Genomic DNA, 115,343 nt, shown 5'->3' on the forward strand with positions numbered 1-115,343 from the left:
AATAGATAGAGGGATATTCTTTAACTATGCCTGATTATTTTATAGAATTCAATAACGCTACAGCCCTTTTGTAATGTACCTCATCAATCATTTTGCCATCAACTGTGGTAGCTCCTTTCTTACTTTTTCTAGCCAGATCATATGTACTCATAACTTTTTTTGCCCATTCAATTTCTGTAAGAGTAGGATAGAATACTTTGTGGACAACATCAACTTGTTGTGGATGAATAATGCTTTTACCTACATATCCAAGATTCTTGGCAACAACAGAGTCTTGTTCCAATCCAGCAACATCATCAATATCCTGCCAGATTGCATCAATTGCATATTTTCCTGCAGCCCTTGCATCTATTGGAATTTTAGCTCGTGAATATAGAGCTCCTTCTGGTTTCTTAGTATATTCTACACCTAGATCATTTAGTAGATCAAATACACCAAATATCAAGGCAGATATTCTTTTGCTACATGATGCAATAGAATATGCGTTTACAACGCCTTCAGCAGATTCTATTGATGCCATAACTTCTATAGGCTTTAGTTTACGTTTTTTTTCCAATCCCGTCATCATTTTTTCAATTTTTTTTATCTCGTTTATTGTATTTACTTTGGGAATCACTATGCCATCTACACCTTTCTGAATAACTTCCAGCAGATCATCAGATATCATTCCGGATATGGGAGAGTTGGTTCTCACATAAATTTCTGAATTGTATTCAGATCTATGTTTTAACGCATTTTTTATTAAGTTTCTTGCAGATTTTTTCTCTTCCAAAGGAACAGAATCTTCCAAGTCAAAACATATGATGTCTGAATTGAGAGATTTTGCTTTTTCTAGAAAACGAGTATTATTTCCTGGAACGAACAAAAGACTACGCAAGAGTCTTGCCATAAATGGAAGAGTTATGGTTTGAGTAAGATTTTGCCTACTAGTCCTTTACCAGTAAGCATCTTAGTATGTGCTTCTGCAGCATTTTCAAAGTTATACACTGAATCTATAATGGCTTTAATTTTCTTTTTACCCATCCAATACAATCCGTGTTCTAATTCTGCCTTTGTTCCTTGTGTAGAACCTAGAATGTTAGTTCCTTTGAAGAAGATGTGTCTCAAATCTGTCTTTGCATCATATCCTGTTGTTGCCCCACATGTTACCAGTGTTCCACCATACTTTAGCAAAGTTAGTTGATCATTCCAGTGTGTTTGTCCTATATGATCAAATGATATATCAATCCCCCCAAATGGTTTTGCAATTTGTCTTACTTCTTTACTCCAATCTGGTTTTCTATGATCAACTGCATAATCAGCTCCAAATTCTTTTAGTTTATCTAGTTTGTCTGGACTTCCTGTAGCAATAACAGTACAATTGTATAATTTTGCAATTTGAATTCCAAAACTTCCTACACCAGAACCTCCACCCATGATAAGAACTGTTTGACCAGGACGAATTCTTGCTCTCCCTACAAGCATATGCCATGAAGTAAGTAATGTCATGGAAGCTGCAGCAGCTTCATCAAAGCTTACGCCCTCTGGAATTTTTGCAACATTAACTTCAGGCAAATGTGTGATTTCAGAGAATGCGCCCCATGTAGGTCCAGTTTGGAATCCCCATATGGTTCTCTTTTGACAATCATATTCACGTCCGTCAGTGCATGCTTCGCATACCCTACATGACATGTTTGAGTGTGAAACAACTCTATCGCCAACTTTGAAATTAACAACATCTTCTCCTATTGCAATGACTTCTCCTGCAGCATCAGAACCTGATATATGTGGCAATGGTACTGGAACTGGTTGTCCTCGCATTCCCCAGATATCATTATAGTTTAATGCGGCTGCCTTGATTCGAAAAACAACTTCATTTGATTTTGGTTTTGGATCAGGTATTTCTTTTACACTTAGAATTGATTTGTAATCATCATTTGGAGCATACTTGTCATAAACGACTGCTTTCATACTTGTGATCGCCTAGTTTACCCCTAATATATTTTCCCTAGAACTATTTTCGATTAATCTTAAAATCTCGTTTAGGTTGTTGTGTAGATAACAAAATTTGCTTTAGTTGGTCATCTGAGATTTGTGAATTTAGCCTTCCTTGTGATGCCAATCCTAAAAGATAATTTTCGACCATTGCTGCAAGATCGGGTTTAACCAATCTAACATTGTTTAACCTTAACCTTGCTTCAGCTGTTAGAAGAGTTTTTAGTGCATTTTCTTTTAAAGCAGAGACTTCTGCATCGCTTGGATTTCTATCGTCATTTGGATTATGAGAGCTCATGATATTATCAGGAGTATTTCTTCAGATTGGGATTCTTTACAATTAATTCGTTCAAGATCTCAGTTGATAGTCTATCAAGTTTCTTCATACCTTCATGAGATATCGTTCTACCCTTTCCTTCAACTTTATCTAAATAACCTAATTTTTCCAAACTATGTACTGCTGTTCTTATTATTGCACCACCAGCATCTCTATGATGAGCTCCTCCATAACCAACAGGCTTTGTACCTCCATACATTGATCTCAAGTCATTTATGCCAATAGGTCCGTGCAAGTAAATTTTTCTTAGAAGAGATGCACATCTTGTATAATACCAATCACTCTGTTGAGGAGGCTTTACTGCATGAGCACCAGTTTTAACAAATGGAATCCAGCTTGGTTGTACTATATCTTCATTCTTTAGAGTCTCGGATAATTTACCGATCAATAAATCCGCTGGTACATCGTACGCCTTTGCCATAAAAACCAAAATTCAAAGTTCGTCTTATAAATCATTGACCTATTGGAATTTGTTTTTTGATTATCTTTCGATATGTATGATTACAAAAACTACAGGTGACACGTATCGATTTGATAGTACTTCTTCCCATCCTTATTCTTGCCGTAAATCCTGGTACAATGAATTTTTTACACTTTTTGCAATAATTCATCCTCAATTCATACGGCATTCTAATACGATATTTTGTACACAGTCTCTTAGCAAGCATCGCCTGCCTTTCTGCCAATTCAGGATTAGATCTTACATTTGATATGGCATTTTTAATTAAAATTTTCATTCTCTCTATTAGAAGAACCTTGATTGCGGGTTTCATGTTGTTTAATAGTTCCCACCCTTAAAATACAATCTTGCTCTCGCTTGTAATAGCAGAATCTGCATTAGAATTAGTACCTTTAGAGTTACAGAGGCATAATTCTGTTACAGCATCCGCCAAGAGATTTAACAAAAAACCATCTGAAATTTTGCTTGACATATCATGGCACTTTGCTGCAATGAAGGGAATCAAAAATGAGATAAAGAGAGGAAGACCAGATTTGGTACATTTTTCACTTCTTGAAGCTTGTAGCATTCCCCTTTATTTTGAAAATAAAGTGAATGTGTTTGTTCACACCATTGATGATAAAGTTATTTTTATAGGTCAAAATGTAAGATTGCCAAAATCATATCATAGATTCATAGGACTTGTTGAGAAACTGTATGCAATTAAAGAAATTAAAGAAAATAATAATGTACTTCTTGCGTTAAAGAATATGAGTTTTGGCAATCTAATTAAAAAAATCAATCCAGAACAGACAATTGCACTTTCAAGTAAAGGGATCGAAAATTCTTACCAAAAATTAGCTAATGAGATAAAAGATAACACTTGTCTTATAATAGGAGGATTTTCAAAAGGTCACTTTTCTGATAATATTAGTAAGTATTTTGACAAGACGGTTTCTGTAGATAAAAATCCACTTGAAGCTCACATTATAATTTCACGTATACTCTATGAATACGAAAAAAGAATTATTATGTAGGTCTAAGATTGGCACAGTGAGCGGTCGTAGTATAGTTTGGTTAGTACACTGGCCTTCCAAGCCCGTTACCCGGGTTCAAATCCCGGCGACCGCATTTCAATTTTTCATTAGTGAATTATTCCTGACGAAATCATATATTGAATAGAACTAACAAACGTATTATCATCAATTTCACCGGTAAACCATAAATGAGCACTTTTTTGTAGCCAATGAGGCACTGTGGAAATAGTTATTTTTCGTTATTTGATCTGATAATGTTATGTTTCACCAGATAATCAATTGCAGAATAAAAATATTGATCTTGTCCATTACCACTTGACCACAGACCTGTTGCTTGCTTTATCCAAATAGGTATGGATTCATTCATGATATAATATGACCAAATTTTCAATATTGTGTAACTGTGGATCTACTTGAGTATCATTAGAGATTACCTGTGGATTGATCCTGAGTTCATTATTACAATATAAAGAAATTTTTCCATTTTGCATAGTTTCAGAGCAATGCCATGTATACGAACCGCCAGTAACTATGTCTTGATGGGTTGTATTTTCGTCAAACTTTGCTAATTTAGTGTTTGATGATTGTTATAATTTGGTTATTACTATCGTGTAAATTACAGAAAAAAGTATTCGCCATAGGTTTTTGAAATGTACCAATCACATCAGATACATCTTTTTTTGGTGCATCGACCACCCTTAAATTGAGCAAGTAGTTGATCAAAATCGGTCTTTTCTTCATTCGTAGGAGATTCATATAATGCATATGCAGAAACAATATTTACAATTAATAATATACTAAAAATCGGAATATACTTCAATAAGAAAAAAAATCGTAATTTCGCAATCAAGAGTTGGGAATAGATTGTATTTGATGTTTTAATTCATCCCATGCAGGTTTTGGATTTTGATCTACATCAAATAGGCCACTACCACACAAGTATGCAGCAGTGTTGTTCAAGACTTCATTATTACCAAATATGGAGTTATTACCCTGGTATAATGAATTGTAACATGTATCAACAGGTCTATCATATTGTCTATACCAAGTGAGAAACTCGAAATCAGATTGATTCTTTTTGTAAAAGTCGTACACAATTTTTACAAATTTTTGCTGATCATCTTTTGTTCCATTGATTGATTTATCAGTACTCCAACCAACTTCCATCAATGCTATTTTTTTACCTTTTGCAAAATCAATCATTTTTTGTAAATTAGCACCTTCATTATCTGGACTGTTACTTTGATAGTATAACAAGTCTACAGGTGCATATGAATATGCTACAAAATCTCCTTGGTTTAGTTTCCCCACAATATCACCCTCAGCATGATTTGTTATATCATTTAGCGAGAACCAATTTCCGAACTTGACATGTGGATGCTTTATTTTTAATTTGCTGTACACGCCATTAAAGAAATCTACGTATTGTGGAATTTCATTTGGATGATCTCTAAAGTAGTTGTCAATATTTCCTCCAATTATCACATAATCTACTATGTAATATCTCGAAAGCATGGCATCAAGAATTGCTACTGTTTGATCCTGAAGTTTTTGATCAAGTTGTGGCTTTCCCATCCAACTTGGGAATGGCCCTAAAAGTTGGTTATTTATTACTGAAAAGTAAAGTGTTACATTAAGTCCTTGTTCACGATTTAGTCCCATCAGAATATCCGAATAGCCCCAATTGTAAGTGCCCTGAGTTGGTTCCATGATAGGCCAAGAGAGATAGACATTACTCCTCCCTATTCCTGTTGATGCTGCTTGAGCATATGCTTTTCTGATTTCATCAAGAGTTGGTTTTTGAGTGGGAGGCATGATGACAAGACCGAGTTTTGGATTATGCATAATATTTGCTGGTTGAATTGTATGTGAAGGTCCAGTTTGTAATTGAGGTAGTACTACAAAGAGAATCAACGTAATTGCTATTGCAGCTCCTGCTCCAGTAGCAACACCAATTATTTTCTTATTCAACGATATTTTGAGGAAGTTAAGATACTAAAAAAGTTTTGATTTGAAAGAAATTAGCCGGATGTACAGCCGCTATATCCACATTCAATACAGACGCTACACCCTTCTGCAAATACTAGATTGTTTTTACATGTAGGACACAGTCTTTCTTCCATTTGTTCTTGAGTAAGTGCTGGTGCTGGAGTAGATGGTACATTCTCTGGAATTTTTATTTGAAGTGCTCTTTCTATCTCAGTTTTTAGATATGCATTTGTGATATTCTTTGAGATATAGTCTGTGACATAAGTACTGGGGGCTACTTGGAAGTTCTTTTGAACATTATTTCCTGTCATGTGTAATACTTGTTCATGTCTTGAACCATCCCGAAATACAGTAATTCCTTTCAGGCCAAGATCATGCGCTAGTAGGTATGCAGCTTTTACATCATCAGACGATACATCGTTTGGCATGTTGATTGTCTTTGCAATAGCGTTACCTATCCAGCGCTGCCATACTCCTTGAGCCATCAGGTGATCTGCCCAGTGAATATCCATTGCAGTGACAAATATCTTCTGCATCCATTCAGGAATTTCAGGTATTCCCTTCACAGAACCATAATTATTTGCAATTTTTTCTAGAATTTGATCGTTGTATAGTCCATGTTCTTTTAGTACTGCTTCAAAGATTTTGTTGGTATAGAAGAACCTACCCACTGTTACCCTCTTTTCAAAGACTAGTGCAAACATTGGTTCCATTCCGTTTGAACAGTCAGATATCATGGATAATGTACCAGTAGGAGCGACTGTTGTTGTCAGAACATTTCTTATACCATGTTTTTGAATTTTGGTAATCAAAGCATCCCAATCATAGGTGCGAGCACTCTTTGGTTTTTCATAATACCCAGCAATAGGAATTTTACCCTCTGGGTATTCAGTTTTTGAACATAGTGGAAATGGTCCTCGTGTCTTTGCTAGTGCAATACTTTCTTCCATGGAATAATATGTTAACGCTTCAGCAAGCTTTTCTTGGAATTCATATCCTTCTTGTGAATTGTACGGAATTCGTAATTTGAACAAGAGATCTGCAACCCCCATTACTCCAAGTCCGATTCTTCTGGAATCTTTTGATGCCTTGTCAATTTCAGGAATTGGATATGTATTAACATCTATAACGTTATCAAGGAATCTTGTTGTCTTTCGAATGGTTTCCTCATATCTCTGCCAGTCAAATTCGTATTGACCATCAGCTTTTCTCTTGACATAGTTAGATAGATTGATTGAACCGAGATTGCATGATTCGTATGGATAAAGGCTTTGTTCTCCACATGGGTTTGTTGCTCTGATTGGTTGACCTCGTGCTTTTGCAAAAACATTGTATTTGTTTATAATATCAAAAAAGATCAGTCCGGGTTCACCGCTTTTCCATGCAGAAAGTGCAATCAGATCAATCAAATGATGTGCGTTTATTTCTCGTACAGGATCTCTCTCACGTGGACTTCTGAGGGTAAATTTTCCATCAGATGAATTAACAAGTGCTTCCCAGAAATCTTCCCAAATTCCTACACTTACATTGAAGTTTTCAAGAACCCCTGGTTTTGTTTTTGCGGTGATAAACTTTTCAATATCTGGATGCCATGCTTCTATAATTCCCATGTTTGCGCCTCTTCGTTTACCACCTTGTTTGACTACTTCAGTAACAGTGTTAATGATATTCATGAATGAGACAGGACCTGAGGCTACTCCGGATGTTGATGCTACCATATCTCCCTCTTGTCTGAGATCGGAATAGTTGATACCAACTCCACCTCCAGATTTGAATATCAACGCGGCATCAGAGGATGATTTCATTATTTTTTCCATGTCGTCTTCCATTGCAAGAACAAAACATGCAGAAAGTTGGCCCAATCGTGCACCGGCGTTCATCATGGTTGGAGAATTAGGTAGAAAGTCTTGCGCAATCATCAGATCGGCCGATTCTTTGATTCTCTCAGTGTATTGCTCAAACTTGTTTGCAGCCAACATAGTCAACAATTCTCTGAAGCTGACTTTCATTTGGCCGTGTTTTGCCAAGTCTATATAGTGATTTATCAAGGATCTAAAATGATATTTGTTAAGATAGTATTTTCCTATCTTGAATTTGTAGTTAAAATCATCAAGTTTGTCTAAATATCTTGTCGCTTCCTCAGTGTTTTGGACATTTCCGCCTTCAATTTGAAATACAGATGGATCTCTAATGATATCAGCAATACCTACCAAAATAGCAACTCTTTCGAACATTTCACCTGGACTTTCAGTTATCTGACCTTTGTTATTTCTGAGTAGATATCTAGATGCCAGAACTCGCAAGCAATTAAGATCAAATCTCTTTGCAACACCATCAAGAGATTTTGATTCAAGAACCTTCATTTTTTCTTCTCTAACTCTTCGTCGTTCGTGTCGGTATAGGATGTATGCCTTTGCGATCTCTCCAAGCCCTTCCTCAATTAGAGTAGACTCTACCATGTCTTGAACATCCTCTACACTTGGTGCCTCTGAACTAGAAAATCCTCGATTCACAAGTTTTGCAAGAACATGATTTGCCAGCTTATCTGCTAGCCCATGATCTGATCTTCCGCAGGCAACAAGTGCTTTGTATATTGCGTTTGAAATTTTATCTCTTTGGAAATCTGATACTCGACCATCACGTTTCTTTACTTGAATGATCGAATTTTCTATTTGTGAAAAATCTGTCAAATTACTCCCCTCAACCCTAGCAAATGGGAGTTAATTAAACACTGCGGCAAAAAATAATTTTCCAAAGCTAAAATTTGGATCAATTTTGTTGACACCGTTACTATTTCCATAGTATTAGATCATCTTGAGACAAAATAAATTTTAATATGAAATCCCGAATTAATTCAAATTTTTGTTCACTAAACTGTTAGTCTTTCCTACATGGTGAAAATTATGCTAGTATGTAAGGAGACTTGCACACTGAACACTTTTCAGCGATCTTTTCCTCTTTGAGTCCACAATTGCTGCATATAGGCACTTTTTTGACAGGCCTAAAGGATCCTAATAGATCGCCTGCCTTTTCTATTGCCTTCTTTATTCCTGAAGAATCCATTGTATCTGGGATCTTTAATTGTATCAAGAGACCACCATTAAGTATTTTTGAGAAGTAATTTGATTCCGCGATCTTTTCATTCTTCGGATTCATCTCTGTCATCTCAGAGGCATCTAGAACAACCCCTTCTGAATACGATTCTCCCATAACATGATTATTAATTGACATTTTGCCATATTTTTCACCATCAAGCGATGAGAAGCGACTTGCAGCGTCACTCTCAGTCATTGTCACAATAACATTATCACCCATTTCTTTTCCTTTCTTTGTAGCGACCTCCATAGCAGTGTTTATCACTTTGGCTAATATTTCGTGCCCAGCCTTATTATTTTCATATCCCAGAATACCATAAACTGCTTCCTTTAATCCGATCAAATTAACAACCAAAGTCACTGATCCCTTTTGCATATACTGTGTATTGTTTGCAAGGATTGGATTGAGACCACGTCTTGTTAGATCAGATATCTCCTTCTTTCTTAGAGACATGGCTGCTAGTGCAGGTTTCATCAACAATGCAAGTCGTGCTCGGAAATAGGTTTCATCTTTATTAGACTCAAATGCAAGTCTTGGCATATTAATTGATAAAGACTCTAGATTGATAGAAGTTGTTCCAATATTCTTTGTATCTTCTCTTGCCAATCCCTTGTTAGATACCAATCCTTTAGCAAACATAACATGTCCTCCTAGTGCAATTATATCTGCTAAAATTTCTGAATAGTCACTTATCTTGGCTTTTTCATAATCAATAATTAATCCTATAGAGGGAAGGGGTGTTGACTTTACATATTTTTTGTAGGCTTGAAGAATAGTTCCAATCACTTTTGGTTCTGTTCCAATGGAAATTCTAAATGAAGCAAGCGTTCCATCCTTTCCATATTTAGATCCTGTAGATATTTTTGCAAAGCAATTTGCAAGTTTTTCTTCAACTTCAGGCAAATTCTTGGAATATTTTTGTAATATGGCAACCAATCCATCCATCACTACTTCTTGTGATGCTTCTTTTATGAGAAGACATGTGAGTATAGATAAGGAAGTGAAAAGATCATCCAGTGAACTTGGTGATGATGTTCTTGCTACACCCAAGAATTTTCCTCTCAAGTCAACTCCCTCTTCAATAAGTTCCTTAATATTCACAAATATTGTATCTGGAAGAAGTGACCACAGTCCAGCATTTGTAATATGAAGATCACCTGAGAGATGAGAATCAGCTACATCCTTAGGCAGAGTATTTAAAACAAGATATTCACCAAATACATTCTGTCCTGTTTTGAATAGCAAACCTTCTACTCCGTTATGAATACCATCTACATTAGTTAGCATCTCATGAATATCATAACCAGGTAACCCAAATCTTGCCAGTTTATGCCTATAATCCTCATGACCCTGTTCTAAGAGGACAGAGTTGACCATTTCACGTATGAGTGAAGATGTAAGATAAGACGTTTGGAATTTGTATATCCTGTTCTCTACTTCTTCAGTTATTTTTTGAGCAAGCTCCAGTGGAAGACTACCTTCTCTAACTAATGATTGAATGATCTTATGAGAATTGAATTCTTCTATAGATTCATGTGATGTTCTGACATACATTTTTCCACTTTCAATTATAGATCGTTCTTCGATCTGTCTTGCAAGACTTAGAACTAGTTTTCCCAAGTTAGTAATGGTATATCGTCTTTCAGATTTGTTTAAGGCTACAAGAGATTGTCGCAACAATTTTCTCAAGTGATATGCGAACTTGCCACTTTCCTTTTTTGATTTGAAGCCGGCAAGAGATTTCAATTCTGAATAAGTGAGCGGTCCCTTGGAGTTCAGTATACGTAAGATATCAATTCGGTTGGGACTTGCCATAACAGAAAAGATCATTCTTACACGTTTTGATGCTGATTGTAATATTCCTCCACGTTTAGGATCGCTAAAGTCCTCGCTCAGTTCCATGGAATTGTCTAGAGTTCATCGGTAATTAAGATTTTTGACTAAATTGATCTTAAGTAAAGCTTTTTAGATCAGTTCTTCTGCACATCCACGCTGAATTCTGATGGAGATAGTGTCTGTCCACATGATGGACATTTACTGTTATACGGTCGCATCACATCTTTTATTGATTTTAGCATACGCATATTTGCAATTTTAGCTCCACATTTTCCACAAACAACATCAACAGACATTTCAAATTAATGTCAACGTGAATGTTATAAAAGAGATTTTTTGAATTTTTTTAATCTGTTCAATAAATTTGATTTACTGTTTTTCGATTATGATTCCACGTTGATCATAACCTGTAATTCTTGCCCTTGTTCCAAGAGGAAGATCTGCTGGAGATTTTATGCCTGCCATAAAACCAGAGATCCTCAGTTCAGACTCGTCTAGTTTCATAACTACCCATGCATATGGAACATATTCTTCGTATCCATCTGGTGGTACAGTGATTATTGTATAAGTAACAATGGTACCTTTCCCATCAATTATTGTATTCTCAAATCCTTTATTCCCGCAATTTTGACAAAAATAGGTGGTTACAAGATGATGGTGTCCACATTTCGTACATTTTCTAGTAAGAACCTTACCTAATTTGGCATTGTTGGCGAATTCTTCTTTTGTTAGCAATTTACACACTTTTGAATATATGTACGGCACAACTGGCGCCTGTTGCACCAAAGTTATGTGTTAGTCCGATTTTGGCGTCTTTTACTGTTCTTTCTCCTGCTTTTCCAGTTAATTGATCAAAAACTTCTGCTACTTGACCGATTCCAGTTGCACCTATTGGATGACCCTTTGATTTTAGACCACCGGATGGATTGATGGATATGTCTCCATTAAGTTTGGTTCGCCCTTCTCTAACTGCTTGTACAGCTTTCCCTTGTTCAAAGAATCCCAAGTCTTCAGTATCAACTAGCTCAGCAATTGTAAAGCAATCATGAACTTCTGCAAAATCAATATCTTTTGGTGTCACACCTGCCATCTTGTATGCAGCCTGTGCTGCAATTCTGGTACTTGGTATTGTAGTAATATGATCTCTCCCTTGGAGTGCAGCAGGTGACCCACCCCTACCAGATCCAATAACTTCAACATAATTTTTAGTGTGTGCCTTTGCAAATTTTTCACTGCATATTATAACTGCACTTGCACCATCTGAAAATGGACAACAGTCATACAGTTTTAATGGGCTTGCAACTACTGCTGATTTCATTACATCGTCTATGGTAATTTTTTTTCTGAGATGCGCTTTTGGATTAAGAAGACCATTATCGTGATTCTTTACTGCGACCATTGCAAGATCTTCTTCTGTAGCTTTGTATTCTGCAAGATATGCTCTTGCCATGGATGCAAATAATCCTGGAAATGAGGCACCAGCTCCTCCCTCGTAAAAGAAATCAGAACAATATGAAAAATAAGTTGTAGTCCATTCAGTACCAGTATGAGTTACTTTTTCTACTCCTGTTGCCAATACTGCGTCATAAAATCCTGCAGCAACATTTGCGTATGCCTCTCTAAATGAAATAGAACCACTTCCACATGCAGATTCAATTGAAAGTGAAGGAACTTCTGGAATGCCAAGATTGCTCATTATGACAGGACCTAGATGAACTTGTTTGTCTGCAATGCCAAATACATTAGAAATGTATCCTGCCTGAATCTCTTTTGGACCTATTCCTGCACTTTCTATAGCATCAACCGATGCCTGAAGTGCAATATCAGTAATACTATCTTCTAATTTACCATATTTTGTGCTGCCAGCCCCAATAAGACAGACTTTTTCCACAAATCTTGCTGACTAGATTCCATATAAAAATTCTTCAGTAGTTTCTTTAATTCAATAAACAATATGACATCATTATTGAAAGATCAAACTACTCAGACATCAGTTGCCAAAAAACGAATAGATCCTAGAAATTCTGTTAACATAACAAAGAAAAAAATTGGCAAGATTCAGAATGAAATAAGACAATATTATGACAAGAACGGATATCTTTCATGGTCAGAGAAAAAGAGAAAATATGTCATTTTAGGAACAAATACTCCTGTTAACGGTCTTGTGGAATGCCCTGATTGTCACATAGGAAAACTTCTCATAATAAGATCTCGCCAAACAAAGAAACGATTCGTAGGATGTTCAAATTACCATAATGGCTGTAGAGCATCATCTCCGCTGGTGCAGAGAGGTATGATTTGTGCAACAAAGATTTCTTGCAAGATTTGTTTGTGGCCAATTATTTTCCAAAGGTATTCTAGAAAACAAAAATGGGCACGACAATGTTCTAACATACGATGTACAAGTAGAACTAAATCTTGAGGTTGGTGTAAATATCAGTACGTCTGTTTTGTAAAAGCGGAAGTTTTTGCCTTACTTGTTTGACCTCATCAATAGAAATGTCAACAATTCCGATTCCTTCTTTTTTCTTCATATCAAGAAGTATTTTCCCATAGGGATTAACTACCATACTTCTTCCACAGTAAATGTTTCCAACTTGATCTGGAGAAATTACGTAACAACCATTCTCAATAGCTCTTGTCTTGTTTATCGTAATCCAGTGTTCTTCTTTCATTTCTCCTTGTACCCATGCAGATGGAACTACAAGAATTTCGGAACCTGACAAGGCTAATATCCTAGACATTTCTGGAAATCTAAGATCATAACAAATCATCATCCCCATTTTTCCTGCACTGGTTTTTACAGGTTTTGTAATTGATGAACCAGGATAAAGTTTTGTGGATTCCTTGAATCCAAGTGCGTCATAGAGATGAATTTTTCTGTATGTTGATACGACTTTACCAGTTTTTCCTATGAAAAAAGATGTATCATATACTCTGTTTGGTTTTGGGCTTTTTTCATATAAAGTACCGATGATTTGTATGGAATTTTTTTTTGCTTCTTCAGATATGGATGAAACAAATTCGCCATTTATTTTTTCAGCGATTTCTGCAAGATCAGCAGGAGATTGAGATGATGGTGTGTAACACATCATGAATTCCGGAAAGGTGCAAATTTCAGAATTTTTGTGTGCTGCTTGCGATATGTATCTTAGTATTTTTTTCAAGTTATTTTTTTTGTCTGTCTCAGCTTGCATTTGAACTACGGCAATTTTTGTCACGAGTTTTCTGAATTATTATAAAATAAAAATGTGTTTAGAGTGGATTTCCTGCCATATACCAATTTTCCTTGGGATTCTCTTCAAAAACCACAATTACATGATTTTCTTTTGTCTTAAGGATCTCAACTGCCGATTTTGTTATGGCTTTAGCAAATTCCTCTTTCTGCTTTTCATTTCTTCCCGGATACATTGAAATTGTTATGAGAGGCATATTTTACCAAATGGATATATAGAATTTATTCTTTGGGAACGGAATTATCTTGAATTCTTTATTATAAATTATGTAGGATTATTTTGTAAATTCAAGTTCCCCATTTGGTGCCACCACCTTTCCATCCATACCTTGTACCATAGGTAAATTCTGAGCTATGAGTCTTTTTGTAAATATATCCAACAAACAAACCCACTAGAAATCCACCAATATGAGCAAAAAAGGCTATACCAGAACCACTTGATCCAATAAATACTGGCAAGATATTTTGGAAAAGAAACCAGAACAATAACCACCACTTGGCTGAGATCCTAACGAGTCTGGTGAAAAATCCAAGAAACATTAGTGTTACTACCTTGGTGTTTGGAAATAAGATGAGATATGCACCAAGTACACCAGAGATTGCACCAGAAGCTCCTAGTGCAGGTAGTGGACTAGAAGGATTTGATAGAATATAAAAAAAGTCTGCTACTACACCCCAAAAAAGATAAAGTGCCAAAAATTTTCCCCTTCCAAATTTGTATTCAATATTGTCTCCAAATATCCAGAGAAACAACATGTTGCCTCCAATGTGCATTATACCTGCATGTAGAAACATAGAACTGAAAATAGAAGCAAATACACTGTAATTGTGATCTGCCAATCCATTTACAATATTGTTAGGAATAGTACCATAACTCAATAACATATTTTCTGCGCGTTGATTTGTAAACTCCCAAATCTGATGAGTTACAGCTATCTCCCAAAAAAAGACAAGAATGTTGATTACGATTAAAGAATAAGTTATGTAAGGTCGATATCCTATGGGCTTTGGATTTTCATCCCTAATAGGCAGCATGTGTTGATAAATTTACTTCAATTTCTATAATAGCATTCTGTGAATTAGACTACAATTATTCCAATTTGGATTAGGTATTGAATTCCTGATGCAAAGGTTTGGTCATCAATTTGACCATCTGCCCATAATCCAGCATTGTTTTTGACCCATGGAGGTATAGCAATACCAGTTGTCTGACCGGAGGTAGTCGGAGGAAGTTGAATTATTCCTTGTTTTATGAGATACTGGATTCCGGATACAAAGACAGAGTCATCAATCTGTCCCTGTTTCCACAATTTTGCATTATTTTTTATCCATGGAGGAATTACAACTCCCTGTCCAGTTTGAGCAGATGAGTTAGTTGATTGAGTACTAGATTGGTTGGTTGACTTGGTCAGTGAATCATCTTCTGTTACGGTAGAAGGTATCACAACATTTCCTCTAGCCATACCAATTCTTGTTGTATCAGGAACACCGTTACTAACTATTGATTTTACATGTATAATTATACTATATATGCCGTTACCAGGCAAGTTTACCGTTTGGGTATCAACTCCATTCTGCGCAACAGCGTCATTCTTTGACCACAATACATTTTGATCTTTGTCAAGTAATTGAACATCATAATGTACATCACCTGCTACTTGTTGCTCTGTAAATGAATCATAGAAGCTAATATTCAAATTATTTTGCGAGTCTGCTGATAGGCTTGTGGGATTCCAACCAAGTTTTATGTGCCAACCTCCAAAGTCTGTCAACAATGAAGCAGATGATTTTACGTTTGGTGCTTCTGGTGCTACCTTAAATTCGATGTTGCTAGTTCCACTTGGGATAGTTTTTGCCATGTTTATCAGATCAAATTTGTTAAGGAATAGGTGGACTATCATGTAATCTCCAATCGTATATGGATCAACAATTATTCTTCTTCCAGTAAGACCAAATCCTTCAGCACTTGCAGCATATGTCGGAGTATTAGAAAATGCAGTAAGTGATTTTGGAACTCTCAGTTCTTCATGTATGAATATGGGCCTGTCTTGGAATCTACTTACATCCCAATCAAATGGCATACTCCAGGAAAATTGTTTTGTTGATTCATCAAAATTAAAATTCGATGTCTTGTCATAGTATGAAATTAGTGTAGTATTATACGAGTTATTTTGATATGTAACATTTTGTGTAGATACATCTCCAACACTGAGATAGGAGTCAAATTTTGGTGGATTTGATGAATCAACAAGTGTGTTAGCATAATCAAGGGCTAGAACCTCCATATGAAAATGATAAAGTCCACCCTCTGTCAATATTGGTGCTATAACATTGACTTGATCATTTTGTGATGTCCATCCACCCAATACTGGGTCATGATCGCCTTGTACTGTCCAGTGACCCACCGAACCCCCAGGTTCTAGTTTTATTGTAAGATACCCCGAGTGAGTGTAAAACAAGTCATTCATCAATAGTTTATCCCCTTTTGTTGCGTTGATAAAAAATGAAACATTGTTTATTGTAGTATTGGTATTTGCATCAAAAAATCTGAATTGTATGTACTTGTCACCGGAATTAGTAGAGGTTATGATAGGAGGATTAACTTTGATGAAAAGTGTAATGATCCTATTTCCAATGTTTGCCTGTACATTTTCTTGAGTAAAACCGTCTCCATATGCTTTTTGAGGAATAAATGGAACTGAAGATGATAAGATTATCAAGCCAAAAACAAGCGATAATATGCCCTTGATATAAAATTGCATCAGTTAAAAAATGACTTGCAATCTATTTAATTCTTAGGTATCAAAGGTGTTTAACATAAAATTATTAACGAGATAAGATAAAATTATAAAATGAAAAGATGGTCGAAGATATCATCTGTTTTTGCAATATTGACCATTATATTGGTTCTATATTTTGTATCAAGTTCAGGAATTTATCATTCAAGAGATGTAGCATTTGCACAGAATTCGTCACTTACAATAATTTCACTCTCAAGTGACAACAAGCTGATTAGTGGAGGTCAATTCGTAATATCGCCCAATCCATTTACTGGGACAGGAAATTACACAATCAAAGATAATTCTCCTGACGATACTGCGAAGGACAAGAATGGTGTAATCATTTTGTCAGGAATAACAAATGGGAATTATAGTATAATTCAGACTAACATTACACCAGGATATAGTGTTGACCAAATTCAAAAACTAGTTCAGGTGAATAATTCATCAGGTGTTGTTACTTTTACTGATCTTCCTGCCAATAATGCCACCATATCTTCATCACCTACAAGAAGTGTTACCTACACAACCAAGTTTGAATGTGGATCGATATTTGCAGGAGAGGGACCATTAAGACCGGGTCATTATGACACAGATATCAGTTTATTTAACAAACAGAGATTCCAGATCCAAGCTCTTTGGAATTCTGTACCGACCAATGGGCCAAGTTCAAATGCTATTTTACTGAAGATGGATTCTGAGACATCAAAGAGTATAACTTGCCAAGATATTAGAGCCACACTTGGAAACAATAATGAAAATTTCATCGAGGGGTTTACTATCATCAATGTTCCATTGGATTCAACATTTGGTAGTGGGATAACAATGACAAGTCCATCTTCAAATAATATCAACATATTAGATGTTCAGGCATTTTATACTGCAAATGCATTGGATATTCTTCCTCATGAAGTAATTATAGATAAAATTTCATTTTACATAATACAAGATGGTAGTGGAAAGATTCCAGCTAACATGATGCAAAAAACCCTTGACATTTCTATACCATCTGGCCTAAATCAAATATCAGATACTGAAAAGAAAGTGAAGGATGTTCTTGCTAAACAGTATACTCTTTCTGATGATGACTTGTCAAAAATTGTGATCAGGATAAAGGATGTGTCAGTTGGAGTTGGAGTCTTGATAGATGACCATGCTATATCATTGTCTACAGTTAAACCAGAATTAGACTCTTAAGAAAAATAATAAAAAAAGAAAGTTAGAGTTTAGAATTTTGGAATTCCTCTAGTCTTTGCAGCAAATACTACCATGCTCATTACAGCAATTGCAAGAACTATTGATGCTACTGGGCCAAATTCTGGTACAGCTGCATTTCCTGTAGTTGTGCTGTTGCTTGGTGTAGTAGTTGTGGTACTAGCTGCTCCTACAATTACTTGACCTGTCATCCAAGGATGAACAGTGCAAAAGTAATCATATGTGCCTGCATTTGCAAAAGTAAATTGGAATGTACTGCCTGGTTTGATTAAATTACCGCTATCAAACACAGTTCCAGTTGTATTATCTGATGGTTGACCGCTTGTCACATAGTGACTTACAGTGTCAGTATTTTTCCAAGTTACTGTTGTTCCTGGTGTAACATTCAGAGGATTTGGAGAAAAACAATTCTTTGCAGCTACACAACCCGCTGTTGCGGCAGCGCCTGCACCTTTTGCCATATCAATTTCATTTGCTGTTTGTCCAAATGCTGGTGCTACACCTAAGATAGCAACTAGAGCCAAAAGACCAAATAGTGCGCCAAATGGTTTTGACTTCATTATTCTGAATGATATAGAGCTACTATAAAAATCTCTCAGATAGTTATCTATTACATACTAAAATTTGCTTTCAATATAATTAGACAACTAACTATGGTGATCATTTGGACATGAGATCGCTACATAAATCAAACAAAAAAAATGTAGGTTAAGATTAGAATTTTGGAATTCCTCTAGTCTTTGCAGCAAATACTACCATGCTCATTACAGCAATTGCAAGAACTATTGATGCTACTGGGCCAAATTCTGGTACAACATGTGTGAAGCTTAACACTTCACCCTTAACACCTGTCCAAGTAGTTGGATCTGCAGTAGGCAACCCAATACCGTTGAGTGTTACCTGTATGTCTACTGGATCGGTAGATGAAAGATTTGTACTAGTGGTTTGGGTGTCATCACCTGTATGTGTATGCCCTGCGGAATTTGAAAGTATATTATTTCCATCCTGTGTTACAGCAATTGCATAGTTCTGGTGGTGTATTTTATTTCCATTTGCATCTGTGAATGATATTGCTAATGACAATGGTTGTCCACTGACTGGACCGCTAGTGCTTATAGTAACTATAGTACCATCAGAAGCTTTAGCAGTTAACATTGCCATTCCGCCCATATTTCCACCCGATGTTCCTGTGTTGTTATTACTTGGTGAGGTACTAGCTGCTCCTACAATTACTTGACCTGTCATCCAAGGATGAACAGTGCAAAAGTAATCATATGTGCCTGCATTTGCAAAAGTAAATTGGAATGTACTGCCTGGTTTGATTAAATTACCGCTATCAAACACAGTTCCAGTTGTATTATCTGATGGTTGACCGCTTGTCACATAGTGACTTACAGTGTCAGTATTTTTCCAAGTTACTGTTGTTCCTGGTGTAACATTCAGAGGATTTGGAGAAAAACAATTCTTTGCAGCTACACAACCCGCTGTTGCGGCAGCGCCTGCACCTTTTGCCATATCAATTTCATTTGCTGTTTGTCCAAATGCTGGTGCTACACCTAAGATAGCAACTAGAGCCAAAAGACCAAATAGTGCGCCAAATGGTTTTGACTTCATTATTCTGAGATCATGCTCATGATATAAAAACATGTTTTAGATTAGCAATGTTACCTCAGAATATTTTTCTTGATAAGAATAAAAAATCAATTTACTGTAGACAGGTTATTTTCATTGAATGTCTTTGTGGAAAATACACCAACATGTTTTGCTAACAATGTACCTACAAACATTGCAACCATTAGCATAACTATAGTTCCTGCCGGAGCCAAATTGAAATAATATGATATGGTGATGCCTGCAATTACTGCGGAAACGGATAAGGAGATAGAAATCATCATTGTTTTTTTGAATCCTTTACCCATCATTATACTTGTTATGTTTGGTAATACTATTAATGCAGATATCAACAAAATTCCAACCAGTCTCATTGTTGCAATTACGGTGACTGCTGCCAAGGCCACAAAGAGATAGTTTAGTTTTTCAACCGGTATTCCATGTACTTTTGCTTGTTCCTCATCAAATGTGAAATGTATCATTGGTTTTCTAATTGCAATTAATGTTGCAATGACTCCGCAACTTACTGTCACAATTAACAGTGTATCTTGCATACTTGTCAACAGTATACTTCCAAAGAGAAAACTGAAAAGATCAATAGTAAAACCATGAGATGCGCTAATTAGTAATACTCCCATTGCAAAACCAGATGATAACAATACTGCAATAGCAGCATCTCCCGATATTTTTGTACTCTTTCTTAGTTTTGTGATGCCCAGAGCAGTTGAAACAGAAACAACAAATGCAGTCCAAATAGGATACACATTGAGAAAGAATCCAAGAGCTATGCCACCAAATGCTACATGTGATAGCGCATCCCCAAAAAGAGAATATCTTTTCAAAACCAAGAACAAACCTATCATAGAACAAGTGATTGAAACTGCTATGCCAGTAAGTAGAGCTCGTTGCATAAAACCATAGGATAGGATATCAAGATTCATGAAAATCACATATCATGTTTATGCATATGCAGTTGCATAGCTGATTCGGAATATGTTTTGAGCATGTCCTTGTTTGCAAAAAATTCTTCTTTTTCACCATGGAAGAATAATTCTCTATTCATGCATGCTACTCTAGTTGCAAGATCTGAAATTGCAGTAAGATCATGTGAAGACCACACTATGGTTATTTTGTTTTCCTTGTTTATTTTTCTAAGTACTGAATAGAATTTGTTTTGCACGTCCATATCTACTCCAGTCACCGGTTCATCCAATATCATCAACGCTGGTTCTTTGACAAGAGATTTTGCAATAAAGGCGCGCTGTTGTTCTCCTCCGGATAATTCACTGATTCTTCTGTTCTTGAATGATTCCAATCCAACAATTTTTAGCGCATCTTCAATTTTTTCATGGTCTTTGCTAGATGTTGGGAATATTCTGTTCCAAGAACACCCACAACCCTGTATCAACGCAACACCTTTCATTAACCTCTTTTTTGATAGAATTCCCATTGCAACTACATCATAAACAGTTGCAGGAAAGTTAGGTTCAAAATTTACTTTTTGTGGCACATATCCTACCATTGAAAGTAATGTGGTGTATTGACTCCCTTCATATCCAAATAACTTGATTTTTCCTTGATAGTTTTGTAATCCAAGAATTGCCCTGAATAATGTAGTTTTACCAGCCCCATTTGGTCCAACAATTCCTAAGAGGTCTCCTTCCTGAACACTAAAACTGATTTTATTTACTGCCAAAGTTCCGTTATGGCTTACTGAGACATTCTCTACGTCTAATGCATTTACTGACATTCTAAAGCCGTTCTCAAATTATGTAGATTCTGATACCACTTATCTAGGTATGTCTTCCCCTCTTGTTGATCAGTTTGATTAATGCCTTCAAGAGGACTCAGTATCAAGACTTGGGCACCCACTTCACTTGCTAGTGTATTGGCAAGTCTTGGATCTACCAAATCCTCTGAAAATATCACCTTGACATCCTTATCTTTCATAATCTGAATTATTCTCAGAATATCTTGTGGAGGTACATCTACTTCTGGTGCCATTCCGCTTATCCATACATCATGTATACCATATCTGTTTGAAAAATAATTAAAGGCATTATGAAATGATACAAAAGTATCTTTTTTGCAGTGTGACAGTCCAGTTTTTATATTGTTATCTAATGCAGCCAATTTTGCAATATACATATTTGCATTATTTTCATAATACTGAGCATTTGTAGGATCTGCTTTTTGCATTGCATTCTTGATATTTGTTACTTCCTGCTCTGCAAATATTGGATCATTCCATACATGTGGATCCATTCCTCCCTGTGCTAAAATTTCCTTATCATTTTCTGCAGAATCTGCTTTTAGTAAAGGAATGCCATCAGTAGCCTTTACAAATGTCATGTTCTGAAATTCTCCCGAGTCCATGAATTTGGAAATATACGCTTCCATACCAGCCCCATTGTAAATGAAAAGTTTTGTTCCTTTTAGCTCCTCAATCTGTTGTATACTAGGTTCCCATTCATGCGGTTCTTCTCCAATCGGTAGAAAGCTATACACATAAGTTTTGTTACCTCCCACATTTCTTGCAAATTCATAGAGTGGGAAAAAAGATGTAGCCACTTTGAGTTTATTATCAGATACATTTTGTGTTGAGACTTGTTGCGACTTGGGAAGATTTTCATTTGTAGATATAGTAAAAATCATTATTGCTGCAATGATCACGCTTCCAATTATTACTGCCTTGAGTTTATTCAACGCAACTTTATTCATAAGTTATTAATAAATTTATAAAATCTTAATAATTATTACTGTTAAACTTATAAGATAGTTAATAACAATCATACCATGCCAATAGTTTCAATATCCCTAAATGATGAGATCCTATCAGAGTTAGACAGGATACAGAAAACAATGGGGTTTTCTGGCAGGTCTGAAATTATTCGCGCTGGCATAAGGAATTTAGTGGCTGAAGAAAAGCAACATAGCATACTGTCTGGACTAATCCATGCTATCCTCATGATTATCCATGATGAAGAATCAGAGCAGATCGTAACAGGAATCAAACACAATCATGAAGATTTAATCGGCACTCATCTCCATAGTAAAGTAGACGGTAACAAATGCATGGAACTTTTCTTATTGCACGGAGATGCTGAAAAGATTAGTATTATGACACGAGACTTTCAGACAAACAAGAAAATGGATAATGTTAAGCTAGTTACCATGTAAAAATTTATTTTCTTATGCTACTCCGTTTTCGTTTAGAATTAGTGCAAGAAGTGCTGCACGTGTATCTTTTCCATATTGTGCTTGCTTAAAGTATTTTGCTTGTTTTGCAGAATCAATCTCGTGTGATATTTCATCAAGACGCGGTAGAGGATGCATTATGATGGCGTCATCTTTTAGTTTCTTGACTAGTTCAGGATCCATTTTATAGCTACCTCTGACTTTTACATACTCTTCAATGTCGGCAAATCTTTCTTTTTGTATTCTTGTTATATATATCACATCGAGATCATCAAGATTTTCTTCCAGATCACTGGTTTCAGTGTATTGTAATTTTTTTCTTATCTCATATGTTGAATCAGATCGGATTTTCAGCGACTGTGGAGATATTAGTTTTACATCAACATTGTAATTGCTTAGTGCGTACAACAGGGAATAGACAGTTCTGCCGTATTTTAGGTCACCAATAATTCCTATCTTAAGACCATCAATTCTCTTTTTTTCTTTTCTAATAGTATAGAGATCAAGTATTGCCTGTGTTGGGTGTTCTTCCGTACCACTTCCTGCATTAATCAGCGGTTTTTCTGATATTTCCGCTGCAAATCTGCTAGAACCATCAAGCTGGTGCCTGAGAACAAGAACATCAGAATACAAGGACATGATTTTTACAGTATCAGCAAGACTCTCGCCTTTTTTTGCAGATGAGGAAGAGGCATCAGCTATTCCAAGAGACGTCCCACCTATTGATGCCATGGCTGCCTCAAAGCTTAATCTAGTTCTGGTACTAGGTTCAAAAAACAAGTACCCAAGGGTCTTTCCACGCACTATTTCCCTTCTTTCACTTTGATTCATCTCAATTATTTTGTCAGTTGCTTGGAAAACGGTTTCAAACTTTTGTTTATCAAAATCTCTCACTGAGACAATATCTTTTTGAAAAAAAGAATTGCTCATTAGTAATTCACTATTATATATGAGTAGTATACAAACTATTCCAATGTCCGAGTCAGATCTTATCGTAAGAAGAATCAAAAATGGAACTGTCATTGATCATATAGAAGCTGGAAAAGGTTTGAAGGTACTAAATGCACTAGGCATAGACGGTAGAGATGGAAACGTGATTACAATTGCACTTAATGTTCCAAGCTCTAAAGTTGCAAAAAAAGATATCATAAAAGTAGAGAATAAATTTTTGCAGGACAAGGATACAAATAAACTCGCTCTAATTGCTCCAAAGGCAACAGTAAACATAATCCAAGATTACAAATTAGTTGAAAAGAGGCGTGTAACTCTACCAAATCAGATTGAACGAATTTTTCGATGCTCGAACCCAGATTGTATAACAAATAGTGATGAAGAAATACAGCCCATCATGGATGTGGTTGATAAGACAGGACTTGTACTAAGATGTAGATATTGCACAAGAACTTTGGATGTTAATGAATTAAAATATTATTAAAATTTCTATTTCTTTTCTGTTTGCATTGCATACTGATCATAGGTAAACTTTCTTGCACTTCCAAATGGTCTGAAGGCTCTTCCATTACCATGATAGAATTTTGAGAAGAATTCTACGTAGATCAACCTAGCTCCCTGAATTCCTGGCTCAAAGACACCAATTACGATATTGAATATGTGACCGATGAAGAGTATTATTGTTCCAAGAATGATGTAAGGTATTGAGTGATGCAATGTCTTGATAAATATGAAATCAATCACATCAGCCAAGATAACAGATGCCAATAGAATACCGATAATTCTTGTATATGATAAGATATGACTTACGATGGATGGCAATTCCATAATTGCTCGAGGGCCTTCTCCTATAAACATCAGTGCCACCCCACCAATCATTAGTCCTATGTAAGCAGCTCCCTGTGCGCTATGGACTGGATTTACATGTTGATGATGCATCAGTGCCAAACCAAATAGCACTACACCCCAACCAAAGAGTAGCCACCCTATTTTACCAATTGCATGTTTTTTCAGACCTTCACGTAAGCTGTTCAATACGCCGAGAATTAATCCAAATGTTACCATTCCAAGGCCAATGTATCCACTAATTAGTAACAACTTTCTAAGGCTAGTAATTGGATTGAATAATGCTCCATCTGCTGGAAGATGCAGGCCAAACGTAGAATTCAGATAGCTAAACAGGTAACCATTGAGATGAAATCCAAAGTACAGGTTAAACACAAACCCTAAGCCTATTGCAATGATGGCACCAGGTGTCATTGCCTTTGCCAGTTTTACCATTTGTCGTCTTTTGAGTATATTCAAGGCAAACTTTCGCAACATGCCCGGCATGATGTTAAAGTCCTTCTTTCCGCCATCGATTCTTCGAATAACCCATCGGCAGACTAGGAGTATGACAAGTCCATATCCTGCATCTCCTACCATCATTCCATAAAATATTGGAAAGAGCAAGCCAAAGATTAGAGTAGGATCAAATTCTCTACCTTCTGGCAGAGAATAAAACCTGATAAAGGCTTCAAAGAGCTTGAATCTTTTTGGATTGTCAAATTGTGTAGGAGGATGTTCATCTGTTTCAAGCTCAAACAGCATAGTTCCTTTTGTATTGTTCGCAAAGACATTCTTTAGTTGATCAATCTTGGATTTTGGAATCCAGCCTTCAAGTGCAAAGGAATCAGATGTCACTCCCAAGTTATCAACGACTTCGAGCTTCTTGTTTTCAATCTCAAGTTGCTCCTCTATGCATACTATGTTGATATAATGAGATTTTGAGATTTCACCTAGTTGTCTTTCAACTTCTTTTAATTTATGAGAAATATCAGCATGTTTTGCTTTGAGGCTTTGTATTAACTGGTCTGCCTTTCCATCTAGTTTTGGAACTGCTTCAAGTTTTACATCATATTCTTGTACCACAGTAGCAAGTGCATGTGGTGGAAAATTTGGAAATGTAATCAGAACAATATTTGTAGTATCTTTTCCTTCTTTTGGATAGACAAAGACATCTTGACTATTGACATCTAGTGTCTTTTTGAAAGCAGTATAGTTTTTAGAATCCAGTCTACCAAAATAAGAGTGAGCCATTTTTAGTTGGAGAACGTTAAAGTCTTCTGGGAAAAAGGAAAATTCTTCAACTAGCTTGATGTTGTTTTCAGTCTCCTTGAGTTGTGTTAAAAGATGTTCTTTTTCTTTTTCCAAAGTAGCAACGTTGCTATCGATGTCAATAGATTTAGCAGCTTGAATTATTTGCTCTATGGAAGTGAATCGTTGACATTGTGTGGATTCAATTGGTGGTAATACAGTTTTTAATGCTTTCATCCTCAAAAGCTGATCTGAAACTTGCCTGAATGTTTCATTGTCACGCTCATTTCGAACAAGTGTAGCAACATCTTTTGACAAGGATTCAAGCTGTACAACATGAAGATCATGTAAAATAGAGACTACGATCTGCTTTTCTTTTCTCAGCCCAAGAACTGCAATTCTTCCCATGGGTACTGGTTTTAGAACCAAATTCTATACCTCTTTTAGTAAAATATCAATTATTTCTTTGACTGTCTGAGAATCAATTCTTGAAGAAACTGTCTTTGCCTTGTTTTTTGCATCTTCTATGATTTTTTCTGTCTCAGCATGTGCTTTCTTTCTTGCCTGATCTATAGAAGACTCGATTAATTTTTCCCCATCAGCTTTTGCGGCTGTAATTGACTGTATTGCATAAGTTTCAAAATTTCGTAATTCCTCTGCTACTCTTTTCTTCTGTTCATCAATTTCCTTTTGTGATCTGTCTTCTATTTCCTTTATTTGTTTGAGGGAGTGGACATATTTTTCTGATGTAGACATTTTAAACTCCAAAAAAGTGCTTTCCAGCATAGAGAGCCAAGGCTACAGTAGCAAGAATATTACCTAGCTTGAATGCTCTAATTATCATAAAAAATCTTTTCTGTTGTTGATTTGCAAAATTAGGCAAGTATTTCCTTCTCCTTTAGTTTTAAAGACTCCTGTTCTCTTTCTCCCATCTTTCTTTTGACCGTCTTTAGCATCATGAAAGTATCTCGTTCCATCTCGTCTAGTCTGAATATAATGAATTTGATAGCAGCCTGTAATCTAGGGATGAATACGTTTTCAATAGCATTAGATTTTCTTTTTGTTTTTTCAATTTCAAGCAATAGTTTGCGAAGTGTGGTTTCCTTTTCTGCAACATCAAGAACCATCTTGTGTACGTTACGAAATGCCTTGATTGCTTCATTAATAGACGGAGGAAGTTCTAGTAGATGTTCTGTAATGACTTGATCACTTTTTCCACCTTCAATTTTTGGAATTCTAACACCCATAACGTTTTTTGGTGTAATTTGTAACTTGTTCAATTGCGGAATCTTCATTGCTTCATTTTCGAGTCTCATGGCACCTGCAAGCATCTCTGCCATTCTAATTGCTTGATATCCCTTTACCAACTCTATTTGAAGGCCACTTCTAAGTGAGGCTACAGTCTTGCTTGTATTAAAGAATTCTAGAATCAATGCTTGTCTTTTTAGCTTTAGTAATTTTAGACCTTTTTTTGCAACAATAATTCTTCTTTTTGTACGAATGTATTCAAGACGTGTTGGTCTGATGTTAATTACTGATGGCAATTTTATGCACCCGTACCAGATCTCTTTCGGTATTTCTCAATAAATTCTGGTTTGATACGATTAAGTTCAGAATCTGATAGTTCACTTAGCAATTCCCAACCAATATCCAAGGTTTGTTCAATTGAACGGTTCTCATCCATTCCTTGGTTTACAAACTTTCTTTCAAAATCATTAGCTACCTTCATGAATTTTCTGTCAAGATCACTGAGTGCCTCTTCACCCACAATTGCAGCCAATGATCGTGCATCTTTACCCTGTGCATAAGACGAATAGAGTTGATCTGCAAGGCTTCTATGATCTTCCCTTGTACTTCCCTTTCCGATACCTTGGTTCATCAAACGTGAAAGACTTGTCAAGACATCTACAGGAGGATGTATATCTCCTCGATGCAAGTCTCTGCTCATGACAATTTGTCCTTCTGTAATATAACCAGTAAGATCTGGAATTGGGTGAGTAATATCATCAGCTGGCATGGTAAGAATTGGAATTTGGGTTACAGATCCATTTCTTCCCTTGATCTTTCCTGCTCTTTCATATAATGATGACAAGTCAGTATACATGTAACCAGGATAACCTCTTCTTCCTGGAACCTCTTCTCTTGCGGCAGAGATTTCTCTTAATGCTTCACAATAGTTAGTCATATCAGTCATAATTACGAGCACATGCATGTCTCTTTCATAAGCAAGGTATTCTGCAGTGGTCAATGCAAGTCTTGGAGTGAGTAAACGTTCCATCGATGGATCGGATGAAAGGTTCAAAAATAGAGCTGTCCTTCCAAGTGCACCACTCTCTTCGAATTGTTTTACAAAAAAGTTTGCCTCTTCACTTGTGATTCCCATTGCTGCAAATACTACTGAAAAGTTTTCTGAGCCACCAAGAACTTTTGCCTGCCTTGCAATCTGTGCTGCAAGCAAGTTGTGTGGAAGACCTGCACCTGAAAATATTGGAAGTTTTTGACCTCTGACCAGCGTATTCATTCCATCAATATTTGACATTCCAGTCTGGATGAATTCAGATGGTTCTTCTCTTGAGTATGGATTTATACCAGAACCAACCAAGTCAACCTTTGTTTTAGAAACAATTTTTGGGCCATTGTCTCTTGGATTTCCTAGACCATCAAAGACACGCCCCAGCATTTCATCGGATACTGCAAGTTGAGCAGTTTCTCCTAGAAACTTTACAGATGTATCACCAATGTTAAGTCCTAGTGTTGCACCAAAGACTTGTACAACTGCAAGACCCTGTCTCGTATCAAGAACTTGACCTTGTCTTCTCTCACCGTTTTGTAATTTGATTTCTACCATTTCTCCATATGCTGCATTTTCCACGCCCTCTACGAACATCAGAGGACCCGCAATCTTTGAAAGTGTCTTGAATGCTATTCCGGACATTATCGTGATGCCTCCATTGATAGAGATGAAAACTCTTGTTGCATTTTGCTCTTTGTATCCTTTACTAGCTGTTCTACCTGATCTTCCTTTGTCCATTTAATTTTTGATATCATTTTTCTTGATTCTAATTGCCCCACCTTTACAGATGTAATTCCTTTCTTGATTGCATCTGCTTCCATTTTACCAAATTCTAGAATTGTTGATAACATTAAGAACTGTTTTCGAATTGATGTGTATGTGTCCACATCATCGTATGCACTCTGTTGTAGATAGTCTTCTCTAATTGATCTTGCAGTATCTAGCACACCCTTTTCTGGTTCTGGAAGTGCATCATAACCTACCAGCTGGACGATTTCTTGCAATTCAGATTCCTTTTGGAGAATTTCAAGTGCCTCTTTTCTTGATTGAATCCATGATGCTGCTACATTGTTCTTGTACCAATCTCCCATACCATCTGCATATAATGAATAACTAGTAAGCCAGTTGATTGATGGGAAATGTCTTCGGGACGCCAAGCTTGCATCAAGTGCCCAAAAGACTCTGGTTACTCTAAGTGTATTCTGAGATACAGGTTCTGAAAAGTCACCGCCAGGTGGCGATACTGCGCCAACAAGTGTAAGAGAACCAACACGTTCTTCAGGTGAAATAACGACTGCTTTTCCACCCCTTTCATAGAATTCTGCCAATCTTCTACCAAGATAAGCTGGATATCCTTCTTCACCAGGCATTTCTTCAAGTCTGCCTGAAATTTCTCTTAGTGCTTCTGCCCATCTTGAAGTACTGTCTGCCATCAATGCCACACCATATCCCATATCACGATAGTATTCACCCATTGTGATACCGGTGTATATACTAGCTTCACGTGCAGCTACTGGCATATTAGAGGTATTAGCAACAAGAATTGTACGCTCCATCAACGGTCTCTTTGATTTTGGATCTTCAAGTTTTGGAAATGTTGTGAGAACTTCAGTCATTTCGTTTCCTCTTTCTCCACAACCTACATAGACAATCACATTACTGTCTGCCCATTTTGCAAGTTGTTGTTGAGTTACAGTCTTTCCACTTCCAAATGGACCTGGAATTGCAGCTGTGCCGCCTTTTGCAACTGGGAAAAATGTATCAAGTACTCGCTGTCCAGTAAGCAATGGCTCTTCTGGTGCAAGCTTACGAAGAACTGGTCTTGGAGTTCTTACAGTCCACCAGCTTGACAGACCAATGTCTGCTTTGGTTCCATTTTGTACAGAAGCTACAATATCATTAACGGTATACTTGCCTTCAGAGATATCAGTTAGTGTACCTTTGACATTATAAGGAATCATTATCTTGTGCATGATAAGTGGAGTTTCCTGGACCTCACCAATTATTTCTCCAGGGGAAACATGATCTCCTTTTTTCTTTATTGGAACAAATTCCCATTTTTTGGTTTGGTCAAGTGCAGGTATGACTTTTCCTCTACTGATAAAGTCACCACTTTGTTCCCTTAAAACATCTAGTGGTCTTTGAATGCCATCATAAATTGATGTTAGTAAGCCTGGTCCAAGCTGCATTGAAAGAGGTCTCTTTGTATTGATTACTTTTTCTCCTGGACGAAGACCTGTTGTATCTTCATAAACTTGAACTGTTGCCTTGTTTCCTTCAATACGAATTATTTCTCCTACTAGTCCCATATCACCAATACGGACTACGTCAAACATTTGTGCTCCTTCCAGACCACTTGCGATTACTACTGGACCCGAAACTCTTGAGATTATTCCATCAGCCATTTATCATCATCAACTCGAGGGGATACTTATTCCTAACACTCTCTTTGCTAGAACAGATATAGATTCTTCTTGAATATTACCTTCTAAAGCAGGCATAAATATCACTAGTGGTTCAATTGAGGCCTCTATTTTCTTTCTAAAAATCGCAGGAAGACTAGATCTTACTATATCGCTTATAATGATTAGACTATAGTTACCTGACGAAAATAGATCCTGAATGATCTTGCTTGCCTCTTCTCCACTTGTGATGAAAGTATCCTCTATTCCTAGAAGATTGTATCCTATAGCAAGCTCGCGCTCACCTACTACTGCTATACGCCCAGTGGTATTGGATTTTTGTTGTGACATATTCATTCGATTAGCAATAACGAGTTGATGTAATCTGCAGAGAGGTTATAGCGTTTACCATAAGCAATTCTTTTGATGTTTTCACGTTCATGTTCTGTGTTAATGATAAAGTAGAATATAGTACCAATTGAGAGTGCAATATTTTTCAATTTTTTGACGTATTCGGAATTTATGAATTTATCCAAAGCAACTTCAAAGTCAATCAAACTATTCGATTTCTTATACTGAGCCAATGCATTGACCAACATGAATCTATTCTCTACTCTGCCGACAATCTCTGAAACATCTTTTGCATTGTAAACATCTAGTAATTCATTTTTGGTCATCTTGCCTCCCTCGATCAGATGTTTGCTTACTATCTCCTTGTCTAGATCAGATTCTTTGGCCTTGAGAAGACTGAGTACATTTTTCTTATCAATCTCTGCCCTTATGAAATCCCGAATAAGACCCTCATCACCCTGGAAAAACTTGAGTGATTCTAGTAAATTACGATAATAGAAAGTTTGTAGTGCAGACATCATGGGACCAAGATTGCCATTATTCTGATATGTTTCAAGGTGCTGCATCAAAATTGTTCCATAGTTGTATTTTACAAGTTGATTTACAACACCATCAACTCCTGTCTGTGACAGAATTATCTTCATTTCATCATGAGAGATGTTTCCAGCAGAGATTCCTGCAGGAACATTTCTGCTTGAAACAAGAAATGACTCTGTCTCTGAAATTGGTCTTCCCATGCTCTTTGCAGAAAGAATTAGTTCAATATTGTAAATATCCCATTTTGAAAGATATGCCCGAATGGCAGATTTGCCATTAAATGGAGTTGCTTCCAGTGCAGTCTTGTTTATATATACAAGATGTCTATTGAGTGCAACTTCTAACAGTTCAGATTCCTTGAAAATTGATGCTGCCTTTTCAATTTCTGGTTTATACCAAGTAGATTCAAGTGCTTTTACCATATCGACTTCATCTTTTGCTTTCATTAGGTTTTGCATTACTTCTTTTGATAAAAGATTAAGGGATATTGCCTGCAGCCTTCCAAATGATGATGCGTATTGTGATGTTGGCATTACATTTTCTCCGAGAGGAAGCTCTTGACTTGGTCTTCATTGGTTCGAAGTAGTTCTTCAAAGGTAAGGTCCAATTCTCTTGTTCCTTCTTTGTTTTCTGCAATGATGCCACCAAGAGTCTTAATTGACTTACTTGTGGTTACTCCAAGTTCCTTGAGAATTGATTTGTCTTCTTCCCGGCAATGAACTATAATATTTTGACCAAGTTTCTTTTTTGAATTGCTGACCATGGTCTCAAGAGATTTCTTGTACTGTGGGCTATTTGTGTAATTTTTGATCTCCTTTTGAATCATGGTAAAGGCAGATTGCATGTTAGCATTAATGGCATCAAACATAATCTTCTTTGCCTGAAGTTTTGAGGCTTCGATTATTCTTGCCTGTTCCCTTTCTGACTTGACTTTAGCTTCAGTTGAAAAACGTTCTTGAATCTCCTTTAAGGTATTATTCATTTCTGCTTGGAGCCTAGACTTGCTTTCTTGAAGATCTTTTTCAAGATCCTCAATTTCCTTTCGCTTTCTAGTCTCTATCTCTTGAATGAACGTTTCAATGCTCATTACTGAAAACCACTATAGTATGCCCAGTAGCAATATGATTCCCAACACGAATCCGATGATCCATAGAGTTTCTGGAATCACAAAGAAGAATAGCACTTGGCCAAACTTCTCTGGCTTTTCGGCAATAATACCCATACCGGCAGCACCAATACCTTGCTGTGCATTACCAGTACCAATAAGACCACCTGCAATTGCAATTGCAGCTGCGATTGCCAAGAGTGGTTTGGTTAATCCACTAGTAGTAGAACTGTCGGCGGCAGCAAATGCGGGAGTTGTCGACACAAAAGTTGATAGTGCAATTGTCAATCCCGCAGCTATAACTAAAATCGATAATTTTGAACGCTTGTTTAGCACCATCACCGAAGACTCATTTAAGGAGGTTATATTAACTTAATTTTTACAAATGTATTTTCAAATTTTTTTAAATTAACTAACATGCGATCATCGTACATTATTTTGTTACAGTCAAGAATCTCAGTTTTGGTTTAGTTCAACTGGAAGATCTAGTTTATTGCCCCATTCTCCCCACGAGCCAAGATAGACCTTGACATTTTTGAAGCCAAGCATTTTGAGTACAAGAAAAGAGTTTGCTGCACGATATCCTCCCTGACAATATACTATAATTTCATCATTCTTTGAAAAATCATACATCTTGGCAAGATCTTCAAGAGATTTCATTGTGCCATCTTCATTGATGTTTAGTATCCAATCTATGTTGACAGCAGTTGGAATGTGTCCCTTTCTTGCTGCACGTATTGTGTTTCCGTCATACTCATCTCTGCTTCTTGTATCAAGAATCTTTGCTGTGCCAATCTTTTTGTTGATGTATTCATAACCTGCAATCATTTCCTTGTTTATCTTACCTGAAAATTTTTCAGGCTTGAATCCATTAGTCTTGGTCTCAATAACAAGGCCTGATCTCTTCCATTTTTTAAATCCGCCATCTAGCATGAATGTATTTTCATGAGAAAAATACATTGATAACCAGACACCCCTTGCTGCACTCATTCCAGATACATCGTCATAGAAAACAACTGTCTTATCTTTTGTAACGCCCAAAAAAGACAGAAGGTTTTCCATTTGTTTTTCAAATGCCTTTATTCCATCTTTGGAGGTGTCAAACCAGTGATAATGAAAAAAATCTAGATTTACTGCACCTGGAATATGTCCTTCCAGATAATCTTTGTATGATCTGCAATCAATAAGAACAAGACTTGGTTTTTTAATCTGTTCCATTAGTTCGTTAGATGAAATCAGCATATTATTACTGTAGACTCGAGGGTAATGTAAATCCATTTTATTGAAATTCGATATGTGTAATATAGAAAAGACAGAGTTTTTCAAGCTAGTCCATATTGTATTTGAGAGAAAATAATTTGTTGCAATCACATGTCACAAATTCTTATATCGTGGGAAAATATGATAATATCACAAAATGAATATTTTAGATTATCAGACTATAAAAGAGAGTCATTTCACCATTCAAGAATCATTTTGTGAATAAAGATGACTAAAACAAAAAAGCAGATCCCAAAACTATCAGTTTTTCAAACATTTAAGACAAAAAATAAAGAATTTACCGGTGAGGCGATGCGCCAGCGTGGAATTATTATTCATCTTGCATCTGAGACTTTGCCAACAAGAAAGACTCGTACTGCTATTGCACACAAGCTGGCAGAACAAAATGGTACTACTTGGCAGAACATCTACTCCGGAATTTTCAGAGATTTAGATGAGATCCTCCTTCCTTTAGAATTGGTAAGAGAGGCTGGGAGATTGCCAATAAAACGTGGTCCAAAGGCGCTCCAAGAACAAGGGGTTCCATACTACCAATTGACTGACAGTGGTTTGCTTGTTGCAGCTTCTGTATCTGATACTGGAAAGGAACGAATTCGTATCATGAATGACTTTTTTGAAAAAGAGACCAACATAAAAGAAAAAGACCTTAGAAAGGCAATTATGACATTGCTTGATGTTGCGCCAAATTTTGTTTTGTTATTGCTGAGAAAATACATTGAATCGTATAGTGAGGGAACAATCGACAGACTTGTTCCGTTCAATTCAGACTATATCAAAAAGGCAGTAAATGAAGCAATACATGTTCAAAGGGAATTATTGGAGGGATTTTCGTCTCTTTCAAGTTCTGATAGAGAACCAATTATGAGTTTTTTTAAGAAGATAGGCTAAGAACATTCGTAGTAATAATTAAAATCCCTTTCCAAAAGAGCTTGATAATATTGATAATGTCATCTAAAGCCATTTTTGTCAAGTCATGTCATATTGGAATATGATGACGCATGGTAGACGAACTAATTGATTATGTGATACATTTGATAGATGCTAAAAAGGGAGACACTGGAAGATTAAGCTATATCCTAGAAGCCCTACAGGACGGTAAGACGATTTATAATTCTGATAAAAAATATCTTGATTCACTCATAGCAACATATCTTGGATCCTCAAAGAGGAAAGTAGGAGAGCAGAAACCTGTTGAAGAGTTAAAGACAGAACTTGCCAGAGTCAATAAGAGATTAGAAAAATTTGAAAAACGGGGATATAGAAAACCAGTTGGAAGAAAGGCCACATTTTTCTTTGTGACATGTTTTTTTGGATGGCATGCCCTAATCACAATGCTTGCCAGGAAATCCATAATTGACATAAAGGATCTAAATCCATATTTTTTACCAATATACCAACTAGACAAGATAATCCCGTCAGAATATCTCCATTATGTATACCAGTTTAATCTCAGCATACCAAAGATTGTGGTTCTTGCATGGGGTGCAATGATACTTGCGTGGATAATATTGGGTTTTGTTTATCTTGTAAAATTCATTCGATCAAGATACAATCCTGCAAAGCACTAAAAGCTATTGCGAGAAATTAAAGTCTCTATTATAGGTCTGGCCTGAGAAAGCAGAGTGTGTAGAATAATATACAGTTCCTGTAAACCGAAATTGTACAGCATGATTCTGTAATGCGGACCAGACTTCGGGGTTATTTCCATCATTGAGCAATTTTGTGTCAACAGAGATGATTTCAGAATTGTGTTGTGTTAGTGGCAGATAAGATGAGCTCTCCCAGCTTCCCTGATATCGCTCTCCATATTGACCATGACCAATGACGATGCCATTTGCATAAATATCATAGCTTACCATCTCAACTATCAGAGTATTGTCATTTGGATTTGTTAGATTGAATTTTGTTTCTAACACTGCATTTCTGCTTCCAACTGATATTATAGACGATCCATTGTATCGAATATCAATAGGTTTCACCTCAGTCATTACGGATGTTAATGCAGACGGTGTATCGGCATTTGGAGTAAACATGTTTTTAAGAATTCCTGAGCTTGGCAGAATTACGATCACACCAAGTATTGCAACAATAACTACTGCTGCAATAACGACAAAGATTTTCTTCTCCAAGGATGTCTTTACCAGTTGTTCAATTCTTAAATGTTGAGTTGAAAACGCTTATAGTAAAAGTTTGAAAATATAATTCATGCAGTATCACAAGGCCATCAGAATAGGCCAAGAGAGATCAAGAAAGTCCCAGATGACGTTATTCTCATATGCAGGCTTTGCTATGCTTACACTTACTGTAAAAAAATCTCAAGGTACATTTGTGCCAGTCGGGGAGAAAGAGTTTGTGGCAGTTATTGAAAAATCTGGCGAAGGATGGCTTGTTGTAATAGTTGATGAAGAGGGGTATGCAAAATCCCAATCCAATGTCCTTTCAGAAAATGATGCGAGAGAAATTTTGAATAAAGCCACCAGTGCCAACATTCCAGAATATACAGGACAAGTCAGGCTAGTGTAATTTCGGTACCCTCGGGACTTCCTTTAATTGCTTTTTCCAGTATCTTTGTATCTGCTTTTAGTATTCTTGTCTTTAATCTGGAACGCTCTATCACCTTTAATGCAACAATATCCATCAAGTCATAACCCCCTGCTATAGAGTCTTGATGTACAAGCATTGAGCGCAGTTTCTTTATTGGTATTTTTTTGAACTTACTTGCATTCTTGTTTTTGTTTGGATCAGAATCGTATACTCCATCAACATCTGTAGCATTGAAAAATGTGTCAGCCCGCACTTTTTCTGCAATTAGCGCAGCAGTAGCATTTGTGCTCTGTCCGGGATGAAGTCCACCTGTTACTATAATCAGTCCGGTGTCAGCTGCATTTGCAACCTCTTTTAGATTGACTGGTGGATGCGGATATGCTTTTTCTTGTAACGCATAGATCAAAAGTTTTGCATTAAGTCTTGATACCTCAATTCCAAGCTCGTCAAGTGTTGATTCATCTGCACCAGATGATCTTGCATGAGAGATATAATATCGTGCAATCTTTCCACCACCCGCAATTATTATTGGTTGGCAGACCTTGCTCATCTTCACAAAAAACTCGGCATATTGTTTTAGTGTCTTCATATCTTCTAGACCAAACAAGCTTCCTGACAATTTTACTACAATTCTTTTTTTCATTGATTGTTTTCACCAAGAATGACGGCTGCGGCCATTTCAACCTTTTTTCTGAATTGTTTCCGTGTGTATACCCGTAGTATATCCATAAAACCTGAAATTGCAGAGACCAGCGGAATCTCAGATATGGGTAACTCGTAGGATTCCTTTGGTCCCTCTCCCTTTTTTGTTGTAAGAATGATTGACTGGGATTCTTTTTTTGATGGAGCAAGCGGAATTGATGGTGTCTTTGATACATCGATAAAGACTTCAGACTCGTCTACCTTGGACATTTTGGCAATTTCGTTCTGTAGACTTGTTATGTTCATTTTCCTCATTCTGGGTCTAGTAAAGATCTTTTCATAAACGCACTTGAGCAGCTTTCTCTCTTGATATTCTATCGCGAGTTGTTTTGCCCTTCTCAGATCTGTATTTTTTGGCTCAAGTGAAACAAGTTTGGATATGACAAGCTCGTCAGTCATTTGGACATAGATTTCTATGTCATCAGTAGTGAGCCCAAGCTCGCTATCTGCAAGCGCCATAGCTTGTATTAACATGACTTCTGCAGAGCGCACAGTCTTGTGAAAATACACTGCTTTGAACATCTGGTATCTAGATATCATCATTGACTCAAAAGAGTGAAGAGCAGACTTGTCAAGTGAAAGTTTCTTGTCGTGAACATCAAGTGAGTGGATTATCCTCATAAAATCCACTTTTGCATACTCTGCACCAGTGAAGTAACCATCACGTAGAAGATAGTCCATCATATCGGCACTCAGTCCGCCAGAGATTATTTCATTCATGAACTGGTACTTTGAATTTCCAAATGCAAGCTTGGCAAGAAATGTCTTGTCAAATCCTGATTTTTTTATTATATCGCCAATCTCTGTTTCCAGTATGATTCTTTGTCCAATGTCCTCATGAGAATTTTTTTTCTTTTTTTGCAGGACCTCTTCGAATAAATGAGAGAATGGTCCGTGACCAACATCGTGCAGTAGTGCCGCCATTCGTATGTTTTCAGAATCGTTTGCATCAAGATATCCTTTGTTTCTTAGCACATTTGCCGCCTGGCCTGCAATGTGCATTGTTCCAAGTGAATGTTCAAACCTTGAATGTTGTGCACCAGGGTAGACAAGGTGTGCGCCTGCAAGCTGTCGTATCCTTCGAAGCCTTTGAAATACTGAGGAGTCTATCAGTTCTACCTCTTGTTGATATACGGTAATGAAATCATGAATCGGATCTACTATCTGGAGATATTTTTTGGTCATATCTTTTTCATCGGATATGTTTTGATATGATATCCCTTATTTGTTGGTGGACTATTGTTTTTTCTTGTGATGCATTTACTATGTTCCAATGATATCTTTTTGCAAGTTTTCTGTATGTGTTTGTAATCTTGAGCGCAAATGTTTTATCTTTTTCAAATCTATCACGTTTCTGTTTTTTTCTGGAGAATGAATCTAGTACCTTGACATCAAGTAATATTACAATATTTTCTTTTGGAAGACCCCTATCAAGATTTTCAAGCCACTTCAAGTCAAGTCCGTTTACTGTTCCATATACTAGATTAGACTGATAATAGCGATTCATAATAACGACATGATTTTTTGCAAGTGCATCTTTAATGTTCTTTGATCGTTCCCACCTGTTTGCTGCAAGAAGACAATGTATTACCTGTGGTGGAAATTTGCGCTTGCCACCAAGAAAGTTTTTTATCTCTTTTCCAACTGGCGTAGTATAATCCGGGAAACTAAATATAGTGGATTTTTTATTTCGGGTTTTTAAGAAATTGGACAATAATTTTGACTGGGTTTTTTTTCCTGCCTGGTCAAAGCCCTCTATGACAATAATCATCAAAGTCCTATTAAATAGGGCAGTAGATAAATTGTGAATTTGACGGACTCGGATAAAACGTATTGGTAATATTGCATAGCAAATCGGACTAAGGTTTAATAATCAAAAAAGTACTAAATGATACTACATGGGCATTGGTTATTACATGGTAAAAGAAGTCATGAAAGAAATAGGCAACAAGTCACGTGAGTTCTATGAGTTTATTCTTCCCCCAGTAGACATGATATTGCAAAATGACAGCCTGGTGGTAGCAATAGACATGCCAGGATTTGACAAAAAAGAGATTAAACTAAGACTCAATGGCAACATTCTCTCAATTGTAGCAACCAGAGAAGATGAGGTAGATGGTACAGTAATTTGGAGACAGAGGCCACGCTCAATTGATAAAAAGATAAAATTGCCAATCGAGGTAAAAGACGACGATAATCCAGCAGCATCTGCAAAATATCGTGACGGCGTATTAACTTTAACAATACCTACAAAGACTGGTAAAAATATTGCAATAGAATAGTACTAGCTGGCTAGTGTTCCTTTAATGCAATAGCAAGAGCCATTATGACAGCAGAGCTTATCATTCCAATTTCTCCCACCAGATTGTTTGTTGAATACAAAATAGTAGATCCAACAAAGACTGCAGCTGCAAGTATAGTACCTGAAAGCAGAACAGTTCGTGATTTTGGTTTACTTGCATGCATGTTTTTGTTTTGCTCAATGAATTGTCTGATCTCTGGCACCACTGCAATTGCAGCATCTATTGATTTTACAAATTTTCCAAAAGAGATCTTGAGTTCTTCTACATATGCATCTCGTATAATATTTTCTTCTTCCATGATATTTTGTAGTACGTTGATGAACCTGAAATTTACCTTGTGGGTAAGATACACTCCCTCAAGTATTGATGTCATTCTCATGTAAAGTGCAAGATGTTTTGGTAGCTTGAATGGGAATCTGCTCATTGTCTTGTTTGCAAGCTCCATGAGTGCCTTGACTTCCATCCTGTCCACTTTGGTTCCATGAAATGCCTGAATTGATAGCGCAAGACCCTTTTCTATTATATTTCTGTCATATCCTGGCATAAGCATTCCAAGATCATCCATTGCAGATACTGTTCTTATTGGATCTCGTTCTATGAGCGAAAGATAAAGCCTGATTAGTTTCAGTCTTGTTTTGGTATCCAGCCTACCGACCATCCCAAAATCATACAGTATTAGGGAACCATCGTTTGTAACAGAAATGTTTCCAGGATGCGGATCTGCATGGAATAGATCGTGTCGTAACAACATGGTAAAAAAGATTCTATGGGCACGCACTACAAGTTGTTCCCTGTCAATTCCTGCCTCGTCAAGTGCCTTGACGTTTGTTATTTTTATTCCAGGCAGATATTCCATAGTGAGTATATTTTTGCTAGATCGGTCGTCTATAACAGAGGGAATTATCAGTTTTGGGTAGCTCTGCATATTTTTCTTGATTGTCTTTAGGTTCTGGGACTCGATTCTATAGTCCATTTCTTCATTGATAGTTTCAATGAACTGTGAAAGCATTGCCTCTGCGGAATAACGAAGGTTTGGGTCAACAAACTTCATTGTAAACGGAATTATTTTTTTTAGTACATGTATATCTTCTTCAACAACTTTTTCAATTCCTGGTCTCTTGACTTTTATGATTACGTCTTGTCCCCTAAGTCTTGCCTTGTAGACCTGTCCAAGTGATGCTCCAGATATTACGTTGGTGTCAACGAAATCAAAATTTTTGTCCATTGGCCCAAGATCTTTTTCTATGATTGGCTTTACCTTGTCAAATGATTCTGCTGGAACCTCATCTTGGAGCTTGGCTAGTTCCTCAAGATATGGTTGTGGCAAAATATCTGCCCTTGATGAGAGCCACTGACCCAACTTGATGTATACTGGACCAAGAGAAAGAAATGTCTTGAGTGCTTTGCGTGCATTTTTTTGATATCTCTTGAGATCAACATTTTTTCCTTGTTTTTTTACCCACTCTCTTCTGTCCTTTCGTAATGCAAGTACAAGTGGTATGAGCTTGATGAAGGTTTGAATTGTTCTTCTTCGTGTAATTTGTCTTCTCCTCCCTAGAACTCTTTTAGCTTTTTTGTTATAGTATATCCTGCATAGCCTGCAAGTACTGATGCCACAAGTCCTGCAAGGAGAGATGTGCCTTTTACAAAAGGCATATTCTTTTGTAATTTATAAACACTTGATGAAACTTTTTTTGCTGCAACCAAGCCGCTTGTAATTCCAACAATAATTTCAGGAGCATCTTGTATAATATGGCCAAGAGGATCTTTTCTTGGATCTACTTTATCCATGTGGACTAGATACTTGTCGTCATATTCTCTGATGTGTAGATTACCATAACGGTACTGTTTTTTTGCACCATTTTTCTGACCCAGTACTGTCTCCTCTGCCTCTTCTAGCATAAAATGGCGAACTTCTTTTGGGATTTCAATCTCATCCCATATCATGACTGAAAAAATGCCTTTCGAGTAAATATACCCTTAGCTTGATTCTTCTATCTTCTTTTCAAGTACAATCTTTTTCTTTCGTATCTTGAACACTATACCACCTATTCCTGCTGCAATTGCCACAAGTATGACTATTTGTAGCTGGTTAATGCCATTGTCACTTGACTGGACTGGCGGGTTTCCAAATGATACAGTATCAACTTCTGTTATTGTATGCTGTTCCAATAATGTGTCCTTCCAGGTAAGTGTAACCTGGATTTTTTGATCACCTGTTGGTACAGTATCAGAATTTATTGGGATGTTGAATGGTACTGGTGCATCAATATCAATATCTCCAATGTATTGGCTTGATGGTTTGATTATCGTACTGTCTACAGATGATACTGTCACCTGGCCAAATACAGCCTTTACATTTCCTTGGTTGAGTACATCACCAATTATCATTTTCTTGCCTGCAATATCTGATACACCTATATCATGAAGTGAGATGTCAATTACTCCCCTGATGTAGGTTGCAAAGTTTTGTTTTTCGATCACTGTTGCTCCATCTTTTGTATATTGGATATCAACTTCATAGTTGACTGCTTGGCCTTCAATACTCTGGTCTGCAAATACTGGAATGATTAGGTCAGTCTTTTCAAGGGGGTTTATTTCTTGTATAAACCACTTGTTATCTTGTAATATCTTTAGATTGCTAGAATTTGGCGTGATTGAAATTGAAATGTCAGATATCTTCGATGGCGACAAGTTTTCAATTCCTAGTGTTAGATTTTGCATCACTCCAGTCAATAGATACTGCGGAGATGATATTCTTATTATTGATACAGAACTTGTAGGCCCCACAATAAAATCGACTGTTCTTGTTGTAGTAACTTGGTTTCCTTGTCCATCAAAGTATGATACTGTAAATGGTGCATGAATAGTCTGTCCTGCAACATTTTGTGGAATGAATGCCTGCATTGAAAATGTATTAGATGATCCTGGTTGGACTGTCCCCACTTTCCAGTGGTTCTGGTCAAGCACTATTCCTTGCAAGTTGTTTGTATCAGTTGTTGTACCAGTATTCTGATCTCTTTGTATGACAATATCGACGTCATTTAGTGGTGCTGTGCCTGCATCTGAGATTTGGATTGTAATGTTGTTATTTGATGCAGGGTCAAGAAATGGATTTCCTGCCTTGAGGTTTACCACACTCTTTCCTGTGACCTTGAAATTAAAGTCTAAAAATGTAGTGCGTTCTCCATTTTCTCGTACCCTTGAATATGTGATCTTGACTGTTCCTGAATAGTCATGAATACTGGCGGTTTTGTCTACGTTGACAAAAAATGTGAGCGTAAAGGACTGACCTGCAGTAGCTGTTTGTGTATTATCAGCCTTGATTAGTCCATTATCTGCAAGAGATCCCGAGAATCCTGCTGGCAAGCTGAGCAGCCCGCTAATCCCTGTGATGTCCTCCGTGCCAACATCTGATAATACTATAGTAAGTGGAACATTCTTGTCCCCTGGTTCTACCTCAATTTTTTGTCCGGCAGGTCCAAAATATGCGTCAAGAAGTTTGATGTCATTAAATCCATGCTCAAAGGGTGATGCACCTGGTGCCAGCTGTTCAGGCGCTTGTGCATAACTTGGAATTATCATCTGTCCTGCAAGCAAGATCACTAACAACATGATACTTTTGTAAATCAAGTTAGATTTGCCTCCATCTCTTCTTTGAGAATTCTACCATCTTTTATTGTTACCACTTTATCTACTTCACCAAACTGGTGTCTATCATGTGTAACAATGATGAATGTCTGGTATAGTTTCCGGTTGAGTGACTTGAGCAGTTGCACTGTAGTTTCAGCCGATACCGAGTCGAGGTTTCCGGTAGGCTCATCTGCAAGTACTACAGCTGGTTTGTTTATCAATGCCCTTGTTATTGCAACTCTTTGGGCCTGTCCACCAGAAATTTGGTTTGCAAACTTGTGAGATTGGGTTTCTAGCCCGACTGTTTTGAGTAATGTTCTTGCCTCGTCTGCAGAATTATCTATTGTGCCCTGGATCTTTCTTGGCAGTGTAACGTTTTCAAGAACAGTAAGATCTGATAAGAGGTTTGAGAACTGGAATATGAAACCAAGCTTTGAGTTTCTAAATGTAGAGAGTTGGTTATCACTTAATTCAGATGTATCTACTCCGTCAATTATCACCTTGCCCCTTGTTGGCCTGTCAAGCAATCCAATCATGTTAAGTAATGTAGACTTGCCAGAGCCTGAGCTTCCTACAATTAACATAAACTCTCCACGCTTGACACTAAATGACAGGTTTTTGAGAGCATAGACCTCGGTTTCGCCCTGACCGTACACCTTATCGATGTTTTTTACCTCTAGTACATAATCAGCCAACTCTCATTGCCTCCACTGGCTCTAATTTGGTAGCCTTGTATGCTGGATATATTGATGCAATGACTGCAAGCACAAATGCCATGATATCAGTCTGGATTATGCTTGTCCAGTTGTACTTTACCTCAAGCGGTAGGCTTCCTTGAAATGTCATGTGGGTTTCCTTCGCATATGTAGTATAAGATACACCCATCACAGTACCAAGCCCTGCACCTATTGCACCAATCACCATTCCTTGAAATATAAAAACTAGTAGTACATCTTTTCTTTTTGCACCTATTGCCCTCATTACACCAATGTCACGGGTCTTGCTTGTTACCTGCATCATTTGTATTGTGACAACTGCAAATGCAGACGACATCATACCAAAATACCCAACTAGATTAATCAGTGCAATGCCTGACCTAAATCCGCTCAGTGTTTGCTCTGCAGATTCTTCAATTGTCTGGGCCTTGAATTTATCAGCACTGGATGGAAATGCAGCAAGAAATAGATCCTTAACATATGTATCCTTTGATGGATCATTTAGTCTAACAAGAATTGATTGTGTTTGGTGCGGTCTACCTAAAATTTCACGCAGAGTATCTATATTCATTATAACACTATTGTCAAGACCCACTGAACCTGCAGTTGTAGTTATCCCAACGATAGTTAATCTTCTTAAAACATCATTACCAAATTGGTCTTTGAATTTTAATTTTATAGTATCACCTACTTGCGGATAGCCAAGATCTCTGTCTACAATTGCTCCGAGTACAGCTGAATTTCTATATGAGACATACTGACCACCAGCTCCTACAGTTTGATACATTGTAGATGCTTCCTTATCCAAAACTGGATCAACCCCTATTACAGGAACTGAATAATCATGAATTAATTGTCCATTAATTGTTGCATTGATTGAAGCTGAAGAATCAATTCTTGGAGCTGCAGCTTGAACATATGGAATTCTTTCTAGCCAATTTATGAGTACAAAATCAGATTTTGTAATATAATCTTCCTGTCTTGTGATGTATACATGACCAAATCTGTAGTTGATTTGATCACGAACAATTGCATCGTACAACCCTTGGAATATGACAGAATTTACCTGTACTACAAGTATTGCAATTGCCACCGCAAGACTTGCTGCAATAAGACTTCCCTTGCGTCTTGTAATGAATCTGATACCAATCTGGGCCCTGTAATCCACAGTCGATCAAGAATTAGTCTGATATTTAATGTTTTATGGACATATACTTATCATAGTAGACAATAATATATAATACATGTTTGATTTGATATAATTAATGAGGCAATACTGCAACAAATGGACAAAATAGACATACGAATTCTCTCACATTTGCTCAATAATTGTAGAAAATCTGACAGGCAGATTGGCCAAGAGATTGGCATTTCAGGGGTTGCTGTCAAATCGAGAATTCAGAAAATGATTGAAAACAAAATAATTGAAAAATTTGCATTAAAAATTGAACCGCCTGTATTAGGGTATAGTGTTTTGTATTTTGTGGTTACTGGAAAAGAGATCAATGACATAATACAAAAGATAAGATTGGTAGGAGAGCCATTTTTTGTGGTACCATGTGTTGGCAGCATCACTGTATGTAGCATAGTAGTAAAAGAAGATCCCGTGAAAAAAATGGATCTTGCAAAGAACTTGCTTCATGATGTTAGAGTTCTTAGTATCTTTGAAGCAAAAAATCCTGAAATAAGATCTGATCTGACAAAGACAGACATTGAAATTATTGATATTTTATTAAAAGATCCACGATTAAAAATTGAAGAGATTGCGAAAGAGTCTGGTTTCTCAACAAAGACTATCGCTCGCTCACTGGAAAAATTACAAAATGATGAAGCTATTCAATTTACATTAATTTATAATCCAAAAAACATGGATAAGTTTATTCCCTTTGCAATTTTAGTTGGGGTGACAGATGTAAAAAGAACACTTACAAAACTTGCCAAAGTGTTTTCTGAGTCATTTTTACAAAATCCATTTGTGCACATGAACCAGATTGTGCTGTTCATGTATACCGACAATATATACAAAATGGATGATCTTTCTGTCAAAATTCATGATATTGAAGGAATACATTCTGTGGATTTATTCATGCCAAAAAAGATTACATTTTTGAACAAGTGGGTAATAGAGGCAATCATACAAGCCAAGAAATCAAAGAAACTTCATCTCATGTCTGAGATACATTCATAACATAATTGTGGTTTAATTTTTCTGAATGAGGAAAAATGTCTTCAAGGGCAGAGTTCTCTCACTTAGTCTTTATACTTTATCTATAAACAAACGAAAAGTTACACGGGAGGTAATTGAACACCCAGGTGCTGCCGCCATACTTGCAATAGAAGATGGTAAAATATTGCTAGTAAGACAGCACAGGTTTCCGCATGGATACGTGCTTGAAATCCCCGCTGGAACCCTAGAAAAGGGAGAAAAGCCTCTCAAGTGTGCCCACAGGGAACTGCGTGAAGAGACTGGATATACAGCAAAAAAGATGACTCCTTTGATCAAGTACTATCCTTCCATTGGATACAATACTGAAATTATTCATTGTTATGTTGCATCAGGAACAAAGAAAGTAGGAGGTTTACAGCTTGACCAAGATGAAATCATGTCTGTTGTAAAAATTGATTTCAAGAAAGTCCTCAAGATGATTACATCTGGAAAGATTACAGATTCCAAAACAATCTGCGCCGTCTTGACTTATGCTATCAACAAGAAACATCAGGTATAGACTGGCTTTACCAAATCAGCAACATCTGCCCAACATCTAGATAGTTTTTCAAATGTAAATACCAAGTTTAACAACTGTATTGACCCCTGTTTCTTTGGATCAAGTGATGAACCTACGCCTGAGATCTTTTTTTGATAGTTCCTGTGAAGTGTGATTGCTTCAATTGCTAGCTTTCTATTATTTTCCGTAAATGAGGTGATTGATTTTTCATGTACATTTTCTATTTCTTGTGCAGTATCATATAGCTTTTTTGTATCAGTTTTTGATATTGGTAATTCTGAAATAGAATGTGCAAGATCTATTATGGTATCTCCTGCAGTCTCTAGCAAGTTTGCTGCTACCCTATAGTCTAGGATGTCAATGTTTCCCAAGTTTAGTGCAGTTGCAAGTTTCTTGTCAACCATTGCACTTCGGATTAATCGTACAAGCAAGAAATATTGCCGGTCAATTTCATCATCTCGACTCGGCATTGTTTGTAATACTGACCTGTCGTCAGATGCAAGACATGATATTGTATCACGAAACATTCCAAGAACAATTGAGCTCATTCTTTTTAGTATCTTATCTGGACTAAGTGTAGTAGCATCAAGTAAAAACTGCACATTTACATTTGATGCGTCCTCTTCAACAATTTCCATACCAACAAGCCTTCGCATCAGTCCACGGATCTTTTCTCTGTCTTCTACTGAAATTGTTGATTTTCCCTTGATCTTTATGATATCATATCCAAGCAGGTATGCACCTGTGATGTAGGCACTAATGTTTTCTTGTTTTGATACAGGATATGGTATCACGACTTCATTTGGCGGTTTGCTTCCACCAGTGGGAGTAATTGAAATACTGTTAGAGCCAGTCTCAATTTCTACTTCATCACTTTTTTCAAGCTTGTTTGCCTGAACCCATTCTATTGGAAGAGAAACTAGGATACTGCTCCCTATCCTTTGTAAGCGCCGAATGAATTTAGTCAATTTATACTAATTTATATAATTTAATGATCATTTTTATATTTTCTCATAAATTTAAGCTAGTTATGCAAGCAGTAGCTTTTGCACCAGGTCACATTACTGGTTTTTTCAAGGCAGAAGTAGAGCCAAAGGAGCCAGAACAAAAGGGGTCAATTGGTGCAGGATTTTGTATCAAGGAGGGAGTAACAACAAAGGTCAAGGTGACAAGCTCTGATAAACCAGGATTCAAGATTACCGTAACTGGTTACAAATCTGATAACACCCAGGTTTCAGAATTTGTTGTAAAGGAATTTTTTAAAATTGTAAATCAAAATTATTTTTTAGATATAGAACATAATACCACCATACCAGTTGGTTACGGTCTTGGTTCTAGCGGTGCTGTTGCATTGAGTTTGGCATTTGCGTTAAACAAGGCACTTGGAACAAATCTATCTAGGACTAGAATAGGACAGGTTGCTCACAATGCCGAAATTCACTGTAAGACAGGACTTGGAACAGTACTGTCATCATATCATGGCGGGTTTGAGATAAGGACAAAACAAGGTGCTCCCGGAATCGGAAGCCTGCAAAAGATCCATACAGATTATACTGCGATTGTAATTTGCTTTTCTCCAATATCAACAAAACAATTCATCAAGACTGAACTTTCAAAGATAAATGGCCTAGGTGGGAAGATGGTTACAAAATTATTAAAATCAAGAGATCAGATGGAATTTTTGGACATGTCACTTGAATTTGCCAAGTATGTCCATGTCATTACAAGGCAGATGCAGTTGGTAATTGATGATTTATCCCAAAATGGATTCAAGTCAGGTGTTGCAATGTTTGGGGAAACGGTATTTACACTTGTACCAAAGACAAAAGAATTTGAAGTTATGCAAATTTTAAAAAAATATGATGGAGTGATAATTAAAACCGAGATAGACAAGAGTGGAGCTAGGGTCTCCTAGTGTTGATTCCAAAGACACATCCAAGAGCCACTTCTCTTTACATCCGGGAAAAACTTGTCCATGGGTTCAGAGAAGGTCTTGTTGTAGAGGAAGGTCTCTTGGCTCATGGTAGAGGTGAGATGTTTGATTATCTCATAGGTGAAAAGACAACCAAGACATCTCGGAAGGCAATAAAAGCTGCCGCTAGGACGCTTCTGGCATCCAAATTACCTGTGATATCAGTAAATGGTAATTTTGCAGCTCTTTGTGCAAAGGAAATTGTAGAGCTGTCAAAAATCACGGGGGCAAAAATTGAGGTAAATTTGTTTTATGCAAGCGAAAAGCGAAAAAAAACCATTGCGCAGATTCTAAGGAAAAACGGTGCAAAAGAAGTACTAGGAGTTGATCCCAAGTTTGCAAAGAGGATTCCCAATCTCGACAGTGCAAGAAGAGTTGTTGACAAGCGTGGAATATTTTCTGCAGATGTTGTACTAGTACCATTGGAAGATGGAGATAGAACAATTGCATTAAAGAAGTTTGGAAAAGACGTTATTACGTTTGACCTGAATCCCATGTCGCGTACTGCACAGACTGCAGATATTACAATTGTTGACAATGTAATTCGTGGAATGAAGATACTGATTGATGTTTGTAAAAAATTATCAAAAGAAGATTTGAAAGAAAAATCAAAATTTGACAACAAGAAGAACCTGAAAAAATCCATCGGCGTCATAAGAAAAAATCTAAGGAGGATGGCAAATGCCTAAGTCTGTCAGAGACATATTATTAATGAAAAATTCCAAGAAAATTACTGTGATTACTGCATATGATTATACTATATCACAGCTTTGTGACAAGGCTGGTGTAGACATATTGCTTGTAGGAGATAGTGCCGGAATGGTGATGCTTGGATATGACAATACCATACCTGTTACGATGGACCAGATGTGTCTTTTTACAGAGGCAGTTTCAAGGGGACGACAGAATGCTTTGGTTGTTGCAGACATGCCATTTATGTCATATCAAGCAAGCAAATCTCAGGCAATTGAAAATGCTGGAAGACTGATAAAATCAGGTGCAGATGCAGTTAAACTAGAAGGTGGAATTGAGATTAAAGATACCATACATGCCATTGTAGAAATTGGTATACCAGTGATGGGACATATTGGGTTCCAGCCGCAGACTACTACTCTTCAGGAGGGCTACAAGGTCCAAGCAAAGACAAGAGATACTGCCATCAGATTGATTGATTCTGCCAAGGCATTAGAGGAAGCTGGTGTATTCAGTATTGCACTAGAAATGGTAACAAGAGAGGTCTCAAAAATTATTTCAGATACTATCAGTATACCTACAATAGGAATTGGTTCTGGACCTGACTGCGATGGGCAGGTGCTTGTTGTGCATGATGCTTTGGGCCTGTATGAAAAGATAAAACCCAAGTTTGCAAAAAGATATCTTGAATTATCTTCTGAAATTGTGCAAGCTATCGGGTCTTACAAAAGCGATGTAGTATCAGGTAAGTTTCCAGGACTAGAACACTCTTTCTCTATTGATAAATCAGAACTTGAAAGGTTGAAAAAAGAACTTGAGTAAAAAACATCCTTCCCTTGACATAGTTAGCTCTGATGGCACTGGTCTTGCAGGAAAAAAAATTATCTTGTGTATATCAGGAAGTGTTGCTGCATACAAATCAATTGAGCTCGCAAGATTGCTTATGCGACATGGTGCAGATGTAATATGTGTTGCAAGCAAGGCTGCAACTGATTTGATCAAACCAAGTTATTTCAAATGGGCTACTGGAAACCAAGTAATTACAAAACTAACAGGCGATCTAGAACACATAAAAGTTGCAGATTACAAACAGTCTGATCTTATCATTGTTTATCCATGCACTGCAAATACACTTGGCAAGCTTGCAAATGGAATTGACGACACTCCAATATCGACTGTGCTAAGTGTCGGTCTTGGCTCCAAGATTCCAATCATCATAGCACTTGCAATGCACCAAGCAATGTATGAAAATCCTGCAGTAATAAATAACGTTGAATTTCTCAAAAACAAAGTTGATTTTATTTCTCCAAAATTTATAGAGGGCAAGGCAAAGGCTGCCGAGCCCGAAGAAATACTTGATCTGATACTACAAAAGTTTGGCTTGTCACCTGTTCTCAAGGGGAAAAAAGTGCTCATTACTGCAGGTCCTACAATAGAGTATATCGACCCTGTTAGAGTGATTACAAATCAGAGCACAGGTAAGACTGGTGTCTTGCTTGCATCAGAATTTGTCTCAGCTGGTTGCCAAGTCACCTTGATTTATGGTCCTGGTACAGAGGCTCCTCCAAAGGGTGCCAAGTTGATACGAGTCCAGACAAGCGGGGAAATGGGCGGTGCGCTACGAAAAGAGATGAGGCAAAAATGGGATATCATAATACTTGCAGCTGCGATATCTGATTATACCCCAGAAAAGCCACATAGAGCCAAGATCAATAGTGATCTTCTTAGAATTTCTTTAAAGCTAAAAAGAGTACCCAAGATGATTAATGATGTAAAAAAGATTCAGAGAGATGTTTTTCTCGTAGGATTCAAAGCAGAGGCCAACATACCCAAAAGAGATTTGATAAACAAGGCAAGGGAGAAAATCGTACAATCAGATTGTGATCTTGTCATTGCAAATGATATTGGTACCAAGAGATATAGAAAAAATCCTGACTACAATAATGTGATATCTGTTGATTCAAAAACTTTCAAGGAATCCGGATGGAAGAACAAGTCCAAGATTGTAAAATTTATCAGAAACGAAATTGAAAAAAGAATAGACTAGTTGTACTAGTTCTAGAGTTTATTTTCTTTCGAATTAGTTCTTGTATCACGATGTAATCTTTGTCTTTTTTTTTGTTGCAAAGACATACCCAAAAGAAATTGTAATTATCGATACTGCCAAGACAGGACCTATCCATTCTGGAAGTACACTCGTACTAGCTAGTGTTGAATATGATTCAAATGAAGCTACCATTATGGCTAGACCACTTAATGCATATGCCATATATCTAAAATCCTTGGTATCAAATATTCTAGAGAATGCAGAGCGAAGAATAACACTGTCTAATGTGTCGATTGGGATCATCCCAAGGGCAAAGAACCCAGAGAGAATCAATGCTGTTTGGATTCCTGCAGTAGCTGATGTCACTGCAGATATGGTTATTGCAGAAATTTGTGTAGCAGTATCAAAACCTAAACCAAATACTAACCCGGTAACAAAAGAAGATCCAACAGGACCTAGTATTCCAACCCTGTTTAGAACCTTGCTTGCAAGTATTGCAGCCCCACTTTTTCCCCACTTTTTTATTGCATAGATGTTGATGCCGCCTATTACAGCCAATGCTATTGCGCCCGCAATGCCGCCCCAAAATTGCAGGTTGCCTGTAGTAGTAAGGCTTCCAACTATGTATATGATGAAGATCATCTCGGCTAATACGGAGATCATGTGACCAGAGCTAAATCCTGCTCCTACCATTCTAGATTTTTTTGTAGCATGATGCAGTCTAATTAGATTATCAATTACTGTAATATGGTCAACATCAAGTGCATGACGCATCCCAAATACTAGCATCACCGGTATTGATACTAGGATAAAAGACCAAGAGTCTGTCACCTAGAAGATCTCCTTGTTATATGATATTACAGAATATTTGAAAAATAACATCTGATAAATCATGAATGTAATAAATTACATTTGTATAAGAAATTTGCCATGGTAAATTTCTATCCTATCTATATGATGATCAATTCTTTTGTAAACTTGTGCATGACTTCAACTTTGTTTCCAACAATTACCGAGTCTTCAATTCTTACACCAAATTTTCGTGGAATGTATATTCCAGGTTCTACTGTAACTGCCATGTTTTTGGATAAAATTGCTGTACTTGATGGACCGAGGTTTGGCAATTCATGGACTTCAAGTCCAATTCCATGACCTGTAGAATGAATGAAATATTTTCCATACTGTTTCTTTTCAATTAATTTTCTACAAGCATCATCTACAGATTTGCAAGACATATTTGGCTTGACAGCTTTGAGTCCTGCCTCTTGTGATTGTCGCACAATTTCATAGACTTTTTTTGCTTCCGCCGATACTGAACCAAGACCAAATGTCCTAGTTGCATCAGAGACGTATCCCTTGTATCGTAAAGTAAGATCAACTACAACCATGTCTCCATTTTTGAATTTTCGATCAGTTACCTGTGCATGAGGCAGTGAACCATTTGGACCACCTGCAATAATCAATGGGTTCAGTGTTGACTTGTATCCAGTTGCAAACATTTCTTGCTCCATTGCATATTGCATCAATATAGTCTGAAGCTGAGCTTCAGACTGGTCAATCATCATTTTGTCTACACATATTTCATACATCTCGTCAAGGATTGATGATGCTTTTTTTAATATTGTAATCTCCTGAGAGTCTTTTACTTCCCTTGCACGATAAAATGGGTCAGTTGAGGATTTTACTTCTGGAAGGGATCTCTTGAGGCTCTCTACTATGTTGTAACTATCGCTGTCTGTGCACACCTTGTTTTTCCTGAGCATTTTGATAAGAGTGGCAAGGGAGCCCTTTCCACGCTCTGACTTGACCACATCACAATCAGTGGATTCTTCCTTTGCCCTACCCGTTTCAAGTTCAGGAGATACAATCGTGCAGCCATTTTTATCCAGTATGCCAATTGCCTCGCCCCAAAATCCAGTCATGTAAAATAGATTTTCAGGTTCAAATGCAACCAGAGAATCATATCCTAAATCATTACAATATTTTAAAAGGTTTTTTCTGCGCTTTTGCATTAATCTTAAACTTGACTGTATCTTCATTTATGTTTGTTGTAATGATCATCTAAACCTTCTAAGATCGTACCGTAGGTTGTCTAGTCAATGCCGCCAAGTCAAGTTATGAAATTATTTCTCAATAACTTGACAGTACCTTTAGATATTGGAAAAAGACCTTCTGATTTTATGGAAGAGAAGAAGAAAGTTGTAGCATTATTGTCAGGTGGTCTTGATAGTAGACTAGCGGTAAAAATGATGCAAAATCAGGGATTTGATGTTACTGCTGTTGCAATCAAGACTCCGTTTTGTGATTTTGATTGTGGTAGAGGTTGCGGATTTGAAATAAGGGAGACTGCAGATTCGTTAGGTGTTGATTTGAAAACTGTTTACTTGGGTGATGATTATATCGAGATGCTAAAGCATCCAAAACATGGTTTTGGTTCCGGAATGAATCCATGTATTGATTGTAGATCAATGATGTTCAAGGCAGGCAAAAAAGTAATGGATGACATTGGTGCAGAATTTATCATATCAGGTGAAGTTTTGGGACAAAGACCAATGAGCCAATTTGCTCCTGCATTAAGAACAATAGAAAAAGAGTCAGGACTTGAGGGAATTATTGTTAGACCACTTTCGGCAGCACTGTTACCACCAACAAAACCAGAAATTGATGGATTGATAAAAAGAGAAAATCTTGGAATGATCCGCGGACGCTCAAGAAAAGAACAGCTAAAAATGGCTCAAGAGTTTGGTTTTGACAATCCACCAAATGCAGGCGGCGGTTGTTTGCTTACTGATCCTGCATTTTCAATCAGAACAAAAGATCTTTTTCATTATGTTGAGACACCAAATACAAATGACATTGATCTTCTAAAGATTGGAAGACACTTCAGATTTGATGAAAAAACAAAATTCATTGTTGGAAGACATAAGGATGAGAATGAAATGCTAAAGGCGCTTGCATTACCTGGCGATGTTTTATTTGAGACAAAAGATCATGTCGGTCCAGTATCAGTTTTGCGCGGAGATGATTCTGAAAAAAATCTGAAATTAGCTGCAGCTATCACATTACGATACTCTGATGCACCAAAGGATTTGTCGGGTATAATTATGACAGAAAAGAATGAAGTAAAATCAGAGATTTGTACTGGCTCGATTTTAGAATCCGAGTATCTACAGTATAGAATTTAGCCGTGCAAGCTAATCTGTGAACTGCAATTGACTAGAAAGACTTTTTGAGGGAGTTGATCGCTAACAAGGTATGCAGACGCAAAAGGCTCCCACCTACCTCAAGGCAATAACTTTGAGGGACTATAGTGATGTACATGGTGTAAAAGAGGATATCAAAAAGGGAATGATTTTGGTCCTCAGGGTAACCCCACTTGCACAAAAAAACGTGGATGAGCTTAGAAAGGCGGTTGAAGAAATTTACAACATTGCGAAAAATGCAGATGCAGACATTGCAAGACTTGGTGAAGAAAGAATCATTGTAACTCCATCTGGCGTAAAGATCTGGAGAGCCGAGTACGATCTAAAGTAATCTAATTCCTTCTTGTACTTGAGGACATGTTGTTGCAATTCTAAACATTCTGTGTACTGAGCTTGCCAAGTTTTCACACTTGCGTCGCTCACCGTGATTTACAATTACTCTTCTTAGTTTTGGTCGCAGTCTGTGAATATATGACATCAATTGGTTGTAATCACTGTGACCACTGAACCCATCAAGTTTTTCAGTTGAACAGTTGATGTTGATAACCTCGATCTTTCCATCTTTTCCAACAACAGAGACTTGCCTTGAACCATCAAGAACCCTTCTGCCCAGTGTACCATTCACTTGATATGATACAAATAAGATCTTGTTTTTCTGGACTGGTGCAATATTTTTAAAGTATTCAAGCACTGGTCCCCCCTCTAGCATACCAGATGTTGCCATTATAATTGATGGACCTTCACGCAATGGTTCTTCTCTTGCATCAGAATGCTCTATGTTTGTGAAATATTCAGAATCAAATGGATTATCATCTGTCTCAAGGATCTTTTGTCTTAGTTCTCGTGCAAGATATTCTGGATAAGATTCATGTATTGCAGTTGCCTCAGAGATCATTCCCTCTGTAAATACTGGCGCTTCCATTAGTTGTCCTTGTTTCATGTATTGATCTATTACCATCATTAGTTCCTGTGCACGACCTACTGCAGGAATTGGGATCAGTACCTTTCCACCGTTTCGCAATGTTTCGTTTACCGATTTTATGAAAGTGGCCTCGACCTCCTCTCTTGATGACTGGATGTCCTCTTTTGCACCATAGGTACTCTCAATCAATAACGTCTCTACCCTTGGAAAGTTCCAAGATGCACTCTCAAAGAGCATTGATTTTCCATACTTTAGATCACCTGTATAGACAAAGTTGTGATTACCATTTCCTATATGAAAGTGACAGCTTGCAGAACCCAGAATATGACCTGCATTTGAAAATACCAGTTTGATATCAGGTGAAATATCTGTAACTGTTCCATATGACAATGGAATGGTCTGTTTCATGACTTGCTTGACATCACGCTCAGAATACATGGGAACTCGACCTTGTGCTGCTGCAACCTTGATAGCGTCAAGCTGGATTAGGTTCATCATTGGTAGGGTAGGTTCGGTACAGTAGATTGGACCCTTGTAGCCATACTTGAACAAGACAGGCAGGAATCCCGTGTGGTCTAGGTGAGCATGACTGATAACTACTGCGTCAAGCTCATCTAGTGTCATATTTGGCCAGTCAAGGCGTGGAAATGCCTCTATGGGGTTCTTTGCACCAGGATTTATGCCACAATCAATTAGGATCTTGCTTTCATGAGTGGTAAGCAGCATACAAGATCTTCCTACTTGGCTAAATCCTCCAAGTGTCATCAGTGAAACCTCTGCATCTTCAGAGAGTTTTGGGCGAAATATTTGCTCGCCTATCTGTCTTAGATGTTTGCTTCGCTCAGTTGAGGAAATTTTAAGGTTATAGTTTATAGTTTGGATGGTAGAAGACTGGCTTGCAGTTGCCTTTCTAATTCGTATTCTCCAACCTGTCTTTGAGACAAGTTCTGGCATGTTAAAGGCATCAGGATTGTTAAGAAGCCATGGACGCTTTACATCAACGGTCATCTCGCCTGTTGCAGTATCAAAGAATGTTCCTCCAAGTTCTGCCTCTTTTGGAAGCATTTGAGTTAGAATTTGTCGTGACTCTTCCTCGTTCTTTCTGATTGATTCTTCAGTTCTTACTACAATCCTTTTTTTGATTACATTTACCATGTTGGAGATTACTTCGTTGTGCTCCATTAGGTATTTTGGATTCTTTGTATAGATTGCAATTCTTGGACCTTCATAATCTATTTTGGTTACATCAGCTTCTTTAGGAATACTTTGCAGTATTGTTGCCATTATGTTTTGGGCTGGAGATAGTTCACGTTGTGCTTGTTTTCTTTGCATTAAATCACTAAAGCGTAATTATGGCCTTTTTCTGTTCTTTTGTCAAGAGCCTGTATCCCTGCTGGTCGATTATTGCTACATTGATTCCATCACCAGTTCCAATGTTTCTAGTGATTGCAGCTTTTACAGCTCTTAGAGCAATTGTTTTTCCCTCTTCTACTGTTAGGCCATCACGGTACTCACTTTCCAAGAGACCATATGCCACTGGAGAGCCACTTCCTGTTGTTACGAATGTTTTTTTGTCAAGTGATCCAAACATATCGATGTTGTAAAGTGATGGGCCTTGTTTGTCATATCCTCCAACGAGTATATCTGCAATAAATGGATAGTATCTATTCTGGAAAAATATCAATGATGCAAGTCTTGCAATTGACTTGATCGGTAGATATTCTTGCTTGTCAATTCGGTGTATGTTTGAATGGTATCGCAGCATGTCTGTTACATTTTGTGCATCTGCAACACCACCTGCAATTGTCATTCCTGCGTGATGATCAATCTTTTGGATCTTCATTGTATTGTTATTTGCTATGAAATATCCTGCGCTTGCTCTCATATCTGCGCATAAAACTACACCGTCGGTACAGCTTATCCCTACTGTAGTTGTTCCATGGTATGTGTGTTGTTCAATATAGTCTGACAAATAACTTGCTCCTAACTTGAGATACCTCAGTTTGTATATCACCCGCTTAAATAACTTTGGATTATTCAGGATATCGATAAATAACCAAGTTCCAAGTGAAAACCATGGCTTCTCACATAATGGAGCTACCAAGAAAGATACTCATAGGTGAGAACAATATTTCCAATATAGGAGACTTTCTGGTAGACCTGTCAGACCCAAAGAAGGTTTCTCTAGTTTCAGGAGACAAGGTACGAAAGATAACTGACAAAAAGATTTCTGCCTCACTTTCGGATTCAAAGATCAAGTATGTATGGCACAAAAGTACAAGCAATGATGTAGAGGCTGCAAAAAAGACACTTGTTGAAATAAAAAAAGACAAAAGTGATTTGATAATTGGAATCGGAGGCGGTAGGTCTGTTGATATTGCAAAGATGATTGCATTTACATTAAAGAAATCATTTGTTAGTATACCAACATCTGCTTCACATGACGGTATTGCCAGCCCCTTTGTTTCCATACGCGGAGACAAGCCCTATTCTATAATTGCTACAGCACCTTTGGGGGTCTTTGTTGATATTGCAATTCTAAAAAAGGCTCCAAGGAGACTTTTAGCAAGCGGTTGCGGTGATCTTATGGCAAAAGTTACTGCAGTACGAGATTGGGAACTTGCAAGAGATAACACTGGAGAATATTTTGGAACATATGCGGCAAACTTGGCATCAATGAGTGCAAAGATAGTAATTGACAATTCAAAAGATTTTAGGAAAAATCCAGATGTTAGAATGATTGTAGAGGCCTTGATCAGTTCAGGTGTAGCTGCCTGCATTGCTGGAAGTAGCAGGCCATGTTCTGGTGCAGAACACTTGTTTTCTCATGCAGTTGATCATCTCAAGCCGGGGGTAGGCTTGCATGGAGAAAAATGTGGTATTGGTGCAATATTGATTGCAAAGCTACAGGGACAAGACTGGAAAAAAATAATCAAGATGTTAAAAAATGTAGGAGCACCAACCAAGGCAAAAGAGATCGGGCTTGATCATGAGATTCTTGCACGGGCCCTGACAATTGCACAATCACTAAGACCTGAGAGATATACAATTCTCAGCAAGATAAAAATGAACGAAGTAAAAGCTATAGAGCTTGCAAAAAGTACTGGTGTACTATAATTCTAGGCTGTTTTTGGTTGTACAGGTTTTGGTTCAGCTGGTTTTTGTTCTGTTGGCTTGTCCTGTTTTGGTTTGTTGTAAGTGTCAACAAAGTTTACCTTGTCTAATTTTGGAACAAACTTAAAGATCTCGTTTGCAATTGCACGCTTTACTATCTGAAGACCTTCCATCATCATTGCTTCCTCTGGAATGGTAACATCTACTGCTGTTCCCTTGATCTCAAATGCAAGCTTTGATTCTTCAATTGGGAATCTTCGTTTGAGCAGTCCCAAGACTTTGTCTTGATCTGTGTCAAGGGATTTTATAACATTAAGATCATAAACAATTGTCTTTCCTGCAAATCTGTGATTGAAATCAACTTGGACTCGTCCTGAGCCAATGAATCTTACAATTCCTGTTCTTTCGTCAATCTCTATTGTATCTCCAACTGTAACTTTTTCTGCATCTTCTCCAAGTTTTCGAAGTGGTATCATGCGAACTTTGCTTGTATCTCTTACTCCAAATCCTTTCTCTGGAGGAACTTCGATTGAAAGTTTGTCGCCAGTTTTTGTATTTGCTAGTGCATCATCGAGACCCTTTAGAACCCATGATTCTCCTACAGAAATGAGTCTTGGTTGATATTTGACATTCGCATCATGAATTGAACTTGATTTAGCGTCAGATTCTCGTGTTGTCTCAAAGACCTCGTTTGAATCTTTAACCTTGGCAGTATAATCTACTAGAATTAAAGTTCCTTTTTGGAAAGTCAACGTGATCGATCCTTTGAATTCCTTATATTAAGTTAACACGAATTATAATGACTTGAGTTTGTCTTCAGCAACTTTTAGTGCTTCAGGATTTGTCTTGTATCCCATCATATCAAGTGTAGATGCTATTGAAGAGATTGTTCTCATTACATGATACTTGTTTACTTCTCCCATACATCCAACTCGAAATACTTTGCCTTTTAGTTCTCCAAATCCACCCGCAACTAAAACTCGGAATTTTTCAGAGAGTGTTCCTCTGAATGTCTTGTCATCTAGCCCTTGAAGATAATTCAATGCAATCACAACCGTGGAACGTGCATCCTCTTTAGCAAATGGAGACAGTCCAATTGCGCTCAGTCCACTGTAAAGAGCATCAGAACAAACTCTGTGCCTTTTAATTCTGTTATCAATTCCTTCTTCTAGAATAATATCAAGTGCTTCCCTGTATGCATATAACAATGGAATGGCAGGAGTAAACGGCGTCTCTTTAGAGTCATCATAATACTTGAAGTATCTTGCCATGTTAAAGTAGAATGTAGGAGGAGGGTTTGCAATCATGTATTTTTTTGCTTTTTGGCTAACTGCAATTGGTGAAATTCCTGGAGGAGCAGCAAGTGCTTTTTGTGCACCTGTTACGCATACATCTACCCCCCATTTGTCCATATGGAATTCTTCCCCACCAAGTATTGATACTCCGTCTACTACATAGAAAGAATCGTTTCTTGCGGTAAGATCTTTTATTCTATCAAGATATTTGACCATTGTACCAGTAGAAGTTTCATTCCAAACAACATAGAATGCCTTTACATCCTTGTTGTTATCAAATGCCTCTTTTACTTGATCAAAAGTTGCATTTTCTCCAAATGGTGTTGTCAGACGTATAACATTTGCACCAGCCCACTCTAACATTGTTGAGAGTCTGTTACTAAATTCACCGTTAACTGGAATTATTACCTTGTCACCTTTCTTTACCATGTTTACAACAGAAGCTTCTACTGCACCTGTTCCAGATGCACTGAGAGCTACTACATCACTTGTTGTATCAAAGATTTTCTGACTCTTTTCAATAGTATCTACATACAACTTGACAAAATCTTTACTTCTGTGATTTATCATGTGGGTAAACATTGAACGTGTTACTCTTTCTGGAACATTCGTTGGTCCTGGTAACATGACTAGATATTCCAAATAAATTCTCCAATTTGCAAGCAAGTTAACCGCTATTTATAATTAAAGAATTTTGGCAAGTCTGCTTTTTGCGTCTATTTTTAAGAGCACCTGTTTGGTTCCTTCAGGAACAAGATCGGACCAATCTTTGCCACTTGTGATCATCTCCCGAATATTTGTTCCGGATATTGTATCTCTCTTCAAAAGAGGAACTTCAAAGACACTTTTTCCTCTTTTTTTGTATAATGTAATAGTAAATTCGTCATTTGAAAAGACAATATCATATGGAGGTACAATTGAATCAACATGATAAGTCCATCTCTCATGATCGCCAGTATCGGGTACAAAAAATATCTTGACACGTTCTAATATCTTAGAATCAAGAGATGAAAGAATCATTTCCTTTCGTTCATCGGCTGTGAATGGATTTCTTTTTTCATAACTTCTGTTTGAGCTTCCAATTCCAATCCACAAATTGTCAACCTTTGACAATCCAATCTTTACAGCTTCGAGGTGTCCCTTGTGGAACGGTTGGAATCTACCAATTAGGAGACCATCCATTGTCGGGATCTTGTTATACATGTTTAAAAAACCATCATTAATTAGATTCCAAAATTAAACGAGTTAGTCATGGAGCCAATAAAGATAGACGGTGGATGGGGTGAAGGTGGAGGACAGATAATTCGAAGTGCAGTCACCTTGTCTGCAATTACAGGTAAACCTGTTGAGATAGAAAACATCAGAAAGAATCGAAAGGTTCCAGGTCTTAGGCCACAACATTTGCTTGGAATAAAAATATTGTCAAAGATCTGCCAAGCTAGAGTAGAAGGACTTTATGTGAATTCAACTTCATTAAAGTTTTCTCCTTCTCAAGGACTAGATTTAGATCTGCAAGAAGACATTGGCACTGCAGGTAGCATTCCACTTGTTTTGCAAGTGTTGATCCCTGCTGTATCACTGATGAAAAATAATTTGAGATTATCAATTGTTGGTGGCACAGATGTTCCTTGGAGTCCCACATCTGATTACACAAAACATGTTTTTTATGAAGCACTATCTAGAATTGGAATCAATTTTACGTTGGATATCAAAAAACGTGGATACTATCCAAAAGGAGGTGGACTTGTTGAAACCCAGATACAACCTTGTAAGAGTATAAATCCAATATCACTTCTTGAAAGGAGTACCGCATCTGCAAAATTGTTGTGCTCTTACTCTCACATTCCAAAAGAAATTGTAGAAAAAGAAGTGTACGATGTAAAAGACATTCTTGCTGAGAATGAATTTGATTGTGAAATTATGATAAAAGAAAATAATGCCATAGACAGAGGATGCTCAATGTTGATATTTTCATACGATGTAAATTCTATCACAGGTTCGGATAGTATTTACCAAAAAGGTCTACAAGGTCTTGGAGAATCAATTGCAAAAAGATTCGTTGAATCAAACCTTGGTGTTGATCTACATCTTTCTGACATGTTAGTAGTTCCACTTGCTCTTGTAAAAGAAACTTCGGCATACAGAGTAAAACAAATTACAAAACATTTGGAGACAAATCTTTTCGTTGCATCAAAGATGACAGGATGCAGATATGGAATAGGAAAACTGGATAATGGTTTTGAGGTAAGAATTTCTGGAGTCTCATACACCTGAATGAAGTAGTGCGGCCATCAAGAGTATAACAATAGAAATTATTACTGTCAGTCTGCCAAGCATGATAATTTTTGAACGTAGTTTTTGTAAATGCTCCCCAGAAAGAGCTTTTGACTCTATCTTTCGTTCTACCTCAGAACGGATTAATCTCACATGTATTGCAAATATGATTATCAACATGACTACAAGAATTACTTTGATGAGTAGAACCATTCCATAATTTGTGGAAAATATCAATGATGGTCTTTCAATAAATCCAATAGAATTGTAGATTCCAGTTATTATCAATACAATAAGAGATGGGACACCAATTGTGTTGAATCTGCGTCCTACACGAATCATTATTGACAGTCTTCCATCTACAGAATCTGAAAATGTCTTAAGAAGTGGAGCAAGAACTATTCCAATGAATATGGAACCTCCTACCCAAATGGATGCTGCAACAAGGTGTGCCCACATAATTAGTGCATCAACAAGTGTCATTATCCTACTGCAGAGTTGACGAATAATATCTATTATCATCTAAAACCATTTGACGAAGGTTTTTTAATTGAACAGATCACGTAGCTTTTAGATTTGGTTAATACTGGAAGGTTAGTAATACTAGCCTGTTTTGCTGGTCTCGGTGCAATGATGTTATTCTTTTTTGTCTATGCAAATTCTTTTCAGGTTGATCTTAACAAAGTAACAGTAAAAATTGATAGCATCAAAATTCTTGATGAGAACAAACTGGACAAACGTACACATCTTGATGTAAGATTTAATCTTCAAAATCCTACTTCAATCGTACTGACTATTGCTACAATAAATTATCAACTATATGCAAATGGGAAAGTTCTTGGAGATGGGCATTTTACAACAAATGATATTCCAGAAGCTGGAAGACCTGCGCTTTTTGCCAATAGTAATGTTACCATACCTACAACATTTGATCTTGTGAATAGTGATGAAATTGCAAAGGAATATTCAGACATAACAACCAACCAACCAGTAACATATGAGATAAAAGGACAAGTAACTATAGAGTCATTTTTGACATCAGTTATCAAAGACTTTGATTTGACTTTTAGCTAACCCAGACCCCAACTTGTTTTAGTTTTCGGAGTAATTTTTACAAATGGCGCTTCTTCTTCTTTCCAAGGATCTTCTCTTACCCAAGCAAACTTTTTGAAAAATATTTCATATAGCTGTTTGAATTGCGGGCCCTTTTCGATAAAAGTGGTTGAGCCTTGGACAACAACAGCTTTGTGTTGACTAGGTAGGTAAATGTCCACAGAAATTGCGATTTTGTTATTTTTTTTTAGGTTTGCATACTTTTTTGTGTTATAGTCTGTTGCAAAATAAAAAAAACCATCTTCAAAATAATATGTGACAGGAGCAATATGTGGTACATCACTTACACATGTAGCTATTCTACACCCCTCATTTTCCTTTAGAAATTCTGATTCTTTTATGGTAAATTTCATCATAAATTGTAACTGACGGTATTGAATAAAAAGAAATGGGCCGAGAGAGGTTCACTGAGGCAGAGTGTATGAACACGGCAGTAAACCTACTGGGACGGTTACTTAGTCCCTACCTTCTTTTATTTTTGTTCGTACCACCACGTAGTTTGTATAATTTAGACTTTATAGACATCAATAGTTGTACTACTGAATGTGTACGAATACAATTTTGTGCTATACTAAATATTTCGTATTTGTACGCGGGTTTGTATCATAACTTTGTATACACAAAATGTACTAGTACATTTTTGAAAAATATCATATATTGGATAATTTTATTCGTACACTGGTCAATATTTGTACGAATACACAAAAGTGTGTGTATTGCATACATTTGTACAAAATGTATATTCTTTTATTTTTTAACATTTTTAGTTCCAAGATCTAACAAATCTGGAATTTTCTTGGATTATGTGAAAAAAGGGAAAGTTTCAAGTATCTGTTTGGTGATTCTGTTGAAGAGATAAGCAAAACATACGATTTGTTATCTTCAATATTTGGAGAAATTTACCGATTGGCTGGAATAAAGGAAGAATATTTCTATATCATGCAGGTTCATGCGTTGGAGCTCATTACTGGCTGAACAGGACAAAGTACAATCATGCTATAGTGGCAAGAATTGGAGGCTGGAAGTCTGTCCAAACTTTGATTGATTGTTATGGACAGCCTGATGAGGATTATATCGTAAATTTCCTAACAAAAGATCATTAAAAAATAATTATCTAAAGACAATGTTTTAGACACAAAAAGGGATCAGTTCACATAAAACATATCCGTATGCAAAGCGATATGAATAACAACAAAATGGAACGAATGAATGATGAGTTTAGAGACCGTGAGAAGGTAGCTATAGATCTACAGAAAAATAATTCTCCTTTGATTAACAGTTATCAAATTTATCATAATTACATTAGACCATACATGGAACTAGATGGTAAGACTCCTGCGAAGAAATGTGGAATAGAAGTGAGAGGCGATAATAAATGGTCAACATTGATTCAAAACACTTCCAAGGTGAGTAGAAATTCAACCTAAGCTTACAATAGGGTGTACTTGTAATGCCATACTGATATGGGTGAAAATTATACTATGTTGAAATATGGAAATAAAAAATCTGATCTGATGCAGTTTTCTAAAAAAACTGCATTTTTCATAGTGGCATTTATTCCATTATGGATAATTGTGATAGTTAATTATGCCCTTACAAAAGGTAGCAATGCCAATTGGTATTTGATAGTAGGCTCATCAGCTTTCATTGTTGCTGTATGGATTGGTGTTTCATCATATTTAGAAAAATTACGTAACGATAGTGAAGGATCACAAACTTTCAAGATAGTTCAAAAAGCAAATATCACACATGACGTTATTTTTTATGTATTAGGTTACATTCCGTCAATTCTTTTAACTAATTTTCATTTAAAAGAAATCATAACGTTTGCTATTGTTATTTCCATAGTATACATATTGTATATCAAAACAAACATGATGCACATTAATCCAATATTGGCATTGATGAAGTATAACATGTATAAAGTAACAGATGATCATGACAATACTGTTGTTTTATTATCTAAACTTAATGTAAAAACAGGAATTGATGTTTCGTGTAATGAAATAACCGATAATATCAATATTGTACTGGACTCTGACGGATAGTCTTATTACATCCTATAACTTTCTATTTTCAACTTTGGCTAAAAAGGGAAACTATGATTGGATATTCGACTCAATATCAAATTTAGAAAATATAACACCTAAGGGGTTTCTATTAAAAAAATCTACACATGGTAGGTACCTTGACGCTTTCAAACTTAAGCCAATCAAAACTGTCTATTTTAGAAAAAAAATAATATCAGAATTAAAGCGAATTAAAGAGGCATATGATAAGGAACAAATCAAAATAGTTAGTTTTGATAAACAAGACACAGAAGATAACGCTCTTAGTGTATTAGATATTGATAAATTTTCATCAATCAAAAGTACAATTGATCAAATATCTCAATCTGCAGAAGCTAATTCTATAGATAGCTTGAAGTCAATGGAACGTGCTAAGTTTTCCGCTATGTTATTTGACATAGCTGATGAAAAATCAGTTATAGCAATAGACACTGTTTCCATATTTAGTAAGGCATTTGAAAAAGGGGGTTTAGTGGCTACATATGATGAAATTGGATTACATGAATTAACCCAAGACTCTGCATTAGTATTCAAATTTGGGTTACCATGTATTTACTTTGAAGAAAAGAAAAAATTGTTAGTAATAGATAGAGAATCTACGGAGAGTATATTCAATTTACTAGAACATTATCAAAAGAAAGCCTCAGTTCAATTCTCAGAAACATTAGTAGATATAATTAAACTGGATGATGGTGTATTTCAATCAGAAATTAAAAACATAACAGTAGCACGAAGAATAAACAATATGATTGAGGGAGGATTATTTACTACTGATATTGAATTATATAAAAAACATGAAACCATAATTAAGAGTCATCCTGAATGGGATGATGAATTAACTCAACTCGTTATAGAAGATAATAAGGTAAAACTTGACAGTAGTGACAGATTCAAATCTTTCTTACATCTAACTAGCTTAGATTTAATGAATCCAGCTATAGATCCAACTCAACATTTCATATCGTTCAAAAAACGTAAAGTAAGAGTGAACACCACAAAAATTATTCCAAATAAATGATTAATCTCTTATTGTTTCAATAAAATAGATCTGTATCAAACACAAATATTCTAAAACTATTCCTAATTTTTTGATCCATAGAATTACAGAGGATCAAATGATCAGAGCTTTTTGTTAATACAATATCAAACATATTCATTAAATGCTAAGGTGAGTGATTACAATAGTGCAAATTGAAGTAAAAAATGTGGGCTATGACGTTTACGAATCTCTGCATAATTTGATCGGTGTTAACGCTGTTGCTGCAACAATTGCACATCATGAATTAAAATTCCCTTTGGTTTCAGCTCATCAAAGTGAATTATTAAAATCAAACAAGGCAAAAATCTCACTGAAAACTCCCTTAATGCAATTTGTTTACGTACCTAAAAAAGGCTGTAAAATAAATGAAAAATTAATCAAAGATGCAATTACAAAAAATTATAAAAATATAGTAGAAAAACATCCAGAATTAATTACAGATTTTTACTATCAATATTATCCCAATTATCCACCAAATGATATGGAAAGAGATGCTATTTTGGATATACAACGTGACTCAGGTGCTTTCATTCTTTCCGACTATGAAACAAATCCTGAGCAATCTGTTGATCAATTTGAATCTCAGATACTTGATCTTCGCAATAATAATTCAAAGTATCTAGTATCCCCAACATTAGACATTGGTATGCAACCTATTGGATTATTTGCTAAAAAGATAGACAAACTGATAGAACATCAATTTCAAAGATTTAATGTAATTTACAGATCAATCTTCATACGCCAAGTCAATTGGATTGAACTCTCACAGAAAATCTTTGAAAAAGACATTTGGTGTAATGTAGTTGGTGTACCACAACGTTATCTTAGTCAAGCAAACCCATTTTCATTATTATCAACAGTCTTACTCTATGGGATACATAGTGCATCACTTGGATATCCTATAATAAGAAGTACAAAAAAGATTCCAAACTCAAAATACAATTTCAATAAAGCAACACATGGTTTTGACAAAGTATCTGACATGTCAGAATCTGCAAGTAGAACAGTTTCTATCAATGATCAGACAGATGAGCTGGCAGTTGCCAGAGAGCACATAATGAAAAAAACGTTTTTTGCAGAATATGTTCAAACTAAAACTGGATTACTAGAAGCCTTAAAGATGATTCCGTAATGGATGGAAATTAATAAAATTCACCATGGTTTTCCTATATTTCTGAGTTCTTGCCTTGTCCATTTTTCCACAATGTGTTTCCTGAATTCCATCTTGAAAATTATCCACACTAAAGCATCTTAGTTTTTGTCTAGTCTCTAGAGAACATTTTAAACAAATTTTTTTCCTATATCCCCAATCATAATCTAATAAGAGTTTTTTAATGTGATTGCTTTCCTCGTGCCAATCTATGGTTCTTGCCTGTATATTCTCATTTTGCAAGGATCCTTAACGAAGATCTAAACTAGTTTATAGATCTGTTGGTCTGTTTTGAATTTCTTCTTGGGATAAGATGAGATTTAATTTATTTACCAAACCGAAAATGCTTGAATTTATCTACAATAGAATCTCCCTTGGTTTTTTCTTTTAATTCTGCTGATGCATGGTCTTTACAATAACATTGATCCTTCTCATCCACAAGTATGTCTTTTTCACACTTGGCTATGCCACACACCTCACATACTGCAAAAGTATGTCTTTTTTGTAAACCTAGTTTGTGGTGACAGTCTGCAATATCATCTTCTATTATCACATCAGATGCAGGCAGAATGATTCTGGAGTAATTATTTTCTTTAGATTCGAACTCAATCTCCATCTTAGGAACATAAACTAGTCGTGGTCTTGTTGTTATTGTGTTAATATCTGGTGCATGATGATATTCTTTGACTTCCGTTTTCTCTCGTGATATTTTTACCTCGTAGTGGATAATTGTCTTATTATCTCTAACTATCTCAGTTTTGACTTTAAACTCGATATCTTTCTTGTTTAAGCTTGGATCTAACTTGGATACTGCAGAATTAGGTTCTTGAGTAACTTCTATTGTAGTAGGGCTTAGATCTTCCAAATCTCTCACAATTTGTTTTTGCATGTTATCCAAATCATAAGGACTATGGCCCTTGTCATCTATACTGTAAAGTATTTCTCCGGATAATCCGTCTACAAAATATTTTCCTGAATTTTGTTGTGTGTGGATTTGTCTATCGGGAGTTTTGAATTGTTCACGCAAATTAAATTCCACTATATAGTATGGATGAAAGATCAATTCTCGTCTCTTTATGACTACTCTGTCTTTATTTTTTAATGTCAAAATAGAATAATCATCAAAAGTACCTTTTAACAGTAGACTGTTTTCTATGACAGATAATTTGCTATCAGTACGACCTAGCATTACTCTCTTGTATTGTTCCATGAAGGTAGAACCATCCCAAAGATCTAATTGTTTTGAACTTGGATTATTTGAAGCCCATCCCATTGCATCTGATGAGAAATCAGAAGATGTTACAAACAATCCTTTGTTAATGTTCAAATCATCCAATTTTGCTACAAAATCCCGAATTTCTTTTATTCCGACTTTTCTATCTTCTGTATAATTTTTACATTCTATTGCAAGTGCAATGCTTCCACGTTTGGCTATGACATCAATTTCATTAAATTGACCCGATTGTCCTCGAATTTTTTGACCTCTCGTAGTTTGATATCCTCTATCTTTGAATATTCTTTCAACAGATTCTTCTAATCTAGTTCCAAGATCGCGTGTTGTTTTTTGAATTATCGGTTTTTCACTATCGGAAATTGGCTCATAGTCTTCTGTTTTAATCTCTTGTTGTGGAATATTTTCTTGGGATAAGTTATTTAGATTAATGCCACATTCGGGACAGAATTTTGTACTTCCATTCAGATCCTTCCCACATTCAGGACAGAATTTCATATATCAGGTAATTATTTAATGAATAAAAATAGATCCATTAAGCAAATTTACAAATTTCCAGTATTTAGCACAAAAATCACCATTGGTACTTTTTTTCCTAATTTCATGAATAGTTAACAAAGGTACATGCTAAATCTACACCACTTTTTTAAATCATAAACAGTACAGTACATCTCAGACGTGAAAACTCTGCATTATTCCATAATTGCAATTCTATCTGTGGTTATATTTTCCAGTTCCAGCATAGCACTTGCCCAACATGTGCCATTTACTCTTATCCAAGCTCCACTAAAACAATTCAAAGACGGAACTATAGCTCATGATGTACACTGTAATTCAGGTCTTCAATTAGTCCTCAAGGCAGAATACTATACTCCCGCATGCGTCAAACCTGAAACTGCAAGCAAACTTGTTCAAAGAGGTTGGGCTTTGGATACAACTTTACCAGAACCTTTTGTCAACAAAATTGCAATAAATGGATTACAACAAAATTATACAATCGGTCAGCCAATTAGTGCCACAGTAACTTATTCTGGATATTATTGGTATACTGAACCTGATGTAAAAATCTTGGATGCAAACGGTACTCAAATTTGGTTCAATTGTGCATATTGTTATGCACGTACAGAGCCGATACCGTCTCCTGCACTTGAGCCATTTACTTACATTGTAAGAGATTATAGCAGTAACAAGCTCCCAGCGATCAACAAGACAGGCACTTACACAATGATTGCATCACTTGAAAATAAAACAGCAAGTGCAGAGTTCACAATAGTAAAACCATTGACGCCGCTTGCATCATTTGAGCCATGTGACACTCCTTATCCGCAACCAGATACAGGGGTTGCAGTATTGTACATGCCTGTAAACTCTGTTGGAAAAGTTTGTGTGAGATATTATAATCCTAATGATACTCCTACACGGATATTTGGAATTAGATTCTTTGATCCAAATAATTCCAATCAAAATGCAACAGGTATTACAACATGGAATGATATAGGAAATAATTATACAATACCAAAAGGCGGCTCTACTGTAGTTTATTGGATAAAAACAGGAAATCAAACAGGATTTTATGGAATGGATCTCTTTTGTGGAGAAACACCTTTTGCAGTAGGATATGATAATAATTCTAGAATAGTTTCAAGTGATTTCTCGTGGCTTGGTGGAACCTATAATTGCCCAATGCAAACATATCAATTTCATATTGACAGTATGGCTGGAATTGGTGTCAGACACATCCAGTATCCTTGAGTGATAAAATGAAAATTACGCATATTTCCATGAACAAGTAGAGGAATCCATTACACGTATCTCAAATAAAAATATTTAATTCAAAATTAAAAAATACTAAAAAACTAGATTGATGAAATTGAGTTATGCGTTACAAAATAACATGGTATGAGACTATTACTGGGATACCAGAAACGGTTGAAATCGATGTTCCAGAAGTGAAAATTGGTACTGTCATCATACCATTTGACATAATCAAAAATTAATACAAATATGATTGCCAAAAAGCAATCCTTCTTTTTATTTTAGAAATACAATAGAACCGATATAATCCATAGTTACAGATTATGGATATCTATCACATAATACACGACTAGAGTCATTTACCATAGATATGTGAGTAATTGCTAGTACCGCATGATAAATTGCTTCTAATTTGTAATAATTCTCTCCTAACTGATCATATGTGTAATCGATCGTATTATAATTGCCAGTCTTCCTATCATAATTTTCATAAGTCATTTGTTGTTTTACATTATCATATTTGAAAGAAGAATGACCCACTGAATTTCTAACTGTTCTATCCCAACCATCGAAATATGATAAATTAATTTTCTCTTGTAAAAAATGATTGTAAATTTCAGCAGGACTAGAATCTAAAATATTTTTCATGTGTATGGGTTCATTCTTGGCAATTTTATGCCATACATAACATTCTTGCAATGATAATTTGTATAAACCATCAACGATTCCTAGATATGCATAGCTTAAACCAACAAATTTTTCTTCAATTGAAGGGTTATTTCGCATTACTGCAGAACGGAGAATTTCAAGATTTCTGTAGATATTAATTCGTCTCTCTAATTTATCTACTTTGTTATTCATATTGAATACCTGATTTACTACTTGTGGGTAGATCTTCAATGAAATTCTATAATCTGATTGTAGTAAACAAAAAATATTTTTATGATGAGTAGATATCTTACAAAATTCTACATCTATTGAATCCTGTAAATCATGAAATAATGCAGTAATTTTAGTCCGGTCTATTTTTGGGATTTGATTTTGCATAGTGTGAACAATTTCGTTAACAGTTATAGCAGAAAGTTTCAGACCTAATTTTGTAAACATTTTACTGGAGTTTTCTAAGAAACCAAAGAATTGTTGATCGGTATATTGTGTTATACTCATGATGTATGTTTTACCTCGATCTATGATTATTCATATAATTTACAGTGAAATATCCTATGGTTAAATCCACAATTTTTCCTTCCTTCATAAATTCACTAAAGCCATAACTAATGAGTGTTGAATTTTTTCTGAAACAAAATTTATTGTCTTTAACCCACCACCCATCATGTGCTAATGCATTTCGTAGATCATTATTGAATATTGATTCAAAATCCGGTGTCACTAGTATCTGGGTTAATTTATCAATTAATTTACCAAATGTATCTTCTTTACATATTTGCCAAGTTCGTGTTTGATTATTTCTGGTTGTATATTCAAATTGTTTTTCTTTATTCAGTATGCTTAGAAGAAATCTCTTTAGTGTTTCATATTTTGCTAAAGTTATTTGGCACAATATGAGAAAGTAATTATGAATTATATCATTTTCAGTAAAACCATGTTTACTCATATCAGATTTGAATTCTGAGAATTTTGCAGGATGTATAACATCACTTAATTTATTGACTAATATTCTGGTGAGTTCATTTCTTTCAAGAATCTGAGAGTATACTTCATCATGTGGATCTTCTTTTAACCAGCCTTTATTTTTTAATTCAAGAAGTGATAATGAAGTAATCCTTTGAATATCTTCTTCTGAAACCAACTTTATTATCTAAACATCACATGTAATTAGGAATTTAGATCTTAGATTATTGCCATGAATTCCGATTCCGTACAATCTGCTGGACGTAATTCTGCTATTTTTTCATAGACATATGATCATGCTAAAATCGAATAATGTAACTATGTGATAGATGCCTAAGCAAATCTACATCTTGAAACTTTACTCTGAAAGTGCACAAAATTATTAAAATCTAAAATGTTGCATAAGGATTTATTTCGTTCCTGCTATGAAACGTTTCACTAAAATCTAGAATTAAATTATTTAAAATAAAATAGATGTGTTTTCTTTCCCACCGCAAAAATCATCCCAAAAAACAAGACTCGTAGAATCCCTGCCTAAATATAAAAAGAATGCCTGTAACCCTTACTGATATAGTATTCTAGTAGAGTATTGTTAGAAAATTGTATTATATTGATACCGTAAAAAAGCTAAATAGCAACATTGTTGCTAAAGTTCCTGATGAGGACTGCTTGCGTAAAGCAAGTGGGCAGTCTGATATGGGAAACACAATAGACAAAACAACTTCAACAACAACTGCCAAAAAAAGAGAAAACAAGGTAAGAAAACTGCTTGCAAATACCGAGGTAAAGAGATGGTATGACAATCTTGCAAGAGGAAGCCCAATAACGGCAGAGTCCAGAACTCGCAGGCTAGTCAAGTTTTGTGAAGAACATAACACGACTCCTATGGAGCTTGCAGAACTTGGAATCAAGGATCTTAAAGCAGTAACAGATCTGTTACAAGATCACATAACTTGGATGGAGCTTAAACACTATGCTCCACAATACATAGAGGCCACAATGACGGCCCTCAAGTCATGGCTAAGACACTTTGATATCCTAATAGTTCGAAGACTCAAGATAACAGATGCCGATAGTACGCCAACACTGGAAAATGAGCGTGTTCCAAACGGTAAGGAAATGGCTGAGATACTATTCAGGGCTCCTCTTAGGGAAGGCGCAGTAATTTCACTGATGGCAAAGTCAGGACTCAGACCCGAAGTTTTGGGAAATCATAACGGAACAGACGGTCTGATGATAAAGGATCTTCCTGACTTGGAGATCATCAATGGAGTTACAAGATTTTTGCATACACCTCCCAAAGTAATTGTCCGCAGAACTCTCTCCAAAGCAAGACATCAGTACTTTACTTTTCTGTCCAATGTAGGATCAGAAAGGTTGCTTGCATATCTAAACGACAGAATGGCAAAAGGCGAGATACTAAATTCCGAGTCGGCCGTAATTGCTCCAAACAGGGATTACAAATACGGAAGACAAGGTAAAGAAGGAAACAAGTTTCTTCTTACAGTCCGTATCTCAAACATTGTCAGAAATACATTCAGGCCACGATTCACATGGAGACCCTATGTACTTCGCTCGTACTTTGACACACAGCTCTTGCTTGCAGAAGCAAGAGGAAAGATTGCACATGACTTTCGTGTCTTTTTCATGGGTCACAAGGGATCCATTGAAGCCAAGTACACAACAAACAAGGGAATCTTGTCAGAAGAGTTGGTAAAGGAGATGCAAGATGCTTTCAAGAGAAGCGAGGAATTGCTAGATATGGAATCTCAAGTAAAAGCACCGCAACAAAAAGAAGATCTTCAAAGCATGATTGCAAATGCTGATCCTCAAATGTTGCAGGAGATACTAGTGATGCTGATATCTGCAATCAAGTCAAAGAGTTCTGTCAAGTGAAAAGTCAACCTTGTTGAAAATTGTACTGCAAAATCCATAGCTAGTACAAAAAAATAACATCAAAACATACAGAGTTCAGACATCGACGATGTCTAATTCATCTATCAGTTTAGACCTTACGATGCCCGTAAAGTCAGATAAAATGGGCCGAGAGAGATTTGAACTCTCGACCACCTCCGTGTCAGGGAGGTATCCTAACCAGACTAGACTACCGGCCCAATAGAATTCGGCCTCACTCTAGACGTTATTAACGTTAGTTCCATGAGTTCTGTTCAGGATATGAGGGTTTGACTAAATGAAACTCTTGGTGTTCAATTTTATGGTTTGAAAGTTATTTACAATATTTCTATTCAGAATTAGAAAGAAACTATATTCCAACAACTCTATACCCCACATACGGAAAGAGACTCCACGATACAGTCAATCTCCAAATGATAATCATGTCAAGATGTAAAAGTACCAGAAAACAAGAATAATATGCAATGCATCAAGTGACTATCATATGATTGGTGATTTTTCACCAGAGGAAAAGGACGGGTTTTACAAGGCAGTATTTTCTAGACGCGATGTTAGATCTCATTTTACTTCAGAACCAATTGATGAAAAAATACTCACACGGATATTGAATGCGGCACACCATGCCCCGTCTGTAGGGTTCTCTCAGCCATGGAACTTTATTTTGGTTAAAAATAAAGATGTGAGAAAACAGGTTAGAGATTCGTTTGATAGGGAACGGCTTCGCTCTTCTACTCTTGTTGAGGACCCAAAAAGATCAAAGTATTTGTCATTAAGACTTGAAGGAATTTTGGACTGTGCTGTAAACATATGCATTACGTATGATCCTACAAAGTTTGGCCCGTTTGTCATAGGAAGATCAAGTATTCCGGAGACAGGGATCTATAGTGTCTGTTGTGCGATACAGAATCTTTGGCTTGCAGCAAGAGCAGAGGGAATTGGTGTTGGTTGGGTCAGCATACTTTCAAACAGTGATCTTAAAAAAATTCTGGAGATTCCAGATCATGTAGTTCCTGTAGCTTATCTTTGTCTTGGGCATGTATCAAATTTTGCAGACAAGCCAGATCTAGAGAGTGCCGGTTGGTTACCACGCCTTGGTCTCAAAGATGTTGTATTTTATGAAAAGTGGAATAATGACAACGATCCTGATTGGCAACAGGTTCATCAGATGATCATCTCAAATCTTGATTACGCTTAAATGCTTACCCAGTGTGGTTTTTTTGGGCTCGTGGCGCAGAGTCTAATTGACGCGAAACATGGATAGCGCGGTAGCCTCCTAAGTTACAGGTCGAGGGATCGAAGCCCTCCGAGCCCGTCTTATTTTAAATTAAAAATTTAGGTTAAAGTTGTGCCAGGTGTATTTTGTACAACAGTTTTGAAGATGTCTACTGTATAATTCCCTTCAAAGATGTGAATAACCTTGTTGCCTTCTACAGACTTTACTCTGAAATAGTGTTCATAGGAACCGTCACTTTTTACATTGGTTTGTGCAACATAAACTGGTTTTCCATTTTGATATATCTGAATTATAACAGGATAACCTGGTGCAGCATTTTGTACTGTTCCCCAAACGCAGCCAAATGGTAATTTGCTATCTCCTGGGATATACATAGAAACAACACTTTTTTCCGTCACAACATTTCCCTCAGGTGCTACTACTAGATTCTGGTTCCATTCTGCACCCTGAGATGTGGGTAGTGTGATACTTGGAAGTAAAAGTATGAAGAGTCCAAAGATCGCACCTATTAGTAACTTCATGCCAACAATTCAGTATTGATAAATATTAAGTTGACGTATTTATTGTTCATATCACTTGATATCAGAAGAGAAACTAAACGATGGATGCAAATGTAACTGCCATTATGGTGGAGCAATAAGCTGTCCTTCATGTAAAGAAAATCATGGTAAGCACTTTTGTGCACATTGCAAGTAGCTATTTTTTCTTTTTACTGCTTTCCTTTGCAGCCAAAGTCTTCAGATTGGCAAGATCTACTTTTAGTTTCTCAATCTCAACGAGTGTGTTAAGATTTGATATCTCAGATTTTAGACTTTCAATCTCTTCATCTTTATTCTTAAGTGAACTTCGAAGTGAGTCCAATTCAGCGTTTAATTCAGATTTTGCTTGACTAATCTGATTTGATGTCATTTGAAGGGTTTGACCGCTGCTATGACTAGTTAGCTTTTTTTTTTCTTCGTGCTCGTGGGCTTCAAATCTGTGCATATATTGGGTACTTTTCAGAGCCAGCCAGCATATGGCTACCAAGAACCATGAGATGGCTGAAAAAACCACAAATATTTGATTCGTAGCTGCAGGCATGATAAAATACATTATGGTCATTGCTATTGCAAGACAACTTGTCACGATTGTAGGTGTATCATATTGGCGTCCCATGAATTTACCTTTTGGAAGCCTGAATATAAATAGTAATGCAGATTTTCAGAATAAAAAAGGACTTTGTAAAAATGAAAAAGGGGTTTATGCTAATTTGGTGCTTTGAGTAGTCTTCCCTTGTACGATCTCCATTTCTGGAACTTCAGACTGTAAAATCTTTATCTTTTGTAGAAGTTCGTTTCGAAGATCTCTAGCTACTCGTCTGACGGTTGGTCTTGGAACCCCAAGTTCTTCTACTACTTTGGAGTAGATATCTTGTTTATCTGTAAGGCCTTTGTCAAGCAATTCATTGATTGCTTGTTTGATGCTTGTGCTTTGAGTAGTACGATTCACGAATTTTAATTTCCAGATGTTCTATATAAGACTGTTACTATGTTTTTGGTAATAATTTTTGATACTTGAAAGTTTGACTTTGACATAAAAATAGAATTGTGTGTTTGTATCACAGAATCATGTTTTTGAAGAAATTTTACAAACAGAAGTTTGTTATCTAAAATGTTTTTATTTTACGATTTTATTATGACCATGTAGAACCAGCAACATCTTCATCTATTCCACCATGGAAACAAGTGGAGAAAAGTTCTTATGATTAAAAATCAGTTGTTAAGAGGTGCCCAAGGCAACTATTGAAACAAATTTTGGCAACATAGTCTTTGAGTTATTTCCAAATATTGCCCCAGAAACTGTGAGAAATTTTACCAAATTAGCAAAAAGTAACTTTTACGATGGAACACTGTTTCATCGTGTAATTCCGGGTTTCATGATTCAGGGAGGAGATCCAAATACAAAGAAGTCAGACAAGAGTAATTGGGGTATGGGTGGACCAGGATATACAATAAAGGCGGAATTTAGCTCCAGATCTCACCTTAGGGGCATAGTATCAATGGCAAGAGCTATGGATCCAAATAGTGCAGGCTCTCAGTTTTTCATCGTAACTACAGATAGTACCTTCCTAGACAAGCAGTATACTGTCTTTGGACAAGTCCTGCAGGGAATGGATGTGGCAGATAAGATTGTCAAGATTCCAAGAGATAAAAACGATTGTCCTCAGCAGGAAGCAAAGATCGTTCGCATAAGTGTATCAGAATAGGAAGTTAGAGTTGAAAATTCTCCCTAGTCTTCTTCTCATATCAATACTAGTTCTTTCAGGCTCCCAAGCATTTGGCCAGTTGTCCATGGGTGATTTGCCTCATGAAGTTCTCAAGGTTACCATTGATGAAAAGGGTACCGCGCATGTAACGCATGAGGTCAACTCTACTGCTGCAAATTTGAAACCAATTCAAATTGATACAGTAAATGGCAACATGAATAATCTTACTGTTACAGATGCCAAAGGTAATCCTGTTGAATATGCCAAGATCCAAAAGATACCATTATCCATAATCATTAACGCTTCACAACGAAATATGACTTTGGTCAAGTATGATCTAGTAAATGCTGTAACAAATACTGATGGAGTATGGAGATGGAATTATTATGAACCACAAGATACTAGCTATACTGCATTTCATTTTCCCAAAGGAGTTGACATGGTCTGGGCAAATAGCAGGCCTGTATATCTTGGAAATCTGGGTCTAGGTCAACATGGAAATGGATTCAGTTTAGAGTATATCATAAATGAACCTATGAATATTCAGACTGTTCAAATGGCAGGAAAGAACTTTTCAGTAGGAGTAAGAACTGTATCAGGACTTGGAAACTATGCTTTTGATGAATCACTAAAAACATATTCATTTAATATTGACAAGGCAAATGTGCCAATCACTGTGATAATGCCGCAGGCTCTTTTAGCTGGTCCATATGTTGTGACATTAAATGGTAATGCAACCTTACACCAAGAATTCCACAATAATGCAACACATGCATGGATTGGATTTGAACCAGCCAAAAATGGTACCATTCAGATAACAGGAGGAGCAATTGGTCAAGGACAACAAACAGGTATACCTAGTTCACCTAATAGTGCTACAATAGGAGTTACCACACCTACAAATCAATCAGATAATACGTCAACCTACCTTTTGATTGGAGGCATTATTATAGCAGGAGTAGCAGGAATCATAATAGTGAAAAAGACTAGATCAAAGGCATCGTCCAAGCCAGAAAAGGCTTGAGATAAAATTTCAACTTAGATTATTAATAGTAAAATATCAACGAGTCACATGCAATGTGGGTGTCATTGTATAAAATGCGGCAGCATGGAATTATCATCCAAGCAAGTTGGGGAGATTGAAAAAGACGGATATTATGATATGCATCATACATGCCTTAAATGCAAAGCACACTTTGACCATCTGGAGGGTGATGTGTTTGATTCGTGTGAAAAGTGTGGATTTAATGTCTAATTAACTTCAAGTAGTTTTACCCTAGAATAATAGCTGCGTTTTTCTCTCAAGTCCTTTTGAAGTTCATGGGCAAAAGCCATGGTTGCAAGTGTTTTTGATACGTCTAGTGGAACTGTAGACCAGCCATATTCTCGTAGTTGTGCTACTACCTCAGAGACAGTTCTTGGCTGATCAAAAAAAGTACCCTCGATTAGTACCTGCATTTTGCTTCTAATCTGGTCTTTGTTGATAAATGTGGGTGTAGCAAATTCAGGTTCGTGAACCTCAGCATCATCAAGTGAATGTAACAATCCGGTTGTTTGTGGAAGAGATTGATTATAGGAATAATCGTATTGAATATTGTTATTTGTAGAATCTTTGACAAATGACGCTAGATTACATATGACTTGTTCTGCACTTTCGTTGTCTATATAGAAGTCCTTTGATTCTATTTCAATTTCATTTTGACCGTATTTTATCTTAATTCTTGCCATTTTATAACTTTCAATTCTGATTTACTTGATTTATTTTGTTAGCTCTAAGTAGCTTAGAAAACTGATCAAAATATTTACACAACTTATCTGGATTTTTTTTCTGTATAGTCCTAAAAGGGAATATTCAATTTATTATATCGTGGAAAGACGCTCAAAGATAATCATCATAGTTTGTGTTATTGTTGCAATAGGCATATTTGGATATTCTCAGTATCTATCTGCCACTAATCTCAGTATTTCAATACTTGAGAGCAAGATAATACAGAGAGGTGAAAATAATTCACTGTATAATATGACGCTACAGTTCCAGAATCCTTCATTGCTTCCCATTAACATAGGACAGACAGACTTTGTCATATCAATTAACAATGAGAATCTTGGTACAGGCACACTGCAGCCACTCGTAATACCACCCATGGCCAAGATTTCGTCTCAGACGCCATTTACTGCAGATAATACAATTCTCGACAAGTATAACAAAAGTAGTAATGTTCCAAATATCAAGTTGACTGGAACAAGTAAGTATAGAATCTCAATAATATCTGTAAATGTTCCATTCACATATTATCCAACAGAACGAGAAGCCAGAGAATTTATACACGGTTCCTAAAATCAGCTGTAGTGTATGCTGACCATATTTGGATCAATAGCTTATGATACGATAAGGACCCCCGCAAAAATTGTTAAAAATGCATTAGGAGGAGCAGCAACATATGCCGCAATCTCTGCAAGTTTTTTTGTAAAGCCTGGCTTGATTGGAGTCATAGGTCAGGATTTCCCAAAAAATTATCAGAATATACTAAATAGGTTTGTCGACACACGCGGTGTAGTTCATGCAAAAGGCAAGACATTCAGATACGATGGAAGCTATGATTCAACTTTGAGTATGCGTACAACCAACAAGACAGAACTTAACGTTTTGAAGGATTTCAAACCTGTTGTACCAGAAGAATACCGCAAGTCAGAGTTTGTATATCTTGCAAATAATGATCCTGCCCAAAATACTAGAATTCTAAAGGAATTTGATAGAGTCAAGTTTTCAATGTGTGATACCATAGAATTTTGGATATCAAGTAAAAGAAATGATGTTATCAAGATGATGGGTTCTGTTGATTCAGTTGTAATTAATGATGAAGAAGCGAAATTGCTTACAAAAAACCACAATTTGATCAAGGCTGCAAAAAAGATCATGGGGTGGGGAACAAAGTATGTCATAATAAAAAAAGGCGAACATGGCTCTTTGTTGTTTTATGAAGACATGATATTTCCATCACCTGCCTTTTCAATGGAAGATATTGTAGACCCTACAGGTGCAGGTGATTCTTTTGCAGGTGGAATGATAGGATATCTCTCAAACAAAAATAACACAAAAATCTCAACCATCAGAGAGGCTGCAGTATATGGAAACGTCATGGGTTCTTTTGCAGTGGAAAAATATGGGGTATATGGGATAACGGGATTGAAAAGATCGGATATTAAGAAGAGATTTGACAGATACAAGAAGATGGTACGTTTCTAACAAAGGTTATAGATATCCCAAATTAAAAAATAGAATAATGGTTGACAAACTGGATACAATTTTCAGTCTTCAAAAAAATCTTGAAAAAATGATGAATCTTGATCGCTATCCAAAAGACACCCAGGGAAAGATTTCTGCACTTTGTACAGCAATAATTCATGAAGCAGTTGAGCTTCAAAGAAACACAGATTGGAAGTGGTGGAAAAAACCTACGCCATTTGATGAAGCTGCAGCTCGCGAAGAGCTAATAGACATTTGGCATTTTGTAATTCAAGCTTCACTTGAGCTTAACATGACTCCAGACGATATTCTAAAAGAGTATCAAAAAAAGAATCAGATAAACAGACAAAGACAGATAGATGGTTACTGAGTTTATCTCATAGTCTCAATCATGGTTTTTAGTTGTGAGATACTAGTTTCTCCTACTTTGTTTATTATTTTTACTTGTACTTGAAATTTTGATACTTGTTTTTTTGTAACTGTCAATATAGGATGCGGGCTTGAGGAACCAATAATTTTCTGGTCTGCATTAATTCCATTTTTATATAAACAGAGTAAAGAATCGCCTGGTTTGTGTCCAAGTGTATCTTTTCCACATAGTATGATCGTGTCAATTTTCTCGTTTAATATTACAGATCTTACAAGAGAATCAATTCCTTTGTTTTCAGATAACAATCTTCCAGCTATTGCAACCTCTTTGATAATAGATGATTTTGAAATGTCTTTTAGTAGACTCATACTTGATAGGGTACAAATTGCTATGTTCGATTTTGGATTCCCAAAAAACATCTCATCCTCTATTGGAAGAAGAATCCTGCACAATTCTCCTGCAATATTTTCAATCAGATTCATGCAATCAATTTGTGTAATGTCTTTGAAATGTAATGCAAGTCATTTTCTGTGACCAATGGATTCACTGGAAGACTGAGTACAGAGTTGGCAGCCCAGTCAGTAAGAGGAAGTTTGAGAGGTTTTTTATAAAACGGAGTTTTATGTACTGGGATGGAATAGTATGCAGTTGCGCCTATTCCTTGTGAATTTAGCTGTTTCATTAGTTTATTACGATTTTTGGTGGCAATCGTATAAAGATACCAGTTTACATGTACATCATTTCTCTCTTGAGGCAATATGACGTCAAGATCAGACAAGAGTTCACTAAGAATCATCGCATTCTTTTTTCTCTTTTCCAAAAATTTTGTAAGTTTTCTCATCTGGACTTTGGCTAGTGCGGCACAAATTTCTGGGAGTCTTAGATTCAGTCCAAGTATTCGGGTGTCATATCCATGAAGCATTCCATGATTTCTGATCTTGCGTAGTTTCTCAAAGAGATTTTTATCATCCGTAACTATAGCACCACCCTCTCCAGCAGTTATGACTTTAGCAGCATACATGCTAAAGCAGCCCATTTTTGAAAATGTTCCAGATTGTTTTTTCTTGTATGTAGTTCCTAGTGATTGACATGCGTCTTCAATTATCTCAAGATTATGCATGTTAGCAATCTCAGAAATTTCATCCATGTATGCAAAATTTCCATATAGATGGACTGGCATTATTGCCTTGGATTTTTTTGTTATTTTCTTTTTAAGATCACTTGGATCCATTGTATAATTTTCAGGACGTATATCAACAAACACCGGCTTTGCACCAACTGACAGAATGGAATTGGCAGTTGCTACAAATGTAAAAGATGGTATCAAAACCTCATCGCCTTGTTTTATGTCAAGAGCATAAAGTGCAGCTTGTAGAGCAGCTGTTCCAGAATTTACTGCTATTGCATATTTTGATTTTGTATATGAGGCTAAAAGTTGTTCAAACTCTTGTACTCTCCTTCCACCAGCATTTGCTGCAGTTGTTAGAGATTTCTCTGTTAATACAGAACATACTTCATTTATTTCGTCTTTTTCAATAATTGGTATATTTATTGGAATTTTCAATAATACAATAGAAAATTTTCGCCATAATTAAACTTCCTAAATTAAAACCAATTTTTATATTTTGGAGATATGCATTGGAATCAAATGAAGGTACACCTGCAAGAAAATGATCCGAGTTACAAGATCTTCTTGTATGTTTTCTATGTTAGCGCGTTCATAATGTGTTCTATCACCATATTTGGATTCTATGCTATGATACAGGAATGGTCTACCAAGGGCACATATGTGATGGGTGAGGTACTTGTCAAGACAGAATTTCCAGCCCCACACTTTGCTAAATTACTAACATGGTTATTTTTTACATCAATTATTAGTTGGTATTGTGTTTCGCGAATAGGTTGGAAAAGAACAGTCACTGTTTCAAAATGGAAACTTGCAACGGTACAACTGATGCTCTTGGGGTTAGCAGTAATTACACTCTATGAAACAATTTACAACTTTATTCTATTGAGTTCCCAAATCACTGCAGGAATGATAAATGGTGTTACTCCTAACATTGATTCTCTCACAGTAGCATATCCGGATCCAAATAGACCGTGGAATCTCATCTTTGCAACAAAGATGTTTCTTGCAGCATTTCTGATAAGCACACATGCATTTTATCTCAGTACACGTCCTAGAAAGTCAGTTCAAGAACTTGATGCTTAAATTTATAGGAATACATGTTGGAATCTGGCTGGAATGGATGTAACAGAAAAAATCAAGCTTGTGAAAAGAGAGCCCACAGAAGAAGTGGTAACTGAAGAAGAGCTATTAAATCTGTTTAACACAAATTCACAACCCAAACACTACATTGGTCTTGAGATATCTGGTTTCATGCATTTGGGTAGTTTGATACTAACGGGATTCAAGATAAATGACTTTATCAAAGCTGGAGTAAAGTGTACGGTATTTTTGGCAGATTGGCACACTTATCTGAACAACAAACTTGACGGAGACTGGGATAAGATACGAATGGTATCAAAATACTATGCTGATGCATTCAAGATGTTTTGCCCTGGAGTTGAGATTGTGGAAGGCTCACAACTTTATGAATCAAGAAGAGGATATTGGTTAGACCTTGTCAAATTTTCAAAGAACATGTCTCTTGAGCGCACCATGCGTTCGATGACAATAATGGGAAGAAGTGCAGAGAAAGATAAGATTGACCTTGGTCAGCTTTTCTATCCCCCAATGCAAGCTGTAGACATCCATACAATGGATTTGGATATTGTACATGCTGGAATGGATCAAAGAAAAATACACATGCTTGTAAGAGAAATCTTCCCGAAAATGAAGTGGAAGGTACCAGTTGCAGTTCATCATCATATTCTTGCAGGACTTGGAGAGCCAGAGCCTATCTCAAATTCTGACTCAGATTTTGTGTCAAGCAAGATGAGCAAATCAAAATCTGCATCAGGAATATTTGTTCATGATACAGATGAAGAAATTAATTCAAAATTCAAAAAAGCGTGGTGCCCGGAGGGAATTGTAGATAAGAATCCAGTACTTGAGATCTCAAAACATATTATTTTTCATGAATTCGATGAAGTTATTGTAGAACGCCCTGCTAAATTTGGCGGCAACGTTACATATACAAATTATCAAGATTTAGAAACAGATTTTGCACAAAAAAAATTACATCCATCGGATCTAAAGGCTACAGTCTCCAAATATGTAACCAATATAATCAAGCCGATAAGGGAAAAAATTGTCTTGACTGAAGAACTTTCAGAAGCAATAAAGAAAACTACTTGAGAGTAGGTCTTACTTTTCTTGAAAATAGTGACATCATCTCAAGTGATTTTGATAGCCCTATGAAATTAACAATAAAGTAATTTATTCCAATTTTCTGATATTGTTGCAAGTAATTACTTACCTCGTCTGGAGTACCTACTGCAATACTATCGGTTGAACGTATGATAAATTCTGCAATTGATTCGTTTTTCTTTTTTAGTTTTGATATAATATTTTTTACATCATCACTATCTTTTCCAACCAAAATTCGTAACAATACAGAATTTTCTATTTCATCATAATTTCTTTTGACTAGTTTACAGTTCTCTTTTAATAGTTTTATTTTTTCTTCTAAAATTTCAGGTGTCCCAAATGGATGATTATACCTAGTAGCATGTCTTGCTGCAACCTTCATGAGACTTTTTCCTGCTCCACCTATCATAATTGGCGGGTGAGGTCGCTGAATGGGTTTTGGATCACAGATGGCATTTTTAATAGAATAATGTTTTCCTTTGAAGTTGGATTTTTGATTTTGCCACATCTTTTTGATTATTTTGATGGATTCATCAAGTTGTTCTACTCGTGTTACTAGATCATCAAACTTGTATCCATAGGAATCATACTCATATCCAAACCAGCCTGCTCCTATACCAAACTCCAGCCTTCCATTGCTTATTGCATCAAGTGTTGATGTCATTTTTGCCAAAAGAGATGGATGCCTAAAGGAATTGGATGTTACTATCTGCCCTATTCGAAGTTTTGATGTTATTGAAGAAATTGCAGAAAGAAGTGTATAGGCTTCAAAAAAAGTCTTGGTACTATTATTTGATGGATGAGAAACAAAATGATCATAGACATATCCTGCATCAAAGCCAAGATGTTCTGCAGCTAGTGCAATATTTTTTGAAAACAAAAATTGTTCATAAGGATTATCAGTGTGAAACTCATCTAGCCATCCTTGTGGTATGGTTAGTCCAATCTGGACTGATGTCATGTTATTTTCGGGTCTGCTGCGGCTCTACAATATTATATTTTGATGTATAACCACGGGGATTTATCATCAAATCTTTGTACATAAAAGTCGAAGAATTACCAATTATCACAGTAGTGATCATGCCAAGCTTGTCATTGTGTTTTTCCATGCTTTCCAAATCGGTTAGAACGATTTCTTCTGATTCACGAAATGCACCCTTTACAATTGCTACTGGTGTATTTGGCGATCTGTATTTTAGAAGAAGTTTTCGAGTATCTTGCAATTGATGAATCCTTTTTTTGCTTGCAGGATTGTATATTACAATAACAAAATCACCCTGCGCTGCTGCTTCTACTCTCTTTGTTATAATCTCCCAAGGTACAAGCAGATCACTCATGCTTACTACAGCAAAATCTGTCATGAGAGGAGAACCAACTAGTGCAGCACAAGAATTGAGCGATGAAACTCCCGGAACTATTTCAACATGAAGACCAATTTTTCTGTCCCATCCCTCTTCTGCCAAAATTTCATAGATCAGGCCTGCCATACCATATATTCCCGGATCTCCACTTGATACAAGCGATACTATCTTTCCAGATTTTGCAAGATCGATACACTGGTGTGCCCTTTCAACTTCTTGTGTCATTGCATATCTGTGAACTTCTTTTCCTTCTATCAGATCCGCAACCAAGTTAACATATGTTTCATAGCCAACAATTGTGTTACTTTCTTCAATTGCTTGCTTTGCGCGAAAAGTCATATGGTCATGATGACCAGGACCTACACCTACAATAAACAGCTTGCCGGTCATGTATAGTAGAGATTTTCAAAGTAAATTTATCCCTTTTGATGTTTTCATTGAGTTATGATTGGGCAATCAAGAATGTAACTGTTGCCAAGAGTTGTTGCTTCCCGTACTGTGATATTTCCTGCGGATCGTTCATATTCAATATCATTTTTATTTTCTAAAACTTTTGCATTGCTTGGATCGTTCCAATTTATTATTGAAATTTTACAGATAGGACTGTAAGTAGAATCCCCTGGTTGTGCACTAGAAATTCCTTCTTGATAACCAAATGGTCCTGCACCTTGCAAACCATTAGTAAAGTGATAGACATCTCTTGCTGACAAGCCAAGAAGTGAAAGTGAAGGAATGTATTGAATTCCCATAGTCTGTGCAGGTCCTTTAGGAGTTCCCGCAGTAATGATATAGTATATTGTCTTTCCATCTGGTCCCCATCCTCTATGTCCAACAAAGGTTGCAGTCATACTATTTACATTGATATCAAGTACTTGTCCATTCAAATACGATGTCTGATCTGACAATATCTTATTGGCTCTTACATTCAATGTACCTCCATTCCAGATTACTTGGGGAGTATTCAAGATTGTATCAGTGACAGTCAGTTTTATTTTTCCAGTCATGTTTGCATCAAGAATCGCTTGTGTAGAATTAAGAAGAAATGGTCCTCGTCCTATATTCCACGATACCTGAATTACCTTGCTTAATGGACTATATTGATTGTCAGAGGGGGTAAACGATAACACATCATTTTGATATCCTTGTGTTCCATTCCCAGTGATACCGTTTGTAAAGATGAAGATGTTATCAAATGATGTAATTGGAGCATGAGCCAATACTGGCGATAGTTGAACCTTCCAGTTTTGTTTGTCCGATATTGTATTTGCTACAAGATTATTGCTTGAATCTGTTATGATATAATAAACAGCCCTTCCATTGACCAGTCCCTCATGCATAGGTATCTGTACTGGAATTGTGCTTTCTGCTAGTTTGAGTGTATAATTTTCCGTTAATGGTGTAATGGTAGCTTGAATAACATCAGGAGTTGTTACCCTTATCCATCCGTCTACACTCACGGTAGCAGTAAACTGGCTAGAATTTGTTGAATAAAGGCCTATTGCAGATCCTGCAAAATCCATACTGCCACCAGTTGAATTTGTGTCAATTGTTGTCTGGGCATAAAGTGTATTGCCATCCACTGTCCAAATTGGTTGTCCCTTTGAATCATTCTTGTTAATTTGATGTAGAATAACAATTTGAACAGGCTGACTTGAACTGTATGTAATTGTTCCATGGTAAATGGAACCGCTGTTTGGCGGCAACACTATTGCTATCTGTTCATTACTGTGACCAATTCCAGGATCTTGTATGGATGTGATTGTTTTGGTGAATTGGATTTTCTTTATTGAACCAGCATTAGCGAGTTGATCATTGAATAATGATAATGAAGCTACAAGGCCTCCAATTATGATAATAATTGCTAAAAGTAAAAATCTGTTCATGTTCTATGAACATCTAATTTACATAAATATGCTTTTAGAAAGAAGTTGGATCACTTGCCAAGATTAAACTCGTCATGCAATGCCTGTACTGCTGCATTACAATCAGAGTCTTTGACTACAAATGCAAGATTAAGCTCAGACGAACCTTGGGCTATCATTATTACATTTACACCTTTTTTTGCTACAGCTGTGAATACTTTGGAGGCAACACCTGTAATTCCCCTCATCCCAGAACCAATGAGAGCCAAGATGGAGACATCTACTGTAACATCTACTTTTTTAATGACTTTACCAAGCAAGTTCATTTCAAGTGCATTTACGGCCTTGTCCAAATCATTCTTCTTCACTATAATTGATATGGATGACTCGGATGGACTTTGAGATATCATCATTATGTTAATACCTTCTTTTGCAAGTATTGAAAATATTGTAGCTGCAGTACCAGGTGCACCAACCATACTTCCACCCCTAACATCGATTAGTCCGGTATGCCTTATTGTGCTGACACATTTTACAGTCTTTTGTGTATCAGCTTGAGGGGTAGCAGTAACCAGCGTACCTAGATTACCAATGTTAAACGTATTTCTTATACGCAACGGAATTTTTTTTGCGACAAGCGGCTCAAGTGCTCTTGGATGAATGTATTTTGCACCAAACAATGCCATTTCCATTGCTTCAATGTATGATACCTCCTTGATCAGTTTAGCATCTTTTACAATCTTTGGATCAGTTGTCATCAAACCGTCTACATCGCTCATTAACCAGACTTCGTCTGCTTTTATGCTTGATGCAATAATAGTTGCAGTATAATCAGACCCACCTCTTCCAAATGTAGTTATGTTGCCATGCTGATCGGCTCCAGCAAATCCTCCAATTATTGGCATGGCTTTCTTTTGTAAAAGATCTTCTACAGTATGAGATACATGCAAGCGTGTTGTATCCATGAGTGGCTTTGCCCCTCCAAAATTAGAATCAGTAACTATTCCTACATCTTTTCCTGTAAGTGGTACCGCCTTTACACCCATCTCATTTAATGTAAATGCAACCAAGTTTATGGATAATCTTTCACCAAATGAGATCATGTAATCAGAAGACCGCGGTGTGACCTCTCCAAGTAACAACATTCCATGCAACAGATCCTCAAATTCATCAAGATCTGCCTTCATTTTGCTGATCAAGTCTTTTTTTATTTTTGCGTTCTTTACACATTGTTCTGCAATATCAGTATGCATCTTGATGATTTTCTTTGCAAGCGAACTTGCAGCTTCCTTGTTTCTATTTTGAATCAGATGTGTTATTCTGATTAAATCATCTGTAACTCCGCTTATGGCAGAAAACACTGGAATGATTTTGTGTTCTTTTGTTAGTTTTTTTATCAGAGTTGAAACATTTTGTATATTTTGCGGGGAGGAGACAGAAGTTCCACCGAATTTTAGAACAAGTTTCAAATCAGTTTAACCTCGTCCCATTATCCTTAAAATCTTTTAACTCTCAACTCTAGGAGCAAGGTAAAAGTGAATTCTTCCTATGTTTGCTACCTTAAATTCTAATCTAAGCGGCATTTTACTCGAAAATTCGCAAATCACTGTGCCTGCTACAGTACCTATTGCTTTCACTATACTATTGAGATATTCCAAGCTGTAGGTTGCATTACTATCTTCTTTTACCTCAATTTCTGGCATTTCAGGCATTCCTTTTTCTAGTGTTATGATTGCCTCGCCAGAATCACCACGTCCTGAAAATTCTGCTTTTGTGGAATTAGCATTAATGGACAAGTATTCTGAAACTACTTGTATATCACCAAGTATTTTGTCAAATTCTGTAGATAGTACACCAACTTTTGCATTGTAGGTAATTTTCGGAAGTGGTGTATCAGTTGCTGAACTTTCAATCAATCGCATTTTGTATTTCTTATTTTTACCTATTGTAACAAGTAAAAGCTTGTCTTCAGAAATATTGATTTCTATATTGTCTTTTTTATCAGCTCTTTTGATCAGTTTTGAGAACTCGTCTATTCGTACTCCAAACTTGACATCTTCGTCACAAACATATTTTTCAAATGCAGAATTAGGCCAAGCAATATCGATTAATGCTACGTGTGATGGATCCATTCCGCGGAAGGCAATTCCTTCACCAGTAGCTTCGAATGTAGCTTCTTCAACTAGGGTTGATATGGCAGAGATGACTGCTTTCCATTCTTCAGAACCCCCAGTCTTTGCAGAAAATACCAAACTTACTCACATCTCCAGAATGTTCAAGTTAAACCTTATGCGGGTTCTGTCAAGTTTACAGCTCGCGTCTTTAAACTCGACTTGCTTCCATCTACTTGCAGGATTAATGGCCGTAAGTTTTCCATCTTCTCCCTTCATCGCTTCTTCTGGAAGCCCTCTAGGATGGCAAAACCTACTCCACCCCTTGTAAGATATGTTCATGGATGCAACAACATCGCGGTCCATTGATCTCTTACAATTATTGCACAACAATTTACGAAGTTGTAACCTGTCCTCTTGGATTCTATCTCTGCACATTGGACAGAGTTGGCTGGTGCGTTTTGGATCTACAAATTTTACTGGAATCCCTTCCCATGATGCCTTATACTGGATCTGCCGTTGCAACTCATAGAACGACCATGAGTTTAATCTTCTTCGATACTTGTTTCCCTGACCATTTCCCTTTCTGTATAATTTTCTTATTCCCTTTAGATCCTCCAAAACTATCATTGACTTTGATTCTACTGCCTTTTTGACAATGTCTTTTGAGATTATGTGTAGATGTTGCTGGATTCTCCTTGTTCTCCTGTTTCCAAGCCTTTTTTAGAAATGCCTCTTTACTCTTACATCAAATCTTTTAAAAGACGATATCACGTGAGATGTGTTTTCCTTTATTGATAATAACTTGCTAGTCTTGTACATTACAGTTTGATTTGGAGTTGATATTGTTATGTTTCTCAAGTTCCTGTCTATCCCAATCACGTTTTCTGGAATGATTTGCTCTACTTGTTTTCTTACTGAGATTGATACTGAACCAGGTGTTATCACAAATGACCTTGGTTCTGCATTTTCCAGTTGTGACATGGTGTACTCATTTAGTTTGACCAAGAACTTGTCACCATTTGAGGTTGGAAATGAAAGCAACATTCCATTTATTTTGAATCCATAGCATGATACAAGATACAATTTTTTGACATAGGGTGATTTTGGATTTCTGCCTTTCTTGATGTCTCTTTTTCTCTGAGCTAGTCTGCCCATAGCCTGTGACATTGCAATAAGTTTGTATTTTGATTGTATTTGGTATTTGTCTAAATCTCTGTAATGTAAAGATGAAAACTTACCTAATGTTGAGATATTATCCTCAAGACCGATTCTTATACATTCATTCACCATTTGTTGAAATGTTTTCATCATATTACCAAGTTCTGTGGTTGGTGTGAACTGTTGTCTTACTGCTTTGTATGCTAACAAGTAGTAGTTCTATTAACATCGCCTAGTAAATCAGAAGGTTGTTTCATAATAACTGCGATCTATTTGATGATTATAAGAAATCGAATGATACCTATGCGTAGTTTCGCCAAGTATAGCTGCATTTTATACATCGATAAAACTGAGTGGTTGGTTCATCTGCGCTTCTTGTTTGGAGCATCCACCACACTGCTTCATTATTTCCACATTTTTCGCAATCGATTTTGATTGTTGGCAACGCTTCTTTCATTTCTTTATCGTCTAATGCAATAATGGTAGGAACAACTTCATTTTTTACTTCTTTTGTTACCTTGTTTCCTTTTTCGCTGTATCCACACTTGGGACATACAAATTCAGAGTCAGAGCTATCTATCTTTAATCGTGCCTGACATTTGGGACAGAATTTCATTTAGTCACCTTTAATTTTAGAGAAAATTATTTTTTTTAGCTCAGCAGTGTATTCCAAGGCTGTCTTTGTTGCCTTTTCTATTTCCTTTACTGGATTGCCTTTTGAAGTGTTTACTCGCATCGCAAGTTGTCTAGTAAGTGGGTGTCTCAAGACCACACCTGCAAACTCTACAGTAGGATCCTTGAGCATCTCATACTGTACTATATAGAGAGTGCTAATGTCGGATTTGCTTATGTCCAATTGAACCTCTTTTGGAGAAGACTTTTTCAGTTGAACATCCATGTAAGTCAAAAAAATACTTATTGAGGATATAAACCATCCCCAATTAGTTGACCAGTGATAAAAATACAATAAGTGGAGTTTCTCTGGTGAAAGCATCAGACAAGCCAGGAACAGAAGACAATATTACAATAAACGTGAAATTTTCTGTAATAGGCGCATTAAGAGAAGCTTTCACTGAGAGAAATTGGGAAAAAGCTTACAATAATCATGACAACACCTTCAAGCTAAGATATGGAGTAAAGCTCCACACAGGTGGCCTCCGAAAGAAGGAAATTGGTAAGCCCTTAGATACGTACAAAAAAGTTGCCCTTTTTTGGACACGAAATCCAAAGCTGACACAGATGGGAGAGAAAAAGATTTGGGTACAGATATCCAAGAACTTTGAGCCAATTATTCCAAATAGCCAATCTGAAGCTCAACAGATATTTCTTGACTTTGATGAAAAAATGCAATTTAATGCATCAGAGCTTGGAGTGGGTAAACACAAGATAGAAGCAGAAGTTTATGTCTCGTGGTTCAAACATGATTATGCAGAACCATTTGATGAAACTGTACACTCTAAAGAAATTGAGATCGAAGTCACCAAATAGTGGGGTATATTGTGATAACTGCAAATGCCTACAGATTTCTTTGTTAGAGATTAAACGAAAATTAGTTATCTCTACTTTTTAACACTCATAAATGGAATTATTGGTGGATCAGTATGACAAAATTCGATGGACTTAGAGGACAAGAACTGCTTGAAGTAGAAGAAAAAAACGGTGAAATAACTTTGATCTTCAAGGATAACAGATTTTTGTTTATCAAACTTGAAAACGGCAAGATGGTAACTACATCCATACCAGAGTAAATTACTTGTTTATGGATTTGTAGTATAGGCCAATTGCTATTTCTTGGGATTCAGACTGGATAGAACCCGGTCTCTCTTTTCGTACTTTTTGTATAGCATCCTTTGCTGAAACCTTTTGGTATTTGACAAGATAGCAAGCAAGAATAGTACCTGCTCTTCCCATACCTGCAGCACAGTGTACCATTACAGGTTCATTATTTTCAATTCTTTTTTGAATAAACTCTACTGCTTCATCAATTTGTTCCACGTCAGGTGCAGAGAAGTCTTCTGTTGGAACATGAAGATATTTTACATTTTTTATCCATGATTCAGGGAGTGAGTTCTCGGTCATTGTAACAATGGATTTTACTCCTTGCTTTAATATCCAATCTATTTCAGAAACAGAGGTTGGCATTCCACTGCCAGCTAACTTGTCACTGATTAGCCAGCTAAAATTTGTGGGCTTTTTTGCTATTTTTCCATGCATTTTTCGCCAGAGATTTCCGGGTTTGCTCATGGTATATTATAAAACTGTACCATATATGTAGAAAACGAAGTTTAGAAATAAAAATAAGAAAAAGAGAAATTTTATGCGGACTTAATCTATTAGTTCAGTCCAACCCTTTACGAACACAGAGTTTCTGTAGAGTGGTACTGGTTGACCTGGAGTAAAGTCCATTGGTCTCATCCAGAAGATTGCCTTTGTTGGGCATACACCTATGCATGCACCATCTGAAATGCATCTTTCTGGATAAAATACAAATGCTTTACCTCTCTTCCAGCCTTCTACTGGTTTTACTCTTAATACGTCTGGGCCTAGTGATGTACAAATCTCTACGCAGAGTGCACATCCTATGCACATTTGTTCGCCTATATCTGGAATAATTCCAACTGGCATGGAAGTACTTTTAGAAATGATCTTAATATAACTTGCTGAAAAATGGCATGTTATAACGGCGTTTGAGAATTTTATAACACCGTTAATTTGAGAATGTCTCATTCCAAATCTTTAGAATGATAATTGTTTGGACCGACGTTTTTTTATAATTTATTGCTAATCAAATAGACATGGGAAATAAAATTCACTGCGCACATATTTTGGTTGAAAAACTAAGTGTTGCACAAGATCTTAAGACAAGAATTTCAAAAGGTGAAAGCTTTGCAAATCTTGCCAAAGAATATTCAATGGATGTCTCAAAAAAGAGGGGTGGAGATCTCGGATTTTTTTCAAGAGGAGCCATGGTATCAGAATTTGAAAAAGCGGCTTTTGCATTAGAGAAGGGGCAAGTTTCTGATATTGTGAAAACCCAGTTTGGATATCACATAATAAAAAGGCTAGACTAGTGGAATTAAGTTTAAGGGAATAACAAGCTTGCAAGAGTCACTAGGCATGCTTAACACAATACCTTCTTTTTCAGGTTCAAGTAGAATTTTTTTGCTATTTTTGGTTTCAACGAGTCGTTTACCCGTGGGGGATAATATCCAACCCTCTTCTTTTTTGTACCTAACCATGCTGGCAACAACAAGATATGATTTTGTCATCTTTACCATGCTTGCAAACAACATGATGATAGACATGACAGTCTTACCAATATTCTTTTTTCGATTTAGAATGTTAAAGAGTCCATTGAGTGAATCTACAATAATTATGGTTTGAGACAGACTTGTTTTTACTAGGATCTCTTTGATCATGGGATACAAAGTTTCAATGGTAGGCTGGAATAGAGTCACATTTTTTTCTACTTGAGTTATTCCCGAGACCGCGTATCCACTGTATAACAAATCAAGATCTAGGTAGAGAACTTGAAGTTTTGTATCTTGAACTAATTTTGAGATAAATCCAGCCTTCAAAAATGGATCAGAATAGAATATGGAATTGATAAGATTTTGCTCCAGTATTGTTTGCAAATTTAACTTGGATTGAGATTCATCACTAGGATTTTTAAACAATACAAATACTACTAAATTGTAATATAATAATGAATTTAGATTATTCCCAAGACTTTCCATACAAAGAAAGAATCTACCTAAATAATGCTTCCACTTCCAGAATGCCAAGATCAAGCATAGCAGCAATGAGTGATTTCCTTGTCAAGTACAATGAACTAGGTCCGGATTCAGAGGCTTCCGATAATTACGTAAAAGAAAGGCTTGGAAACCTACGAAAAGAAATTTCAGGGCTAATCAAGTGCAGACCAGAAGAGATAGTACTAACTCAAAGTGTAACCGATGGAATAAACTTTGTAGCAAATGGATTGAAATTAAATCCAAATTCTAATATTGTAACACGTGGCTCAACTCATGAACATCCAGCCAATCATTATCCGTGGGTCAGAGTAGGTCAAAGGGTTGAATTAAGAAGTTTACCCATCAATGAAACGGGTTATTTTGAACCAGATACTTTTACAAGTACAATTGATAAAAACACTGGACTTGTTGTGCTCAGTCATGCATTGTTTAACACAGGTGCAATAATTCCAGTAGAAGAAATCGGTAAAATACTTTCAGAAAAGAACATACCATATTTTGTAGATACTGCACAAACTATTGGTTGCATTAGTGATGTTGATGTAAACAAGATTAATTGCAATTTCATGTCTTTTAATGGTTCAAAGTGGTTATGTGGCCCAATGGGCATGGGTATTTTCTTTTGCAGAAGAGATTCAAGTGATCTAATTGAACCGCTTCAGGTTGGTGGAGAATCTGCCATATTCCATGAAGACAAGATATCTCATAAGGAAATGCCTGCAAGGTTTCAGGCAGGTTTCCGAAACTGGTCAGGCGTTGCAGGCCTCGAGGCATCAGTAATTTATCTGAAAAAAATAGGGATTTCAACCATCAGAGAGAAAAACATCAAGCTTGCAAATCTATTACGACAAGAAATTTCAAAAATCGATGGCGCGATTCTGTATGGTCCAGAGGAGGAAGAACGACGAACCAGTATAGTCTCTTTTTCAGTTAAAGATAAGGATTCAAAGACTTTGGTTGCAAGATTGGAGAAAAATAACATAATACTAGCGGTAAGAGACATTTTTTCTAAAAAGATTGTAAGGGCTTCTCCACACTTTTATAATACAGAATCAGAAATTCATGCGGTTATAGATTTAGTAAAAAAAGGCTAAGTTACTTTTCTTGTTCTTCAATTACCATCATGGTCAAAGTAGAGTAAACCTTGTCTATTTTTCTAATCTTATTTGTAATTATGCTCCTTAGAAGATCCATAGAATCTGCTGTTATCTTGACTATGATATCATATACACCATACACGCCCTGAATCTCATACTTGATGCCGCTCTCACCTCCAAGTATTTGCTTTATCTTTTGAATTATTTCAACATCTGAGCCTAGATCTGAGTTGATCAGGATGTAAGTTGTTGGCATGACTTAATTCGAGTTGCACGATATTTAACCTTTGATTAGAATTCAAAAATAGATTATGATCTTAGAAATGTCAGAGTACAAACTGGAATCTGCTTTGTTTATAGTTTTTAGAAAGTTTACCATCAATTGCTATCTTAGTACCACAAAAATTACAATTGTTATTATCGTCAAGATACCATCCCTGGATGTCAAAGCCATATCTTTTGACAACAATTTTCTTGCATTGTGGGCAGTGTGTATTTTCAAGAGGGTGACCTGAGACATTTCCTAAATAAGCATAATTGAGTCCAATCTGCTTTGCAATCGTATGATGTTTTTCAAGAGTAGATATTGGCGTTGGTTCGAAATCCATCATTTTGTAATCTGGATGAAATCTAAGAAAATGTATTGGCATGTCAGGCCCAAATTCATCATAGATGAATTGGCATAATTTTTTGGCAGATTCTAGATTATCACCAACTTGTGGTACTACCAAGTCAGTTATCTCCACGTGAATCTTTGTTTTGCGGTGTATTTCTTTGAGGGTATCAAATATAGGTTGAGGATCAGGGATTCCGATATATTTCCGTGAAAATTGTGGTTCGGCATTTCCCTTAAAATCTACTGTAATACAATCAAGAAATTCATTCATCATGTTGACTGTTTCTGGAGTGTCATAACCATTTGATACAAAAATATTAAACAATCCATTTTTTCTTGCAATTACTCCGCAGTCACGTGCAAATTCGATAAATATGGACGGCTGATTGTATGTATATGCAATCCCCTCAGAGCCTGACTTGATTGCCAAGTCAACTACTTCTTGAGGTGTCATATCAGTTCCTTCTATTTTTCGTCGCTGGCTGATGTCATAATTTTGGCAATATTGACAATTATGTAACAATATACCATCTCCTACATAATTATGATTTGGGATACATTCAAAACTGAATACTTGAGTGGTTTTGCCTGTGTATTTTACTTGTTTAACATCCATCCAAGTTTTTTTGTTTTTTCTTACTAAAGGTGAAACATATTCTAGAATAAGAGCCTCAACTTCATCAGGATGACTGTATATTTGTCTGCCAGAAATCCGTATGGTTTTCCATCCATTTGCAGCCAAAGTTTTGTCTCTAATTTTATCAGTTTGTTGAGTTTTTTCAGAATTATAGTGCCACCATCCATCAATTTCAATATCGATTTTGGCTTCTATTATAGCCGCATCTGCAATGTAGAAACTTTTCGAGCCCTCAACATATTCTTCTATTTTAACTCGATATTCTTTTTCATATTTTATACTCATTTGATCAAGAAGATCATAAAGTAATTTTTGAGACTCTGATGGATGTGTATGAAGCCATTTTCGCAATCTTTCAGCATTTTTGTGCCAACCATGAGAAGAATCTTTCATGAATTTAGCTTTGCTTGTTTCATGTGCTTTTTTTGCTATAATAGGATCGTGCATCGGATTATTAGCCTTCATTCTAATACTATACTTCATTCGTATTTCTTTTGGTATTTCATATTCCTTCAAATAACAAACTCCTCTATGCCTGTTCCATTCATCAATACCTACAATTACTTGATCACAATTCTTGCATGAGAATTTAGATTTTTGAATCAAGTTCAATCTTTTTTCCCTCCAAACTTTGGTATTTTGATACCAGACTTTGATGATTTTATCGCCTGCTTCTAGTGTTTCTGCTGTTTTCCATCCATTAGTTGTAAATACAGGATGTTCTCGTGTAAGGTATAACTTTCCATGTCCTCTACTTCCATACCTTACTTCCAAAAGTTCTGCAAATCTCGAACCAGCATGTGTAACAACATTAGGAACTATTTCAAAATTACCTTCAACATTATACGACCACACCTTATCACCACGGGTTATTTTTTCAATAGATTTCTTGGAACCGTTGGCCATCAAGATTTTCGTTCCTTTTGGTTGACAAAGCCAATTACAGCCAGTCGTAGCAATAGAAAATATGTTGGTGCCTGGCCTATAGTGAGTTACGGGTTTTTTCTCAATTGGGTCTACATGTCCAGTGATTACTTTGCCATATGCAAGAAGATCAAGCTTGCCGCTGTTGTTTGCTCTTATTCCACATAGACCGATCTGATCTTTTCCAATTTCACAATATCTAGCGCATGCTGTGCATTTGACCTTGTCATTAGGTAACTTTTGATAGAGAATTGCTTCCTTTGCCGTCACGTGATATCAACTAATTTATCATATAATTGCTGGTGTTATCACTTGTTTTGGTTTTGCAATAGGTGGTCTCATCTTCTGTATTGCGGTCTCAAAATCTTCCTGAGTTATCTTGATTGTTTTTACATTTTTTTCTTTTTTATCTACATAGCGTCGTATGGAGCTCATTGCTGATCTATTGCAAACTCCTTCTATTTCTGCGCCGCTAAAGCCATCAGTCAACTGCACTAGTTTTGCAAAGTCAATATTCTCCGCAAGTGGTTTCTTTCTTGTGTGTATTTTGAATATGTTTTCGCGTCCCTTTGTGTCTGGTAGTGGTACCTCAATGATTCTATCAAATCTTCCAGGTCGTAGTAATGCACTGTCTATGAGATCGACTCTGTTAGTAGCACCTATTATTAGCACATCCTGTAATTCCTCAAGACCATCTATCTCAGTCAATAGTTGAGATACTACCCTTTCTGTAACGCCAGAATCAGAACTACCTGAGCTTCTACTTGGAGCCAATGAATCAAGCTCATCAAGAAATATGATACATGGAGAAGCTTGGCGTGCCTTTCTGAATATTTCACGGACCCCTTTTTCAGACTCTCCAACCCATTTTGAGAGCAATTCGGGACCCTTTATGCTAATGAAATTAGATTCTGATGTGTGCGCAACTGCTTTTGCAATCAATGTTTTTCCTGTTCCAGGAGGTCCGTAAAGTAAGATTCCTTTTGGTGCTGCAACATCAGCGTGTTCAAAGGCCTCTCTGTGTTTGAGTGGCCATTCTACTGACTCATAAAGCTCCTCTTTTAGAGATTCCAATCCACCAACGTCATCCCATGTTACATTTGGTACCTGAACCAAAACTTCTCGTAATGCAGACGGTCTTACATCTTTTAGTGCATCCTTGAAATCATTATCTGTAATGATAATTTTTTGAAGAATTTCTACTGGAATTTTTTCAGCTTCTAGATCCAAATCAGGTAAAATTCTTCTAAGAGATCTCATGGCAGCTTCCTTTGCAAGTATTTCCAAATCAGCGCCTACAAATCCATGAGTCACTTTTGCAAATTGATCCAAGTTGACTTTTTCTTCAATTGGCATTCCTCTAGTGTGGATGTTTAGTATCTCGGTTCTTCCTTGTTGATCTGGAATTCCAATCTCTATTTCACGATCAAATCTTCCAGGTCTACGCAATGCAGGATCTATCGAATCAGGTCTGTTGGTTGCTGCAATTACAACTACCTTGCCTCTTGATTTCATTCCATCCATCAAAGTGAGAAGTTGGGAGACAATCCTCTTTTCCACCTCACCTGTTACTTCTTCCCTCTTTGGAGCAATAGAGTCAATTTCATCTATGAATATTATACTTGGAGAATTTTCCTCGGCTTGCTTGAATATCTCTCGTAATCTCTCTTCACTTTCTCCATAGAATTTTCCAATAATTTCAGGACCACTAATAGAAGTAAAGTGAGAATTGGTTTCTCCTGCAACAGCTTTTGCCAGTAGTGTTTTTCCTGTGCCAGGAGGTCCATAAAGCAATACTCCTTTTGGTGCCTCAACTCCCAGTTTTTCAAATAATTCGGGATGTCGCATAGGAAGTTCCACCATTTCTCGTATCTTTTGAACCTCGTTTCGTAGTCCGCCAAGATCATCATATGTTATTCTAGGAATAGAATTGTCAATGGCTTTGGTCATAGACCCTAGTTTGAACTCGGTTTGTTCTGATACTATAACCGGCTTTGCAGATGGACTTGTACCACTAACAACAAGTTGTGTTTTTCCACCCATCTGAGTAGTTACGATTAATGTATCACCAGTAGTTAGCACATGATCCATATAGTATGTTTGCATATACTCTTGAAGTCCATCCTCACCTAGTTTTTCTATAGGTGAAAGTGTTACCTGTTCAGCTTCTATTGCATCTACTTTCTTTACTGTGATCTTTTCGCCTATCCCTGACCCTATGTTATGACGGGTAATTCCATCTATTTTGATTATTCCCGTACCATAATCTGGAGCATATCCAGACCAGAGTTTAACATGACTTTTCCTGTTTCCTATTAACTCAAGAATTTGGCCAGCTTCCCATCCATTATCTTCAACAATTTTAGGATCTACTACAGCTATTCCTTTTCCAACATGTCTCTGTGCGGCCTCTGCAATTTTTAATGTAATTTCACTCATAATTTTATCACCATAAAAAATAAGGTCACTCGACCTGCACCGTCCTTCCTTGCGGTCGATCCTCTTCTTTGAGTTTGAATTTTACTTCCAATATTCCGTTAGAATATGTTGCCTTGACGGAATCTTCGTCAACCTTTTGTTTGATTGGGACTTTGGTGTGGTATTTTTTGTCATTATTTTCTGCATCAAGATTTACAGCTCGTCCTACTACTTCGATCTTGATATCTTTCTTTTCTACTCCTGGCATCTCGGCCACAATTTTGAGAATTTTTTCTTTGTTGTCCACGATAACGTCTACAAATGGTTCTCGTGTCTCTGATTTCTGGAGAAGACCAGGTTGGACATTTCCGTATTCTTTAATCACGGGTTTCCCATCAGGTCCTACAGTTAGGGAATACCCATAGTAGTAAGGACCAAATGTCTGTACGTTCTCAGAGCTGGTCATGTCATTCCACATTTTGTCTAATCCCTTGAAAGGTCGCATCATTTTTTGGAAGAGATGGTCAAACTCATCCCATTCATTTATGTCATAGTTATGCATATTATGTAATATGTATGACATTATATAAAGATTATGGAGTAACCAATTATTATATTACATAAATTAATATAATTAGCAATAGCAATTACTATTATGCGAACCCCTAATCTTTCAGTTCCTGATGCTGTAAGAGAGATAATTACAAAAAATAGATCTATTTACGACTGCATCAAAATGGGCTTGATCAATTACACATCATTGGCGATAAAACTCCAAAAGGAAGTCGAGTCTCAAGTAGGAGGCCCAGTGAACCCCAATACAATTGTGGTTGCAATCAAAAGATACGCAGACTCTTTCGAAAAAAAAGATGAAATGCAAAATGAGACAGTATTGAAAAATGCAAGACTTTCTCTGACTGATGGAATTGTAGACATTAAATTTTTCTCAGAAGATTTTGAAATGAAGGATGCTATAGATTTGATGGATAGATTTATGCGAGTTGATCCAGACTATGAGTTTTTTCGATCTACCGATTCTTTTAGGTTTTTGACTGAGGACATAAGTGATGTAAGAAAAATTTTAGAATCTTTTTCATCACATAGGAACTTCTTTCAGACCGGGTTGGCAAAGATAACCATACACATTCCCGAATCTGAGCACAGTTCTGATGTGGTTTCGTACGTGTCTGAGATTTTACATGATAATGGAATCGAGCTTTTTAATGCGTTTTTCGGACAAGATTACATAGTAACAGTCTTGCATGAAAAAGATGCTGCCAGAGCATACCAAATTTTAAGAAGTGAAATTTCTCGCTAGTATTATAATCTCTTCCTAGATTCCAGTAGTTTCTGCTCTTGTCATTTCGAGGTAGACCTTGTCTCCTACTGCAAGATTCAGTTCTTTGTACTCGTGCATATCAAGCTTGATCGAGGTTGTGGAACTTGATTGGCCCATGCCACCTCCAGAGAGCATTTTGTTGAGGTTTTTTACCATATCGTCCATATTTGTAAAACCCATTACTCCTCCGGCACCAAATGGCGATGGAGGGGTACTCTGTTCTCTGAAATCTTTTGATGTAGAAAGCGAGACTATCACGTATGGAGATCCATCAGGTGATGCATCTATTCTTACAATAATGTACTCTTTCTTCATGTCTTAACTTCATAAATCAGCATATTTTACCTTTCGCTCAAATAACATGTAGAATACAATAAGAATCATTATTACCTTTTTCATCCCCGGAGATAGCATAGATGGATACAGTATCTAAAGCCAAAAAAATTCTTGTTTTAGGAGGCGGATTTGCAGGGGTAGAATGTGTACGAAAACTTGAATTATATTTTAGAAAGGAGGAGGACATTCAGATTACCCTAGTAAGCGAGGATAATTTTTTCTTGTTCACTCCAATGCTTCCCCAGGTAGCTTCAGGAACAATTGAGACTAGACATATTGTGATTCCAGTTAGAACCTTGTTGAAGAGGGCCAAGTTCTACGAGGCCGAAGTCAAAAATATTGATCCGTATGGTAAAACAGTAACTCTTAGCGGTACAAAAGAAAAACGTGGAATTTCACTGCATTATGATTATCTTGTATTGGCTCTTGGCAGTCAGACGAATTTCTTTGGAATGGATAAATTAGAAGAATTAGCTTATTCAATGAAAACTCTCAATGATGCAGTGGTACTGCGAAATCGAGTCATAGATATGTTAGAGCAAGCAGATAATGAAACAGATCCGGTTCTCAAGAAAAGTTTGCTTACTTTTGTAATTGTGGGAGGGGGATTCGCAGGTATAGAAACTGCAGGGGAATTAATGGACTTGTTACATGATGCTAGAAAATTTTATCCCAATATTGAAAAAACTGACATTAGAGTTATCGTTCTTGAGGCAATGTCAGCTATACTTCCAGGCTTTAATGAAAAGCTTGCAAAATTTGCATTAGAAAAACTTCACGGACGTGGAATAGAGGTTAAGGTAAGTACAAAACTTTCTAGTTTTACAGGTGATGAAGTTTTAATTGAGGATGCTCATCCACAGGTAGATCCCAATAAACAATCTTTGGTGAGTGCAATACAAACAAGAACCCTGGTGTGGACTGCAGGTGTTACGCCAGTAGACATTATAAAAAAATCAGTCTTCAAAACCAATAGAGGTGGAATCGTGGTAGACGAATTTCTTCAAGCAATTGACTTTCCCGAAGTTTTTGCAGTTGGAGATTGTTGTTACATTATTGATCCCAAGACAAATAGGCCTCTTCCACCAACAGCACAAAGTGCAGAATCAGAAGCTGAAATTGTTGCAAAAAATCTTCACGCTCTGATCACAAATAGAAAAAAAGAAAAATTTGTGTATTCACCTAAAGGCCAGATGGCAGTAATAGGAAAACGGAGTGCAATTGCAAGTATGTTTGGAATTCATTTGCATGGAATTTTTGCTTGGATGCTTTGGAGGATAATATATCTCTCAAAAATTCCGCGATTGGACAAAAAAGTAAGAATTTTTCTTGATTGGTCAATAGACATGTTTTTTGACAGAGATATTGCTCGATTAAAGGTAATGCGTGAAAAGCCCGTTGAGGAATTCAAAGAACTTGACGAAGTGGATGATGTTTGGTAAAATAGAATTCTGCATTGCTGAAATATATTGAACATTACAAGACGGCATTTATGGGAAAGGTCTATGCTGTTGGTGTTGGACCAGGATCACCAAAGTATGTAACTGAGATAGTAAAGGAAATAGTACTAAATTCTGATATTGTTATTGGATACAAATACACACTCAAAACCATAGAGGCGTTCCTGAAAAATAAAGAGATACATGAAATTACCATGAAAGACCAGGAAGAGGCATACCAGAAGGTCTCAAAGACTCTGGGAAACAAGACATGTGTTGTTCCTTTTACAGGAGATGTGAATTTCTCAGAATCAGAAGTTGTAGACAGATTGATTGAGATATTTGGGGATGTACAAATTATTCCAGGGATTAGTTCGACACAGGTTGCTGCGTCAAAGGCACGAGTACCAACAGACAAGAGCAAGGTCATCACTATGCATATTTCTACAAGCATAGAGGAAAAGAAACTTGAGCTTCAAAAGGCACTCATTGATGGATTTAGTGTGATACTTGTGCCAAGACCTTGGCCAAAAGAACCCTCTAAACACTTTATGCAATCAGAGATAGCAGTATACCTAAAAGATCATGGCTTTGACACTTCAAAGATTAAGGTACATGTCTTTGAATTTCTAACTACCGACAAAGAGACATATTTTATAGGCAAAGTAAAAGACTTGGAAGGAAAGCAGTTCTCTGATCTATCCGTAATGGTTTTTGATCAGACGAAGCTAGAATCATACATTAATTTCAAATAATTTAATGAAGATTGTAGTTATTGTGGTGGTGTTCTGCCAATTACATATGATGAAGTTGGAGGCATTGAAATTATTACGCCATTCATCCATGTGTACTGTGGATCATAAAATCTGACAATTCCAGTATCATTTACAATAACTGTGAATGATTGCCCGGGGGCTATCTTACCACTTGCTATTTTTCCATCAGGAGTAAATGGATTATTATTTTTTTGTGTGCTAACACCGCTGAAAATGGTATGATCTATGGAATCATTGTTGGTCCAAATGATAGGAGTGCCAGGAACTATTTGTATGGTATCTGGTGTATAGTATGTATTGTATTGATTATACGTCTGCTGAGTTGCGGTTCCCTTTGGTGATGATGAGCCCGGGTTTATACTAATTTTCACTGGAGCAATTTGACCTGTAGTTGCAGGTGTTGAAATAATAATTCCATTTATCCATGTATATGTTGGATCAAAGATTTGTGTAGAGCCAGTTCTACTAAAAGTAACTTGATAACTCTGTCCTGGAGCTATTATACCACTATCAATACTTCCATCTGAAATAAAGTTAGGACTAACTGTTTTTCCAGCAGCACCTTTTCCGCCCGCACTCTCTGTTGTTGATATTAACTGGCCACTCATTATTCTATGCGGGACAGAATCATTGTTGGTCCAGACTACAACTGTACCTGGTGTAATTTGGAGTGATGATGGTGAAAGGAACTGTCCATTATTATAATTAGATGCGCCATTAACTATGTTCATTTGAACTGTTTGTGTTTGCGTTGTTTGTGAAAGCGGTGCAATTATTCCTACCATGAATTGGTAAGTGGGATCAAAGAAGGTAATGTCGCCTATTGTTTCGTCTTGTGGAATATTGTAACGTGTTGCAACCCTAGGGTCTAATGATTGGGAAGTATCAAAATTAGTTATTGTGTATTGGAATGATTGCCCGGGGGCTATTATACCACTATCGATCTTGCCATCTGAAATAAGTGTGGTGGATGATTGATTGGTAGTTAGTACTTTTGCCACGCCACTCATTATTCTATGCGGTACAGAATCATTGTTGGTCCAGACTATGGTGGTGCCAAGAGTAACTTGTACGTTTGACGGAGAATAGTGAACTTGGTTGTTGATATTATATGCACCTGGTAGGATGCTTATGTTCACTGTAGACGATGATGATATAGACGGAGGAAGTGTGGTTATTGGTTTTGTGATTACAGCATTGGTGGCTAATATTTTAGCACTATAACTTACTTTCATAGTTTCAGATCCAGTTATCTTCCCTGATATGCTAAAAACAGAACCACCTTGATTACTATCTATTATTCTTCCAAACAAATTGAGATGAATCATGTTTCCGTTTTCATCCTGCGCGTTACCTTGGATTACAAAGTACTTGCCATCTCGCAAGATTGAGACTTGCCATAATCCAGAATTAAGATATTGGGTATTTGCTATAGTAACAAGGCCATTATCAAGTGTGGCTTGCGTGCTGCTTCCATTGTTAGCTCCTGCAGTAATCTGTAAAGCAATATTTGAATCGAAAATAGTTTTATTTCCTGAAAGATAACCTGATGCATCAATCAAGTATTTCCCATTAGGTGAGAAATCAGAATAAGCGTTAGGCAAATACACCATGGCAGAAGCAAGTCCTGCAATTACCATTAGAAACAGAAATACATATTTCATTAGATTATCCAATCTCTTATTGCATATTTAATTACTAGGTATAATTTATCACACAATTAGGCAATTCCCGGTTAATTATCTTTACAAACTAGATTTTGTATGAATTACATTTGATCCAAAATGCTGGATCATATAATATTCAATGAATCCCCCAGCAAGAAGAAGAGCCACTACAATTCCTATTTCTATCGCGGTATGACGTAGTTCTGTTTTTAGGGATTTTTTTCTTATTATTACAAGTACAAGCAAAAGGCTTCTTGACATTCCAATTGAATAAGCCATCAGCTCCATTATGCCAAAGGGAGACAAGTAAAGCAATGCAAGTGGGGGAACTTTTGCAAGTGTTGGAGTTGTTGTCACTAGAGCTTCAAACGCAACCCCTGTGGACCAAGCTGCAAAAGTTCCCCAGGCCAGTCCTAAACCTGGAATAAACATGGGCAGTGCAACTGATGCATTGTGTTCAAAAATTCCTATAGCATCAATTCCTTTAACTACTTTTTGAAATTCTTTGAGAAATGTCTGTGATTCATCATTAGATAATTTGCTTTGAGTTCCAATTAAATAAGATAAAGAGAAAATACCAATGAAAATAACAAATACTAGAATTCTTTGTTTACTGAACAATAATCCATTTTTATGAGAACTATATTTGAGGTTGGCGGTTGGATCAGATTTAATTAAAAGTCGTATTATGAGACCTTGTTGAGAGAAGAAGTTTCGTCGGCTATAACATATGCATTGAGTAAAGGCTTCCAAATTCACCCTGATGCGTTTAAGATATTAGAAAAAATTGACATAAAAGAACTTCAAAGCATAATCAAACAGGTTGTTCGGGAAAAAGCTAAACAAAATATGTTTTTAATTAATCAAAGTGATCTCAAAATGTTTGTAGAATCAGAAATAGACGACAGCATGGAAAATAATCATGTGATTTTATTTGATCCCACGAAAAAGGTTACATCTGCAGAAGGGATTGAAGGTTTTCATGCATTATTCAAGGACAGATATTCAAAACTACTTAAAATCATGATGCAACGTTCACAATCAAAGAAACTAACTCCCATCTCAAACGTGACAAATGGTAAGTTAGATGATGAGACTTACATCGCAGGTCTGTTGATGGATAGGAGGATAGACAGAGATGTTACCAAGATAGTAATTGATGATCCTACAGGCTCAATAGAACTATTAATTTTTAATAAAGAGATACAGGAAACTGCGAATTCTCTGCAGATTGATCAGTTTGCTATGATATCAATTGCAAGTGGGAAAAATGGAGGATTTTTTGTTAAAGAAATTCTTGTTCCAGATATACCTGAGCATATAGCAAATCGTTCAAAGAGTGAGACCTATGCTGTATTCATCTCGGATTTACATGTGGGCAGTAAATTCTTTATGGAAAAAGAGTTTACTGAGTTTGTTTCATGGCTTTCAAGCCCTGATCCTGTAGCAAGAAAGGTCAGATTTGTGCTGGTGGGAGGAGATATTATTGATGGAATAGGCATATTCCCAAATCAAGACAAGGAGCTCTTGCTATTAGATGTAGACCAACAGATGGCAAAGGCTGCCGAGCTTTTAGATAAGATTCCAAAACACATCAAGGTCTTCATCATTCCAGGGAACCATGACCCAGGAAGAAGGGCTCTTCCCCAGCCAGCAATTCCAGAAAAGCACAATATGCACCTCTGGAATAGAGAGAATTTCTTCATGTTGGGAAATCCCTCTATGCTTGAGCTAAATGGTATAAAGATACTGATGTTTCATGGCCAAAGCCTTGACGATGTTGTTGGCAGTACTCCTGGACTGAGCTATGCACAACCAGCAAAAGCCATGCGGGTTTTGCTAAAAACTAGGCATCTTAGTCCAATATATGGTAAGAGAACTCCGATTGCACCAGAGTTGGAAGATATGATGGTGATATCTGAAGTTCCAGATATCTTACATTCTGGTCACATACATGTTGTTGAGCTTGACATGTACAAGGGAACACTAATTGTAAACTCTGGTGCATGGCAAAGCCAGACTCCATTCCAAGCCAGCGTTGGAATTAGCCCTACTCCGGGAATCGCCATTATTGTGAACCTTGCCACAATGAAGGTTTTTACAAAAAACTTTACAGACAATTCTAGCTAAGATCACAGGAGATCTTCTAAGGCCAGATCTTCCTTGAATGCTTTTTTCACTATATCGGCGTTTAGTGTAAGATTGAATTTTTTTGTCCTTCCATGCATTCCTTGATGAATAATTTTTCCTGTGATTAATCCAGTCATTTCTATTTCACTTAGCATTTGTGTAATTCTACGTTGGGTTAGTTCTTTTTGTCTTGTAATTTTACAGAGGTTTTTGTATGATTGATATATCTCGCCGGTTGTGTTTCCGCTTGCCTTCATTACTGCAAGTATGAGTAGTTTTTCATGTAAGGGATATGAATTCAATGCGGTGGTTTCCTTATCTTCTTCCATCTTAAGAGAGGCTCTTCGTATGTGGGCTTCCTTTACTGTATCAGATTGTTCACGTTCTGCAATCTCACCTGCAACACGCAAAAGATCAATTGCTCTCCTTGCATCCCCATGTTCTTGGCCAGACATAGCAGAACATAGGTTTAGGGCTGCTTGGTCCACAGTATCTGGTATAAAGGCTACCTTGATACGTTCTTCAAGTATTTCATTGATTTGCCCAACAGTATAGTTGGTAAAGATTACCTCTTCCTCACTCAAACTGCTTAAGACTCTAGGGTCCAGGCGTTCTTTGAATGTGAGATCATTAGAAATTCCGATTAGGGTTAATGTGCCTTTTTTAAGCCTCTCGTTGGCTCTAGTTAGTGAATAAAATACATCTTTGCCTGACTTGGAAACAAGTTCTACAAGATAATCGATCTCATCGATTACAAATACTGTGTTTAGGCTATTTTTCTCAATTACTGAAATAATGCGATTGAATACTTCACTAATTGAAAGTCCTGTAGAAGGTAATTCTTTTTGTGATGTTAGACCTAGTTGTCTGCCCAATTTTACTAGTAATCCGTAGAGGGTTGTCTCTTCTTTTGCATTAGCATAAAGTAGTTGAATTGGGAAAGAATTGTCCTTTACTCGTTCTTGTATCTTGCCAAGAACTTTCTTTACTACTAGAGTTTTCCCCGTACCGGGCTTTCCATAAACTAGTAGGTTAGAAGGACGTGATTTTTTTAATAGTGGTAATAATGATTGGGTGACTTTTTTTTGTTCATCTTCACGGTGTAAAATTACATCTGGAATAAATGTAAAATGTAAGACTTCACGATTTTTGAATAGGGATTTTCCACTTTGAGCATCATCTAGTAATTTATCAATTGGATCTTTTGTCATTGACGCACACACCATTGTTTCTTCTCTATCCACATATGGATTCTACTCAATTAATTAGATTAGAATAGAATAACTAAACCAAATTTAGTATATCATTAATTATTTTTATTTTTATTAAAAAAATTTTTTTAATAAAGCTAGAGTGGAAGTATAGGTGTGTGAGTCTTCCTAATAGGTATTAACAATTAGTGAACTTTCTGTTAATATTAGGTCTTGAAAAGCCAGAAATGACCCCCTTATTTCCAGTCCAGGCGTGAAGATGACTCTTAACATTGTTAACATCCTAAAGAATACCCCCTTATTTCCAGTCCAGGCGTCAGTTTTGAGTATTTTTAAATATAAAGCCAAAAGGGCTGTTAAGGTATCAATCACATCCATTCGTGGCCTAGGCAGTGAATGTTAACAAACCTCTATGTTAACAATTCTTCTATGATCTATTCAAGTGTTAACGGGTTACCAGATCGATCTCAATGGCCAGAAAAAGAATTAGAATAGACTTGGAAGACTCGGATGGAGCCAAATACAACTTTAGCCTAGAGGGTAATGTTACTCGTGAAAAGATGTTAAAAATATTTGAACTGATGAACCTTATGAATATAGAAGAGCCAGAGGGAGGAGGAGTACCATTGGACTCTATAGGAGCCAAGATCTGGAATATTATAGATAAGAATTTTCCCATGGGAAAATTTACCTCTTCAATGATATTGGAAAAATATGAAGATGAGTATGAAGAACCAATTAAGCTGAGCGTGATTTCCACCTATCTATCCAGATTTGCAGTAAAGGGTAAGGTGATGAGAGAAAAACAGGGAAAAGAGTGGGCCTACCAAATACTAAAGATAGCCCAAAGGGAAAAGAGTGGGCCCTAAGAAATTACTACCTTTTTGACCACAAGATGATCTTCTTCTATTGTGATCCTGACGTAATCTCCTTTCTGAAGTTCCAAGAATTTTCTAAAGTCTTTGGGAATTGAGATTGTTCCCGCAGTAGTTATTTTAATTAGTTGTTCATTAGGCATGTTATTATATTATAAGAACAATAATTTAAGAATTTATAATTATCTAAGATTATTAAATTATCATGATTTTTAACGAGTTTGGTAGAAAATTAAAGAGATTACGAATTAATCAATTAGAAAATGACTGGGACAAGTCCCTAATTCTCTGATCTGAAAACTATTGTATTCTAAAAGTTATTGGGCTGGAGCCATCTTGACAATCCCTATTCTTGTAAGACCCTTATCAGTTATTTTATAAGAAAATGGCTTTGTTGTCATATCTCTTTCGACCAAGCCCTCCTCAAACAACTTCTTTAACATCCGTGACGTATGCTCTCTGGTCCTTCCTAACGTGACTTGGATATCACGTGATGTCATAGATTTCTCTGTGATTAATCGTAGAACATGATCAGTGACATTTCCAAATTGCATATTCTGGATTCTCTCTCTTGGCTTCTCTTCTCTAGTCGTTACCGGCGGCTCTTGTTGCACTTTTTGTTCCTTGGGCTTTGGAATTTGTGCTTGCGGAATTTCTTGTGTTTCTTGTGCCATTTCTACTGAATCTAAACGAATTTTCATATCAATTAACAAATTTTCATAATACTGTAAGCGTTCTGTTAGAATTTTTGCATTTTTAGCATCTGATGTCAGTCGTGGCTTTATTTTGTTGTATGCTGTAATAGCTACTAGTCCACCAATAAATGATGCAAATATACCTAAAATGACCCCTACATCTGGTATGTCTACTAACATCACGATGTAACATCAGATGATGTGATTTATCATGTTTGAATAAAATTATTTTACATCTTACACATCAATATCAAACATATTTGTCACAACTTATCACAACCCTTCACCAAAATATGCCTAATTTTGAAGCCAAATTATAGGTTACAGGTTCGTTTTAGTAATTCCTGTATCACAGACATGATTTGTTCCTCACGTTCTGGAAAAACATCACTACTTTGTATCACAGAAACCTGTTCGGAAAGGCGATTTATCACATCTATATCATCATCACTGAGCACACCTAGGCTCCTAAGTAGGATCCACGAATAACATAGTGCAGTCAACTTGTCTTTAGATTGAGTTACTTGTCGGTAAAATGCCCCTTTACTAATAGTAAACTGTGAATCGACAAGGTTTCTACGTTTTAAAATAATTGCAATTTGTCTTTCAGTAAACAATGATTTTTTTATAATTTGCCTAATAATATTACTAAAATTATCATCAGGGAGATTGCTCATAGCTATACAGATTTGTATAACTATATTCAATTAAACTTTTAATCAATAGATATTCAACCATTCCTTATGCAACAAACGGAGAATTATCTTCATACTACACGGAAGAAAAAGGGAACACTTCTTTTTGTGTTAATAGATTCTGAAAATTCTGCAGGACACTCTGCTTCAACATTGGCAAAAGAAGCGGAAAAAAATGGCGCCTCTGCAATTTTGGTTGGCGGCTCATCAGCTACTGATCAACTCACTATGACTGAGACCGTATCTAGTATCAAAAAATCAGTCAAGATACCTGTAATTCTCTTTCCTGGAAACGTTACAGGCGTGGTTCCTGGTGCTGATGCAATACTTTTTAGCTCACTTTTGAACTCGGATAATCCATATTTTATATCACAGGCACAAGCCTTGGGAGCACCAAGCGTTCTAAAATTTGGCCTCGAACCTCTTCCTACAGCCTATATCATTATTGGTGAAGGAACCACTGTATGGCATGTAGGCTCGGTGAGAACAATTCCCTTTGACAAGCCAAGCCTAGCCGTCATGTATGCTTTGTCTGCCCAATTCATGGGAATGCGATTCGTGTATTTAGAAGCAGGCTCTGGAGCCAAATCTAATGTGAAACCTGAAATGGTTGCTGCAGTAAGGAAACTTTTCAAGGGATTTCTTATAGTAGGTGGAGGCATTCGCAGTCCAGAAACCGCCGAGGCAGTGGCAAAAGCTGGAGCAGACGCTATCGTAATTGGAACTTTCATCGAAAAGGGCGGAAGTTTCAAAACAATTTCCGATATCGTAAAAGCCATCCAATCCATAAGGAAATAACATGTCTGAGAACCTAGCATTGAGACTTGAAGAGGTCCCAATGCCTCAAGATTACTTTGGGTATTATACCAAGATATCAGAGAAAGTCTTTACTATTTTTGAACAAGCCGCGTCTGCCAAGGCAACACTCGCAGATTCTTCTGGGATGGTGGAACCAAAGATCGCTTTTGATCTTGCAGATCGTGTATCGAAGATGCACGACATTGACGTAACTGACAATCTGAGGGCTCTCATTCAAAATACCACTAAAGAATTGGCTGCACTGAGGCTTGCAGAAGATATAGCCCAAGGCAAGTATTCAGGACCAGATACAGATCTTCAAGAAAAACTTGATCTTGCAGTGCGTGTGGCTTTGGCCATAGTTACAGAAGGAGTCACAATTGCCCCACTTCAAGGCATAAGTGAGGTTCTGATCAAGAAAAATGCAGATGGCACTGAATATCTATCTGTATCATTTGCAGGTCCTATCAGATCAGCAGGTGGAACAGAGGCTGCATCCACCATGCTCATTGCGGATCATGTACGAAAGATAGCTGGACTTTCAAAATATCAGGCAAATTCATTTGATGATGAGACTGGACGATTTGTAGAAGAGTTGAGGGTGTACGAAAGAGAAGTTGGGAGCTTTCAATTCCATGTTCCTGATCAGGATGTGATAAATGTCATCTCTAATCTTCCAGTAGAACTTGATGGTGTAGATACCGACCTAGTTGAGATTGTGAGCCACAGAAACATGGTACGAATAGGTACCAATAGAGTTAGAGGAGGTGCACTTCGTGTTCTAAATGATGGCCTAATCGGCAGATCTCGCAAACTACTCAAACTCATTGAATTATACAAACTCGATGGCTGGGACTGGCTCAAAGATCTCAAGGGAGCCATTCAGACAGGAGATGCTGATGCAGCAGCCCATAGGATGAGAGAGGTGATTACAGGAAGATCAGTACTTTCTATGCCTAAGAAGCTTGGGGGATTTCGACTAAGATATGGCCGTGCCTGCAATACTGGATTTGCTTCAATTGGTATTCATCCAGTAGTTGCAGAAATACTTGACCATACAATAGCAGTAGGCACCCAGATTAAGCTTGATGTACCTGGAAAGGCCTCGACAGTAGCCTTTGTGGACTCGATTGATACGCCCATTGTCAGACTAGTCAATGGAAATGTTGTAAAAATAAGGGATACTGCACATGGGGTTTCCCTAAAGCCACAAATTGCAAAGATTTTGCATCTTGGTGATATTTTGATTAGCTATGGAGACTTTTTAGAAAACAATGCTGAGCTTATACCAACTGGATATGTGGAAGAGTTTTGGGCTCAGGAACTACAAGATAAAGTATCCGAGTACGAACCAAATGACACTGAACTTCTGAGTTATGTATCAAAGATACCAGATCTGGAAGAAGCCTTTAGGATATCATTGAATTTTGGCATTGGTCTTCATCCACATTATCTGTACTATTGGGATCAAATTTCAATTGAAGAATTTGAAAAAATTCTCAAACCTACAAAATTTGATTCAGACCTTATCATTTATTCCATGGATACAAAAGATGTTCTGGAAAAATTGGGTGTTCCACATGAAATTGCAGGAAACACTCTTCTGCTAAAAGATATAGAAGCCAAGATCTTTTTCTATTTGTTATTTAGAAAGCAAATTCAGCTTGAAAAAGATCTTTCTGTCCCACAAATCATAACAAAATCATCTGGCATAAAAATACCAAATAAATTTTCAACCTCTATTGGAGTGAGGGTAGGAAGACCAGAAAAAGCTGCACTACGAAAAATGAAGCCCCCGGTACATACTTTATTTCCAGTGGGAAACAAGGGTGGAGCATCCCGTGATTTACTCAAGGCAGCAAAACAGCCTAACTTTTACTGTAACATATACAACAGATTCTGCAAAAAGTGTAATGTCCCTTCTATTAGTATAGCATGTCCCAAATGTAACACAAAAACAAGTACGATTTTCATATGTAACAAGTGCAGAGATGAACTTGAGACGGACTATTGCACAAAATGCAAGAGCAGGGCACATGGGCACTCGTATCGCTCATTTCCTCTCAAAGATCTCTTGTATGCTGCTCAAGAGAAGACTGGATTTAGGGCCCAGGAGCCATTCAAGGGTGTAAAGGAGCTCATAAACCAAGACAGGGTACCAGAACCGCTTGAAAAGGGTCTAATAAGGCAAAGTCTTGGACTTAATGTCTTCAAGGATGGAACGATAAGATTTGATACAACCAACGCACCTCTCTCGCATTTTAAACCATCTTGGATTGGAACAACTCCAGAAAAACTAGTTGATCTTGGATATACCCATGATGCAAACGGCGATCCGCTACAAAACTCTAATCAACTCGTTGAGCTAAGAGTGCAGGACGTAATAATACCCAAAGAGTGTGGAGACAGTCTTGTTTCTGTCTGTCAATATATTGACCGAGAACTTACAAAACTTTTTGGCCGTCAGCCGTTTTACAATGTGAAAAGTACTGACGATCTTGTGGGCCACCTCATAATTGGTCTTGCACCGCATACATCTGTTGGAATTGTGGGTAGAATAATTGGATATACCAATACCCAAGTGTGCCTTGGAACTGCGGTATGGCATTCTGCAAAAAGACGTGATGCTGACGGTGATGCAGATTCTATCATGTTATTAATGGACAGTCTTCTTAATTTCTCAAGATTATTTTTGTCTGACAGAATAGGCGGACTGATGGATGCACCACTTCTTGTTCAACCTATTGTAATTCCACAAGAAGTACAAAGACAAGCTCACAACTTTGAGGTTGTAAAGACTTACCCACTTTCATTCTTTGAGGCTACACTTAGAAGGGAAAAGGCAAGTGAGATCAAAGATGTTGAGATCCTAAAATCAAGATTAGAAACAGAAAAACAATTTCTTGGACATGATTTTACACACATGACATCTACATTAACTACATCAAAATCAAGGAGTGCCTATTCCACACTGGGTTCATTGCTTGAGAAGCTTGACATGCAAATAAGAACTGCAGACATCATAAATGCAGTTGACCCAAGCGAAGTAGTTTCAATGGTGATGACCACTCACCTGCTTCCAGACATCATGGGAAATCTTCGAGCATACTCTGGCCAATCGTTCCGATGTACTACATGTGGTGCAAGCTACCGAAGGATTCCTCTTGTTGGAAAATGTCTTGAATGTGGCAATAGGCTAATTCAAACCATGACTAGGCCCTCTGTACAAAAATATCTCAAA

126 protein-coding genes, 3 tRNA genes and 2 pseudogenes (1 of these 131 cut by a window edge) are annotated in these 115,343 nt (G+C 36.6%); 47 read left to right on the forward strand and 84 right to left on the reverse strand.

Translation table 11 applies throughout. The features are described 5' to 3' along the window. Window positions 1-34: 34 nt before the first annotated feature. Genes BQ3481_RS08120 through BQ3481_RS08140 form a run of 5 tightly spaced genes read right to left on the reverse strand, consistent with a single transcriptional unit; the run spans window position 35 to window position 3,084 of the window. On the reverse strand, window positions 35-889 hold the full coding sequence (locus BQ3481_RS08120; protein ID WP_157927813.1) for an HpcH/HpaI aldolase/citrate lyase family protein: 855 nt from the start codon (window positions 887-889) through the stop codon (window positions 35-37). A gap of 11 nt (window positions 890-900) precedes the next feature. Then, window positions 901-1,950 (reverse strand): zinc-binding dehydrogenase, encoded by a 1,050-nt coding sequence (locus BQ3481_RS08125; RefSeq protein ID WP_157927814.1) that lies wholly within the window; start codon window positions 1,948-1,950, stop codon window positions 901-903. A gap of 43 nt (window positions 1,951-1,993) precedes the next feature. Then, window positions 1,994-2,272, reverse strand: a complete 279-nt coding sequence (locus BQ3481_RS08130) for a DNA-binding protein (protein ID WP_157927815.1) — start codon at window positions 2,270-2,272, stop codon at window positions 1,994-1,996. Window positions 2,273-2,279: 7 nt separating this feature from the next. Beyond that, window positions 2,280-2,732, reverse strand: a complete 453-nt coding sequence (locus BQ3481_RS08135; RefSeq protein ID WP_157927816.1) for a 30S ribosomal protein S19e — start codon at window positions 2,730-2,732, stop codon at window positions 2,280-2,282. Between the two features lie 31 nt (window positions 2,733-2,763). Continuing rightward, window positions 2,764-3,084, reverse strand: coding sequence for a ribonuclease P protein component 4 (locus tag BQ3481_RS08140; RefSeq protein WP_157927817.1), 321 nt, complete (start codon window positions 3,082-3,084; stop codon window positions 2,764-2,766). Window positions 3,085-3,118: 34 nt separating this feature from the next. Between BQ3481_RS08140 and BQ3481_RS08145 the strand changes: the two genes are divergently transcribed. Both BQ3481_RS08145 and BQ3481_RS08150 read left to right on the forward strand, forming a co-directional pair. Then, window positions 3,119-3,787 carry a ribosome biogenesis protein gene (locus tag BQ3481_RS08145; RefSeq protein ID WP_157927818.1) on the forward strand — a complete coding sequence of 223 codons (669 nt, stop codon included), beginning with the start codon at window positions 3,119-3,121 and terminating at the stop codon, window positions 3,785-3,787. A gap of 20 nt (window positions 3,788-3,807) precedes the next feature. Then, window positions 3,808-3,881 (forward strand) — tRNA-Gly (locus tag BQ3481_RS08150). A 752-nt stretch (window positions 3,882-4,633) separates the two neighbouring features. Here the strand turns inward: BQ3481_RS08150 and BQ3481_RS08155 are convergent. The 5 genes from BQ3481_RS08155 to BQ3481_RS08175 all read right to left on the reverse strand — a co-directional run bounded on the left by BQ3481_RS08155 (window position 4,634) and on the right by BQ3481_RS08175 (window position 12,599). Further along, window positions 4,634-5,758 (reverse strand): hypothetical protein, encoded by a 1,125-nt coding sequence (locus BQ3481_RS08155; RefSeq protein WP_157927819.1) that lies wholly within the window; start codon window positions 5,756-5,758, stop codon window positions 4,634-4,636. A gap of 50 nt (window positions 5,759-5,808) precedes the next feature. After that, window positions 5,809-8,466 carry an adenosylcobalamin-dependent ribonucleoside-diphosphate reductase gene (locus BQ3481_RS08160; RefSeq protein WP_157927820.1) on the reverse strand — a complete coding sequence of 886 codons (2,658 nt, stop codon included), beginning with the start codon at window positions 8,464-8,466 and terminating at the stop codon, window positions 5,809-5,811. A gap of 211 nt (window positions 8,467-8,677) precedes the next feature. Then, window positions 8,678-10,774, reverse strand: coding sequence for an anaerobic ribonucleoside-triphosphate reductase (nrdD, locus tag BQ3481_RS08165; protein ID WP_157927821.1), 2,097 nt, complete (start codon window positions 10,772-10,774; stop codon window positions 8,678-8,680). 303 nt (window positions 10,775-11,077) lie between these two features. After that, window positions 11,078-11,443 (reverse strand): Zn-ribbon domain-containing OB-fold protein, encoded by a 366-nt coding sequence (locus BQ3481_RS08170; RefSeq protein WP_157927822.1) that lies wholly within the window; start codon window positions 11,441-11,443, stop codon window positions 11,078-11,080. Between the two features lies 1 nt (window position 11,444). Further along, window positions 11,445-12,599, reverse strand: coding sequence for a thiolase domain-containing protein (locus tag BQ3481_RS08175; RefSeq protein ID WP_157927823.1), 1,155 nt, complete (start codon window positions 12,597-12,599; stop codon window positions 11,445-11,447). Window positions 12,600-12,674: 75 nt separating this feature from the next. Here BQ3481_RS08175 and BQ3481_RS08180 point away from each other — a divergent pair, with 75 nt between their 5' ends. Further along, on the forward strand, window positions 12,675-13,130 hold the full coding sequence (locus BQ3481_RS08180) for a DNA topoisomerase (protein ID WP_231911769.1): 456 nt from the start codon (window positions 12,675-12,677) through the stop codon (window positions 13,128-13,130). Here the strand turns inward: BQ3481_RS08180 and BQ3481_RS08185 are convergent. The 4 genes from BQ3481_RS08185 to BQ3481_RS08200 all read right to left on the reverse strand — a co-directional run bounded on the left by BQ3481_RS08185 (window position 13,120) and on the right by BQ3481_RS08200 (window position 16,705). After that, window positions 13,120-13,929 (reverse strand): carbon-nitrogen hydrolase family protein, encoded by an 810-nt coding sequence (locus tag BQ3481_RS08185; RefSeq protein ID WP_157927825.1) that lies wholly within the window; start codon window positions 13,927-13,929, stop codon window positions 13,120-13,122. The two genes, BQ3481_RS08180 and BQ3481_RS08185, sit on opposite strands and share 11 nt — an antisense overlap. Window positions 13,930-13,963: 34 nt before the next feature. Continuing rightward, window positions 13,964-14,140, reverse strand: a complete 177-nt coding sequence (locus tag BQ3481_RS08190; RefSeq protein ID WP_157927826.1) for a tautomerase family protein — start codon at window positions 14,138-14,140, stop codon at window positions 13,964-13,966. 91 nt (window positions 14,141-14,231) lie between these two features. Then, on the reverse strand, window positions 14,232-14,978 hold the full coding sequence (locus BQ3481_RS08195; RefSeq protein WP_157927827.1) for a rhomboid family intramembrane serine protease: 747 nt from the start codon (window positions 14,976-14,978) through the stop codon (window positions 14,232-14,234). A gap of 44 nt (window positions 14,979-15,022) precedes the next feature. After that, window positions 15,023-16,705, reverse strand: a complete 1,683-nt coding sequence (locus BQ3481_RS08200; protein WP_157927828.1) for a hypothetical protein — start codon at window positions 16,703-16,705, stop codon at window positions 15,023-15,025. 90 nt (window positions 16,706-16,795) lie between these two features. Here BQ3481_RS08200 and BQ3481_RS08205 point away from each other — a divergent pair, with 90 nt between their 5' ends. Further along, window positions 16,796-17,920 carry a hypothetical protein gene (locus BQ3481_RS08205; protein ID WP_157927829.1) on the forward strand — a complete coding sequence of 375 codons (1,125 nt, stop codon included), beginning with the start codon at window positions 16,796-16,798 and terminating at the stop codon, window positions 17,918-17,920. A gap of 29 nt (window positions 17,921-17,949) precedes the next feature. Here the strand turns inward: BQ3481_RS08205 and BQ3481_RS08210 are convergent, their stop codons facing one another. From BQ3481_RS08210 to BQ3481_RS08230, 5 genes are all read right to left on the reverse strand, one after another. Then, window positions 17,950-18,498 (reverse strand): plastocyanin/azurin family copper-binding protein, encoded by a 549-nt coding sequence (locus tag BQ3481_RS08210; protein WP_157927830.1) that lies wholly within the window; start codon window positions 18,496-18,498, stop codon window positions 17,950-17,952. A 154-nt stretch (window positions 18,499-18,652) separates the two neighbouring features. Further along, window positions 18,653-19,552: a plastocyanin/azurin family copper-binding protein gene (locus BQ3481_RS08215; RefSeq protein ID WP_157927831.1), complete on the reverse strand. Its 900-nt coding sequence runs from the start codon at window positions 19,550-19,552 to the stop codon at window positions 18,653-18,655. An 86-nt stretch (window positions 19,553-19,638) separates the two neighbouring features. Further along, window positions 19,639-20,460 carry a metal ABC transporter permease gene (locus BQ3481_RS08220; protein WP_157928525.1) on the reverse strand — a complete coding sequence of 274 codons (822 nt, stop codon included), beginning with the start codon at window positions 20,458-20,460 and terminating at the stop codon, window positions 19,639-19,641. A gap of 35 nt (window positions 20,461-20,495) precedes the next feature. Beyond that, on the reverse strand, window positions 20,496-21,299 hold the full coding sequence (locus BQ3481_RS08225; protein ID WP_157927832.1) for a metal ABC transporter ATP-binding protein: 804 nt from the start codon (window positions 21,297-21,299) through the stop codon (window positions 20,496-20,498). Beyond that, window positions 21,290-22,270: a metal ABC transporter solute-binding protein, Zn/Mn family gene (locus tag BQ3481_RS08230; protein ID WP_157927833.1), complete on the reverse strand. Its 981-nt coding sequence runs from the start codon at window positions 22,268-22,270 to the stop codon at window positions 21,290-21,292. The genes BQ3481_RS08225 and BQ3481_RS08230 overlap by 10 nt, the downstream gene beginning before the upstream one ends. Before the next feature lie 75 nt (window positions 22,271-22,345). Between BQ3481_RS08230 and BQ3481_RS08235 the strand changes: the two genes are divergently transcribed. Next, complete coding sequence (locus BQ3481_RS08235; RefSeq protein WP_157927834.1) at window positions 22,346-22,729, forward strand: CopG family ribbon-helix-helix protein; 384 nt, start codon at window positions 22,346-22,348, stop codon at window positions 22,727-22,729. Window positions 22,730-22,741: 12 nt separating this feature from the next. Here the strand turns inward: BQ3481_RS08235 and pyrB are convergent, their stop codons facing one another. Then, a complete protein-coding gene (pyrB, locus tag BQ3481_RS08240; RefSeq protein WP_157927835.1) occupies window positions 22,742-23,677 on the reverse strand; it encodes an aspartate carbamoyltransferase in 936 nt (311 codons plus the stop codon). Between the two features lie 43 nt (window positions 23,678-23,720). Between pyrB and pyrI the strand changes: the two genes are divergently transcribed. Beyond that, window positions 23,721-24,182, forward strand: coding sequence for an aspartate carbamoyltransferase regulatory subunit (gene pyrI, locus BQ3481_RS08245; protein WP_157928526.1), 462 nt, complete (start codon window positions 23,721-23,723; stop codon window positions 24,180-24,182). Between the two features lie 5 nt (window positions 24,183-24,187). On the opposite strand, the gene BQ3481_RS08250 is transcribed toward pyrI, so the two are convergent. The 11 genes from BQ3481_RS08250 to BQ3481_RS08295 form a co-directional block, all read right to left on the reverse strand. After that, window positions 24,188-26,203: a V-type ATP synthase subunit I gene (locus BQ3481_RS08250; RefSeq protein WP_231911770.1), complete on the reverse strand. Its 2,016-nt coding sequence runs from the start codon at window positions 26,201-26,203 to the stop codon at window positions 24,188-24,190. Between the two features lie 3 nt (window positions 26,204-26,206). Next, the gene (locus BQ3481_RS08255) at window positions 26,207-26,530 is read right to left on the reverse strand and encodes a hypothetical protein (protein ID WP_157927836.1); all 324 of its coding nucleotides are present in this window, start codon (window positions 26,528-26,530) and stop codon (window positions 26,207-26,209) included. 1 nt (window position 26,531) lies between these two features. Continuing rightward, window positions 26,532-26,657, reverse strand: a complete 126-nt coding sequence (locus tag BQ3481_RS11880) for a hypothetical protein (RefSeq protein WP_255408294.1) — start codon at window positions 26,655-26,657, stop codon at window positions 26,532-26,534. Continuing rightward, complete coding sequence (locus BQ3481_RS08260; RefSeq protein WP_157927837.1) at window positions 26,650-27,318, reverse strand: V-type ATP synthase subunit D; 669 nt, start codon at window positions 27,316-27,318, stop codon at window positions 26,650-26,652. The genes BQ3481_RS11880 and BQ3481_RS08260 overlap by 8 nt, the downstream gene beginning before the upstream one ends. A 2-nt stretch (window positions 27,319-27,320) precedes the next feature. Then, the gene (locus BQ3481_RS08265; protein ID WP_157928528.1) at window positions 27,321-28,709 is read right to left on the reverse strand and encodes a V-type ATP synthase subunit B; all 1,389 of its coding nucleotides are present in this window, start codon (window positions 28,707-28,709) and stop codon (window positions 27,321-27,323) included. Further along, a complete protein-coding gene (locus BQ3481_RS08270) occupies window positions 28,709-30,472 on the reverse strand; it encodes a V-type ATP synthase subunit A (RefSeq protein WP_157927838.1) in 1,764 nt (587 codons plus the stop codon). The genes BQ3481_RS08265 and BQ3481_RS08270 overlap by 1 nt, the downstream gene beginning before the upstream one ends. Window positions 30,473-30,481: 9 nt before the next feature. Next, complete coding sequence (locus tag BQ3481_RS08275) at window positions 30,482-30,820, reverse strand: V-type ATP synthase subunit F (RefSeq protein WP_157927839.1); 339 nt, start codon at window positions 30,818-30,820, stop codon at window positions 30,482-30,484. A gap of 2 nt (window positions 30,821-30,822) precedes the next feature. Beyond that, on the reverse strand, window positions 30,823-31,890 hold the full coding sequence (locus BQ3481_RS08280; RefSeq protein ID WP_157927840.1) for a V-type ATPase subunit: 1,068 nt from the start codon (window positions 31,888-31,890) through the stop codon (window positions 30,823-30,825). Beyond that, entirely contained in the window at window positions 31,890-32,444 is a 555-nt protein-coding gene (locus BQ3481_RS08285; RefSeq protein WP_157927841.1) for a V-type ATP synthase subunit E, read from the reverse strand. The genes BQ3481_RS08280 and BQ3481_RS08285 overlap by 1 nt, the downstream gene beginning before the upstream one ends. Window positions 32,445-32,456: 12 nt before the next feature. Then, complete coding sequence (locus BQ3481_RS11755) at window positions 32,457-32,801, reverse strand: F0F1 ATP synthase subunit C (RefSeq protein WP_231911771.1); 345 nt, start codon at window positions 32,799-32,801, stop codon at window positions 32,457-32,459. Between the two features lie 117 nt (window positions 32,802-32,918). Next, window positions 32,919-33,704, reverse strand: coding sequence for a sulfurtransferase (locus tag BQ3481_RS08295; RefSeq protein ID WP_157927842.1), 786 nt, complete (start codon window positions 33,702-33,704; stop codon window positions 32,919-32,921). A 246-nt stretch (window positions 33,705-33,950) separates the two neighbouring features. On the opposite strand from BQ3481_RS08295, the gene BQ3481_RS08300 reads away from it, so the two are divergent. Together BQ3481_RS08300 and BQ3481_RS08305 are read left to right on the forward strand one after the other, a co-directional pair. Then, window positions 33,951-34,631: a hypothetical protein gene (locus tag BQ3481_RS08300; protein WP_157927843.1), complete on the forward strand. Its 681-nt coding sequence runs from the start codon at window positions 33,951-33,953 to the stop codon at window positions 34,629-34,631. A gap of 110 nt (window positions 34,632-34,741) precedes the next feature. Further along, window positions 34,742-35,311, forward strand: a complete 570-nt coding sequence (locus tag BQ3481_RS08305; RefSeq protein WP_157927844.1) for a hypothetical protein — start codon at window positions 34,742-34,744, stop codon at window positions 35,309-35,311. Window positions 35,312-35,314: 3 nt separating this feature from the next. Here the strand turns inward: BQ3481_RS08305 and BQ3481_RS08310 are convergent, their stop codons facing one another. After that, on the reverse strand, window positions 35,315-35,872 hold the full coding sequence (locus BQ3481_RS08310; protein ID WP_157927845.1) for a hypothetical protein: 558 nt from the start codon (window positions 35,870-35,872) through the stop codon (window positions 35,315-35,317). Between the two features lie 76 nt (window positions 35,873-35,948). On the opposite strand from BQ3481_RS08310, the gene BQ3481_RS08315 reads away from it, so the two are divergent. Beyond that, window positions 35,949-36,266, forward strand: a complete 318-nt coding sequence (locus BQ3481_RS08315) for a hypothetical protein (protein WP_157927846.1) — start codon at window positions 35,949-35,951, stop codon at window positions 36,264-36,266. On the opposite strand, the gene pyrH is transcribed toward BQ3481_RS08315, so the two are convergent. From pyrH to tmk, 3 genes are read right to left on the reverse strand one after another with little or no spacing between them, the layout of a single operon-like run. After that, window positions 36,253-36,930: a UMP kinase gene (gene pyrH, locus BQ3481_RS08320; RefSeq protein ID WP_157927847.1), complete on the reverse strand. Its 678-nt coding sequence runs from the start codon at window positions 36,928-36,930 to the stop codon at window positions 36,253-36,255. The genes BQ3481_RS08315 and pyrH overlap by 14 nt on opposite strands. Further along, window positions 36,927-38,174 carry an HD domain-containing protein gene (locus tag BQ3481_RS08325; RefSeq protein ID WP_157927848.1) on the reverse strand — a complete coding sequence of 416 codons (1,248 nt, stop codon included), beginning with the start codon at window positions 38,172-38,174 and terminating at the stop codon, window positions 36,927-36,929. Before BQ3481_RS08325 ends, pyrH begins: the two co-directional genes overlap by 4 nt. 7 nt (window positions 38,175-38,181) lie before the next feature. Next, a complete protein-coding gene (tmk, locus tag BQ3481_RS08330; protein WP_157927849.1) occupies window positions 38,182-38,760 on the reverse strand; it encodes a dTMP kinase in 579 nt (192 codons plus the stop codon). 145 nt (window positions 38,761-38,905) lie between these two features. Here tmk and hsp14 point away from each other — a divergent pair, with 145 nt between their 5' ends. Beyond that, window positions 38,906-39,271: an archaeal heat shock protein Hsp14 gene (hsp14, locus tag BQ3481_RS08335; protein WP_394336722.1), complete on the forward strand. Its 366-nt coding sequence runs from the start codon at window positions 38,906-38,908 to the stop codon at window positions 39,269-39,271. A 10-nt stretch (window positions 39,272-39,281) separates the two neighbouring features. Here the strand turns inward: hsp14 and BQ3481_RS08340 are convergent, their stop codons facing one another. Genes BQ3481_RS08340 through BQ3481_RS08360 form a run of 5 tightly spaced genes read right to left on the reverse strand, consistent with a single transcriptional unit; the run spans window position 39,282 to window position 44,809 of the window. After that, the gene (locus BQ3481_RS08340; protein WP_157928529.1) at window positions 39,282-40,832 is read right to left on the reverse strand and encodes an ABC1 kinase family protein; all 1,551 of its coding nucleotides are present in this window, start codon (window positions 40,830-40,832) and stop codon (window positions 39,282-39,284) included. Window positions 40,833-40,846: 14 nt separating this feature from the next. After that, window positions 40,847-41,239: a hypothetical protein gene (locus BQ3481_RS08345; RefSeq protein WP_157927851.1), complete on the reverse strand. Its 393-nt coding sequence runs from the start codon at window positions 41,237-41,239 to the stop codon at window positions 40,847-40,849. Between the two features lie 33 nt (window positions 41,240-41,272). After that, on the reverse strand, window positions 41,273-42,925 hold the full coding sequence (locus tag BQ3481_RS08350) for a COG1361 S-layer family protein (protein WP_157927852.1): 1,653 nt from the start codon (window positions 42,923-42,925) through the stop codon (window positions 41,273-41,275). After that, window positions 42,922-43,590: an ABC transporter ATP-binding protein gene (locus tag BQ3481_RS08355; protein ID WP_157928530.1), complete on the reverse strand. Its 669-nt coding sequence runs from the start codon at window positions 43,588-43,590 to the stop codon at window positions 42,922-42,924. Before BQ3481_RS08355 ends, BQ3481_RS08350 begins: the two co-directional genes overlap by 4 nt. A gap of 22 nt (window positions 43,591-43,612) precedes the next feature. Then, window positions 43,613-44,809, reverse strand: coding sequence for an ABC transporter permease (locus tag BQ3481_RS08360; RefSeq protein WP_157927853.1), 1,197 nt, complete (start codon window positions 44,807-44,809; stop codon window positions 43,613-43,615). 117 nt (window positions 44,810-44,926) lie between these two features. On the opposite strand from BQ3481_RS08360, the gene BQ3481_RS08365 reads away from it, so the two are divergent. Both BQ3481_RS08365 and BQ3481_RS08370 read left to right on the forward strand, forming a co-directional pair. Beyond that, the gene (locus BQ3481_RS08365) at window positions 44,927-45,829 is read left to right on the forward strand and encodes an AsnC family transcriptional regulator (protein WP_157927854.1); all 903 of its coding nucleotides are present in this window, start codon (window positions 44,927-44,929) and stop codon (window positions 45,827-45,829) included. Window positions 45,830-45,854: 25 nt separating this feature from the next. Beyond that, window positions 45,855-46,367 (forward strand): NUDIX hydrolase, encoded by a 513-nt coding sequence (locus BQ3481_RS08370; RefSeq protein WP_157927855.1) that lies wholly within the window; start codon window positions 45,855-45,857, stop codon window positions 46,365-46,367. On the opposite strand, the gene BQ3481_RS08375 is transcribed toward BQ3481_RS08370, so the two are convergent. Next, a complete protein-coding gene (locus BQ3481_RS08375) occupies window positions 46,358-47,335 on the reverse strand; it encodes a phosphate signaling complex PhoU family protein (RefSeq protein ID WP_157927856.1) in 978 nt (325 codons plus the stop codon). The two genes, BQ3481_RS08370 and BQ3481_RS08375, sit on opposite strands and share 10 nt — an antisense overlap. A 62-nt stretch (window positions 47,336-47,397) precedes the next feature. Between BQ3481_RS08375 and BQ3481_RS08380 the strand changes: the two genes are divergently transcribed. The 4 genes from BQ3481_RS08380 to coaBC are packed head-to-tail and all read left to right on the forward strand — an operon-like array spanning window position 47,398 to window position 51,079. Next, window positions 47,398-48,282 (forward strand): pantoate kinase, encoded by an 885-nt coding sequence (locus BQ3481_RS08380; protein ID WP_157927857.1) that lies wholly within the window; start codon window positions 47,398-47,400, stop codon window positions 48,280-48,282. Continuing rightward, window positions 48,282-49,028 carry a phosphopantothenate/pantothenate synthetase gene (locus tag BQ3481_RS08385; protein ID WP_157927858.1) on the forward strand — a complete coding sequence of 249 codons (747 nt, stop codon included), beginning with the start codon at window positions 48,282-48,284 and terminating at the stop codon, window positions 49,026-49,028. Before BQ3481_RS08380 ends, BQ3481_RS08385 begins: the two co-directional genes overlap by 1 nt. Then, window positions 49,021-49,854: a 3-methyl-2-oxobutanoate hydroxymethyltransferase gene (gene panB / locus BQ3481_RS08390; protein ID WP_157927859.1), complete on the forward strand. Its 834-nt coding sequence runs from the start codon at window positions 49,021-49,023 to the stop codon at window positions 49,852-49,854. Before BQ3481_RS08385 ends, panB begins: the two co-directional genes overlap by 8 nt. Next, window positions 49,847-51,079, forward strand: coding sequence for a bifunctional phosphopantothenoylcysteine decarboxylase/phosphopantothenate--cysteine ligase CoaBC (gene coaBC, locus BQ3481_RS08395; protein ID WP_157927860.1), 1,233 nt, complete (start codon window positions 49,847-49,849; stop codon window positions 51,077-51,079). Before panB ends, coaBC begins: the two co-directional genes overlap by 8 nt. Before the next feature lie 45 nt (window positions 51,080-51,124). On the opposite strand, the gene BQ3481_RS08400 is transcribed toward coaBC, so the two are convergent. Both BQ3481_RS08400 and BQ3481_RS08405 read right to left on the reverse strand, forming a co-directional pair. Beyond that, window positions 51,125-51,910, reverse strand: coding sequence for a HoxN/HupN/NixA family nickel/cobalt transporter (locus BQ3481_RS08400; RefSeq protein ID WP_157927861.1), 786 nt, complete (start codon window positions 51,908-51,910; stop codon window positions 51,125-51,127). A gap of 119 nt (window positions 51,911-52,029) precedes the next feature. Next, window positions 52,030-53,091 carry a M24 family metallopeptidase gene (locus BQ3481_RS08405; protein WP_157927862.1) on the reverse strand — a complete coding sequence of 354 codons (1,062 nt, stop codon included), beginning with the start codon at window positions 53,089-53,091 and terminating at the stop codon, window positions 52,030-52,032. Between the two features lie 168 nt (window positions 53,092-53,259). Between BQ3481_RS08405 and BQ3481_RS08410 the strand changes: the two genes are divergently transcribed. Together BQ3481_RS08410 and sepF are read left to right on the forward strand one after the other, a co-directional pair. Continuing rightward, window positions 53,260-54,264, forward strand: coding sequence for a tRNA (5-methylaminomethyl-2-thiouridylate)-methyltransferase (locus BQ3481_RS08410; protein ID WP_157928531.1), 1,005 nt, complete (start codon window positions 53,260-53,262; stop codon window positions 54,262-54,264). 70 nt (window positions 54,265-54,334) lie between these two features. Next, window positions 54,335-54,613, forward strand: a complete 279-nt coding sequence (sepF, locus tag BQ3481_RS08415; protein ID WP_157927863.1) for a cell division protein SepF — start codon at window positions 54,335-54,337, stop codon at window positions 54,611-54,613. Here sepF and BQ3481_RS08420 read toward each other — a convergent pair. Beyond that, window positions 54,605-56,536, reverse strand: coding sequence for a beta-CASP ribonuclease aCPSF1 (locus BQ3481_RS08420; protein ID WP_157927864.1), 1,932 nt, complete (start codon window positions 56,534-56,536; stop codon window positions 54,605-54,607). The genes sepF and BQ3481_RS08420 overlap by 9 nt on opposite strands. A gap of 7 nt (window positions 56,537-56,543) precedes the next feature. Further along, window positions 56,544-57,308, reverse strand: a complete 765-nt coding sequence (gene psmB, locus BQ3481_RS08425; RefSeq protein WP_231911772.1) for an archaeal proteasome endopeptidase complex subunit beta — start codon at window positions 57,306-57,308, stop codon at window positions 56,544-56,546. On the opposite strand from psmB, the gene BQ3481_RS08430 reads away from it, so the two are divergent. After that, entirely contained in the window at window positions 57,257-58,321 is a 1,065-nt protein-coding gene (locus BQ3481_RS08430; protein ID WP_157928533.1) for a sn-glycerol-1-phosphate dehydrogenase, read from the forward strand. The two genes, psmB and BQ3481_RS08430, sit on opposite strands and share 52 nt — an antisense overlap. 2 nt (window positions 58,322-58,323) lie before the next feature. On the opposite strand, the gene BQ3481_RS08435 is transcribed toward BQ3481_RS08430, so the two are convergent. The 3 genes from BQ3481_RS08435 to BQ3481_RS08445 are packed head-to-tail and all read right to left on the reverse strand — an operon-like array spanning window position 58,324 to window position 60,816. Continuing rightward, window positions 58,324-59,070, reverse strand: a complete 747-nt coding sequence (locus tag BQ3481_RS08435) for a peptidylprolyl isomerase (protein ID WP_157927865.1) — start codon at window positions 59,068-59,070, stop codon at window positions 58,324-58,326. Window positions 59,071-59,112: 42 nt separating this feature from the next. Then, window positions 59,113-60,255, reverse strand: coding sequence for a pyridoxal-phosphate-dependent aminotransferase family protein (locus tag BQ3481_RS08440; RefSeq protein ID WP_157927866.1), 1,143 nt, complete (start codon window positions 60,253-60,255; stop codon window positions 59,113-59,115). A gap of 42 nt (window positions 60,256-60,297) precedes the next feature. Continuing rightward, window positions 60,298-60,816 carry a nicotinamide-nucleotide adenylyltransferase gene (locus BQ3481_RS08445; protein WP_231911773.1) on the reverse strand — a complete coding sequence of 173 codons (519 nt, stop codon included), beginning with the start codon at window positions 60,814-60,816 and terminating at the stop codon, window positions 60,298-60,300. Between the two features lie 48 nt (window positions 60,817-60,864). Here BQ3481_RS08445 and rtcA point away from each other — a divergent pair, with 48 nt between their 5' ends. After that, window positions 60,865-61,887 carry an RNA 3'-terminal phosphate cyclase gene (gene rtcA, locus BQ3481_RS08450; protein ID WP_157927867.1) on the forward strand — a complete coding sequence of 341 codons (1,023 nt, stop codon included), beginning with the start codon at window positions 60,865-60,867 and terminating at the stop codon, window positions 61,885-61,887. Here the strand turns inward: rtcA and BQ3481_RS08455 are convergent. Then, window positions 61,876-62,409 (reverse strand): CopD family protein, encoded by a 534-nt coding sequence (locus BQ3481_RS08455; protein ID WP_231911774.1) that lies wholly within the window; start codon window positions 62,407-62,409, stop codon window positions 61,876-61,878. The genes rtcA and BQ3481_RS08455 overlap by 12 nt on opposite strands. A gap of 54 nt (window positions 62,410-62,463) precedes the next feature. On the opposite strand from BQ3481_RS08455, the gene BQ3481_RS08460 reads away from it, so the two are divergent. Further along, window positions 62,464-62,961 carry an LEA type 2 family protein gene (locus tag BQ3481_RS08460; RefSeq protein WP_157927868.1) on the forward strand — a complete coding sequence of 166 codons (498 nt, stop codon included), beginning with the start codon at window positions 62,464-62,466 and terminating at the stop codon, window positions 62,959-62,961. On the opposite strand, the gene BQ3481_RS08465 is transcribed toward BQ3481_RS08460, so the two are convergent. Continuing rightward, the gene (locus BQ3481_RS08465; RefSeq protein ID WP_157927869.1) at window positions 62,958-63,356 is read right to left on the reverse strand and encodes a pyridoxamine 5'-phosphate oxidase family protein; all 399 of its coding nucleotides are present in this window, start codon (window positions 63,354-63,356) and stop codon (window positions 62,958-62,960) included. The genes BQ3481_RS08460 and BQ3481_RS08465 overlap by 4 nt on opposite strands. Window positions 63,357-64,181: 825 nt before the next feature. Between BQ3481_RS08465 and BQ3481_RS08470 the strand changes: the two genes are divergently transcribed. The 4 genes from BQ3481_RS08470 to BQ3481_RS08485 all read left to right on the forward strand — a co-directional run bounded on the left by BQ3481_RS08470 (window position 64,182) and on the right by BQ3481_RS08485 (window position 67,240). Next, entirely contained in the window at window positions 64,182-64,427 is a 246-nt protein-coding gene (locus BQ3481_RS08470; protein ID WP_157927870.1) for a hypothetical protein, read from the forward strand. Between the two features lie 54 nt (window positions 64,428-64,481). Then, window positions 64,482-65,048 (forward strand): hypothetical protein, encoded by a 567-nt coding sequence (locus BQ3481_RS08475; protein ID WP_157927871.1) that lies wholly within the window; start codon window positions 64,482-64,484, stop codon window positions 65,046-65,048. A 34-nt stretch (window positions 65,049-65,082) separates the two neighbouring features. After that, entirely contained in the window at window positions 65,083-66,087 is a 1,005-nt protein-coding gene (locus BQ3481_RS08480; protein WP_157927872.1) for a hypothetical protein, read from the forward strand. 166 nt (window positions 66,088-66,253) lie between these two features. Then, window positions 66,254-67,240: a hypothetical protein gene (locus BQ3481_RS08485; RefSeq protein ID WP_157927873.1), complete on the forward strand. Its 987-nt coding sequence runs from the start codon at window positions 66,254-66,256 to the stop codon at window positions 67,238-67,240. A 343-nt stretch (window positions 67,241-67,583) separates the two neighbouring features. On the opposite strand, the gene BQ3481_RS11760 is transcribed toward BQ3481_RS08485, so the two are convergent. Beyond that, window positions 67,584-68,987 carry a restriction endonuclease gene (locus BQ3481_RS11760; RefSeq protein ID WP_231911775.1) on the reverse strand — a complete coding sequence of 468 codons (1,404 nt, stop codon included), beginning with the start codon at window positions 68,985-68,987 and terminating at the stop codon, window positions 67,584-67,586. Window positions 68,988-69,167: 180 nt separating this feature from the next. Here BQ3481_RS11760 and BQ3481_RS08495 point away from each other — a divergent pair, with 180 nt between their 5' ends. Further along, the gene (locus BQ3481_RS08495; protein WP_157927874.1) at window positions 69,168-70,241 is read left to right on the forward strand and encodes a hypothetical protein; all 1,074 of its coding nucleotides are present in this window, start codon (window positions 69,168-69,170) and stop codon (window positions 70,239-70,241) included. Between the two features lie 324 nt (window positions 70,242-70,565). On the opposite strand, the gene BQ3481_RS08500 is transcribed toward BQ3481_RS08495, so the two are convergent. Further along, entirely contained in the window at window positions 70,566-71,411 is an 846-nt protein-coding gene (locus tag BQ3481_RS08500) for a hypothetical protein (protein ID WP_157927875.1), read from the reverse strand. A gap of 10 nt (window positions 71,412-71,421) precedes the next feature. Next, window positions 71,422-72,054 (reverse strand): hypothetical protein, encoded by a 633-nt coding sequence (locus BQ3481_RS08505; protein ID WP_157927876.1) that lies wholly within the window; start codon window positions 72,052-72,054, stop codon window positions 71,422-71,424. A 491-nt stretch (window positions 72,055-72,545) separates the two neighbouring features. Here BQ3481_RS08505 and BQ3481_RS08510 point away from each other — a divergent pair, with 491 nt between their 5' ends. Beyond that, the gene (locus BQ3481_RS08510; protein ID WP_157927877.1) at window positions 72,546-73,772 is read left to right on the forward strand and encodes a site-specific integrase; all 1,227 of its coding nucleotides are present in this window, start codon (window positions 72,546-72,548) and stop codon (window positions 73,770-73,772) included. A gap of 143 nt (window positions 73,773-73,915) precedes the next feature. Here BQ3481_RS08510 and BQ3481_RS08515 read toward each other — a convergent pair. Further along, window positions 73,916-73,990 (reverse strand) — tRNA-Val (locus BQ3481_RS08515). Window positions 73,991-74,274: 284 nt separating this feature from the next. On the opposite strand from BQ3481_RS08515, the gene bluB reads away from it, so the two are divergent. Further along, entirely contained in the window at window positions 74,275-74,985 is a 711-nt protein-coding gene (bluB, locus tag BQ3481_RS08520) for a 5,6-dimethylbenzimidazole synthase (protein ID WP_157927878.1), read from the forward strand. A 24-nt stretch (window positions 74,986-75,009) separates the two neighbouring features. Next, window positions 75,010-75,102, forward strand: a tRNA-Arg gene (locus BQ3481_RS08525). A 20-nt stretch (window positions 75,103-75,122) separates the two neighbouring features. On the opposite strand, the gene BQ3481_RS08530 is transcribed toward BQ3481_RS08525, so the two are convergent. From BQ3481_RS08530 to BQ3481_RS08540, 3 genes are all read right to left on the reverse strand, one after another. After that, window positions 75,123-75,545, reverse strand: a complete 423-nt coding sequence (locus tag BQ3481_RS08530; protein WP_157927879.1) for a hypothetical protein — start codon at window positions 75,543-75,545, stop codon at window positions 75,123-75,125. Window positions 75,546-75,720: 175 nt separating this feature from the next. Then, window positions 75,721-76,179 (reverse strand): hypothetical protein, encoded by a 459-nt coding sequence (locus tag BQ3481_RS08535; RefSeq protein WP_157927880.1) that lies wholly within the window; start codon window positions 76,177-76,179, stop codon window positions 75,721-75,723. Window positions 76,180-76,263: 84 nt separating this feature from the next. After that, on the reverse strand, window positions 76,264-76,512 hold the full coding sequence (locus tag BQ3481_RS08540; RefSeq protein WP_157927881.1) for a hypothetical protein: 249 nt from the start codon (window positions 76,510-76,512) through the stop codon (window positions 76,264-76,266). Window positions 76,513-76,789: 277 nt separating this feature from the next. Between BQ3481_RS08540 and BQ3481_RS08545 the strand changes: the two genes are divergently transcribed. Next, window positions 76,790-77,269: a peptidylprolyl isomerase gene (locus tag BQ3481_RS08545; protein ID WP_157927882.1), complete on the forward strand. Its 480-nt coding sequence runs from the start codon at window positions 76,790-76,792 to the stop codon at window positions 77,267-77,269. Window positions 77,270-77,279: 10 nt separating this feature from the next. Further along, on the forward strand, window positions 77,280-78,293 hold the full coding sequence (locus BQ3481_RS08550; RefSeq protein ID WP_157927883.1) for a hypothetical protein: 1,014 nt from the start codon (window positions 77,280-77,282) through the stop codon (window positions 78,291-78,293). Window positions 78,294-78,520: 227 nt separating this feature from the next. Here BQ3481_RS08550 and BQ3481_RS08560 read toward each other — a convergent pair whose 3' ends face one another. Further along, window positions 78,521-78,997 carry a hypothetical protein gene (locus BQ3481_RS08560; protein WP_157927885.1) on the reverse strand — a complete coding sequence of 159 codons (477 nt, stop codon included), beginning with the start codon at window positions 78,995-78,997 and terminating at the stop codon, window positions 78,521-78,523. Window positions 78,998-79,136: 139 nt separating this feature from the next. Between BQ3481_RS08560 and BQ3481_RS08565 the strand changes: the two genes are divergently transcribed. From BQ3481_RS08565 to BQ3481_RS08575, 3 genes are read left to right on the forward strand one after another with little or no spacing between them, the layout of a single operon-like run. Continuing rightward, complete coding sequence (locus tag BQ3481_RS08565; protein ID WP_157927886.1) at window positions 79,137-79,607, forward strand: hypothetical protein; 471 nt, start codon at window positions 79,137-79,139, stop codon at window positions 79,605-79,607. Between the two features lie 15 nt (window positions 79,608-79,622). Beyond that, window positions 79,623-80,516 carry a PfkB family carbohydrate kinase gene (locus tag BQ3481_RS08570; protein ID WP_157927887.1) on the forward strand — a complete coding sequence of 298 codons (894 nt, stop codon included), beginning with the start codon at window positions 79,623-79,625 and terminating at the stop codon, window positions 80,514-80,516. Between the two features lie 37 nt (window positions 80,517-80,553). Beyond that, window positions 80,554-80,886: a dUTPase gene (locus BQ3481_RS08575; protein WP_157927888.1), complete on the forward strand. Its 333-nt coding sequence runs from the start codon at window positions 80,554-80,556 to the stop codon at window positions 80,884-80,886. 2 nt (window positions 80,887-80,888) lie between these two features. On the opposite strand, the gene BQ3481_RS08580 is transcribed toward BQ3481_RS08575, so the two are convergent. Beyond that, window positions 80,889-81,368 carry a tetrahydromethanopterin S-methyltransferase subunit A gene (locus BQ3481_RS08580; RefSeq protein WP_157927889.1) on the reverse strand — a complete coding sequence of 160 codons (480 nt, stop codon included), beginning with the start codon at window positions 81,366-81,368 and terminating at the stop codon, window positions 80,889-80,891. After that, a complete protein-coding gene (locus tag BQ3481_RS08585) occupies window positions 81,365-82,450 on the reverse strand; it encodes a DegT/DnrJ/EryC1/StrS family aminotransferase (protein ID WP_157927890.1) in 1,086 nt (361 codons plus the stop codon). The genes BQ3481_RS08580 and BQ3481_RS08585 overlap by 4 nt, the downstream gene beginning before the upstream one ends. A gap of 84 nt (window positions 82,451-82,534) precedes the next feature. Here BQ3481_RS08585 and BQ3481_RS08590 point away from each other — a divergent pair, with 84 nt between their 5' ends. Both BQ3481_RS08590 and BQ3481_RS08595 read left to right on the forward strand, forming a co-directional pair. Next, on the forward strand, window positions 82,535-83,098 hold the full coding sequence (locus tag BQ3481_RS08590) for a hypothetical protein (RefSeq protein WP_157927891.1): 564 nt from the start codon (window positions 82,535-82,537) through the stop codon (window positions 83,096-83,098). 33 nt (window positions 83,099-83,131) lie between these two features. After that, window positions 83,132-84,187, forward strand: coding sequence for a tyrosine--tRNA ligase (locus BQ3481_RS08595; RefSeq protein WP_157927892.1), 1,056 nt, complete (start codon window positions 83,132-83,134; stop codon window positions 84,185-84,187). Here the strand turns inward: BQ3481_RS08595 and BQ3481_RS08600 are convergent. The 9 genes and pseudogenes from BQ3481_RS08600 to BQ3481_RS08640 all read right to left on the reverse strand — a co-directional run bounded on the left by BQ3481_RS08600 (window position 84,180) and on the right by BQ3481_RS08640 (window position 91,592). Further along, window positions 84,180-85,160, reverse strand: a complete 981-nt coding sequence (locus BQ3481_RS08600) for a TIGR03560 family F420-dependent LLM class oxidoreductase (RefSeq protein WP_157927893.1) — start codon at window positions 85,158-85,160, stop codon at window positions 84,180-84,182. The two genes, BQ3481_RS08595 and BQ3481_RS08600, sit on opposite strands and share 8 nt — an antisense overlap. A gap of 1 nt (window position 85,161) precedes the next feature. Then, window positions 85,162-85,950 carry a precorrin-3B C(17)-methyltransferase gene (cobJ, locus tag BQ3481_RS08605; protein ID WP_157927894.1) on the reverse strand — a complete coding sequence of 263 codons (789 nt, stop codon included), beginning with the start codon at window positions 85,948-85,950 and terminating at the stop codon, window positions 85,162-85,164. Window positions 85,951-85,994: 44 nt separating this feature from the next. After that, window positions 85,995-87,443: a DUF7482 domain-containing protein gene (locus BQ3481_RS08610; RefSeq protein WP_157927895.1), complete on the reverse strand. Its 1,449-nt coding sequence runs from the start codon at window positions 87,441-87,443 to the stop codon at window positions 85,995-85,997. Window positions 87,444-87,493: 50 nt separating this feature from the next. Further along, entirely contained in the window at window positions 87,494-88,891 is a 1,398-nt protein-coding gene (locus BQ3481_RS08615) for an aspartate kinase (protein WP_157927896.1), read from the reverse strand. A 36-nt stretch (window positions 88,892-88,927) separates the two neighbouring features. Beyond that, window positions 88,928-89,674 (reverse strand): proliferating cell nuclear antigen (pcna), encoded by a 747-nt coding sequence (gene pcn, locus BQ3481_RS08620; protein WP_157927897.1) that lies wholly within the window; start codon window positions 89,672-89,674, stop codon window positions 88,928-88,930. 6 nt (window positions 89,675-89,680) lie between these two features. Further along, window positions 89,681-90,244: pseudogene (locus BQ3481_RS08625) on the reverse strand (RNA-guided endonuclease TnpB family protein); the annotation flags it as partial. Between the two features lie 12 nt (window positions 90,245-90,256). Next, window positions 90,257-90,904, reverse strand: coding sequence for a hypothetical protein (locus BQ3481_RS08630; protein WP_157927898.1), 648 nt, complete (start codon window positions 90,902-90,904; stop codon window positions 90,257-90,259). Between the two features lie 91 nt (window positions 90,905-90,995). Next, a complete protein-coding gene (locus BQ3481_RS08635; protein WP_157927899.1) occupies window positions 90,996-91,310 on the reverse strand; it encodes a transcription factor S in 315 nt (104 codons plus the stop codon). After that, a complete protein-coding gene (locus BQ3481_RS08640; RefSeq protein ID WP_157927900.1) occupies window positions 91,311-91,592 on the reverse strand; it encodes an RpoL/Rpb11 RNA polymerase subunit family protein in 282 nt (93 codons plus the stop codon). It lies immediately after the preceding gene. Between the two features lie 47 nt (window positions 91,593-91,639). Between BQ3481_RS08640 and BQ3481_RS08645 the strand changes: the two genes are divergently transcribed. Then, on the forward strand, window positions 91,640-92,182 hold the full coding sequence (locus BQ3481_RS08645) for a hypothetical protein (protein ID WP_157927901.1): 543 nt from the start codon (window positions 91,640-91,642) through the stop codon (window positions 92,180-92,182). Window positions 92,183-92,295: 113 nt separating this feature from the next. Then, window positions 92,296-92,442 carry a DEAD/DEAH box helicase family protein gene (locus BQ3481_RS11630; RefSeq protein WP_173848094.1) on the forward strand — a complete coding sequence of 49 codons (147 nt, stop codon included), beginning with the start codon at window positions 92,296-92,298 and terminating at the stop codon, window positions 92,440-92,442. Between the two features lies 1 nt (window position 92,443). Here BQ3481_RS11630 and BQ3481_RS08650 read toward each other — a convergent pair whose 3' ends face one another. Beyond that, entirely contained in the window at window positions 92,444-92,938 is a 495-nt protein-coding gene (locus BQ3481_RS08650; RefSeq protein WP_157927902.1) for a dual specificity protein phosphatase 23, read from the reverse strand. A gap of 81 nt (window positions 92,939-93,019) precedes the next feature. Continuing rightward, the gene (locus tag BQ3481_RS08655; protein ID WP_101009164.1) at window positions 93,020-93,319 is read right to left on the reverse strand and encodes an NADH-quinone oxidoreductase subunit I; all 300 of its coding nucleotides are present in this window, start codon (window positions 93,317-93,319) and stop codon (window positions 93,020-93,022) included. Window positions 93,320-93,489: 170 nt separating this feature from the next. Between BQ3481_RS08655 and BQ3481_RS08660 the strand changes: the two genes are divergently transcribed. Continuing rightward, window positions 93,490-93,765, forward strand: a complete 276-nt coding sequence (locus tag BQ3481_RS08660; RefSeq protein WP_157927903.1) for a peptidylprolyl isomerase — start codon at window positions 93,490-93,492, stop codon at window positions 93,763-93,765. On the opposite strand, the gene BQ3481_RS08665 is transcribed toward BQ3481_RS08660, so the two are convergent. Beyond that, the gene (locus BQ3481_RS08665; RefSeq protein ID WP_157927904.1) at window positions 93,757-94,371 is read right to left on the reverse strand and encodes a hypothetical protein; all 615 of its coding nucleotides are present in this window, start codon (window positions 94,369-94,371) and stop codon (window positions 93,757-93,759) included. The two genes, BQ3481_RS08660 and BQ3481_RS08665, sit on opposite strands and share 9 nt — an antisense overlap. Before the next feature lie 29 nt (window positions 94,372-94,400). Between BQ3481_RS08665 and BQ3481_RS08670 the strand changes: the two genes are divergently transcribed. Next, complete coding sequence (locus BQ3481_RS08670) at window positions 94,401-95,543, forward strand: aminotransferase class V-fold PLP-dependent enzyme (protein WP_157927905.1); 1,143 nt, start codon at window positions 94,401-94,403, stop codon at window positions 95,541-95,543. Between the two features lies 1 nt (window position 95,544). On the opposite strand, the gene BQ3481_RS08675 is transcribed toward BQ3481_RS08670, so the two are convergent. From BQ3481_RS08675 to hsp20, 5 genes and pseudogenes are all read right to left on the reverse strand, one after another. Beyond that, complete coding sequence (locus BQ3481_RS08675; RefSeq protein WP_157927906.1) at window positions 95,545-95,802, reverse strand: Lrp/AsnC ligand binding domain-containing protein; 258 nt, start codon at window positions 95,800-95,802, stop codon at window positions 95,545-95,547. A gap of 70 nt (window positions 95,803-95,872) precedes the next feature. Continuing rightward, the gene (amrS, locus tag BQ3481_RS11885) at window positions 95,873-97,705 is read right to left on the reverse strand and encodes an AmmeMemoRadiSam system radical SAM enzyme (protein WP_157928537.1); all 1,833 of its coding nucleotides are present in this window, start codon (window positions 97,703-97,705) and stop codon (window positions 95,873-95,875) included. Window positions 97,706-97,726: 21 nt separating this feature from the next. Continuing rightward, window positions 97,727-97,993: pseudogene (locus tag BQ3481_RS08685) on the reverse strand (AmmeMemoRadiSam system radical SAM enzyme); the annotation flags it as partial. A gap of 18 nt (window positions 97,994-98,011) precedes the next feature. Next, a complete protein-coding gene (locus BQ3481_RS08690; RefSeq protein WP_157927907.1) occupies window positions 98,012-100,162 on the reverse strand; it encodes a CDC48 family AAA ATPase in 2,151 nt (716 codons plus the stop codon). A gap of 25 nt (window positions 100,163-100,187) precedes the next feature. Continuing rightward, entirely contained in the window at window positions 100,188-100,703 is a 516-nt protein-coding gene (hsp20, locus tag BQ3481_RS08695; protein WP_231911776.1) for an archaeal heat shock protein Hsp20, read from the reverse strand. Window positions 100,704-100,796: 93 nt separating this feature from the next. On the opposite strand from hsp20, the gene BQ3481_RS08700 reads away from it, so the two are divergent. Then, a complete protein-coding gene (locus BQ3481_RS08700) occupies window positions 100,797-101,459 on the forward strand; it encodes an ACT domain-containing protein (RefSeq protein WP_157927908.1) in 663 nt (220 codons plus the stop codon). Between the two features lie 15 nt (window positions 101,460-101,474). On the opposite strand, the gene BQ3481_RS08705 is transcribed toward BQ3481_RS08700, so the two are convergent. Further along, window positions 101,475-101,795: a hypothetical protein gene (locus BQ3481_RS08705; protein WP_157927909.1), complete on the reverse strand. Its 321-nt coding sequence runs from the start codon at window positions 101,793-101,795 to the stop codon at window positions 101,475-101,477. A 101-nt stretch (window positions 101,796-101,896) separates the two neighbouring features. On the opposite strand from BQ3481_RS08705, the gene BQ3481_RS08710 reads away from it, so the two are divergent. Further along, window positions 101,897-103,258, forward strand: coding sequence for an NAD(P)/FAD-dependent oxidoreductase (locus BQ3481_RS08710; RefSeq protein ID WP_157927910.1), 1,362 nt, complete (start codon window positions 101,897-101,899; stop codon window positions 103,256-103,258). Between the two features lie 50 nt (window positions 103,259-103,308). After that, a complete protein-coding gene (locus tag BQ3481_RS08715) occupies window positions 103,309-104,010 on the forward strand; it encodes an SAM-dependent methyltransferase (RefSeq protein WP_157927911.1) in 702 nt (233 codons plus the stop codon). Between the two features lie 17 nt (window positions 104,011-104,027). Here the strand turns inward: BQ3481_RS08715 and BQ3481_RS08720 are convergent, their stop codons facing one another. Both BQ3481_RS08720 and BQ3481_RS08725 read right to left on the reverse strand, forming a co-directional pair. Continuing rightward, window positions 104,028-105,695, reverse strand: coding sequence for a cupredoxin domain-containing protein (locus tag BQ3481_RS08720; protein WP_157927912.1), 1,668 nt, complete (start codon window positions 105,693-105,695; stop codon window positions 104,028-104,030). An 81-nt stretch (window positions 105,696-105,776) separates the two neighbouring features. Further along, window positions 105,777-106,319, reverse strand: coding sequence for a stage II sporulation protein M (locus tag BQ3481_RS08725; RefSeq protein ID WP_338140703.1), 543 nt, complete (start codon window positions 106,317-106,319; stop codon window positions 105,777-105,779). A 78-nt stretch (window positions 106,320-106,397) separates the two neighbouring features. Between BQ3481_RS08725 and BQ3481_RS08730 the strand changes: the two genes are divergently transcribed. Continuing rightward, entirely contained in the window at window positions 106,398-107,828 is a 1,431-nt protein-coding gene (locus BQ3481_RS08730; protein WP_157927913.1) for a DNA-directed DNA polymerase II small subunit, read from the forward strand. Window positions 107,829-107,830: 2 nt separating this feature from the next. On the opposite strand, the gene BQ3481_RS08735 is transcribed toward BQ3481_RS08730, so the two are convergent. Continuing rightward, window positions 107,831-109,039: a Cdc6/Cdc18 family protein gene (locus BQ3481_RS08735; protein ID WP_157927914.1), complete on the reverse strand. Its 1,209-nt coding sequence runs from the start codon at window positions 109,037-109,039 to the stop codon at window positions 107,831-107,833. A 470-nt stretch (window positions 109,040-109,509) separates the two neighbouring features. Here BQ3481_RS08735 and BQ3481_RS08740 point away from each other — a divergent pair, with 470 nt between their 5' ends. Then, a complete protein-coding gene (locus BQ3481_RS08740; RefSeq protein WP_157927915.1) occupies window positions 109,510-109,908 on the forward strand; it encodes a hypothetical protein in 399 nt (132 codons plus the stop codon). Here BQ3481_RS08740 and BQ3481_RS08745 read toward each other — a convergent pair. The 3 genes from BQ3481_RS08745 to BQ3481_RS08755 all read right to left on the reverse strand — a co-directional run bounded on the left by BQ3481_RS08745 (window position 109,905) and on the right by BQ3481_RS08755 (window position 111,286). Continuing rightward, window positions 109,905-110,057 (reverse strand): AbrB/MazE/SpoVT family DNA-binding domain-containing protein, encoded by a 153-nt coding sequence (locus BQ3481_RS08745; RefSeq protein WP_157927916.1) that lies wholly within the window; start codon window positions 110,055-110,057, stop codon window positions 109,905-109,907. The two genes, BQ3481_RS08740 and BQ3481_RS08745, sit on opposite strands and share 4 nt — an antisense overlap. Before the next feature lie 174 nt (window positions 110,058-110,231). After that, on the reverse strand, window positions 110,232-110,789 hold the full coding sequence (locus BQ3481_RS08750) for a winged helix DNA-binding protein (RefSeq protein WP_157928540.1): 558 nt from the start codon (window positions 110,787-110,789) through the stop codon (window positions 110,232-110,234). 134 nt (window positions 110,790-110,923) lie between these two features. Further along, window positions 110,924-111,286 (reverse strand): hypothetical protein, encoded by a 363-nt coding sequence (locus BQ3481_RS08755; RefSeq protein ID WP_157927917.1) that lies wholly within the window; start codon window positions 111,284-111,286, stop codon window positions 110,924-110,926. Window positions 111,287-111,352: 66 nt separating this feature from the next. Here BQ3481_RS08755 and BQ3481_RS08760 point away from each other — a divergent pair, with 66 nt between their 5' ends. Then, entirely contained in the window at window positions 111,353-112,102 is a 750-nt protein-coding gene (locus tag BQ3481_RS08760) for a geranylgeranylglyceryl/heptaprenylglyceryl phosphate synthase (RefSeq protein ID WP_157927918.1), read from the forward strand. A 1-nt stretch (window position 112,103) separates the two neighbouring features. Beyond that, window positions 112,104-115,343, forward strand: the 5' portion of a protein-coding gene (locus BQ3481_RS08765; protein WP_157927919.1) for a DNA polymerase II large subunit. It continues 135 nt past the right edge of the window; the window shows 3,240 of its 3,375 coding nt (coding positions 1-3,240); the start codon lies at window positions 112,104-112,106; its stop codon lies off the right edge, out of view.

Origin of the sequence: Candidatus Nitrosotalea okcheonensis, from assembly GCF_900177045.1 — an archaeon.
GTDB classification, from domain to species: domain Archaea; phylum Thermoproteota; class Nitrososphaeria; order Nitrososphaerales; family Nitrosopumilaceae; genus Nitrosotalea; species Nitrosotalea okcheonensis.

Coding starts and splice junctions, on each gene's coding strand:
- BQ3481_RS08120 (WP_157927813.1), bottom strand. CDS start 889: ATGGCAAGACTCTTGCGTAGTCTTTTGTTCGTTCCAGGAAATAATACT.
- BQ3481_RS08125 (WP_157927814.1), bottom strand. CDS start 1,950: ATGAAAGCAGTCGTTTATGACAAGTATGCTCCAAATGATGATTACAAA.
- BQ3481_RS08130 (WP_157927815.1), bottom strand. CDS start 2,272: ATGAGCTCTCATAATCCAAATGACGATAGAAATCCAAGCGATGCAGAA.
- BQ3481_RS08135 (WP_157927816.1), bottom strand. CDS start 2,732: ATGGCAAAGGCGTACGATGTACCAGCGGATTTATTGATCGGTAAATTA.
- BQ3481_RS08140 (WP_157927817.1), bottom strand. CDS start 3,084: ATGAAACCCGCAATCAAGGTTCTTCTAATAGAGAGAATGAAAATTTTA.
- nrdD (WP_157927821.1), bottom strand. CDS start 10,774: ATGGAACTGAGCGAGGACTTTAGCGATCCTAAACGTGGAGGAATATTA.
- BQ3481_RS08190 (WP_157927826.1), bottom strand. CDS start 14,140: ATGCCTCTCATAACAATTTCAATGTATCCGGGAAGAAATGAAAAGCAG.
- BQ3481_RS08195 (WP_157927827.1), bottom strand. CDS start 14,978: ATGCTGCCTATTAGGGATGAAAATCCAAAGCCCATAGGATATCGACCT.
- BQ3481_RS08200 (WP_157927828.1), bottom strand. CDS start 16,705: ATGCAATTTTATATCAAGGGCATATTATCGCTTGTTTTTGGCTTGATA.
- BQ3481_RS08205 (WP_157927829.1), top strand. CDS start 16,796: ATGAAAAGATGGTCGAAGATATCATCTGTTTTTGCAATATTGACCATT.
- BQ3481_RS08210 (WP_157927830.1), bottom strand. CDS start 18,498: ATGAAGTCAAAACCATTTGGCGCACTATTTGGTCTTTTGGCTCTAGTT.
- BQ3481_RS08215 (WP_157927831.1), bottom strand. CDS start 19,552: ATGAAGTCAAAACCATTTGGCGCACTATTTGGTCTTTTGGCTCTAGTT.
- BQ3481_RS08220 (WP_157928525.1), bottom strand. CDS start 20,460: ATGCAACGAGCTCTACTTACTGGCATAGCAGTTTCAATCACTTGTTCT.
- BQ3481_RS08225 (WP_157927832.1), bottom strand. CDS start 21,299: ATGTCAGTAAATGCATTAGACGTAGAGAATGTCTCAGTAAGCCATAAC.
- BQ3481_RS08230 (WP_157927833.1), bottom strand. CDS start 22,270: ATGAATAAAGTTGCGTTGAATAAACTCAAGGCAGTAATAATTGGAAGC.
- BQ3481_RS08235 (WP_157927834.1), top strand. CDS start 22,346: ATGCCAATAGTTTCAATATCCCTAAATGATGAGATCCTATCAGAGTTA.
- pyrB (WP_157927835.1), bottom strand. CDS start 23,677: ATGAGCAATTCTTTTTTTCAAAAAGATATTGTCTCAGTGAGAGATTTT.
- pyrI (WP_157928526.1), top strand. CDS start 23,721: ATGTCCGAGTCAGATCTTATCGTAAGAAGAATCAAAAATGGAACTGTC.
- BQ3481_RS08255 (WP_157927836.1), bottom strand. CDS start 26,530: ATGTCTACATCAGAAAAATATGTCCACTCCCTCAAACAAATAAAGGAA.
- BQ3481_RS08265 (WP_157928528.1), bottom strand. CDS start 28,709: ATGTCCGGAATAGCATTCAAGACACTTTCAAAGATTGCGGGTCCTCTG.
- BQ3481_RS08270 (WP_157927838.1), bottom strand. CDS start 30,472: ATGGCTGATGGAATAATCTCAAGAGTTTCGGGTCCAGTAGTAATCGCA.
- BQ3481_RS08275 (WP_157927839.1), bottom strand. CDS start 30,820: ATGTCACAACAAAAATCCAATACCACTGGGCGTATAGCAGTAGTAGGT.
- BQ3481_RS08280 (WP_157927840.1), bottom strand. CDS start 31,890: ATGCCAACATCACAATACGCATCATCATTTGGAAGGCTGCAGGCAATA.
- BQ3481_RS08285 (WP_157927841.1), bottom strand. CDS start 32,444: ATGAGCATTGAAACGTTCATTCAAGAGATAGAGACTAGAAAGCGAAAG.
- BQ3481_RS11755 (WP_231911771.1), bottom strand. CDS start 32,801: ATGGTGCTAAACAAGCGTTCAAAATTATCGATTTTAGTTATAGCTGCG.
- BQ3481_RS08295 (WP_157927842.1), bottom strand. CDS start 33,704: ATGCTGATTTCATCTAACGAACTAATGGAACAGATTAAAAAACCAAGT.
- BQ3481_RS08300 (WP_157927843.1), top strand. CDS start 33,951: ATGACTAAAACAAAAAAGCAGATCCCAAAACTATCAGTTTTTCAAACA.
- BQ3481_RS08305 (WP_157927844.1), top strand. CDS start 34,742: ATGGTAGACGAACTAATTGATTATGTGATACATTTGATAGATGCTAAA.
- BQ3481_RS08315 (WP_157927846.1), top strand. CDS start 35,949: ATGCAGTATCACAAGGCCATCAGAATAGGCCAAGAGAGATCAAGAAAG.
- pyrH (WP_157927847.1), bottom strand. CDS start 36,930: ATGAAAAAAAGAATTGTAGTAAAATTGTCAGGAAGCTTGTTTGGTCTA.
- BQ3481_RS08325 (WP_157927848.1), bottom strand. CDS start 38,174: ATGACCAAAAAATATCTCCAGATAGTAGATCCGATTCATGATTTCATT.
- tmk (WP_157927849.1), bottom strand. CDS start 38,760: ATGATTATTGTCATAGAGGGCTTTGACCAGGCAGGAAAAAAAACCCAG.
- hsp14 (WP_394336722.1), top strand. CDS start 38,906: ATGGTAAAAGAAGTCATGAAAGAAATAGGCAACAAGTCACGTGAGTTC.
- BQ3481_RS08345 (WP_157927851.1), bottom strand. CDS start 41,239: ATGATATGGGATGAGATTGAAATCCCAAAAGAAGTTCGCCATTTTATG.
- BQ3481_RS08365 (WP_157927854.1), top strand. CDS start 44,927: ATGGACAAAATAGACATACGAATTCTCTCACATTTGCTCAATAATTGT.
- BQ3481_RS08370 (WP_157927855.1), top strand. CDS start 45,855: ATGAGGAAAAATGTCTTCAAGGGCAGAGTTCTCTCACTTAGTCTTTAT.
- BQ3481_RS08380 (WP_157927857.1), top strand. CDS start 47,398: ATGCAAGCAGTAGCTTTTGCACCAGGTCACATTACTGGTTTTTTCAAG.
- panB (WP_157927859.1), top strand. CDS start 49,021: ATGCCTAAGTCTGTCAGAGACATATTATTAATGAAAAATTCCAAGAAA.
- BQ3481_RS08405 (WP_157927862.1), bottom strand. CDS start 53,091: ATGCAAAAGCGCAGAAAAAACCTTTTAAAATATTGTAATGATTTAGGA.
- BQ3481_RS08410 (WP_157928531.1), top strand. CDS start 53,260: ATGGAAGAGAAGAAGAAAGTTGTAGCATTATTGTCAGGTGGTCTTGAT.
- sepF (WP_157927863.1), top strand. CDS start 54,335: ATGCAGACGCAAAAGGCTCCCACCTACCTCAAGGCAATAACTTTGAGG.
- BQ3481_RS08420 (WP_157927864.1), bottom strand. CDS start 56,536: ATGCAAAGAAAACAAGCACAACGTGAACTATCTCCAGCCCAAAACATA.
- BQ3481_RS08445 (WP_231911773.1), bottom strand. CDS start 60,816: ATGTATAACAAGATCCCGACAATGGATGGTCTCCTAATTGGTAGATTC.
- rtcA (WP_157927867.1), top strand. CDS start 60,865: ATGGAGCCAATAAAGATAGACGGTGGATGGGGTGAAGGTGGAGGACAG.
- BQ3481_RS08455 (WP_231911774.1), bottom strand. CDS start 62,409: ATGATAATAGATATTATTCGTCAACTCTGCAGTAGGATAATGACACTT.
- BQ3481_RS08465 (WP_157927869.1), bottom strand. CDS start 63,356: ATGATGAAATTTACCATAAAAGAATCAGAATTTCTAAAGGAAAATGAG.
- BQ3481_RS08470 (WP_157927870.1), top strand. CDS start 64,182: ATGAATAACAACAAAATGGAACGAATGAATGATGAGTTTAGAGACCGT.
- BQ3481_RS08475 (WP_157927871.1), top strand. CDS start 64,482: ATGTTGAAATATGGAAATAAAAAATCTGATCTGATGCAGTTTTCTAAA.
- BQ3481_RS11760 (WP_231911775.1), bottom strand. CDS start 68,987: ATGAAATTCTGTCCTGAATGTGGGAAGGATCTGAATGGAAGTACAAAA.
- BQ3481_RS08500 (WP_157927875.1), bottom strand. CDS start 71,411: ATGAGTATAACACAATATACCGATCAACAATTCTTTGGTTTCTTAGAA.
- bluB (WP_157927878.1), top strand. CDS start 74,275: ATGATTGGTGATTTTTCACCAGAGGAAAAGGACGGGTTTTACAAGGCA.
- BQ3481_RS08530 (WP_157927879.1), bottom strand. CDS start 75,545: ATGAAGTTACTAATAGGTGCGATCTTTGGACTCTTCATACTTTTACTT.
- BQ3481_RS08535 (WP_157927880.1), bottom strand. CDS start 76,179: ATGGGACGCCAATATGATACACCTACAATCGTGACAAGTTGTCTTGCA.
- BQ3481_RS08560 (WP_157927885.1), bottom strand. CDS start 78,997: ATGGCAAGAATTAAGATAAAATACGGTCAAAATGAAATTGAAATAGAA.
- BQ3481_RS08570 (WP_157927887.1), top strand. CDS start 79,623: ATGCTGACCATATTTGGATCAATAGCTTATGATACGATAAGGACCCCC.
- BQ3481_RS08575 (WP_157927888.1), top strand. CDS start 80,554: ATGGTTGACAAACTGGATACAATTTTCAGTCTTCAAAAAAATCTTGAA.
- BQ3481_RS08580 (WP_157927889.1), bottom strand. CDS start 81,368: ATGAATCTGATTGAAAATATTGCAGGAGAATTGTGCAGGATTCTTCTT.
- BQ3481_RS08590 (WP_157927891.1), top strand. CDS start 82,535: ATGAAGGTACACCTGCAAGAAAATGATCCGAGTTACAAGATCTTCTTG.
- BQ3481_RS08595 (WP_157927892.1), top strand. CDS start 83,132: ATGGATGTAACAGAAAAAATCAAGCTTGTGAAAAGAGAGCCCACAGAA.
- BQ3481_RS08600 (WP_157927893.1), bottom strand. CDS start 85,160: ATGACATCAGTCCAGATTGGACTAACCATACCACAAGGATGGCTAGAT.
- cobJ (WP_157927894.1), bottom strand. CDS start 85,950: ATGACCGGCAAGCTGTTTATTGTAGGTGTAGGTCCTGGTCATCATGAC.
- BQ3481_RS08610 (WP_157927895.1), bottom strand. CDS start 87,443: ATGAACAGATTTTTACTTTTAGCAATTATTATCATAATTGGAGGCCTT.
- BQ3481_RS08635 (WP_157927899.1), bottom strand. CDS start 91,310: ATGAAATTCTGTCCCAAATGTCAGGCACGATTAAAGATAGATAGCTCT.
- BQ3481_RS08640 (WP_157927900.1), bottom strand. CDS start 91,592: ATGGATGTTCAACTGAAAAAGTCTTCTCCAAAAGAGGTTCAATTGGAC.
- BQ3481_RS11630 (WP_173848094.1), top strand. CDS start 92,296: ATGACAAAATTCGATGGACTTAGAGGACAAGAACTGCTTGAAGTAGAA.
- BQ3481_RS08650 (WP_157927902.1), bottom strand. CDS start 92,938: ATGAGCAAACCCGGAAATCTCTGGCGAAAAATGCATGGAAAAATAGCA.
- BQ3481_RS08655 (WP_101009164.1), bottom strand. CDS start 93,319: ATGCCAGTTGGAATTATTCCAGATATAGGCGAACAAATGTGCATAGGA.
- BQ3481_RS08660 (WP_157927903.1), top strand. CDS start 93,490: ATGGGAAATAAAATTCACTGCGCACATATTTTGGTTGAAAAACTAAGT.
- BQ3481_RS08670 (WP_157927905.1), top strand. CDS start 94,401: ATGAATTTAGATTATTCCCAAGACTTTCCATACAAAGAAAGAATCTAC.
- BQ3481_RS08675 (WP_157927906.1), bottom strand. CDS start 95,802: ATGCCAACAACTTACATCCTGATCAACTCAGATCTAGGCTCAGATGTT.
- amrS (WP_157928537.1), bottom strand. CDS start 97,705: ATGGCCAACGGTTCCAAGAAATCTATTGAAAAAATAACCCGTGGTGAT.
- BQ3481_RS08690 (WP_157927907.1), bottom strand. CDS start 100,162: ATGAGTGAAATTACATTAAAAATTGCAGAGGCCGCACAGAGACATGTT.
- hsp20 (WP_231911776.1), bottom strand. CDS start 100,703: ATGCATAACTATGACATAAATGAATGGGATGAGTTTGACCATCTCTTC.
- BQ3481_RS08700 (WP_157927908.1), top strand. CDS start 100,797: ATGCGAACCCCTAATCTTTCAGTTCCTGATGCTGTAAGAGAGATAATT.
- BQ3481_RS08705 (WP_157927909.1), bottom strand. CDS start 101,795: ATGAAGAAAGAGTACATTATTGTAAGAATAGATGCATCACCTGATGGA.
- BQ3481_RS08710 (WP_157927910.1), top strand. CDS start 101,897: ATGGATACAGTATCTAAAGCCAAAAAAATTCTTGTTTTAGGAGGCGGA.
- BQ3481_RS08715 (WP_157927911.1), top strand. CDS start 103,309: ATGGGAAAGGTCTATGCTGTTGGTGTTGGACCAGGATCACCAAAGTAT.
- BQ3481_RS08720 (WP_157927912.1), bottom strand. CDS start 105,695: ATGAAATATGTATTTCTGTTTCTAATGGTAATTGCAGGACTTGCTTCT.
- BQ3481_RS08735 (WP_157927914.1), bottom strand. CDS start 109,039: ATGACAAAAGATCCAATTGATAAATTACTAGATGATGCTCAAAGTGGA.
- BQ3481_RS08740 (WP_157927915.1), top strand. CDS start 109,510: ATGGCCAGAAAAAGAATTAGAATAGACTTGGAAGACTCGGATGGAGCC.
- BQ3481_RS08745 (WP_157927916.1), bottom strand. CDS start 110,057: ATGCCTAATGAACAACTAATTAAAATAACTACTGCGGGAACAATCTCA.
- BQ3481_RS08750 (WP_157928540.1), bottom strand. CDS start 110,789: ATGTTAGTAGACATACCAGATGTAGGGGTCATTTTAGGTATATTTGCA.
- BQ3481_RS08755 (WP_157927917.1), bottom strand. CDS start 111,286: ATGAGCAATCTCCCTGATGATAATTTTAGTAATATTATTAGGCAAATT.
- BQ3481_RS08760 (WP_157927918.1), top strand. CDS start 111,353: ATGCAACAAACGGAGAATTATCTTCATACTACACGGAAGAAAAAGGGA.